Genomic DNA, 115343 nt, shown 5'->3' on the forward strand with positions numbered 1-115343 from the left:
CCCGAGTACACAAACGCATGGCCCGCGATGTTCGTCCAGAGCGCGCTCGTGTACGCGTATTACCTGCTCCCTCTCAGCATGATCGTCGTGTGCGTGATGATTGCGGGCAGGGAGACGTCGCACAACGGCATCCTGAAGATGCTCGCGCTCCCCGTCAGTCGCTACAAGCTCTCCCTGGCGAAGTTCGTGGTCGTCGCGTTCTTCCTTCTCATGGAGATCGCCGTGTTCTTCGCGGTCTTCGTGATCGCTGGGCTCATCGCCACTCAGATGATGGGGGTGCGGGAGACATTGCCCATCGGCTACCTGCTGAAGTCCTGCGTGGGCCTTTTCCTGACCATGCTGCCCGCCGTTGCCGCCATGTGGGCGATAACGGTGGTCTTCGAGAAGCCCCTCATCACCGTCGGGCTCAACCTGCTTCTCGTCATCCCGGGCGTTCTCGTCGCGAACACCCCCGCCTGGATAGCTTATCCGTACTGCTATAGCGGCTACCTTGTCTCGTGCTCGCTCCATGACTTCACGACCGGAATGGCATCGACCGCGTTCCAGCCGTTTCCGTTCGCCCTCTTCGCGGCGCTGCTCTTCGCGACGTTCCTCTCATTGTCGGTGCTTCGATTCGGAAAAAAGGAAATGAGGTAAGAAATGAACACGAAGATCGTCTCGTCCTCGTAGCGCAAGAGGTGGCAGGCAGCGCGCGCTGGGCCAGTTGCGCATAGGGGAAAACCGCTCGTCATAACTCAACTGGAACCGTTCGGCCATCCGATTTCAGAGTGGCGGAGAGCTCGCCGTTTTCATAATCGACCGACAGGGCAGGCCCTTCCAACACCACCACGGCATCGGAGCCGTCTTTGGCGCAGGTGCAGACTGCATCGCCGTCCAGGCGGTTGACGAAGCAAAGGCCGCCCTCGGTGAGACAGAAGCTGCGGGCGACGATGTTTCCCACGGGAGCGACTTCTCGGGTTTGGGTGTCGTAGGTTTGGAGCCGAGAATCCTCGTCTACAAAGTAAATGGCACGACCGTCGAAGGCTATGTTGCCGCTGGCGGGGATGGCGAGCGTCTGCACCGACCGCGTGCCCCGGTCCACCTCGACGATCTTATCGTTCACCACGAAGAAGAAGCTGCGGTCGTTCAGGAAAAAACTGCGGCAATCCGGCAGGAACGCCCAGGTATCGCCAACCGTGTAGTCGATTCCCAGCAGGGAGCGGTCGCTGTCGGCGATCTGCTCGAAAATCACGTGGCGCTCCAGCGTGTCCGCATTAAGGCGCACGATGCTGAACTGGGTGAACGTGCTGTTGTAATTGCCAACCCGGTCGACGTGCTGCCGAGTGCGCGAGGTAAGGTAGTACACGCACGAGCCGTCCACGTAGGTGCCCTTCACCAGCTCCTCATCCGAAAAGGCCCCGAAAAGCGGCGATGTTTCCACGGCCATCGCTGCGGCACCTTCGCGTTCTAAGGTGTAGGCTCTGGTCTCGTCGTCGAACGTCACGGCAATTCCGTCGCCTGCCAAGCTTTGCGCGGTGGAATTGTAGACCACGGTATCGGCGGCCTCAGAAGAGCATCCAGTTACCGGCAGCAGAAGAGCGACGGCAAGCAGAAGGGCGGCCGCGGGCTTTGCCTTGCTGCCGAAGCGGGGCCTTCTCTCCAAGAGCCAGCAGTTCGTGCTGCGCCGCACCGTTCCGTATAACGCGAGCATCGTAAGCGCCGCCGAAATTCCCGCCACCAGCGCGAATTCCCACGGGGACACTTCGGCAAACACGGCGATCGCCTCCCCTCCGTCACCCTGGGCAAAGCGACTGCCCTCCAAGAATCCCGTCGCCAGCAAGAACGGCAGGGGAAGGGGCAGGCGGAAGATGAATTGCTCCGGTAGTCCGATGAGGGGGATGAGGGTGGCAGCGGCGCCGATAAGAGCTGTCAGTGCGTACTTCCTCACTATAACCGAGGCGAAGAGGAGCAAGGCCGCGAGCATCACCGCGCCGAAGCAACGGAGGACGGCGGCCGCTACGAACGCCTCTGCAAGGGAGAGGCTTTTCTCGCTGGTGCCGAAAAGCGGAACGCTCTGGAGGGGATAGTCCCCGTGGGGCAGCCCGTATTTCACTGCGAAGAACGTGAGCTGGAGAAGGGAGAGCGCGACACAAAGGGCAACGGCGGAACCGATGACGATGAGCACCTTGCACCGGGCGCTTGCGCGGCCTCCGGGGGTCGTACGCAAAAGCGCGTCCATCTGGCAGGCGCATTCCGAGCAGAAAGCCGCGGCGGCCAGATACAAGACGGCCAGCAGCGCCGCGAAATCCAGCGTCTGGGCAGAGAGAAGCCCGGCCCAGCCGTTCGTCTCAAGGAAGTAGCGGTTGGTCGGGTTCTCCGATACATAGAGGTACTGCTGGAAGGCGGCGTCGAAGCCCCGCTCGTGGGCCAGCACCTCCCCGGCCTGGGCTGCCGCACTTTCGTAATCCTCAGCCGAGGTGAGGCCGCTGTAGTAGCGTTCCTGCGCTTCGGCACGGGCGGCTTTCGCTTCCGTGATGGCCTCGCTCTCGTCTTGAAGCCAGGCCTCCTTCTGGTCGTTCAACGCCCCGTCCAGTCTTTCCAGGCACCAGGCGTAATCGGATCGGTGCTCTTGCATGGCGATGTTCTGGGGCTGTTCGGTCGCCGCCAGCCAGACCCCGCTGACCACCAGGGCCGCCAGCAGGCAGGCCAGCCCCCGCTGCCCGATCATGAGCTTCTTCCATTCATAGGCGAGCACCATCATCGCAGCCTCCTTATGGGGCAGTAGGTGTTTCGCGGCGAAAGCAGATAGATGGCTGCGGCAACGACGAGCCCTGCAACCAGGGAGATTGCGAGCGCTGCCTGCCAGGACAGGACGGGGAAGCCGCCGATGTCCAGAAACTCCGTTTGGGTCAAGAGGGGGCGGCCCGCCAGCAGCGAATAGGGATCGAGCGCTTTCGCCCAGACAAAGTGGGAATAGGCCGCGCTCGCGCCGCCGATGACGAGCACGGCGGTGAGCGCGAAGTTGGCGACAAGGGGAATGAGGGCGTTTCTGCCCCGCAGCGACACCGCAAGCCAGACCATGCCCAAAGCCCAGAGCCCGACGCTTCGCAGCGCCGCCGCCAGCACCGCGAATTGGAGGACGCTGAGATCGATAGGTGCCTCGGCGAAGCTGGGGATGGCGTACACCGGCAAATCCAAGCCCTCTAAGGTGCCGAAGGCGGCCCCGAAGCCCGCCAGGTCAAGCAGCGAGAACCACATGGTCACCAGCAGCAAAAACCCGCTGGCTGCCATCAGCTTCGCGAGAACGGTGCGGCTGCCGCCATTGGGATTCGTGAGCAGCAATCGGTCCATCTGCGTTTCCCGCTCCTCCACGAAGGTGCCGGCCACGCCGTAGAGTCCCAGAAGCAGCACGAGAACGAGGGAGAAGTCGTAGTTCAGGTAGTAGTTGGCCATCTCCGTGTAGGCGAAGTCGGGCACGGTGCGACCGGCGTAGATCTGGTACAGGGCGGCGCTTTCCCGCTGCTGGTACAAGGCTCCGGCCTGAGCCGCGGCCTCGGCGTTCTGGCGCGCCTTTTCCGCCACCGATGCAGCACGGTCGCCGTATTCGTAGCAATACTGCAGGGGATCGACGAAGTACTTCTCCAGTAGATTCCGATCGCTGTAGAGGTTTCCCGTCAGGGAGTTGGCGTCGTCGGTGGCGGTGCTGGCGGTCATGTCCGCCGTGGCCTGGGCCAAAGGCTGCCACGTCGCCAGCAGCTGCTGCACCGTTTCGGGCGTGATGGGGCCTTGGTACTGGTCGTAGAGCTGCCAGTAGACGGTGTGCCAGCTGCGCTCGCCGCTTCCGTCGGCCAAAAACGAATAGGCATCCCACTCGCTGTAGATCTTGGCCAGGTTTATAACGCTGAACAGGATGAAGAGCACGAGAACCGATCGCCGACAGAAAAGCTTGGCGAATTCGTACCAGACTAGGCGCATGGCGCATCGCCGTCCCGGCAGAAATACAGGAACACGTCTTCCAGGTTCGGTCGCGCTGGCCGAGCCCCCGCACAGGGGCACTCGTCGCTGACGATGCGAAGCGAGAAGAGGGGGCCGTCCTGTTTCATGTTGCCGATGCAGCAGCGTTCGGCCAGCCGCCGGGATTGTTCCAGGTCCGCCGCCACTTCCCACACTTTGCCCGCGATGCTCTGCTCCAGCGCACTCGGGGCTCCCTGCATGAGCAGCTTGCCGCGGCGCAGCAGCAGGATCTCCGTGGCAATGCACTCAACGTCGGGCACGATGTGGGTGGCTAGAAGGATGGTGCGTCCGGGAGCGAAACGGGAGATGAGGTTGCGAAAGCGGATGCGCTCGCCCGGGTCCAGGCCGGCGGTGGGCTCGTCCAGCACCAGGACCTTCGGGTCGGATAGCATGGCCTGGGCAATGCCGAGCCTTTGGCGCATGCCCCCCGAAAGGGCGCCGATCTTCTTGTCCCGCGCGTCGGACAGATTCACGGTGTCCAGCAATTCCGCCGCGCGGCTTCGCGCCAAAGCCGGGGGCAGGCTCTTCAGCGCCCCCATGTAGAGGAGGAAATCCCCCACGGTGAAGTCGCGGTAGAAGACCGGGTACTGCGGCATGTAGCCCAAATCGGCCAGAAACGCACGGCCCCGCGCCCCAACGTCGCGCCCATCGGCTCTCACCGTCCCGCCGTCGGCGCGCAAGATGCCCACGAGGATGCTGATGAGCGTCGTCTTCCCGGCGCCGTTTTCGCCCAGCAGCCCGAAGACGCCTTCGCCCAGCGCGGCACTAAAGTCTCTGAGGGCGTACTTGCCCTTGTAGCATTTCGCTACGTTATCGAACTGAATCTCCATGCTAGGCTCCAAAGCTGAACGTGGCGACCGCCGTGTCGATTTCCTCGATGCCGCAGCCCAGAAGCACGATGGCGGCCTGCGCATCATCCAGAAGGATCACCTGGGGAATGCGCCCCACAGAGCGGGAGTCGTCCGCCTCGATGGTCTCGGTGGCCAGAAGCTCGCCGGAGTCAACGGCATAGACCCGCACGGTGAGGGCGTCGCCCAGTTCGGCGGCGGCGACGTATTTGCCCTGTTCGGACACGTAGACACCGTCCCCTCCCTCGTCGCTCGCGGAAAAGGCGAGCCGATGCGCGGCGCCGCTTGCCGCATCGACCCAGGGAAGGCTCCCGTCGACATGGGAAATCGCAGGGGGAAAGAACAGCCGGCCGTCGGCTCGCAGCATCTCCTCGACGCCCTCCGATTCCAGCCAGTCAAGCTCAAGCTCGCTGCCGTCGATGCCTATGGTCCCCCATACCGGCGCGCTGTCCTCGCCATTTCCGCTTTCGGCGGAAAAGCCGTCGCCGAAAAAGGCCACGCGGTCGTCGTCGGGGGTGAATGCGGCGCCGTTCAGCGAGGTCGCCACGCAGCGGGAGCCGCCGATACCTTGGGCAGTGTCGAGCAGGGTGGTCAGCTGGCCGGCCGGGCGGTCGTAAAGGTAGAGGGCGCTAAGGCCTGCGATGGCCAGCTGATTCCCGTCGCTCGACGCCGCCACGCAGCCGGGACCGACCACCGGATCGCCGGACAGAAGCTCTTCCAGCGCCAGAGTTTCTTCCAGCTTCAACTCGCTGTCGTAGATGTACGCGACCGCCCCCGCATCGCCCATAACCGTGAGGACGATGCCGTCTTTGAACGGTGCTGCGCCGAAGTCTCGCATCGGTGCCGGAGCCGGGCAGTGGGCCAGCACCGTGTTGGAGGCGGTATCGTAGAGGTACAGCTCATCAGCCCAGACGAGCAGCGTGCCCGCCTGGGCATAGGAACAGCCCGTCAGCTTTCCCTGGAAAAGGGCGCTGTCGAAAGCGAAGGAGCCTGACGTTTGGGCGAGGTCGTCGTCCTTCATGACATCGGAAGCCGGCAGCGGGGCGGCCGGTGTCTCCGGCGCCGCCTTTTCGGAGTTGTCCGTTGGTGCAGGCGCGCTGCAGGCTCCTAGGACAAGCAGCGACAGGGCCAATGCGGCGCAAAGTGCCTTTCTCATGATCTAGGCCTCCTGGAAGAGCAGTATCGAGTTGGTTTTGAAGAGGGGCGCGCCCGCGTTGTCGGCAGGCACCGCCACGCAGTAGAACGTGCTGGGCTTCCCTAGCAGGGACGGGTCGATGACGCCCTCCACCACGGCCACGCCCCCTTTGCTCAGCTCTACGGCGCTCGATGCCTCTCCGTTCATCGCCATCGGCTGGTGATCGAGGAAAAAGGAGATGTGGTAACGCGCACCGGGAGTGCCGCACAGGGTGAAGCGCACGGCTACCGGCTCGGTAAGGGGAAGGTTGTCGAACACCGTGTCGCCATCGAGGGTGAGCGTGTGATAGATCCCGTCGTCCAGCGTGTCCATGGTTATATCCGGCCATCCCGCCTGGGTCAGGTCGTTCTCCAGGTACCGGGACGTGACCTTTTCCTCGTGCATGCTGCAGGAGGAAAGAACCTCCACCGGGTTTGGCGCCGTGGTGGCAGACGAAGGGGGGTCGGCGTTGAAGCGCATCTCCACACTGGCGGAAAGCGCATTGTGATACCACCCGTAGCTGGACGTGCTTTCCATGTCCGGCTGGAAGTCGGGGTTCGTGATGCTGACGATAGTCAGGTTCAGCGTGTCGCCGCCGTGCCCGGTCACCGGCTCGAAGAGGAAGGCAACGTCTTGATCCTCTGCCGCATCGAATGTATGGCAAAAGGCATAATCGGACGATTGGCCGTCGATACGGTAGGGCTGGGGCTTCCCGTCCAAGAACAGGAGAAACCCTACGCTTTCCAGGTCTCCGCTGACAGAAAAGCGATAGTCCAGGCGAAACTCTCCGCCATCGTAGGGAAACGGCTCCCGCTCACCGCTGTCGGACAGGGGCGGATTGGCGGCCTCGTGGCTGAGCATGGCCATAAGGCTCGCGTTGTCCTGGGCTTCCTCGAAGGGGTTCGGCGCATCGCTTTGCGCAGGTGCGGGAGCTTCTTCCGGAACGTCGTAACCGCTGCAGGCGGAGATAGGCAGAAGAGCCGCCCCCAGCAGCACGGCCAAAATAGGTTTCATTCGCATGCAAGACCTCCTTTGCGTCTTCTGTTCCAGCCTAGGGCGCAAAAGTCAAAAACCGGTCAAGCGGCGAAAAATCAGAGATGCTAAAGAGGGTGCTAACGAAGATCGACGGCAGCGGTTTTGCGTCAGCTGTTCCCAGCGCTTCCTTGGGGGCGGTTGACGGCAATCAGCACCTTTGCGCAGGCGCCCGTATCGCCGTTCGACAGCTCTAGCGATCCTCCCAGCTTCCTGCAGAATATCCGGCTCATGGCAAGTCCCAGCCCCAAGTGGCCGCCGGAGGCATCCCCCGTGAAGAACAAGGCGTCCCTCTTTCGGAGCGCCGCCTCTGAGAAGCCGGGGCCGTCGTCGGTTACCGTGGCTGCCAGCAATTCTCCTTCCAGGTGGAACTCAAGGACGATCTCGCGGCGGGCGAAGCGTTGGGCGTTGCCCACGAGGTTTTCGAGAATGCGGTACAGAAGCTCGCCATCGAAGACAGCTGTGCGCTCCGGCACGGAGATGCGGCAGGTCAGCTGCGCGGAACTGCCGCGGCACAGCACGGCCAAAGAATCGCCCAGCCCCTCCAGAAACCCCGGAAGGCTTACCTCTTCGAGGCGAACCTCCACCTCCTCGATGGCTCCCACCTCGCGCATGGCTTCGGTGTAGCGCCCCATGCGATCGGCGGCGGATTCCAGGTTGGCAAGCGCCCGATCGAGTTCCTCATCGGTCAGAAGGCCCGCCTTGCGGCTTTCTTGCAAGTGCTCCACATAACCGCCCATGATGGCGATGGGGTTGCGCAGGTCATGGGCCACGGATGCCTGGAGGGCTCGACGCTCCTCCAGCATGTCCCACAGAAGGCGGTTGTTGTCGACGAGGGCCTGGCGCATGCTCTCGAAGGCAACGCAGAGCTGGCCCAGCTCATCGGCGGAAGCGCAAGGCACCCGAAAGTCGAGGTCTTGGCGACGGACGTGGGCGGTCGCGTCGGCGAGCGCGCGGATGGGAGGCTCCAGCTTCTTCCGGTAGAACCACTGCCCTCCCAGCGCAATGCCGAGGATGGTGAACAGGAGCGGCAGCCCGACCATGGCCACCTGCGAGATGCGATAGGCGGCTTTCGCCTTATCCGTGAGCATCGAGAAGCTCGAGTCTATGCGGTCGACGGTGTAACTCGCCGTTTGGCCGGGATCGCCTTCCGCGCCGTCCTGGACGAGGCGGCCGAGCGACTGCGCCCGTCCGCCGATCTCAACTCGGATGGTCGCTTCCGAGACCGTGCCATCGGCCGCGGTGATTCTCTGGGTGAGCCATACCTCGTTGGAATCTGGCAGGATGGATTTCTGCAACTGATGGCAGCCTAAGATCGCAAAGCCGCTGGCGAGGGCGACGGCGAGCATGGTCACCGCCACGGTGCGGGCGAACTCGCCTTTGAGGGACTTCTTCTTCATGCCTTCCACCGGTACCCCATTCCCCACACCGTCTCAAGGGGCTCGCTGCCGCAGGCCTCCGAGAGCTTCTGGCGAATTTTGCGCACGTGCTCCTTGACGACGCCGGCATCCCCTTGGCCGTCGATGCCCCATACCGCCGCGTAGATGCGCTCGCGGTCGAAGACCTGGTTGGGGTGCGACACCAGGAAATCCAAGATGTCGAACTCGCGCTTCGAGAGGGCAATCTCCTGGTTGCCTGCAAACACCTTCCGGTTGGATCGATTGATGAGGATACCCCGCGCAGCCACCACCTCCGCCGCTTGGTGCTCGCGGGCCTCCCGGCGCAGGTGCGCCTCGATGCGCGCCGTCAGCTCTCGCAGGCTGAAGGGCTTCGTGATGTAGTCGTCCCCGCCGACCGCAAGGCCGTCAACCTTGTCCTGCTCGGCGATGCGCGCCGTAAGGAACAAGATGGGGCATCCCACATGGCTCCTGATGGTGCGGCACAGCTGCAGGCCGTCAGTTCCCGGCATGCCGATGTCCAGCAAGATAAGGTCGGGCCGCAAGCCCAGCTTCGCCAGGGCCTCTTCTGCGTTGTTAGCCTTGCAAACCAAATATCCGCGCTGGGTCAGGTGCGCGTCCAGCAGGTCGGTGAGCATAGGCTCGTCATCAACCACGAGTATCTTTTGGGCCATGTTGTTGCCTCCAATCCTGCGAATCATAAGACGGGATAGTCAAAAAACTGTCAAGCCCGAGCAGCCTTCCGCGGCAGCAGGCAGCACGGGGGGCAGGGCAGGGCACATAGCACAGCAGCACAGGGGACAGTTCTGTGTGTTGGTTCACACAGAACTGTCCCCTGTGCTATCCCCAAATGGTCGACGGCCATCGGGTTTGCCGTCTTCATGCTCTGCTGGTGGTTCGGCATGCAGGCCCTCATTCTCTTCTCCGGCGCCGATTACGTGCAGATGGTCATGGAGATGGGAATGACCGAGGAATACGGCTGGGGGCTTGTCAACTGGACGCAGAGCCCCATATTCTACGTATGCGGCATCGTGACCTTCATCTGCGGCCTGCTTGGCAGCCTTCTTGGCTTCCGCGTGTTCAAGAAGCACTTCTCGAAGCTTCAGGGGTAAATGGACAAGTGCGGCATTCGTCACAACGGTCGAGCGCACGGCCGTTGCCGGCGAAGCTGAATGGCACTGCTGAAAACAAGGGGACACGGCGCTGCATTGCGCCGTGTCCCCTTGTTGCGATGCTCTAGGCCATCATGCATCCTGCTCCATGATGTTCGCGCCCCACGCGCACATTGCGTCAAGGACCGGATATAGCGTCTCTCCCAGCGGCGTCAGGGAGTACTCCGTTTTGGGAGGGACGACGGGGTAGACCTTCCTTCGTATGAGCCCGTCGCTTTCCAGCTCGCGCAATTGCTGGGCGAGCATCTTGTCCGTCGCCCTCGGCACGCGCCGGTGGATCTCGCTGTAGCGCAGGGTCTCGCCTTTCAGGTGCCAGAGGATCACAGCCTTGTACTTGCCTCCTATCAGAGAAATCGTCGCATCGACGGGGCAGTTGAACTCCCTTTTCGCATGAACACCCATAAGCCTCCTACTATCCATTTAGGAAGTACCTACCCGAATAGTACATTCTTCCCATGCGTCGGTCCCAAGTATATCGTTGGTACCGTCAAGAAGGACGAAAAGGAGGCTTCGGATGGATTTTCTGGATTTGGCGAAGAAGCGGTGCTCGGTGCGCGAATACGACGCAGGTCGCCCCGTCGAGGACGAGAAGGTCGAGCGGATCCTCGAAGCCGCGCGCGTGGCTCCGAGCGCTGCGAACCTCCAGCCGGTCCGGCTCGTCGTGGTCGACGACGAGGACGGGATGCGCAGGCTCGGCCAGGCAGCGAACGTGTACGGCGCCCCGCTCGCGATCATCGTGTGCGCCGACCGGGAGAAGGCATGGCGGCGCCCCTCTGACGGGAAGTCGACCGCGGACATAGACGCCTCCATCGCGACGGACCACATGATGATGGAGGCGACGGACCTCGGTTTGGGGTCGGTCTGGGTCTGCTGGTTCGACCCCGCCCTCATCGCGGAAGCGTTCGGCCTGCCAGACTCTTTCGAGCCGGTGAACGTGCTCGCCATAGGCTATGGCGTCGGACCCGGCAAGCCGGCCGACAGGCACGACGCGGAAAGGCTCTCCCTCGAAAGCCTGCTGGTGGACGGGTCGCGCGCCGGCATGGCGTAGCGCCGCCGCAAGGGGAGGGCGATCGACCAGAAGCGCGCTTCCACGACTTCGACAACGCAAACCAGACAATGCGCATGGTAAAGCTCGCGCCCGAGATTGGCACCGCCGCTACCGACGCGAGCGCCGCCAATAGAATCACTTCGCTCGTGTGCTTGGCGGTTGTGACTGCATTGGCGGCGACGTTGGCTGCCCTGCGCGAGAGGCGACGCGATAGCGCCGAAGACGAAACGGAAAGCGAAGAGACGGGAGAGGAGGATTCGGAAGAAGAGGAAGGGCTGCGAGATGAGTAACCCGCGACAACAGAAAAGATTTGAGATCCAGGATGAAGAGCGCCCCTCGATTGAGGGGCGCTCTTCGCTTTACGCGCTCGGATTATTGCTGCGACCGACACTCTGCCTCGTCGCCTCGGCCACTTCCTCGATCATTTCTTTGGTGACGAAACTCCGAGGGTCGATCCTCAAGGCGACGCACAGCTTCAGAAACTCATCGACCCGCATTTCGCGCTGCCCGTCGAGGACGTACCAGAGCCGCTTGCGGTCTATTCCGCATCGACGCGCAAGCTCCGCGACGCTCATCCCCGCTTTGCGTCTCCGGCATTCAAGGACGACGAACACGGCACGGTGGCCCTTCGAGGTGTCGGGGGTTGAGATCATGCAGGCATTGGCCCAAAGGAGCCAAAAGCGCTATTGCGCCGCTGCTTCCGAGCTTTCGGGAGCGATGGTCTTGCTTTCGCTGAGCGAGCCCTTCGATTGCGCGACAAGGACGAGCACCAAGAGGAACGAGAGCAAGTCGCCGATGGGTTGCGCCGCGATGATCCCGGGAAGCCCGAAGGCCGCCGAGCCGATGAGCAGCGCGGGGATGAAGAAGATGCCCTGCCGTCCGACTGCAATGAGCGCACCCTGCTTCGCTTTTCCGAGGGCCAGGAAGAACGCGGAGTAGACAGCCTGCACCCCGAAGGTGGAGAAACTGAGCGCGTTCCAGAACAGGGCGATTGCCCCGATGGCCACGATGGAGGCATTCCCTTGGCTGAATGCCGAGAGCAGCGGTTCCGCGAAGGCGATGAGGAGGACGGCCGCCACGCACGCGAAAGCCGTCTCCCACACGCATGCCGTCTTCGTGGCCTCCCGCACCCGGTCGAACTGCCGAGCCCCGTAGTTGAAGCCCGCGAAGGGCTGGTAGCCTTTGACGAACCCGAAGGCCACCATGCTCGCCAGGTTCATGATGCGCGCCACGATGCCGAGCGCGGCCACGGCAGCATCCCCGTAAGCTGCGGCGAAGACGTTGGTGAGCCAGAGCGCCACCGAGACGAGCAGCTGATAGGTCAGGTTGGGAACACCGATCTTGAGCACCTGCGCGTACATCTCCGCCGTGGGCTTGAGATTTCGCGGCGACGGGGCGAGGCTGCTCTTGCCGCGCAGGAAGTACGAGAGGTAGACGCAGGTGGTCAGAAGGGTTCCCACAAGCGTCGCGACGGCGGCTCCTGTCACGCCCCATCCGAGGGCGAAAATCATGATGGGGTCGAGCACGATGTTGGATATGCCACCGAGCAGCATGGCTACCATGCTCACGGTCGTCGCACCCTCGGAGACGATGAGGTTGTTGATGGTGCCGTTGAACGCATAGAACGTCATGGCGATGAAGAAGGGCACGGCGTAGGCTGCCGCATACGGCATCATGGTGTCCGTCGCGCCTAGAGCACGAAGGAACGGCTCTGCGAACACGACGAACCCGGCCAGCAGCAGGATTGCCACAGCCATAGAGGTCGCCAGCGACGTGGAGGCGCACTCGTTCGCCTCGCTACGCTTACCCGCGCCGAGTAAACGGGATATGTAAGATGCCGCGCCACCGCCGAACAGGAGGGCCAGTCCGAGCATGGCGGTGGCTATGGGAGCGAACAGCGACACAGCGGCCATCTGGGACCCGCCGAGCTGCCCGACGAAGAAGGCGTCGACGACGTTGTAAAGCGCTGACACGCTCATGCCCACCAAGGTGGGCATTCCGAGCTTCAGGAGAGCTCCCTTCACCGGAGCCGATTTCAAGAGCTCTGTTCTGTCTTGGTTTCTCTGCATGCGATTCCTTTCGTAATGCACCTTTACTGTAAAGTATCTTTACTATTAGAGCCGAAGAAAGGGCGCCTCGAGGCGCCCGGGGTGCGTTCCTATCTAGCAGTTTCTTCCAACGCGTCGTCTACTATGGCCTCGAAGGAGGCGAGGACGTGCTGCAGGGCGGCGAACTCCGATGCGTCCATGCTGTTGAGGATGTCCATGAAGCCACCAGATCTTTTCGCATGGTACTCTCTATGGGCCTCGTACGCCGCCCGGCCGCTCGGCGTGAGGATCATCCGCAGCTCGCGGTCGCTCTCGGGCGCTGCGACCTTTTCCACGTACCCCTTATCAAACAGCCGATAGATCATTTGAGACATCGCGGCCTTCGTGACTCCCTGCATCTCTGCGAGTTGGGTGATGTTCACGTCAGGATTCTCGCCGATGGCATCTATGGCATGAATCTCGCGCTGGGTGAGCCTAATGCCATCCCCATAAGTGAACGGCATCTCTTCGAGCCGCATGTACTTGTGCAGCACGCGCTCGATGGCCTTCGCCTCCTTCACCCCCTTGCCCATGGGTGGTCTCCTTTCAAATAGTAAAGATGCTTTACTATTTTAGGAAATGCGCGCTTTGTGTCAAGGCCATCCTCCGCAAGCGCCATTTCTTCATATCGCACAATTAGAACCTGGGCGAGCACCCTTCTTCCCAGCCTCCAGATGAGGCGATTCCCCGCAAGGCGGCAACGGGTATCCCGAGTTCTTCGACCCTATCCGCGCCCGTTGCATCTAGGAGGTGCTGGAATTGCACGATCTGCGGGGCGAGCGCGTCAGCCATTTCGGATGCCCACGATAGCGCTGATACGTCCACAAGCTCACCGGCTATCTGCGCGAGCACCGTCTCGCCGTCCACGGTAACGCGGTTGAGCCTCTTCCTGTCCTCGGCGTCGGCGATAAGGAAGCTCCAGCCGTCGCGCCGGTGGGCCACGGGAAGCCCCTTCGGCCCAGCTTCGTCCTTGTATGCCTGGGCCGCCTCGTAGTAGTAGGAGCAGAGCCACAGGCTCTCGCCGTTCACGTCGGAGAGGTCGAGCGTGTAGTTGGTGAGCAGGTTCCCCGGCTGCGGCACCCCGTCGGTCATGCGGTCGGTGTCGAACACGTCGATGCGTCCGCCCGAATAGTAGGCTCTTAGCACAGGGGACAGTTCTGTGTGTTAGTTCTAACACACAGAACTGTCCCCTGTGCCATCCTGTGCTGCTGTGGGATCCGGTTGCGGACTGCGGGGCCTCGGCTGAGCTTCTAGTGGCCGCGGTGCTTCTGCTTGCGCTTCTCCGTCCGCTTGGCAAACTGCTCGCGCTTGCGCTCTTCCTTCTGCTGCCGGGAAAGCGCCTCGCTGGCTTCTATCGCCATGGCGCGCTGCTCTGAGAGAGTCTGCTGCGCCTTGGTCCCGCGCCAGGCGTCCGATCGCATCTCCTTCTCGATCATGCGGCGGAGCCTCTTGGGGTTGATGCGCTTGGACTCCTTGGCCTCGACTTGGACCTCGTGCGTGAAGCGCAGGTCGTTCCAGTGGTCGCGGATGAAGTCGAACACCTCGGGCGTGGTGGGCTCTGCCCCGAAAACGTGTTTCGCCACGCTGTAGCAGCCACCGTCCTCCGTCTCGACGAGGCCGATCCAGAACGGTTCCTCGAAGCGCACGGTGAGTTTGCACAGGCTCATCGCTGTTCCTCCTTTATGTAGATGATGAACCTGAAGGAGGGACAACCAAGGAGGCAGGTTACTGACGGCACGTCGCAGGAGGGCGGCCGCACCCCGACTACCCGACGGGGTCGTGTTTTTACCTTCTGGGGAAAGTATACCGCAGGAGAAACGAGAAACCTTCCGCCTGAAGACAGAGGGTTTCGGCGAGCATGTTTCTGACTGCCCGTCATGGGCATGGGGCAAGACGGTCGCTACCTTGACAGGTTCCTTCGCGCCCACAGCTGGAGGTAGACGAAGCCGACGACAGCGGGAAGAACCGGTGCCGCCGCCTGCGCCGCGTAGATTCCGATGAAGCCGCAACCCAGGGGGGCGGACAGAATCCAGGCCAGCCCTGCCCTCATGGCGAAGGCGTCGATGAGGGAGTTCGCCAGGGCCAGCTTCGGCGCGCCCGAGGCCAGGGCGAATGAGTCGAGGGCGTACATTGCCGCGTAGAAGATCCCGTTCACGCTGCAGGTGATGCGAAGGTAGAGGATCGCCGCCTCGCTGAGCTCCCGACTCGATTCTCCGAAGAGCGAGACGAGCCATCCCGCGCCGAGCTGCACGGCGACCTGGATGCCCACGGTGACGGCGACGGCCATGAGGCAGCCCGATCTGGCGAACGCGACCGACCGCTCGGGCATCCCCGCCCCGATGCTCTGCGACACCGCCGCGGAGACGGCCTGCCCGATGCCCCAGCAGGGAAGCCCCGCGACGGTGCTTATCTTGAGGCCGACGCCGGAGGCAGCCGCGATGGTCGGGCCGTAGGAGTTGAGCCATGCGGTCACGAAGACGTAGGAGAGGTTGATGACGGCCTGCTGCACGGCCATGGGGACGCCCACGCGGAGGACATCCCGTGCGGCCGCGATCGCTTTCCCCCGCTCCCGGGCTTCGCGCATGGAGCGGAGCACGCTCCGGGCGGAGGCGTACCTGCGCCGCGCGAGCCAGAGGGAGAAGACGGCTCCCGCGCCCTGGGCGGCCACGGTGGCGATGGCGGCGCCGATCACGCCGAGGCCGGCGCCTGCGATGAGGGCGAAGTCGAGGATCACGTTGGCGACGGCGGAGAAGGCCATGATGGCGAGCGGGCCGAGGGAATCCCCCTGCGCCCGCAGGAACGCGCACGCGGCGTTGAGCAGGAAGAGGCCGACCGCGCCCAGGGAAATCACTTCGAGATAGGCGGCCGTTTGGTCGAGCGAGGCGTCCGGGACGCCCATAAGCGAGAAGATGGGATGGGCGAGCGCCGCCCCCGCCAACATTGTTGCTGCGGCTCCCAGGAGGGCGACTCCGAGGGATGCGGCGAAGGCGCGCCGTTGTCCTGCCTCGTCGCGAGCGCCCACGCGGTCGCCCACCGCGACGGTGCAGCCCGCCATGAGCCCTATGGCTATCGAGCTGATGATGAAGGCGATGGCGGAGGCGTTGCTGACCGCGACGAGCCCCGTCTCGCCAACGACGTTGCCCACGACACCCATATCGACGAACTGGTAGACGTATTGGAGAAGGTTCGCCGCGACGAGCGGGGCGGAGAACGCCGCCAGGCGCCTTGGGGCGCTTCCTTCCAGAAGGGACGGCGCGTGATTTGCAGATACTGACATGGAAAGCCTTTCGATGGGGTGAGAACAAAAAGGAACGGACGCATGCCCGTTCCCGTGCCCATCGTTCGTCTGCGCAAGCCGAAGCAACCCGTAGCGGGTTGCGGGGCCGACGATTTATCAGGCTTCGCCCCGGTCAGCGTCTCGTCTGTGTGCTACCGAAGCCATCTCAATGCAGAGTTTCATGGCTGTTCCTGTCGATGCGATTACTCAAGCACATGGATTATCCCATCGGGCGCAGGGGCTGGCAAGGAGCCGCCGCGTAGTTTCCGCTGAAGTCGCAACCTAGGGGCGATGCGGTGCGCATCTAGGCCGCTGCCCTCCCTGACCGCTTGTTAAGGGGCCTCTAGGCCCCAATGACCCCGGGGAGCACGGGGGACAGTTCTGTGTGTTAGGACTTCGGTCTGCACGGGGCACGGGGGCGGTTCTCTGCTCCGCCCGTCCGCGCGCTGCCGACACACGGAACTGTCCCCTGCGCCGCCCTGTTCCCCTGCGTTGCTGTTGTTGCCCTGCGCTATCCCCGTGTTGCCGTCTGGTGCCATTGTTTCGTCTAAGCGCGTCAGCGTGGCGCGGGAAAAGCCGGGGAAGAGATTCCCAAGCTTGACTGACGAGGGTCACGACGCTGCAGCCGATCGAGTCTTCGTGCGCGAGTAGGCGCGCTCTTGCTCGGGGGAGGGGAGCACGGGGGACAGTTCTCTGTGTTGCTCCTAGGGCTGCTTGCGCGATGCGGTGCGCCGTCCTCGAAGCGTGACATTTGGTGTGACCCCTTGTCACCCTTGTCACCCCTTGTCACCTTCACGCGTGAAACATCGTGGCGAAGGCGTCGGGTTTTCGCGTCGAAACGGCAACTGCGCTCCACGTCGCGCGTCCTTCAGCCTATAGTGGTTGCAGAAGCGAAGGCAAGAAGGAGCAAGCGACATGACGAATTCCCCGCTCATCGTAGGCGAAAACAGCTCGGAGGATACCGCGCGAAGGGCGGCCGCGCAAAGCGCCACGCGAGGGGCGGTCGCCTCGGATGCCGTGTACGGGGCGACGCCGACATTCGACACGTTTGTGTTCGACTTGGATGGGACGCTGCTCGACACGCTGCCCGATTTGGTGGTCATCACGAATCGCGCGCTCGCCAGGGAGGGCTATCCGCCGCGCACGCGTGAGGAGATCCACAGCTTCGTGGGCAACGGCCTCATGGCGCTCATGTACCAGGCGGTGCCCGAGGGAACCCCTTCCGGGGCGGCCGAGCGCGCCATGGAGCGCTGGAAGGAGCTCTTCCCCACCTATGCCAACGACCTGACCGTCCCATATCCAAAAGTGCAAGAAATGCTTGATGATCTGCGGAAACGTGGATGCAAGCTGGGGGTGCTCTCCAATAAGTTCGACGCGGGCGTGCAGCAGGTCATGAACCAGAAGCTGCCAGGCGTCTTCGAGGTCATGCACGGCGAATGCGCCGAGATTCCCCGCAAGCCCGATCCGACAGGGCTGCTGCGCACCATCCGCGAGCTAGGCTCCGTGCCCGAGCGCGCCGTCTATGTTGGCGACTCTCCCGGCGACGTGCGTACCGCGCGCAACGCAGGCGTCTATGCCGTGGCAGTCACCTGGGGCTACCACGACGAAGCTGACTTTGCCGCCGAGGACGCTTCTCCCGACTTGATGGCCTACTCGCCGCTCGACTTGCTGTCTCTGGTCGCTGCGGCGGATGACTGCGATGCGCCGGATGTTTCACGTGAAACACCCGATCGCTCGAAGGCGACGCCTCCTGCGGTAGCGGAGGAGGCGGGCGCGTGACGGAGAAGGCGCCGCGAGCGGAAATCGCCGCCCACGAGGGGGCGGGGGAGCCGAAAATGGAAAGCCCATCGTGTGTGGAGGCGGCTTGGGGGTTCTTGCGGCGGAATCGGCGCGCAGTGTCCTGGGTGCTCGTGGTGCTGTGGGCGGTGGTCATCTTCCTCATGTCCGCCAACACGGGCGCGGATCTCGCCGACGGTGACGGACTGGTGGCTCGCGTGCGGGCGCTGCTCATGTCTGCCCAGGTGGCCTGGTTCGGGGTGGGCGTTGACCTGGTGTCGCCGTTCGCGCACTTTTGCGAGTACGCGCTGTTCGGGTTCCTGCTGCAGAACGCCTTAGGCTGCTCGTTGACGCCGCGCCGGGCGTTGCTGCTGGCCGTCGCCGCTGCCAGCGCCTATGGCGTGACCGACGAGTTCCATCAGCTGTTCGTGCCCGGTCGCGCCTGCGATCCGGTCGACTGGCTCGTCGATACCGCCGGCGCCACCCTCGGCGCCTTCCTGGCCCACGCCGCTCTCCGTCGCTTCCAGCCCCCTGCCAGGCGCTAGCCACCCGCGCTGATTGCCGCGACCTGCTAGGTGCGCCGAAGGCTGTCGCGTCGCTACGCAGAGCGCTGCTATGCAGGATGCGTGCCGCCGCTAGCTCTCCCTCCCGGCGGTCAAATTGCGCACGAATGTTTCACGTGAAACATATGCGGAAAAGAAACCTGCCGACGGAGCTCTCGTGCCGGGTTTTTCCCACCCCTTCCCTTGGCGTTGGTCGTTCGCCGGACGCCCCTCCCTCCCTCCCGACTCCGCTCTCCCGTTGTGAGACGCCGCGCGCCTTCGCGCAGCGACGCAGAAAATGTTTCACGTGAAACATTCGTACGCAGAATCACGGCCCCCTAACGCGACCTGCGCCCCCGCCCCCCCCTGCGCCTCCTGCGCCTCTTGCGCTCGCGCGTTCTCGTGCGCCTGCCCACGGCGTTCCATCCGTTCGCGTTCTCACTTCGTGCATCTCCGCCTGCCCGCGCCTGTTCGTCCGCCCCCCCCCCTCTCCTTTTCCGCGCTGCTGGCGCTCTGTGCCCTTCTCTTCCTCGTGCCTATCTCCCGCCCCACCCCTCTCACCCCCCCCGCTCCCCCGCAGCCCCCGCCCCCCCCTCAGCCCCCCGCTCCCTCGCGGCCCCCTCCCTCCGCCCCCCCCACTCCGGCCCCCCCACTGCGCGCGTTTCCCCGGGTCAAGCCACAAACGTAAACGCGCGTTTACATTTGCTCCATAACGCGAAAAGGCACGGCCGGGGTTCCGGGCCGTGCCTTTTCGAGGAGGCGGAGGGCTACTGTCCGCGGGGCGGCTTCTTCAGGCGCGTCTGGCGGTAGAAGTCCTCGTCCACGTCGTCCCAGGGCGGCGTGATGAGCCTGCTTACCGGGACGCCCAGCACATCGGCCAGCCGCGTTAGCAGGTCGAGTCGCGGGTTGCTTTCGCCGCGTTCGATCTTGTCCAGCATCGGGCGGCTTATGCCCACGAGCGCGCAGAATCGCACCTTGCTGAGCTTCGCGCCCTTTCGGAGCAGCTCGACGTTCAAGCCTAGGATGCAGCCGCGCTCTGATCCCATCGGCACGTGGCCTGGCAGGTCGCCGAGCTCGTCGAAGGGCTCTGCGTACAGCACGTCGCCGTCTGTCAGTGCCTCTTCGGGAAAGGTCGCCGGAAGGCGCGTTCCGTCCTCGTTCTCCTCGTCGAAGTATGTCGGGGTCTTGTCCATCATGTTAGGTTAGCCGCGCGAGGCGGAAAGCCTGTAAACGGCCGTTTACGTTTGGGCCATATTGCTCAAAAAATACGCAAAACTGCCGCTTGAACAGGCGAAAAGGTAAACGCACGATTACATCTCCTTCAGGTTGGGCGGCGGGGCCGCCAGCGGAACAACGAACGCGCCCCGGGCTTCCGGAGGGGAAGCTCGGGGCGCAAGGGGAACCGTTGGTTCGGGTGGTGCTAGGCGCGCGTCTCGCCGCTCGCGGCCGTGGCGTAGCCGTCCGGGTTGCCGGACTGCCAGCGCCAGCTGTCGGCGCACATGCGCTCCAGGTCGTACTCGGCCGTCCAGCCCAGCTCGTCGCGTGCCTTGTCGCATGCGGCATAGTTCTCGGCGATGTCGCCGGCGCGTCGCGGCTTGATCTCGTAGGGAAGCTCGTGCCCGCAGGCCTTCTCGAAGGCGTGGATGACATCGAGCACGCTTGATCCCTTCCCCGTGCCCAGGTTGAAGATGCCCACGCCGCGGCGCGTGCCGTCTTCGGCCGGCTCGCCCGCGATCGACCCGAGCCCGCGCGCCTTGCCGTCGCCGACGCGCCCGCCCATCCAGTCGAGCGCCGCCACGTGCCCGCGCGCCAGGTCGACCACGTGGATGTAGTCGCGCACGCCGGTGCCGTCGGGGGTGGGGTAGTCGTCGCCGAACACGCCGACGCTCGGCAGCTTGCCCACCGCTACCTGTGCCACATACGGCAGCAGGTTGTTCGGGATGCCCTTCGGATCCTCGCCGATGAGGCCGCTCTCATGTGCGCCGATGGGGTTGAAGTAGCGCAGCAGCACGACGTTCCACTCATCGTCGCCCACGTAGAGGTCGGTCAGGATCTGCTCGAGCATCGACTTCGTCTGCCCGTAGGGGTTGGTGGCGTCATGCTTGGGGCAGGCCTCGGTGATGGGGATGAACTCGGGCTCGCCGTACACTGTGGCGCTCGACGAGAACACGAGGTTCTTGCACCCGTGCTCGCGCGCCACCTCGCACAGCACCAGGGTGCCGGCGATGTTGTTCCAGTAGTACTCGAGCGGCTTCTGCACGCTCTCACCGACGGCCTTGAAGCCGGCGAAGTGGATGATCACGTCCACGTCGTTCTCGTCGAAGATGCGCTCAAGGGCCTCGCGGTCGAGAATGCTGGCCTCGTAGAAGCGCAGCCGGTCGCGCGCCGCGCCCTCGTCGGTGCCGGTGATGGCACGTACGCGGTCGAGCGCCACCTCGCTCGAGTTGCTCAGGTCGTCGACCACCACCACGGAGTAGCCGCGGTTCAGGAGCTCGATGCAGGTGTGGCTGCCGATGAAGCCGGCGCCGCCGGTGACCAGCACGCAGATGTCGGAGGGTTGCTTGGCGAGAGACTTGTTAGCCATGAGGGGATCCTTTCGCGAACGGCCGCCCTGCCGCACAGTATCGAACCGCAGGGCGCGAATTTCCCCGCCTATGGTAGCAGTCGTGTGCTATGGCGGCCAATTTCCGCCGCGTGCGGCACGAGAAAGCCATCGGTTCGGGGATGAGCCGCCGCCGATTCACCCGAAACGGGGGACAACGAGCGCTCCTTGCGCGGAACAAGGGCGGCTGTGCTGCGAGAATTACTATCCTAAACCGGAAATTATTCTTGACTAAGAATAATACACGCGATACGATAAGATCCGCAGGCAGCGTGAACACCCTCCTCCCGCCGCTGTCGCAAGAAGCCCTCCTCGCTTCTTCCTCTCACAAGAAGAAGGCCGCATCCCCCTAGCGGCCTTCTTCACATTTTGGGAGCCGTCCGTCGGCCCGCCTTACTTTTATAGAGCGACGTTACGCCAGTAGCTCGCGGGCGGCGGCGTCCATGCGGACGAGGCGCTCCTCGGCTTCTGCGGGCGTGGGGCAGGCGGCGAACAGGTACGCCTTGATCTTGGGCTCGGTGCCGCTCGGGCGCACGATGAGCTTGCTGCCGCCCTCCAGCTGCATCTCGAACACGTCGGCCACGGGCAGCGTCTGGGGCGCGTCGGGAGCGCCCTCCGGCCCGGCCGACCCGCACACCGGCATGACCACGCCCTCGCGGTAGTTCACGCAGGCGGTCACGGCCAGCCCGGCCACCTCCGTCGGCGGCTCGGCCTCCAGGCGCGCCATGATGGCGGCCATCTTCTCCGCGCCCGCCGCGCCGGGGTATTCCAGGCTGATGGTGGCGTTGCGATGGTAGCCGTAGCGCTGGTAGAGCGCGTCCATCGCTTCCACCAGGTCCATTCCGCGGGCCTTGTAGTCGCGCGCCATCTGGCAGATGAGCATGCTGGCCACCACGGCGTCCTTGTCGCGCACGTGGGTGCCGGCGAGGTAGCCGTAGCTCTCCTCGAAGCCGAAGAGGAAGCGGCCGGGCGTGCCCGCGGCCTCGAGCAGGCCGATCTGCTCGCCGATGTACTTGAAGCCGGTCAGCGTGCGGCGCAGCTGGAACCCGTGGTCGGCGGCTAGCGCGTCCACCATGGCCGTGGAGACGATGGTGGTGACGGCCACCGCGTCGGCCAAGCTCTCGCCGCGGGCCTCGCGAGCGCGGCACAGGTAGTCGAGCAGCAGCACACCCATCTCGTTGCCGCTGATCAGGCGGTATTCGTCGCCGTGGCGCGCGGCGATGCCCACGCGGTCGGCGTCCGGATCGGTGGCCAGTAGCAGGTCGGGCTCCACCTGCTCGCAGAGCGCCAGGCCGCGCTCGAGGGCCTCGCGGATCTCAGGATTGGGGTAGGGGCAGGTGGGGAAGTCGCCGTCAGGCGCGGCCTGCTCCTCCACCAGGGTCACGTCGCGCACGCCGGTCTTCTCGAGGATGCGCGTGACGCATTCCAGGCCTGTGCCGTTGAGCGGCGTGTAGACCACCTTCACGTCTTCGGCGCCTTCCGCGGCACCTGCGCCCGTCGCCGCGTCGGGCGCCACCGACTGCTCGGCGACGGCCTCGATGAATCGGTCGAGCGTGTCCTCGCCGATATAGCGCGCCATCCCGCTTTCCAGCGCCTCGGCGAAGGGCATCGTGCGCACGTCGTCAAAGACGTCGGTGGCGTTGATGGCCGCCTGGATGTCACGGGCGGCCTGCGTGGTTATCTGGCAGCCGTCCGGGCCGTAGGCCTTGTAGCCGTTGTAGGGCGCGGGGTTGTGGCTGGCCGTCATGCAGATGCCGGCCGAACAGCCCAGGTCGCGCACGGCAAAGCTGAGCGCCGGCGTGGGCTCGATGCGCGGGTAGAGGAACGAGCGGATGCCGTTGGCCGCCAGCACGCCGGCCGCCACCTCGACGAACTCGCGCCCCATGTGGCGGCTGTCGCGCGCGATGGCCACGCTCGGCTCGACGAAGTTCGCGTTCAGGTAGGTGGCCAGCCCCTGCGTGGCCTTGGCCACGGTGTAGATGTTCATGCGGTTCGGCCCCGCGCCCACGATGCCGCGCAGCCCGCCGGTGCCGAAGGCCAGATCCTGGTAGAAGGCGTCGCGCACGGCGGTCTCGTCGCCGGCGCGCAGCTCCTGAAGCTGCTGCTGGACGCCCGGATCGTCCACGTTCGCGATCCAGCGGTCGAGCATCATCGTCAAGTCCTCCATGGCGGTTCCTTTCCCGGTAGTGGTGTCCGCGGCTATTGTACCCATGCCCGTGCGCGCGGCTGCCCAAATGCCCCGTGCGTCGCGAATGTTCCACGTGAAACGCCCGCTTGCTGCTTCCTGGCGGGCTCTTTGGCAATATCGAACGAAACGGCTAGTGCTGTAGCAGGGGGCCGACGTGCGCAGCATGGCGAATAGGGAATAACGTCGGATGGCGCCTTGCGCGCCGCTTCCTATTATCGAGGCGCTGCTTCAAGGCGGCCTAGATGACGGGAAGGGGTGGTTGCGAATGAATCAGCGCGAGAACATGACGGCAATCCTCGAAGGGAGGCAACCGGATTACTACGGTAACTTCTTCAATGCCGTGAAGATCGTGTCCGATCCGATCCGGATGGCGGACGTCTGCCCCGCCGACGGCCAGGAGCACCGGGACTCGTGGGGAACGACGTGCATCCGGCTGCCCGACGCGCCAGGCAAGCACCCGCACATCACCGACGAGAACAAGGTGGTCAAGGACATCGAGAAGTGGCGCGAGCAGCTGGTCATCCCGCCGGTGCAGGGTCTCGATTGGTCTAAGGCCAAGGCCGAGGTAGAGGCGCTTGACCGCAGCGAGACGTTCGTCATGTTCTGGTCGGCCCAAGGTCTGTTCGAGCGCTCCCACTTCCTCATGGGCATGGAGGACGCGTTCTGCGCCTACCTCGAGGATCCCGACGAGATGATGGCGATGCTGCGCGCCATCGCCGACTTCAAGATAGCCTCCATCCGCGAGGCCTACGAGCAGATCCGTCCCGACATCGTGTACTTCCACGACGATTGGGGCTCCAAGCAGAACCTGTTCCTCCCGCCGGAGGTGTGGCGCGAGGTCATCAAGCCGCTGCATGCCGAGATAGTACAGGCGACCCATGACCTGGGCATGATGTTCATCCACCACGCCGACTGCATCTGCGAGCCCCTGGTGGAAGACATGGTGGAGATGGGCATCGACGCATGGCAGGGCGTCATCCCGCAGAACGACATCGTGGCCATCCAGCGCCGCACCGGCGGCAAGCTGGCGATGATCGGCGGCGTCGACAGCGCCGCCATCGACACCGAGGAGGCCACGGAAGAGGAGATCCGCGCAGAAGTACGCCGCTGCATCGACGAGTACTGCCCGGCCGGCCGCTTCTTCCCCGCGCTCACCTCGCACCTCTTCCACAAGCGTAACAGCGACATCGCGCTGGAGGAGCTGGCGAGCTACGGCCGCGCGTGGGCGGCCGCCCACCCGGTGGCCTAGGGCCGCGCCGCCGGGACGCAAGACACCAGGAGAAGGGAAAGCAACATGACCATCATCGAAGACATCTACTCGGCCGTCCTGCGCGGCAAGCGCAAGGAGGTGGCACCGCTCGTGCAGCAGGCCCTCGACGAGGGCCTGGGCGCCGAGGAGGTCCTCAACGAGGGCCTGGTGGCCGCCATGTCCGAGATCGGCGAGCGCTTCAGCCGCAACGAGGCCTTCGTGCCCGAGATGCTCGTGGCCGCCCGCGCCATGAGCGCCGGCACCGAGGTGCTCAAGCCCCACCTGGCCGAGGAGGGCGCCGAGCCGGTGGGCAAGGCCGTCATCGGCACGGTCAGGGGCGACATGCACGACATCGGCAAGAACCTCGTGCGCATGATGATCGAGGGCAAGGGCTTCGAGGTCACCGACCTGGGCGTGGACGTGGCGCCGGAGCAGTTCGTCACCTTCCTGCAGGAGCACGACGACGTGGACGTCGTGTGCTGCTCGGCGCTGCTCACCACCACCATGCCCGAGATCGGCGCCACCATCCGCGCCATCGAGGAGGCCGGCCTGCGCGACAAGGTGAAGGTCATGGTGGGCGGCGCGCCCGTCACCCAGGCCTTCGCCGACGAGGTGGGCGCCGACGCCTACACGGCGGACGCCGGCGCCGCGGCGGTGCGCGCCGTCGAGCTGGTGCGGGGGTAGCGGCCCCCGCGCGGAGGGCCCCGGGAGGCGGGGCCCGCTCCGCCCGGCGCGTCGTCGGGGCCCGGGAGGCGGGGCGGCCGCGGGCGGGGCGCCGAGAGGCGGGGCCGGCCCCGTCCGGGGCTCCGGGAGGCGGCGCCGGCCCGATCCGCCGCCCCGGGAGGCGGGGTTCGCCCTGGCCCCGTCGGGGCGCCGACTGGCCCCCGTCGCGGCCCCCGGGGCCGCAGCCCGGGGCGCCCCGCCTGGCCCCCGCCCCGCCTCCCGGGGCCCCGGCCGGGGCGGGGCCCCACCGCGGCGCGGAGGGCGCGCCGCGCTGACAGACCACTCGAGAAAGGGGACTCCCTTGGACATGAAGCAATGGGCCGCGGACCAGATCGCGGCCGAGAGGAAGAAGCCGCTGCCGGTGCTGTCGTTCCCGGCGGTGCAGATGATGGGGTGCACGGTGGCCGAGCTCATCGGCGACGCCGGGCGCCAGGCCGAGGCCATGAGGCTCGTGGCGGGCCGGGTGGACGCCGCGGCGAGCGTGTCGTTCATGGACCTGTCGGTGGAGGCCGAGGCCTTCGGCAGCCAGGTGCGCGTGACCGACGACGAGGTGCCCACGGTCATCGGCTCCGTGGTCGACGAGGACTCCGACCCCGACGACCTGGCCGTGCCCGCGGTGGGCGACGGGCGCACGGGGCTCTACGTTCAGGCCATCCGCGAGGTGGCGCCCAAGATCTCCGACCGCCCCGTGCTCGCCGGGGTCATCGGGCCGTTCTCGCTGGCGGGGCGCCTCATGGACGTCAACGAGGTCATGCCCCTGTGCTACGAGGAGCCGGATCTCGTCCACGCCGTGCTCGGCAAGTGCACCGAGTTCATCTGCGCCTACGCGAGCGCGTTCAAGGAGGCCGGCGCCGACGGCGTGGTCATGGCCGAGCCCCTGGCGGGCCTGCTCTCGCCCGAGCTCATGGCCGAGTTCTCCACGCCCTACGCGCGCCGCGTCGTGGACGCCGTGCAGGACGGGGAGTTCGCCGTGGTCTACCACAACTGCGGCCCGTCGGTGTCCAAGGCCCCTGAGGCCGTGGCCGCCGTGGGCGCCATGGGCTACCACTTCGGCAACGCCTCGGACATGGCCGAGATGCTCGGGCTCATGCCCTCCGACGTGCTCGTCATGGGCAACGTGGGCCCGGCCGGCCAGATCCGCAACGGCACGCCGGAGTCGGTGCGCGAGGCCACCCTCGCGCTCATGGAGTCGTGCTCCAAGTACCCCAACTTCATCCCCTCCACCGGCTGCGACGTGCCGCCGATGAGCCCCTGGGAGAACATCGACGCCTTCTTCGCGGCCGTGGACGAGTTCTACGACGCGCGCTAGGCCCGCGCCCCCCGGCGCCCCGACCCGCCTACTCGCCTCGCCCCCCCTCGCCAGGGAGGGCGGGCGCCGCGGGGCAGGCGGAGCCTCGCGCCAGGATCCTGCCCCCCGTCATCGGGCGGGGCGGAGGAGGCGCGCCTTCGGCGCCTAAGCGGCTCGTCATCACGTCCCCTAAGGCGGTCGCCCCGCCCCCGTCGCACGCCCGGTCGCCCCCTCTTTCTCGCCGGACGACAGGGGGGGGGCTTCCCTTGCCAGGGCGGGCGTCGGGGACGCTCCCCGGCAAGGGCGGGCGTCGAGGGGTCGCCACCTTGCCAGGGCGGACGGGGCGGGACTCCTCCCTCGCTAGGGCGGGGCGGCGCGCCGGGGGGGGGTGGAACGCCTTCCAGCCAGGGGGTGTCCCCCTCCTGCGTCCGCCGTGGCGCGTTCTTTGCGCCTGTACGGGCCGCGTCTATCTGCACCTGCGCAGGTCGTGTCGCTGAGACACCGTGGCACCCCCCCTCCTGCGGTCGCCTGTGTGCTGCTTCCTCCCGCTGCCATGCGGGCCGCGCCTGCTCGTCCCCTCCGCCACCTTGGCGGGCTGCAGCCGCCTGTGTGTCGCCCTCGCGGTCACCTGCGTGTCGCCCCGTCCCCGCCGCACGCGGGCCGCGATCGCCTCCTGTGGCGCCCCTACCCCCGCCTTGGTAGGCTGCGGCCACCTGCGCGTCGCTCCCCCCCCCCCCTGCCACACGCGGGCCGCGATCGCCTCCTGCCCCCTCGTCGCCTCGGCGCGCTGCAGCAGCCTGCGTCGCTCTCTCCTGCCGCGCGCAGGCCGCGCCCGACTGAGCCCCCCGCCGCCTTGGCGGGCTGCGGCGCCCCTACCCCGTCGTCTTGGCGCGCTGCGGCACCCCTACCCCCGCCTTGGTAGGCTGCGGCCACCTGCGCGTCGCCCCCCCCCGCTCGCGGGCCGCGATCGCCTCCTGCCCCCCCCCTCCTCGTCTCCTTGGCGGGGGCATCACCCCCCCCTATGGTCGCCTTGTGCTGAAGGGCGCCCCTTTGCGGCCACCTTGTGTTACGGGGCAACTTGATGTTTCACGTGAAACATGCGCACACGGCTAACTTTTCACTCCCCGCGCTGCCGGTGACGCTGCGCCGCATCGCGCAGATCTCCTGTCGGCCGAGCGATTCGTCTGTGCGCTCTCTTGATTGCGGGACTCGTCCCTGGATGGCGCGTGGCGCCTTTTCGCGCAGCCTTCGGGCGGCTTTCGCGATAGCGCCCCTTCCACGGGACCTTGCGCACCGCAGGTCGCTATTAGTTAATTTTAGGCAACTTTTTGAGCAGCGCCCAGGCGCGCTGCTTGTCTTCGGGGGTGTTCATGAGGGCGGCGAGGTCGCGGAAAGCGACGACGCTGCGGCCCATCAGGCGGCAGGCGGCGTCGGGCTCGACGTCGTGGCGGTAGGCTTGGGCGAGGAGAGCGGAAGCCTCGGCGTCGGTGGCTACCAGGCACAGCGGGTCGAGGCCCTCCACGATGGTGAGCAGGTCGTTCGATCCCAGAACTCCTTCGGTGGCAACGAGCGCTAGGCAGTCGCGGCCGTAGCCCAGCGCTTCGGTCGAGGCGGCGAGCGCCTTGCGCGCAGACTCCCCCAGGGCATTGGCCGAAACGGCCAGGACGGTTTCGTTGCCCGTCCCCTCCAGCAGCGAGCCGTAGACTGCGAGCACTCCTTCAGCGGCCACGCCGTACATGCTCCCGTTGTTACTGTTGGCGGGTTTTTTCACACCGATCCTTGACGTCGCAGGGCTTCCCTCTATAACTATGCATACTATCAGTTTGACGAAGAGCGCGCGCCGCCGTCGCGGGGGCGGGCGGAATGTTTCACGTGAAACATTCGGAGCCGGCGCGCCGCATGCGACTAAGGAGGAAGCCATGTGCACCAACGGAGTCAATGCCGGTCAGTTCGAGCAGATGATCGACCAGGTTGACGACCATCTGAAGCTTGAGCGCCGCTGGGCCCACAACCTGGCTCATCAGGCCGCCGACGCCGGGTTTGCCGCAACGGCGGAGAAGCTCCATGCGGCCCAGGCTCTGCTCGATGACGCCCGCGCCCTGCTCGACGAGGCCAAGGACGCCCTGGAGGAGGACGCTGCCGACGCCTCGGGCGTTACCGTCAGCTTGGTCTAGCCTGCGCGGTCACAGTCATGAGCAACGATCTCATGCGGTTTTCGGTGGCCATGCCCGAGGACCTGCTCGTGCGATTCGACCGCCTGGTGGCCCGGCGCGGCCTGGCGAAGAACCGCAGCGAGGTGATACGCGACCTGGTGCGCGACGCCCTGGTGGAAGACGAGTGCGCGAGCCCGGGCGTCGAGGTGATGGGTACGCTCACCATCGTATTCGACCACCATGCCGGCGACTTGCAGGAGAAGCTCCACAGCATCCAGCACGATTGCTTCGAGAGCATCGTCTCGTCCATGCACGTGCACGTTGACGAGCACACCTGCCTGGAGGTCATCGTCATCCGCGGCGAGACGGGCCTCGTGCAGGACATCGCGAATCTCATCCTGGGTACCAAGGGCGTCCAGAACGGCCGGCTTGTCCTGACCACCACCGGCCAGCGTCTTTAGCGGAAGGCGAAAGCAAGCTCGTCGCCCGCGCCTGCGAAGCGCCCATCGCCTGCGGCGAACGAGCGTCCGGGGCCTGCGGCGCGGGACGCCCGGCCCCGCAGCAAGTGGGATGTCGGCCCGTGGCGCGGGGTATTTGGGCCTGCAGCAAGCGGGGCGCTGGGCCCGTGGCGCTGGCCGGTGGCGCAGGGCGCCCGGGGCTGTAATGAGCGGGATGACGGGGCGCTGCAGACCCCCGGCGCGGCGTCGGGCCGTGGGCATGGGAGGCTGGGGCCTGCGGCTCGGGGCGTGCGGCGTAGGGCGCCCCGCCGCTCAAGGCGCTTGCCGCGAAGGCCTTCCGAATGTTTCACGTGAAACACTTGTTCCAAGGAGGAACCATGATCCAAAGCGAAACGGTGATGCTCGGCCATGGGAGCGGCGGGTCGATGATGAAGCGCATCATCGACGAGGTGTTCTTCGCCGCCTATGGCACCGACGAACTGCTGCGCGGCGACGACGCGGCGGTGCTGCCCGCGCCTGCGGCGGGCGAGCGCATCGCCTTTTCCACCGACAGCTTCGTAGTGACGCCGCATTTCTTCCCAGGGGGAGACATCGGCAAGCTCGCCGTCTGCGGCACCGTCAACGATGTGGCCACGAGCGGCGCCCGCCCGCTCTACCTCAGCTGTGCGTTCGTCCTGGAGGAGGGGTTCCCCATGGACGACCTGCGCCGCATCTGCCAGACGATGGCCGAGACTGCGACCGAGGCCGGCGTGCGCCTGGTCACGGGCGACACAAAGGTGGTCAACCGTGGGCACGGCGATGGCATCTACATCAACACGAGTGGCGTCGGTCTGCTGTCGCTCGGCATCGAGCTAGGAGGCGCGCAGTGCCGTCCCGGCGATAAGGTGCTGGTCAGCGGCACCCTTGGCGACCACGGCATCACCATCATGAGCTGTCGTGAGGGCCTGGGCTTCTCCGCTGGCGTCGAAAGCGATGCCGCGCCGCTCAACCACCTGATTGCCGAGGTGCTGGCCGCCGCTCCTTCCACGCGTTGCTTCCGCGACCCCACGCGCGGCGGCCTGGCTTCCACGCTGAACGAGCTGGCGGCCCAGTCGGGCACCGACATCGTGGTGGAGGAGGACGCCGTGCCCGTGCGCGACGCGGTGCTCGGCGCCTGCGAGATGCTCGGCTACGACGTGTTGCAGGTGGCGAACGAGGGGAAGATGGTGTGCGTCGTCCCCGCCGACCAGGCTGATGCCGCGCTGGCTGCCATGCGCGCCAACCGCTACGGCGCTGACGCCGCCATCATCGGCGAGGTGGCCGAGGCGCAGCCTGAGCGCGGCCCCAAAGTGTTCCTGCAGACCTCGTTCGGCGGCCGCCGCATCCTCGACATGCTCGTCGGCGAGCAGCTTCCCCGCATCTGCTAGCGCATCAGGCGCCCGCAGCGCTCGCGGCGCCCCGCCGCCGCCCGCGCCCGCCACGCCAGCGCTCGCGGCACCCTCGGCCCCGGCCCCCAGTATCCCCACAGCACCCCCCCGGCATCCCGCCGTCGCGCCCCGCCGCCCTGGGCGCCCCGCCGCCGCTCCTCGACGCCCCGACCCCCAGTGCCCCGCCGCCTCGGCACCCCGCCGCCGCGTCCTGATGTCGTACCCCGCTGCCCCGCCGGCGCCTGCGGCGCTCCGGCGCCGTCTTGCGGCCTTCGTCGTTGCCGTTCGGAAATGTTTCACGTGAAACATTCGTACGCGCACTGGGCGCGTTTTCGCGCCGGTTTTACGCGGAGAAAACGCCGGCGCACCGTAATATTCACGTTTTATGCCGCAGCCTGGAAAATCGTAGATTATCCTTGCGCCACGTTCGAATAATGGTATCTTGCACCACGAAAGTTATTGGTACCCATGGGGGACTTTCGACCGAGAAGGAGTTGCTATGTCTCACCCGATTATTGAGGCCGATGAGTGCATCGGTTGCGGCATCTGCGTTGACGCGTGCCCGCAGGAGGTTCTCGAGGTCGTCAACGGCACGGCGGAAGTCGTGAACGAGGACGCGTGCATCGCGTGTGGCGATTGCGTCGAGGAGTGCCCGATGGGCGCTATTCCGGAGGTCGCCGAGGATTAGCTCCTCGCGCTTCTTTGAGTTGCCAGTAGGGGGCGTCCCGCCAAGCGGGCGCCCCCTACTTATATATAGAGGGGGTTCCCGCGCGGATGCCGTGCCTGTGAAGCGAGCGCGGGGAGAGGCGTTCGTTCCCGTTTCTCTGCCGCTGCCGTCACGGGCTTTCCGCTGCGCGTAAAACCGATGCCTTACAGATGCCGTTGGGGAAATATGGGGCTATAATGCACACGAACGCGCCCTTTTCGGAGGGGATGGGAAACGGAGATGCGGGTATGCGCAAGAGCAACTGGATAATTCTGGCCGTCCTGGCTGCTGCCTCGGCCTTCTTCCTGTGGCTGTGGTATTACCTCAACTTCAATCTAGTCGATAACCCTGTCGACCTTGCCTTTACCGTCGTGTGGTGGGCGGTCATCGTGGCTGCATGCGTGGGGATCCATCTGGCGGAGAAGAAGCGCCGCGAGCGCATTCGCACCGCTTTTCTCGCCCCCGGCATGATCTACAACGGAGAAGCCGGCGTCATTCGCCTGGAGCCTGGCGCCTCGATGACTGATGCGCTGCAGGAGATGCTCTCGCATCTCGAGTACGGCTTTGACATGGCAGCCGTCCCGGACAAATCCCGCGTGCGCTTCGTGCAGATCGTACGTACCTCCAAGTTCTCTGGCAACGGCGACACGTGGGAAGGCGAGGTGGTACGCGTCGCTCGCCCCGATGATCCGCGCCCGTTCTCGAATCGCGACCAGCTGCGCGCCCTCATCGACCGCTAGGCTCGCTCCTTCGCGTCGCGCCCCGTCCGACTGCGGGATGCGTGCCTGACACGCGCGGCTCTCATCCGCCTGCATCGCGAAATCGCTGCTCGCAGAATCATAGGGTCTCGAAACCGCAAACGAATGTTTCACGTGAAACATCATGCGCCCCCTCTCGTACGTCTGCGTGCGTTCTGCCACGCCCGCCTCGTCTTCGTCCCGCGTTCTCTCGCATACCCGGAAACGAATGTTTCACGTGAAACACCCCACGTTCGCCGCCTACCCCAGGCCTTCTCGCGCCCTACCGAGGCTCCGCGCCCTCGCCCCTTGCGTCTGCCCCCCGGCCCCGCGCGCCTCACGCACCCTCGCGTCCGCCTGCCGGGCCCGCGCGCCTCGCGTTCATGCGCCTCGCTCGCGTCCCGCCCCGGGCTCCGCATCCTCGCCCCGCGTCCGCACCCCCGCCTCTCGCTCGCACCCCCCGGCCCCGCGCGCCTCGCTCGCGTCCCCGCCTGCGCCTGCGCCCCTCGCCGGCCCCGTCGGCCCCGCGCTCCAGGCTTCTGCATCCGAGCTGTTCGCCGGTTGCCTCGCCGTTCCCTTTCGTTGCGCTTCCGATGCCAGAACTCTCTAAATCTAAGCGACATCAACTAAGATTTTATCAGCACCTCCATAGTACCTCCACATTCGCGACGCAACGGCTGAGCGGGCGGCTCAACGACAGGCTTTCGGCATTCACCCAGGTAACAGGCGGGTTTTCCCCTCGTAACAATCGCGTGGGTACCCTTACGCGCCCGCGCGAGGCGTCTATGGTGATCTTCGGTGAGCTTAATTCACTGACGGGCATTAATGAAACTTGACAACACAAGACTTAGATTTTATATTGGCAAGCAACAAATGCTAACTAACAAGCAACCTGTGAAAGTGAGGAACGAGCAATGGCTAAGATTCTCGGTATCGATCTGGGCACCACCAACTCCGCCATGGCTGTTATGGAGGGCTCGGAGCCTGAAATCCTCGTCAACGCCGAGGGCGATCGCACCACCCCGTCCGTCGAGGGCTTCCGCAAGGACGGCGAGCGCGTGGTCGGCAAGGCCGCCAAGAACCAGGCGGTGACCAACCCGGAGAACACCGTCGCCTCCGTCAAGCGCTTCATCGGCCGCTCCTTCAACGAGACGGGCGAGGAGCAGAAGACCGTCAGCTACAAGGTGCAGGCCGGCAAGGACGGCCGCGCGGTCATCGACATCGACGGCAAGGACTACACTCCCGAGGAGATCTCCGCCATGGTGCTTCAGAAGCTGAAGACCGACGCGGAGAAGCAGGTGGGCCAGCCCATCACCCAGGCGGTCATCACCGTCCCCGCGTACTTCAACGACGCCCAGCGCCAGGCCACCAAGGACGCGGGCAAGATCGCGGGCCTCGAGGTTCTGCGCATCATCAACGAGCCGACGGCTGCGGCCCTGGCCTACGGCCTGGACAAGGTCGACCATGACGAGAAGATCCTCGTCTTCGACCTGGGCGGCGGCACCTTCGACGTGTCCGTGCTCGAGCTCGGCGACGGCGTGTTCGAGGTTGCGTCCACCGCGGGCGACAACCACCTGGGCGGCGACGACTGGGATCAGCGCGTCATCGACTGGCTGGCCGACAAGTTCAAGGCCGACAACGGCATCGACCTGCGCCAGGACAAGATGGCCCTGCAGCGTCTGAAGGAGGCTGCGGAGAAGGCGAAGATGGAGCTCTCCTCCACCACGCAGACCAACATCAACCTGCCCTTCATCACCGCCGACGCCTCCGGCCCGAAGCACCTGGACTACACGCTGACGCGCGCTGAGTTCGAGCGCATCACCAAGGATCTGCTCGACCGCTGCAAGAAGCCCGTCGAGCAGGCGCTCAAGGACGCCGGCCTGAAGATGGGCGAGGTCGACGAGGTCATCCTGGTCGGCGGCTCCACCCGCATGCCTGCCGTGCAGGAGCTCGTGAAGCAGCTCACCGGCAAGTCCCCCAACATGTCGGTGAACCCCGACGAGGTGGTGGCCATGGGCGCGGCCGTCCAGGGCGGCGTGCTCGCCGGCGACGTGCAGGGTATCCTGCTGCTCGACGTGACCCCGCTGTCGCTGGGCGTCGAGACCATGGGCGGCGTGATGACCAAGATGATCGAGCGCAACACCACCATCCCCACCCGCAAGACCGAGATCTACTCCACGGCCGCCGACAACCAGACCTCCGTCGAGGTGCACGTCCTGCAGGGCGAGCGCGAGATGGCCGCGGGCAACAAGACGCTTGGCCGCTTCCAGCTCTCCGGCATCCCGGCCGCGCGCCGCGGCGTGCCGCAGATCGAGGTGACCTTCGACATCGACGCCAACGGCATCGTGAACGTGTCGGCCAAGGACCTCGGCACCGGCAAGCAGCAGCAGATCACCATCTCCGGCTCCACCGCCCTGTCTGATGACGAAGTGGATCGCATGGTGAAGGACGCCGAGCAGCATGCCGAGGAGGACAAGCAGCGCAAGGAGGAAGTCGAGATCCGCAACAACGCCGACGCGCTGGTGAACGCCACCCAGCAGACCCTCGACGAGCTGGGCGACAAGGTTCCGGCTGACGCCAAGACCCAGGCCGAGGAGGCCATCGCCGAGGTGAAGACGGCCCTCGAGGGCACCGACCTGGATGCCATCAAGGCCGCGACCGAGAAGATCCAGCAGGCGGGCTACAAGCTGGCCGAGGTCGTGTACTCCACCGAGGGCGCGGCCGCCGGCGCCCAGGCCGCCGCTGCTGAGACGGCTCCCGCCGATGACACCATCGAGGCTGAGTACGAGGTCGTCGACGACAACAAGAACGAAGGGAAGTAAACGCCATGACGACGCCCGATAAGGACCAAGTCTTGGAAACCCCCGCTGATGCACCGACCGCCGGCTCCCCGGAGCCGGCGGCTCCCGCCGAGGCGGTCGAGGCTGAGGTGATCGAGGAGGCCGAGGCCGCCCCCGACACCGAGGCCGACCCCGCCGACGAGGTGGCCCAGGCCAAGGCCGAGGCCGCCGACTGGCAGGACAAGTACCTGCGCCTGCACGCCGAGTGGGACACCTACCGCCGCCGCACCAACGAGCAGCGGGCCCAGGAGAAGGCGCGCGCCACGGAGAAGCTGGTGGAGAGCCTGCTCCCCGTGCTTGACGACTTCGAGCGCACCATCGACTACGCCACCACCAACGGCGAGTCCGGGCTGCTGGGAGGCGTGGAGGCCGTCCACTCCAAGCTCGTGAGCGTCCTCGAGAAGGACGGCGTCGAGGTCATCAGCCCCGAGGGGCAGGCCTTCGACGCGCTGGAAGCTCAAGCCGTCGCCACCGTCGACGACCCGAGCGTCCCCGACGAGACGGTGGCCCAGGTCTACCAGAAGGGCTACCGGATGGGCGCGAAGGTGCTAAGGCCCGCGATGGTCACCGTCACCACGGGCGGGCCGAAGCGCGAGGTCGAAGAGACTTCGGCAGAATAGGAAAGCAAGAGGGCGGGCAGGAATGTCCGCCCTTTTTTCAAGAATGACAGATTAGGAGGTGGAACGAATGGCGGCATCGCCAGACTACTACCAGACGCTAGGCGTTCCACGCACCGCCTCCGCGGACGAGATCAAGAAGGCGTTCCGCAAGCTGGCCCGCAAGCATCATCCCGACGCGGGCGGCGACGAGGCTAAGTTCAAGGAGGTCAACGAGGCCTACGAGGTCTTGAGCGACGACAAGAAGCGCGAGCTGTACGACCAGTACGGCACCGCCAACGAGAACGAGATACCCCGCGGGTGGGGCGGCGGCAACGTCAGCGTCGAGGACATCTTCGGCGGCTCGGGCTACGGCGGCAGCGGCTTCAGCGGCGGCTGGTCTGACATCTTTGACAGCATTCGCCATGGCGAAGGTGCGTTTGGATCCGACTGGGACTTCAGCGGCTTCGGCGGCCAGCCGCGTCCGCGGAAGGGCCAGGACATGAACGTGACCCTGGAGGTGACGTTCGACGAGGCCTTCACTGGCACCGAGAAGCGCGTGACCGTGCGCATCCCGGGCAAGTCGGAGGCCGACACGCTCACCGTGAAGGTGCCCGCCGGCGCCGTCGAGGGCGGCCGGCTGCGCTTCAAGGGCAAGGGCGGCCTCGGCGAGAACGGCGGCGAGGCGGGCGACCTGCTCGTCACCACGACCATCGCCGCGCATCCGTACTACTCGCGGGACAAGGCCAACGTCATCGTGGACGTTCCCGTCACGGTGGCCGAGGCGGCGCTTGGCGCATCCATCGTGGTGCCTGCGCCCGACGGCAGCAAGGTGCGCGTGAAGGTTCCCGCCGGAACCCAGGACGGCGCCCTGCTCAACGTGAAGGGCAAGGGCGCGCCCGACCTCAAGACGAAGGGCGCCGTCGGCGACCTGAAGATCCGCGTGGACGTGAAGGTGCCCACCGACATGAACGACGAGCAGCGCCAGGCCATGGAGGACTTCCTGGCGGCGACGAAGGATGACGTGAGGACATGGCAGTAAACGACCGCAACCGCCCCGTGTACATGATCAGCGTGGCCGCCCAGCTGGCCGGCGTGCATCCCCAGACGCTGCGCACCTACGAGCAGAAGGGGCTCGTCACGCCCCAGCGCACGAGCGGCAACACGCGCATGTACTCGCAGGCCGACATCGAACGGCTCGAGCTCATCAACGAACTGACGAGCGAGGGCATCAACCTGGCCGGCGTCATCCGCATCCTCGACCTCCAGGGACGCCTCGACGAGCGCGACCAGGAGCTCGATGACTTGCACAAGCGCGTGCGGCGCCTGGCCGACCGCGTGCACGAGCTGGAAACTCGCGAGAGCGTGAAGTCCCTCGTGCGCGCCAGCGACCTGCCGCCTGTGCTGCGCCGCCTCCCCTAGGGGCTGCGGCACGCCATGGCGCCCCGCCTGCCCCCCCGTTCCGGGCGCGACACGGCGCGGCGCGAAGGCGGGCCATCCGGAGCACCATGACGCACCCTGCTTCCTCTCGGAGGGTGCTTTGAAGGAAAGATAACCAAGCAAGGAGAACCATCCATGAGACTCGACAAGCTGGCTCTCACGGCACAGGAGGCCTTCCAAAGCGCCATGGGCGTGGCGGGCGAAGCCGACGCTGCCGTCATCGAGCCGATTCACCTGCTCAAGGCGCTGCTCGATGCCGACGAGAACAACCTCGCCGCCATCATCAAGCGCATCGGGGCCGACCCGGTCTGGCTGTCCCAGAACGTGGCCGACGAGATAGCCAAGATGCCCAAGCAGACGGGCGCCGCCCCCATGGCCATCCCCGGCCAGGACCTCATCAAGGTCATCGACAACGCCGTGAAGATAGCCGAGAAGCTGGGCGACAGCTACGCCACGAGCGAACACTTGCTCATCGCGCTCTCCGAGGACAAGGGCGCCGCCGGCCGGCTGCTCACCACGGCGGGCATTACCCGCAAGAACATCGAGGAGGCCTACGAGGCCCTGCGCGGCAACACCCGCGTTACCTCCCAGACCGAGAAGACCCAGTTCGAGGCGCTGGAGCAGTACGGCCAGAACCTCACCCAGCAGGCCCGCGAGGGCAAGCTCGACCCGGTCATCGGCCGTAACGAGGAGATCCGCCGCACCGTTCAGGTACTCTCTCGCCGCACGAAGAACAACCCCGTGCTCATCGGCGAGCCGGGCACCGGCAAGACGGCCATCGTCGAGGGCCTGGCCCAGCGCATCGTCGCCGGCGACGTGCCCTCCAGCCTGCGCGACCGCGAGATCGTCTCGCTCGACCTAGGCGCCATGATGGCCGGCGCGAAGTACCGCGGCGAGTTCGAGGATCGCCTGAAGGCCGTCCTGCGCGAGGTGAAGGACGCCGACGGCCAGATCATCCTGTTCATCGACGAGCTCCACACCATCGTGGGCGCGGGCGCGGGCGGCGACAGCTCGCTCGACGCCGGCAACATGCTCAAGCCGGCGCTTGCCCGCGGCGAGCTGCGCGCCATCGGCGCCACCACCCTCGACGAGTACCGCAAGTACATCGAGAAGGACGCCGCCCTCGAGCGCCGCTTCCAGCCGGTCATGGTGAACGAGCCCACCGTGGAGGACACCATCGCCATCCTGCGCGGTCTCAAGGAGAAGTACGAGATCCATCACGGCGTGCGCATCACCGACGGCGCCATCGTGAGCGCCGCCGAGCTCTCCGACCGCTACATCACCGACCGCTTCCTGCCCGACAAGGCCATCGACCTCATGGACGAGGCCGCCAGCCGCCTGCGCATCGAGATCGACTCCATGCCCGAGGAGGTAGACGCCGCCGAGCGCAAGCTCATCCAGATGCAGATCGAGGAGCAGGCCCTCATGAAGGAGACCGACGCCGCCTCGGCCGAGCGCCTGGAGAAGCTGCGCCAGGACATCGCCGCCGCTCAGGAGGCCCTCGACCACCAGAAGGCCGTCTGGCAGAACGAGAAGGACTCCATCGTCAGCGTCCAAAACCTCAAGGCCCAGCTGGAGAGCGCGCAGCTCGACGAGGAGAAGGCCACCCGCGAGGGCGACCTGGTGCTGGCCTCCGAGATTCGCTACGCCCGCATCCCCGAGCTGCAGCGCCAGCTCCAGCAGGCGGAGGAGGCCGTCAAGGCCAAGCAGGAGGACGGCGCCATCCTGAAGGAGGAGGTCACCGACGAGGAGATAGCCGCCGTGGTGGCCACCTGGACGGGCATCCCCGTATCCAAGATGATGCAGGGCGAGCTGGAGAAGCTGGCCGATTTGGACGAGCGCCTGGAAGAGCGCGTCATCGGCCAGGACGACGCGGTGCACGTGGTGGCCGGCGCCATCCGCCGCAACCGCGCCGGGCTCTCCGACCCCAACCGCCCCATCGGCAGCTTCCTGTTCCTCGGCCCCACCGGCGTGGGCAAGACCGAGCTGGCCAAGACGCTCGCGGAGTACCTGTTCGACTCCGAGAAGGCCATGGTGCGCATCGACATGTCCGAGTACATGGAGAAGTTCAGCGTGCAGCGCCTGATCGGAGCGCCTCCGGGATACGTGGGTTACGACGAGGGCGGCCAGCTGACCGAGGCCGTGCGGCGCCATCCGTACTGCGTCATCCTGCTTGACGAGATAGAGAAGGCGCATCCGGACGTGTTCAACATCCTGCTGCAGGTGCTCGACGACGGCCGCCTGACCGACGGCCAGGGACGGGTGGTGAACTTCAAGAACACCATCATCATCATGACCTCGAACATCGGCTCGCAGCTCATCCGCGAGCACAGCGCTCAGGAGAACGAGACCATGGGCGACATGCTCAACGGCATGGCGGAGATGACCCCGGAGGCCGCGGCCAAGCGCATGGCCGAGTTCGCCAACAAGATGCAGGACGCCCTGCGCAACACGTTCCGCCCCGAGTTCCTCAACCGCATCGACGACATCATCACGTTCAACGAGCTCAACATCAACGTGATCGAGAACATCGTGAACCTCCAGCTGGAGGAGGTGCGCGCCCGCTTGGCCGATCGCCGCATCACGCTGGACGTTACCCCGGCGGCTATGGAGCACCTCTCCATCGACGGCTTCGACCCGGTGTACGGCGCCCGCCCGCTCAAGCGCCTCATCCAGCGCCAGATTGTGGATCGCATCGCCGAGAAGGTCATCAGCGGCGAGCTGCGCGACGGCGGGCACGTGCTGATCGACCTCGACGCCGAGGGCGAGTACGCCTGCATGGTGGAGGGCCCGCTCGACTTCGACGGCTTGCTCGAGGGCTAGCCTGCGCGTCTGGATGCGGTTTCGCCGGCGTGCTCCGCGGGCGCGTTCGGCCGCTGGCGGCTCGCGGCGGCCGCTGGCGCGAGCCGCAGTTGGCGACACGGCTCCAAGGGGGCGCATCCGGTGGATGCGCCCCCTTTCTTTGTACTAGAATAGGCGGCATGCCTACGCGCGGTCACAGATTCGTCACCTCCGTCGCCCCCTTGCGGGGGGCGCGCGCCGGTGCGGCCCGAACGGTCGGGCAGGCCGCGATGGGGGCGATGGTTTCGGCGCGGGCGGCCGTCGGCGGAATCTGGAGCTGACTGATGGGCAGCACCTTTCGCCAGCTGCTGGCCGACTTCTTCGTAGCGGGGCATGGGGTGTTCCTCGTCCTCATGGCCGTGGCCAGCTTCATCGTGGGCCTCGGCATCGTGATGACTCTCGTCCGCGTGGTGATGGGGTAGCCTATGTGGCAGCGCTTCACGCTTTACGACCTGCGCGTCATCGGCCATTACCTGGGCACGCTCATTCTGTTCTCGGCGCTCATCATGGCCGTTCCGCTTCTGGTGGCCCTGATCTTCCAGGAATGGGAGCCTGCCGCGCGCTACCTGTTCTCCATCGGCATCGCGCTCACGGCCGGCGCGCTCCTGCGCTTTCTGCGCGTGGAGCCGGGGCGCCTCAACCGGCGCCAGGCGCTTGCCATCACCGGCGCGGCTTGGATCATCCTGGCACTGTTCGCGTCCGTGCCGCTTTACTTCTCGGGGCACTACGTCACCTACCTGGACGCGCTGTTCGATGGCGTGTCGGGACTCACCACCACCGGCGCCACCGTCATCCAGGACCTCAACCACCTGTCCAACGCCGACAACATGTTCCGGTTCATGATGCACCTGCTGGGCGGCTTGGGGCTCATCGTGGTGGCGCTTTCCATCGGGCTGTTCGGCAAGCGCGCCGGCGCGTCGCTCTACAGCTCGGAGGGCCGTAGCGAGCACGTGGTTCCCAATGTGGTGCAGACTACCCAGTTCATCGCGGGAATCACGGTGGAGATCGTGGCGGTTGCCACGGTCATCATCGGGTCGATATGCCTCATGGCCGGCATGGAGCCCTCGCGCGCCATCCTCCAGGCGCTCTGGCTTTCCATCTCGGCCTTCGTCACGGGCGGTTTCACGCCCATGAGCCAGTCCATCATGTACTACCACTCGGGCGTCATCGAGTTCGTCATCATGGTGCTCATGATTCTGGGCACCATCAGCTTCGTCATGTACGCCGAGGTGTGGAAGGGGCGCGTGGGAACGTTCTTCCGCGACATCGAGACGCGCACCATGCTCATCTGGGTGGGCATCATGACCGTGGTGCTGACCGCGTCGCTCGCGGCCGGCCCGCTGTTCTCCGATCTGCCGGCGCTTCTGCGACGCGGGCTGTTCATGGTGGTGTCCGCGTTTACCACCACGGGCTTCCAGGTGGTCACGAGCAATCAGCTGACTACGGCGTTCACCTCCGGCGCATTCCTCACGCTCGCGCTCATCATGGCCGTGGGCGGCTCGGCCGGCAGCACCGCGGGCGGCATCAAGTTCAGCCGCGTGGGCATCATCTTCAAGTCGATGGTGGCCACCATCAAGGAGGCCCTCGCGCCCGATTCCGCGCGCGTGGTGGTGGCGTACAACCACGTGGGGCGCCGCGTGCTCTCGCCCGAGATCGTGAAAGAGGCCATGACGGTGTTCATCCTGTTCGTGGTCACCTACGTGGTGGGCGCGCTCGTGGGCATCGCGCACGGCTACGAGGCCACCCAGGCCATCTTCGAGTCGGTGGCCATGACGTCGAACGGCGGTATCACCACCGGCCTGGCCACGCCAGGCATGCCCATGTCGCTCGAGCTGTTCTACATCTTCCAGATGTGGGCCGGCCGTCTCGAGTTCGTGACGCTGCTGGCGCTGATGGTGGAGGTGGCCGCATCGTTCTTCCCGCGGAAGAGGGTGTCGTCGTGAGGGCGGAGAGGAGCCTGTGCGCGGGGGAGCGCGGGGAACTGGCGGCCTGCGGACCGGCGGCGGAGCGCGGGGTGGAGCGCGGCCTGCGGGCGGCGGGCCGCGCCGTGGTTCGCAGGACGTTGGCGGCGGCGCGAAAAGTTAGCCGCGTGCGTGTGTTTCACGTGAAACATTCGGGGCCCCATGGGCGTTGGGATGCGCGGGAAGCAATGGGCGTGCGGGCGATGGGCGCGGCGGGCGCTGTGGTTGTGGGCGCGGGCGCCCCGGGCGCGGCAACCGTCCCGGTCGCCGTGGGTGCGCGGGATGCAATGGGCGTACGGGCGATGGGCGCCCTGGCTGCGGCGGCGCTGTCCTTGACGTGCGTGCTGCCGGGGGCGACGGCGTGGGCGGCGGAGGGCGACGGTGCTCCCGGCCCCAACGAGGTGAACCCCCAGCAGATGCCCGACAGCTCGTTCATCTACGACACCTCCATCGCCGATCTGTCCAGCGCCGACTCCTACCTGAACAACCAGACGGTTCAGGTGGTGGGCGAGGTGGTGGGTGACCGCATCAACGCAGAGTTTGATTTGGCTAACTGTTGGATCGCCCTCCAAGCCGTCGATGGGTCGAACGCAGACGTTCCCGTGTTCATGGCGAGGGAGTCTTCCAAGGCCATCGACCGCTACGGCGCCTACGGCGTGCGCGGCACTACGCTGCAGGTGCGCGGTACGTTCCACCTCACCTGTCCCGAGCACGACGGCCTGACCGACTTGCATGCCGACCACGTGAGCGTCGTGAAGAAGGGCGAGGATCTACGCGAGCCGCTCGATCCCCATCGTTTCGTGCCCGGCGCGGTGATGGTGCTGCTCGGCGTAGTGCTCATCATCGTGTTCTACCGCCTGCGAGAGAGCCAGCGCTAGGGGTCGCCATGAGTGTTTCACGTGAAACACCCGACCTCACGCATGCCGCTGCGAGCGGGGAGGTCGAGTGCGCCGTCATGGGTCGTGCGCAGGCGGCGGGCGCCGAGGCCGCGATGGCCGAGCAGACGGCGGGCCCCGTCGAGGTTGCGATGACCGCGTCGGTTGCGGGCGCTGCGCCGCGTCCCGCTGCGGATGCCGTCGAGCGCGCTGCTGGGAGCGCTGCCGTGGGTGCCGCCGAGCGCGCTGCTGCGAGCGCTGCCACGGATGCCGCTGCTGGGGCTGCCGCAGATTCCGCGCAGGCCGATGCCGCCACGAGCGCTGCCGCACGTTCCGCGCAGGCCGATGCCGCGAGCGTTGCCGCGGGTTCCGTGCAGGCGGCGGGCGCTGCTGCCGGTGCGACGGGGGAGAGCGCGGGCGCTGCCGCCGATGTCGCTGCCGGCGTTGCCGTCAACATCGCCGCCGTCACCGCCGCGGATGTCGCTATGGCGGCCGCTGTCGCCGGTGCGGCGGGGGAGAGCGCGGGCGACGCGAGTCCTGCCGCGGGATGCGCTTTCGAGGCCCGGCGCGTGGGGGAGGTGGTGAAGCTCGACCGGGGATTCCCGCTGGTGCGCTTCCCCGACGGCGAGGCGTTGCGCTGCGAGCACGCGACGGCGCTGGTCAAGGGCGAGAAGGTCCGGGCCGTTATCGGCGATCGCGTGGAGGTCTCCGCGCCCGACGACCATGACATGGGCATCATCGAGGCTATCCTTCCGCGCAGCCGCGCCTTCGTGCGCAAGGATCCCACCGAGCGCGCGGTCGCCCAGGTGCTCGCCGCCAACTTCGATCGCGTCATCGTTGCCCAGCCCCTCGCGGAGGTGAACCGCCGTCGTCTTGAGCGCGAGCTCGTGCTCGCCTATGAGACGGGCGCCGCAGTGACCGTCGTGCTCACCAAGGCCGACCTGGCGCAGGACGACGCCCAGGTTCGGGCCGTGCGCGACCAGGTGCGCGCGCTGGTCGGCCCCGACGTGCAGACCATCGTGGTGACGTCGGCCGACCCCTCTTCGGCCGAGGCGGTGCGCGAGCTCGTGCCCGCCGGCTCGATGGCTGTGCTCATCGGCCGCAGCGGGGTGGGGAAGTCGAGCCTGGTGAACCTGCTGCTGGGCGAGGACGTCCAGGAGACGGCTGCCGTGCGGGAGGGCGACGGCAAGGGCCGGCACACCACGGTCAGCCGCGAGGTGATCGAGCTGCCCGGCGGCGGGCGCATCGTCGACATGCCCGGCGTGCGCGGCCTCGGGTTGTGGGACGCCGAGTCGGGCATCGGCGCCGCCTTCGCCGATGTCGAAGCGCTGGCCGAGGGCTGCCGCTTCCGCGACTGCCGCCATGGTGACGAGCCCGGCTGCGCCGTTCGCGCGGCGGTGGAATCCGGCGAGTTGGCGCCCGAGCGATTCGCCTCTTACCAGGCGCTACGTCAGGAGACGGTCGAGATCAAGGAACGTCGCGAGCAAGCGCGTTGGGCGCAGGGAGAGAAGGCATCGCACGCTCGCTCTCCCAAGGGCCGCGGTTCTGGCAAGCGATCGCGTGGAGGCAGGCCCCGCCGATAGAGCGTCGCTGCAAGCTAAAGCGCGTTTTCTGGTCACTTTCTTCGAAATTCCGAGCCTGAGGGGCCGAGGTCGGCCTGATTTGAAGGACTCTGCATGCTCGGAGAAAAGCTGACCTGGGCAAACCTCTTCTCGCATCGTCTTTGCAGCGGTTTGGGCCTCGGAATTTCGAAGCAAATGACCAGAAACGACAGCCGGCGCTGCAGATGCGCGTCGTGCGCGCCGGCGATGTGCGGCGTTGTGGTGTTGCCTGGCCGTGGATGGTTGCTTCACAAATGACGAGTACAATACCTAGGTTATCTGTCATCAACGACCAAGCACGCGGAAGGAGCTGCATGCAGCCCGTCGTCATCATCCCGACGTTCATCGCGGGACGCCGCCATCGCGCTGGCTCCAACACCATCGCCACCTACGACCACGTGACCCCGCTCAACGATCCCGGCGAGCTGGGACGTTGCCTGGCCTCGCTCGAGAAGGTGCGTGGCTTGGGACTTATCGTGGTGCTTGTGGCTGCCGAGTCGCCCTTCGAGGCCCAGGCGGCCGAGAAGGTGCAGGCTGTTGTGGATCAGCACCCGTCGCTGAACGTGCTGGTCATCGGCGCTGCCGAGCTGGCCCTCGTGCGTCAGCGCATGGAGCAGCTGAAGATCGGCAAGCTCGGTCGCGAGGTGGCGCTCTCGGGCTACGGTGCCGTGCGCAACCTGGGGCTGGTGGTGGCCAACGTCTTCGGCTTCGACGCGGTGGTGTTCCTTGACGACGATGAGGTGGTGGACGACCCCGACTTCCTCAAGCACGCCATGTACGGCCTGGGCAAGCTCACCAAGAAGGGCATTCCCATCTTGGCCAAGACGGGCTACTACCTCAACGATGAGGGCTCGTACCTCTCGAAGTGGGAGGATGCCTGGTACAACCGCTTCTGGCAGCAGGGTCGCGCATTCAACGAGTGGATCAGCAAGGCGATGAAGGGCCCGCGGCTCTCGCGATCCAACCACGTGTGCGGTGGCTGCTTGGCTGTGCATAAGGAGGCCTTCCGCCGCCAGGCCTTTGATCCGTGGATTACGCGCGGCGAGGATCTGGATTACATGCTCGACCTTCGGATGTACGGCTCGGACATCTGGTTCGACAACGAGTGGGTGCTGCGCCACCTGCCGCCCAAGTCGTCGAGCGAGGGCGACCGCTTCCGCCAGGACATCTTCCGCTGGATCTACGAGTATCGCAAGCTGGAGTACAGCCGTGCGCTCATCGACTTGCAGCAGGTGAAGCCGAAGTCGCTCGAGCCGTATCCCGGGCCGTTCCTGGAGCCGGGGCTCACGCGGCGCATCCGCGTGACAGCGTTTCTGCGCAGTCTGGTGCTGCCGGACAAGAAGGCGTATCGCCGTGCCGCGAAGGCTGCGCGCAAGGAGGCGCAGACCTACGCCGAGCGCAACTGCGCGAAGTACTTCGAGTTCCAGTATGCGTGGCCCGAGGCCATGGCGCGCCTGGAGGGCGACGAGGCGTTGAGCGAGGCGCTGCTGCGCTCGGCGCTGCACAACGCCGCCGTGGCCGATGGAGCGGAGGGCCCGGCCGCAGCCGACGGCGCCCGTCCGGCGTCCTTCGATCCGGGCATGACGAGCGAGATTCGCCTCAACATCGCGGAGTAGCCGATCGTGGATCAGCTGGGATTGCTCATCGTGTCGTTGGCCGTGGGAGTGGGTGTCGGCGTGCTCTCGGGGCTGCTGGGCATTGGCGGGGGCACTGTCCTCGTGCCCGTGTTCAAGCTGGGCTATGCGCTCTCGCCCATCATGAGCACGGCCACCTCGCTTGCGACTATCATTCCCACGTCCATCTCGGGCGCTATCTCGCACGTTCGCCGCAAGACCTGCGTGCCGTCGCTCGGCGTTGCTGCGGGGCTGGGCGGCGCGATCACCTCGCCGGTGGGCGTGTGGCTGGCCACGATGTCGCCCGACTGGGCCATCATGGTGGCTGCCGCCGCGGTCATCGCGTATTCGGCCATCACCATGTTCTCGAAGGCGCTTAAGGCCCCTAAGGGGAAGGGGACGGCGACGGCGGCCGCAGGTGCGGAGGTCGCGAATGCGTGCTCAGGGAAGAGCAGCGCGGAAGAGGTCGAAGCGTGCGCGAAGGAGCCCGCGGTGAAGGCGGGGGCTCCTGCGGTGGCGGCCGGGGCGTCCGTGGGGGCTGCGGCGGGGCTTGGCGTCGAGGCGGCCGCGGCGGAGGCCGGGGCGTGCGCGGTGGCGAGCGTGGCGACGACTGCGGGGGCGGCGGAGGCTCCTGCGGTGCCGGTGGTGCCGCAGATGGCGCGGCGACAGCTGGTGATGGGCGTGGGCGTGGGTGCGATAGCAGGCGTGGCCTCGGGTTACGTGGGGCTGGGCGGCGGCTTTGTCATGGTGCCGCTCATGGTGTCGCTGTTCCATATTCCTATGAAGCTCACCTCGGGCACATCGCTCATAGCCGTGGCGCTGCTCGCGTTGCCTGCGGCGGTGACTCAGACGATGCTCGGCAACGTCTCGTGGCTGGTGGCCCTCGCCGTGGCCGCGGGCTCGGTGCCCGGCGCGCTGCTGGGCGCCAGGCTTATTCCGCGCGTGCCCGAGCGTACGCTGCGCTTTATCTTCAGCGGCTTTCTTCTGGTGGGAGCCGTCTTGCTCGCCCTCAACCAGACGGGTGTCATGTAGAACCTCTCGCCGCGTCCGGGCGCCTGTTGCGGCCATGCTCCGTCGCTTGCGGTACTTGTTCTTTCGGAGGGGGCGTTCGTGTCCCGTCATTCGCTTTGCGCAGAATGTTTCACGTGAAACATTCGTACGTGGCTAACTTTTGCGTGTTGCCTCGCTGTCTGACGTTGCTGATGCTGAGAACGGGCGGAAGCCGTGGAACGCGTTCCGGCGTGGGGTCTCTGGGGCGTGCTGCCCTCCGGCGGTGTGTCGTTTCCCGGCAACGCGTCGCTTCGCCGTGCGCTCCCTCCTGGTGCTTCGGCATCTCTTCCGCATCGCGCCCCTCGCGCATGTTTCACATGAAACATGCGCATGCGGCTCGCCTTCGCCGCCCGCGCCCGCTGCGTCGCCCCGACCGGAACCGCGCTTCTCCTGCGTCTCCGCCCCGCCTCTGCCCGCGCCCCGCCCGGGCCACGTCTCGCCCGCGTCCCTGTTGCGCCGCCCCCGACCGGCCCGCGTCCCGCCTGCGCCCCACTCCCCGCGCCCCGCCCGCGCACCTCGACTCGCCCGATCCCGCGCTCTGCCCTGCGCCTCGCGCCGCCTCGCAGTCCTCCTTCTCGCCTTCCTGTCCCCGGCTTTCTAGAGGACGAATGTTTCACGTGAAACATTCGTCCGCTTCCGGCCCCCGCCTTCGCTGCCCCTCCCATCCCTCGCCTGCGCGGCGTGTCATCCCGCTTCCCCACCCGCCCTCTCCTGTGGCGTCGCCTGTCCCCGATCCCGTCTTCGCTATGCGCGTCCTCGCCCTTGTCCCCGATCCGTCACACCTGCTTCTTTCGAATCCTTCTGCTCATGCCCCCCCTTATCCCCACCCCGCTCCGCCCCGTTGCCCCCGCCTACCTGCGCCGCGTGTTCCCCGTGCCTGCGTGCTTGCGCGCCGCGCGTCGATCGGAGGGCGCGGTTTTGCTATAGTGGCGAAAACACGCGTCGGCCGTCGGCGCCCGCCTGCGTCCTGCGCGTGGGCCGCGCCCTCCGCCTGCGCCCCCCGTGCCCGCGCCTGCGCCCGCGCCGCGCCGCGCCGCGCTGCCTTCCCGAGGAGATGCCATGGCTTCCCTGAAAGACGCCTCCAGCGAGGCCTCTAACAACCAGTACCGCTATCCGCGGCTCTTCAACTTGGAGATGTTCGCCTTCACCGTGGCGGCCCTCTCGGCGCTCGCCATGCTGTGGACGGTGCTTTCCCCCAACGTGTCGGTGGTGGTCATGATCGTGGCGGGGATGGTGTTCACCCTGTCGGTGGTGGTGGTCATCCGCCTGCTGATGGACCCGGATTCCGTCCGCGCGCATCAGTCCGACGATATGCTCCAGCTGGCCAGCCAGTTCCTCGATCTGACGAAGGAGGGCATGACGCCCGAGGCGGCGCAGCGCATCTGCGTGCTGCTGCTGCCCAGCACCGCCGCGGTGGCCGTTGCCCTCACGGACGCCGAGCACATCCTCGGCTACGCGGGCTACCAGGAGGCGGATAACCCCGCCGGCAGCGCCATCCGCACCCAAGCCACCCTCGACGCCATGGCCGAGGGCACCATGCACGTGCTCTACACCGCCGAAGACCTGGGCTTTCCGCGCAGCGCCACCATCAAGGCCGCCATCATCGTTCCGCTGCGCGTGGGCGACAAGGTGGAGGGCAGCCTCAAGTTCTACTATCGCAACGGCAAGAAGATCACCGAGACGCAGAAGTCCATCGCGCAGGGCTTCGCGCGGCTGCTGTCTACCCAGATGGCCGCTGCCGAGATGGAGGCACAGCGCAAGCTGGCCACCTCCATGGAGCTGAAGATGCTCCAGAGCCAGATCAACCCGCATTTCCTGTTCAACACCATCAACACCATCGCGTCGCTCATCCGTACGGATCCGCCCAAGGCGCGCACCATGCTGCGCGAGTTCGCGGTGTTCTACCGCCGCACGCTGGAGGACTCGACCGACCGCATCATGCTCTCGCGCGAGATCGAGCAGACCATGCGCTACTTCTCGTTCGAGGTGGCGCGCTTCGGCGAAGATCGCGTGGCGCTCTACGTGGGTGCTGGCCCCGAGCTGCAGGATATGCTCGTGCCGCCGTTCATCATCCAGCCCATCGTCGAGAACGCGGTGAAGCACGCCATGCCCCTGGAGGGGAAGCTGACCGTGTCCATCCTGGCGCAGGTGGACGGCGATGACGTGGTGGTGGAAGTGCGCGACGACGGCGTGGGCATGAGCGAGCAGGCGTGCCAGAACATCATGCACCCCGAGTCTCAGACGGGTTTGGGCATTGCCGTGAAGAACGTGCACGACCGCATGAAGGGCTTCTTCGGCCCCGACGCCTGCATGGAGGTGGAAAGCGAGTTGGGGAAGGGAACGCGCGTGCTGCTGCGCTTCCCGGGCTGCGCGAAGAACCATGCCGCCATGCTGGGGGGCGAGGCGCCCGCTGCGGCCGTCGCCAACGCCGCCGGTGCGGTGGCCGCCGCGGTGGCCGACGTGGCGCCTGTGGTGGTAGGCGCGCCCGGCGTGGCCGACGCGGCCGTGCCGATGGGGCGCATCCGCGTGCCGGAAGGGCGCGTCGCCCGCAGCCGACGGGGCGCCGACGAGTCCGTCGCCGGCGCCGACGGGGTGCCCGCGGCGCCTGCTGGGGCACCTGCGGAAGGGCGGGGCGAGGGCGCTGGCGCGCCGCCCGTGGGCCAACGGGGCGCCGACGAGTCCGTCGCCGGCGCTGCGGGGGCGGGTCTCGGAGGCCGACGGGGCGCCGACGGGGTGCCCGCAGCGCCTGCTGGGGCGGGTTGCGGGAGCCGAGGGGATGGCGCTCCGAGCGCCGCAGGGCAGGGCGTCGAGGGGGTAGCGGCGCTCGTTCGCGACGTGCGCGAGCTTGAGGATGTGGAGGCGCAGGTGACCGCACGCGTTGCCGAGAGCCGCTCCCGACGAGCGTTTGACCCCGAGGACGCCGAAGCTCAGGGCGCCGGCGCCTAGCAGAGCCTGACGCCTAGCAGAGCCCGCCGTGGCCGAGCAGCGAAGAACGAATGTTTCACGTGAAACATCCGGCGCCGCCGCGCCTTCCGTAAGGAGATTGCGGAGATTTCCAACCTTACCTGCGCCTTTCATGCGAGGTGCTATTCTCGCCGAGAAATGAGGACGCGCGCCTTCGCGGTCGCGCTCTGCCCTCCCCGGCTCGGAAGGAGAAACCATGATCAGGAGAGTCATCGAAATAGACGAGGAGAAGTGCACCGGCTGTCGTTTGTGCGTCGATGCGTGCCATGAGGGCGCCATCGGCATGGTGGACGGCAAGGCGCGGCTGCTGCGCGATGACTACTGCGACGGCTTGGGCGACTGCCTGCCGGCGTGCCCGACCGGCGCCATCACGTTCATCGAGCGCGAGGCCGACGCCTATGATGAGGCAGCGGTCATCGAGCACCTGGCCGCCCGCACGGCCGCCGAGCTGCGCGCCGAGGACGCGGCGGACGGCGTCGCCGCGGGCCGCGCCTCCTCCGCCCCGGCATCCTTCTCCGGTTGTCCCGGCTCCCGCTCGCGCGAGCTGGGCGGCGGCATGGCCGGCGCGTCCTTCCCGGTTGCCGCAGGCTGTGCTGCGGACGGCCCCGCCGTTGAGGTGAGCGCCCCCGTGGCTGGGGAGGCTGCTACCGGCTCCGCGGCCGTCGTTGGCGTGAGCGCTGCCGCCGGTGCGGGAGCCTCGGCGGGCGTCGGCTCCGCCCCCGTGGCTGGGGAGGCGCCGAGCCGCCTCATGCAGTGGCCGGCGCAGATCAAGCTCGTGCCCGTGCAGGCGCCGTACTACGAGGGGCGCGGGCTGCTCATCGCCGCCGACTGCACCGCCTTCGCCTGCGCGTCGTTCCACGAGCGGTTCATGCGCGGAAAGGTGACCGTCATCGGTTGCCCCAAGCTCGACGAGGGGAGCTATGTGGAAAAGCTGGCCGCCATCATCGCCGCCAATGCCGTCACGAGCGTCACCGTGGCGCGTATGGAGGTGCCGTGCTGCGGCGGCCTGGAGCGCGCGGCTGCCGAGGCACTCGCGCAAAGCGGCAAGAGCCTGCCCTTCGAGGTGGTCACCTTCTCCGTGAACGGCGAGGTACTGGCCTGATCTTAGCTCCTGCCGTCTAAGACGGTCATGGACAAGGGGCGGGCGGTTGGCTATGATTTTCTGAGGTCTTTTACCCCGTAGAGCGGAGTGCTCGTGTCCTCATTTCTGTCGTCTCTGAACCTGTCGCCGTTTGCCCTGGTGGCCGTTGGGCTCATCGTGCTTGCCGTGGCCATCGTGCTGCTGGTGGTGTGGGTCATCGCCATCGACCGCCGCACGCGCGGCGTGGTGGACGGCCTGGAGGTGGAGCGGCGGAAAGTGGCCGAGATGCAGGTGATAGTGAGCCAGCGTGTCGGCCGCGGGCCGCAGCGTCCGCAGGGCCGTTCAGGCCCGGGCGCGCGTGGCGCGGGGCCCCGCCCCGCCGCGTCGGCTGCGGCGCGTGAGCAGAACCCCGGCGCCTCGCGCGTCGGCGTGCCGCAGAGTGCGGAGATGGGGTCGCAGCGTGTTCGTGCCGCCCAGCCGGCTGCTGCCGCCCAGGCGCGCCAGGCCGCAACCGGGCGCCAGGCCGCCGCCCAGCCGAGCGCGCCGCTCTCCCAGGAAGAGCAGGCATTCGCCGCCTGGGTGCAGGAACGCGCCCAGGCCATGGAGCAGCAGGGTCGCCCGCGTGGCTCGCGCGGCCGCGCTGCCGCCCAGCCGGCTCCGGCCGCAGGGGCGCAGGGCGGTCGTTCCCGCAGTTCGCGAGCGGGACGAGAGGCGCAGGATCCCCACGCTATCAGCGTGCCGCGCGGCGTCGACAAGACGGGCGGCGTCCCCATGGATCAGTGGACGGGGCCGGTGGGCCGCTCCCGTGGCGGCCAGCACACCCAGCGCGGTCAGGTGGCGCGCCAGGCTACGGCGGCTGCCCAGGCCCAGCCGGCGTATGACCCCCGCGACCCTCGCGTGACCCAGTCCCACGAGCGTGTGGAGGAGGCCGCCCGAGCCCAGCGCGCCGCAGCCCAGGCCCAGCGTCGGCAGGGCGCCCAGCCTGCGGTCGACCCGCAGGCGCAAGCGCGTCGGGCCGATCCGCGAGCCCAGGCCCGCGCCGCCGTCCAGCGCGCCCAGGCGTCTGGCCAGGGAGCTTCTGCAGCCGGTTCCCGGGCGGCCGCGTCCCGCGCCGCGGTCGATGCCCGCACCCAGGCCCGCGCCGCGCAGTCGTCACAGGCCGCCCGAGCCCAGCGCGCCGCAGCCCAGGCCCAGCAGGCTCCTCGCCAGGAACGCGGCCAGGGTCGCGCAGCCGCCGATTCGCGGCCGTGGCAGAACCCGCGGGCCAACGCCAACGCTAGCGCCCGCCAGGTCTCGCCGAGCCGCGGTTCGCGAGGCGGCTCGACCGGTTCGGGCTACGTCCAGGTGGATGCGCCCGCCGCCCATCAGCCGCACAGCTATGCGCAGGGCACTCCCTCTTCGCCGCTGCAGCCGCGCGACAGCCGTCGCCCCATGACGCGGTCCCATGATGCGCGCCCGGTCAGCGGCGAGCCCATCCCAGTGCAGGTGGAAGCCGCTTCCTCCACGGGCCTGTTCCGTCGCAAGAAGAACGCGGAGCCGGCGCGCGGCAAACACGCCCGCTAGCCTTCCAGTCCCTCTTGCAGCCGCTCGTCCGGTGAGAAGCCCCTTCGGAGTTGACCGGGGGGGGGGGGTCTCTGTTTGCTATCATCAGAGGGCGCGTAGTCGGGGAAAGGAAGCGAGCATGGGTGGGGACGATGCGATCATCGTGAACGAGGCGGGCGCCGAGGGCGGTGCATTCAGGCGAAAGGAGACGCCCGGATGCGTGGTGAAGCGGTCTGCGGCGTCTGGCGGCGCGGCTGAGCGTGTGCGCGTCCTGCTGATCGAGGACGACGCGTCCATCAACGAGATAGTCGGCGACCATCTGGAGCGATGCGGATACGCGTGCGTGCGCGCGTTCTCGGGCACCGAGGCGCGGCTGCTGCTGGAACGCGAGCGCTTCGACTTGGTGGTGACCGATCTCATGCTGCCGGGGCTCGCGGGGGAGAGCCTGGTGGCTCTCATCCGCGCGTCCGATGCCACGATGCCCATCATCGTGGTGTCAGCGCGTACCGCGCCGGCCGACAAGATCGACCTGCTGAAGCTGGGCGCCGACGACTACCTGACCAAGCCGTTTGACTTAGAGGAGCTTACCGCGCGCATCGGCGTGCAGCTGCGGCACCGCCAGGCGCGTGCTCAGGCGCGGAAGGCGGGGGAGGCGGCTGCGGCGCCGACGGGGGAGGGCGTGTCGGGCGCTGCCGAGGGCGGCCGCCTGCTGCGCGTCGGTCGCTGGCAGGTCGACCGGGCCGCTCGTACGCTGGAAGTAGACGGCCAGGATGTGGCCCTCACGCGTACTGAGTTCAACATCCTTGAGCTGCTGGCCTCGCATCCGAAGCGCGTGTTCACCAAGCAGGAGCTGTTCGAGCTGGTGTGGGGCGAGCCCTATGCCACCGAGGACAGCACGGTCAACGTGCACGTGTCCAACCTCCGCCACAAGCTGCGCCCCTCGGGCACCGACGCCTACATCCAGACGGTCTGGGGTCTCGGCTTCAAGCTGGCGCTCTAGCCGCGTCCGCGCTCGCGTATGCGAGTGTTTCACGTGAAACACTCGGGGGAATGCGCTCCCGCCCCGCCGGCCCGCCCCGCCCCGCCGCGATGCCTCGAGCGCCCTGGCGGCCCTGTCCCGAACTCCGCTCCCGCTCCGCCGACCCCGCCCCGAGTTTCGCCCGCCCCGTTGGCGACGCGCCTCGCCTTGCGCTCTGCTCCGCGCTTCGCCTGGGCCTGTCCTTTCGCGCGACCTCCTTTGCTCTGCGGGCCTCCTTGCTGCGAATGTTTCACGTGAAACATTCGCGCCCCTGCCCCACCCGCCCGCGCCCCACCCGCCCGTGCCCCGCCGGCGCCGCCCCGCCCCGAGCCTGCCTCTTCGCGCGGTTGCCCCCCCCCCCTCGCCCGCCTCCCTCCCGCCCCGCCCTTCCGCCCCCTCGCCCCCTCCCACCCCGCCCGAGCCTGCCTTTCTCTTGCGGCCTCCTCCGCTTCCCGGGTCTCCTCGCTACGATGTTTCACGTGAAACATTCGTCTGCTTTTTGCTCTCGCCTCCATCTCCAGTTCCGTTTTCGTTTTCGCTCACCGCCCTCCCCGCCTGTCCTGCGTCTTTGTCGCAGCTCTCTCTCGCCCCTCGGGCGCTCGTCCGTCTGCTTGCCTGCCCCTTCCTTTTGCGCGCCCCTCGCTTACTTCCCATCTCCCTGCCCCACGCTTTCCCGAGCCCCGCCCCGCTCCCGTCCTCTCTCCGTCCTTCCTCACACTTTCTTAATGATTACCCGGGGACTTCTTAATCTCTTGCCGCGATACTCGGTAGGGTAGGGAGAGTCGAAGGGAGATCCATGAGCGTGATAGAGGTGCGCGGCCTGGCCAAGGAGTATCGTGGCCGTCGCGTGGTCGACCGGTTCGACATGACCGTGATGCGCGGCGACATCTACGGATTCGTCGGGAAGAACGGCGCGGGCAAGTCGACGGTTATGAAGATGATCTGCGGCCTGGTGACGCCGACCGCCGGTGAGATATGCCTGTTCGGGGACGAGGAGCGCGCGGCGGTGCCCGGAGGGCTGCGCGTGGGCTCGCTCATTGAGGAGCCGGGGCTGCTTCCCAACCTCTCCGTCTTCGACAACCTGATGGCGAAGGCGCTGGCCATCGGTATTGTGGATGCACGCGAGCGCTGCCACGAGGTGCTGCGTCTGGCAGGCCTCGACCACGCGGAGGGCAAGAAGGCGAAGAGGCTCTCCCTCGGCATGAAGCAGCGTCTCGGCCTGGCGCTCGCGCTTCTGGGCAATCCCGACGTGCTGCTGCTGGATGAGCCCTTCAACGGTCTCGACCCCGAGGGCACGCGCGCCATGCGCAACCTGCTCGTGCGTTTGAATGAGGTGTTCGGCGTGACCGTGGTGGTAAGTTCGCACGTGCTCGACCAGCTCGATCGTATGGTCACGCGCTATGGCGTCATCGCTGAGGGTGCCATGGTGCGCGAGATGACGGCCGACCAGGTGCAGGCCGAATGCGGCGAGAGCCTGCGCGTGCGCACGACTGACCCGTCGCGCACGTTGGCGCAGCTGCAGGAGACGCTGCCCGCGGCCACCTACCGCGCCGAGCCCGACCAGGCCATCATCGTCTCCGGGGCCTACGACGCCGAGTCCGTGGCCCAGGCGCTCAAGGCTGCGGGGCAGGTCGTCTTGGAGTTCTCACCGCATCGGCGCGATCTGGAGGAGTACTTCGTGGAGCTGATGGAGGGGAGGCGCCATGCTTAACCTGCTGAAATCCGACCTCTACCGCCTTATCCACGGTAAGGCGCTGTGGGTGATGACCGTGGTGCTGGTGGCGTGCATGGCCTTCGCGGCGGGCATGCTCCATTGGGTGACGCAGCCTGACTCCCTGGCGTTTTACGCTCAGGCCGAGATGATGACGGTCGATGAGGTTCAGAGCGAGCTGGTGCCGCGCGAGGAGGCGGAGGAGAACTTTGCCGTCACGGTGCAGGGCCCTGGCGTCCGCGTGCGTGCCGATGGGTTCCGTGAGGTGCCCACTGCCGACGACTTCCAGGATGTGTCCGCCGAGATGCGGCAGTTCGACAGCCTTACCGGGCTGTTCGGTTCGGGGTTCGTGAGCGGCGGGTTCCTCGCCGTGACTGCGTCTTTGCTGGTGGCGCTGTTTTTCTCAGCCGACTTTGAGACGCGCTTCGTTCGCAACCTGACGATGACCCGCCGTGGCCGTGTCACCTACTACGGGGAGAAGCTGCTGCTGGCGTCGTTGGTGTCGCTCTGGTTTCTGGTGGTGCTGGCATCGTCGTGCGCAGCGTCCTTCGCCCTGGCGGGCATCAGCTACCGCGCCGACGAGGCCGTCGGCGGCCTGCTACTATGGATGCTGCTGGTCTGGCTCTCGGCTACCGTCTACGCGTGGGCGACGGCGCTTGTCGTTTGGATTACGCGCAGTAAGGCCGCTGGCATTGCCGAGGCGATTGTGGTGTCGTCTGCCATGTTCGGCGCTCTGCTCGCCCAGGCGCTGACGTACCTTGGGCGCATCCTGCCGTGGGTGGATGTCCTTCCCGCCTGGCTGCCGTCTGGCGCTCTGAATATGCTGGCGCCGGGAGCGGCGCAGCTCGCCGTCCCCGGCGGCGCGCTCGGCTTCGCCGGGGTGCCGGTCGGCGTGTCCGTCGTGGTGGTGCTGCTGATCTGGCTCGCGGTCTGCGCCGCGCTGACGTTCGCCGCCTGCCGCCGCCGCGACCTGTAGCGGCGGGGCGCCGCCGGGGGAGGCGGATTACGTGAAGGCGGGATAGGAATGCGTGCCGCAATGGGCGGCTGGGGAAGGAGGGGCTGGATGATCGGACTCGCGCTGGCTCTGGCTGGGCTTGCGACGTGCGGTTTTGCCGTGGTTGTCGCCTATGGGCGCGAGCTGCGGAGAATGGCCGCGTTCCTGCGCACGCGCGGCGTGCGGTCGAATGCCCGCATGACCACGGAGATACCCGGACGCTCCTTCGCAGAACTGGCCCGCGCGGTGAACGCGGAGCTCGACCGCGCCGACGAGGAGCGGCGCGTCGCGGCGATGGCGCAGCGTGACTTCCAGCGCGACTTGGCGAGCCTCTCCCACGACATCCGCACGCCGCTCATGGGTGCGCGCGGCTACGTGCAACTGGCTGCCGACGAGCCTGACGCCGCCCGCCGCGCCCACTACCTGGACGCCGCCACGGCGCGGCTCGGCGCCATGGAGTCGCTGCTCGACCAGCTCTTCGCCTACGCGCGGGCTAACGATCCGGATGCCGAGTTCGATCTGCGTCCCGTCAAGCCGCACCAAGTGCTGGCCGGGGTGCTCGTGGGGCATTTTCCAACTTTCGAAGAGCGCGGATGGGAGCCTGTCGTAGACTTCGAAGACGAGGGTGTGCTCCTGGAAGCCGATGAGGAGGCCCTCGCGCGCATCTTCGACAACTTGGTGGCCAACGCCCTGCGCTACGGAAGCGGCGCGCCCACCATTCGTCAGCGCGGCCGCTCCCTCACCTTCTCCAACGCCGTGGCCGACCCGGACGCCATCGACGCCGACCGGCTCTTCGAGCGTTTCTACCAAGCCGACGCCGCCCGCGCCGGCGGCGGCTCGGGCCTGGGGCTGGCCGTGGTGGCCAGCCTCGCCCGCAGCATGGCCCTCCGCGCAACCGCCGCCATCCGCGGCACTAACCTCCTGATAACCCTCACCTGGTGATTCCCCGGGCTTGCGTTCATCGGAATCGCCGGCCTTCTGCTGGTGGGGAGGGAGTGACGCACGGTGGTGGAAAAGAGGAACCTGGGGCTGCCCGCAAAAGGAGTCCGGCTTCTTCGTTCCGCTGAAAGGTGATATCATTGATATCACCTAAGCAAAGGAGGTGCCGCCATGGCTGATCTGCTCATACGCGATCTCGACGAAGGAACGAAGCAGCTGCTGCGGGAGCGGGCGGTGCGTCACGGGCGTACGCAGCAGGGGGAGGCGAAGGCCATCCTCGAATCGTCGCTGCGTCCCGAGTCGTCAAGCTGGGTGACGCGACTGCGGAATGCCGCCCAGGCTGTCGGGGGCATCGATCTCGAGGATCTCCCGCGCCATCCGGCTCGCGAAATTGACACGAGGGGATGGGCATGAACTACGTCGTTGACACCAATGTCGTCTCGGAATTGATGCGCCCGCAACCAAGCGAGAACGTGATCGATTGGTTCTACGACCACGAGGGGCAGGTGTGGCTTACCTCCATCACGGTTAAGGAACTGTACTTTGGCATGCTTCGGTTGCCTGAGGGAAAGCGGAAGGAGCGATTGCGACAGGCCATCACGAGCATTGTCATGGACTGTTCTTCCAAAACGTACTCATTCGACGCTTTCAGCGCCTTTCTTTGCGCTGAGCTTCACGAGCAGGCATTGTCTCAGGGAAAAGCGCCCGCCATAGAGGATCTGATGATCGCGGCCATCTGCAAGCGCAATGACTGTGCTCTGGCGACGCGCAACGTGAAGGACTTCGACTATCTGGCTATCGATGTGATCAATCCCTTCGAGCGCTGAGAACGTAAGGAGATAGGGCTATGGGTCTGGGAATGCAGCAGCGCCAGGTAGAGGGCGCGCCCCTCGTTTATCACATGGACAAGACCGAGGGGGCGCCGTGGGTGCTGTTGCTCCATGCGGCCTTTGTCGATCATCGGATGTTCCGAACTCAGGTGGAGGCCTTCCGCGGGCGCTACAGCGTCGTCGCCGTGGACATTCTCGGCCATGGCGGCTCGACTGAGGCCAGGCGCGGCGACAGCCTCGAATCCATGGCCTCGTGGTTGAACGCCCTTCTGGATGCCGAGGGCGCGGACATGGCCCATGTGGTGGGCGTGTCGCTCGGCGGAGTGCTGGCCCAGGATTTCGCCTGCGCCTATCCGGAGCGGGTGGCGTCCCTGGCCTGCTTCGGCGCCTATGACATAACGCGTCCCGACCCCGAGCTGCTCAAGGCCAACGGGGCTGCCCAGATGGCCATGGTGGGCAAGGCCCTCGTGTCGGTGCAATGGTTCGCCGAGGCCAACAAGGCCATTTCAGCCTACACCGAGCGGGCTCAGCAGGAGTTCTACGAGCTCAACCTCGGGTTCCCCAAGCGCTCGCTGCGGCACTTGGCAGCCTTGGGCAAGCTGGTGGGCAAGCACGAGCCCTGCCCTCGCGCCTATCCGCTGCTCATCGGCTGCGGCGAGCACGATCTGCCCCTGGAGCTTGAGGCCGTGCAAGCGTGGGCCGCGTCCGAGCCCGGCAGCCAGGTAGTAGTCGTGGAGGACGCCGGCCACTGCGCCAACATGGACGCCCCCGACCGCTTCAACGAAGCGCTGCTCCAGTTCTGGGCGAGTGGGGAATAGTCCCTTGTCTACGTGGTGTCGGGCGTGCTGGCGGCGTTCGCTCCGATGACGGCAGGCGTCTTGCGATGATCGGCTCTAGCCTCATCAGCGAGAAATACGCGGTCTTTAGCTGTGCGCTTTTAGCGCGCGTGAGGGATCGATGTGCTTGAGGAGCTGGGGATTGTCGAAGAGTTCGGGACAGATGAGCTCTTCGCGATTAAGCGGGTGTCCGGCGTCCAGCAGCAGGTTTCCGTAGAATGCCTCCAGAGGTCCGCGTTCGGGCAGGATGCCTGCCTCGTTGTTGCGGTAGTTGGCCCTCACGAGGGCATCGCGGTAGTAGCGTGCGTGCTTCTGGAAGGGCTCATTGCCCACCGTGAATCCGAGCGAGCCGAGATATAGCTCCGAGAATACGGCTACGGTGCGGGTGTTTCCTTCTACGAAGGGGTGCACCTGCCACAGAAGCGAGACGAACTTCGCCAGGCGCGCGACGTCGGTCTCAGAGAGCGACGTGCCGTAGCTCTCGCGAGACTCTTCGCGGAACAGGTAATCCAGTGAGGCTTGGATCATGGTTGGATCTGCGTATAGTACGCTGTCGCCGTTGAGGATGTCCTCCTGCTTTGCGAGCCGCTCGGTTTTGTATTGACCGGGCCGATAAGCTTCTTCATCCATATCTTGAAACAGCGTACGATGGACGAGGAGAAGCATGTCGGGGGTGAAAGCGAAGCTGCCGGCCTCCAGCATCTCGGCGATGCGCTGGCTGACGAGGTCGGCCTCGGCCGTGGCCTGCCGGTCGCTCCCCTCTGCAGTGTGATAAGCGCGAATGAGCTCGCCCGTTTCCTGCAGAGTGCAGCGCCCTTGCTCGTAACTTTGGGCCAGCTCGCGCAGATAGGGAGAAACTTCCAGGCCGTCCACCGCTTGCAGGCCGATGGCCGTATCCCAGTAATGCCGGCGCATCGCCTTGCCGGCGAGTCGCGTGCTGGTTTCGTAGGGGAAGGCGTCGAGGCTGTCGGCGGACATGGGCTCACCCCTTTGCGTAGCGGCGTTGACCTATCTAGTTTAGCAAACAAAAACGCCCTCCGAAGAGGGCGTTCGTTTCTCTAGTGGTGCGGGTGAAAGGACTTGAACCTTCATGGGGTTGCCCCCATACGGACCTGAACCGTACGCGTCTGCCAATTCCGCCACACCCGCACTAGACGGCCTCGGCTTGCGCCGAAAGCGTAGGATATGTTACCCCAGCGCCTCGGCCTGCGCAAGGGGGAATTTCGGAGAATGTGCGCGGGCCAGACGCGGCGGAACTCCGGGCGGCCGCGATGTGGTAGGATTCAGCCCATCGAAACCACGCTCGGGAGCGGCTCGCCGCATCCGAGCGCAAACGCAGCAGAAACGCAACAGGGAAGGCAGCCGGCCGCATGGCCCGCCAACAGCTCATACTCGACAGATACCGCATCATAGGCAAGGCCGGAGCCGGGGGCTACGGCACGGTGCAGCACGCCTATGACACGCGCCTCAAGCGCGACGTGGCCATCAAGTGCATCCCGCTCTCGGAGGCGGACGTGGCGCGCGCCCGTCTGCTGGCCATGGAGGCGAAGATGGCCGATGCCCTGGCTGCCGCCGAGGACGACGGCGAGGAGGCCGGCGAAGGGGCGGTCGAGGGCGCGCGCGGCGCGGCGCTTCCTCCTGCCGATCCTGCGCGCGCCGCCGATGCGCGGGCGATCCGCGGCGCGGCGCCGGCGAATCTCGGCGCCCGGAGCGCGGTCGATCCGGATGACGTCGCCCCGTGGGAGGACCTGCCCGCCGAGGACGACGAGCTCGCCGCCGGTGACGGCTGGGATGCGGACGCGGATGGGGGAGCAGGCGCCGACGGCTGGGATGCCGAGGACGATGCGGACGACTGGGAGCCTCGCGGCGCCCATGCGAGCAGCGAGCTGCGCCCCGCGAGCGTCGAGCGCGCCGAGCAGCCCGGGCGTCGTGGCGCCCACGCGCGCCACGCGGCGCCGGAGGCAGACGACGCCTTCGCCCCCGAGGACTTCGACGACCTGGACGACGGGGACGATCCCGCCCCCCGCCTTCCCGTCATCGGCGCCGCCGCCTGCGAGCCCCCAAGCTCGCGTGTAGCCAGCCTTTCCCGCGAACGCGCCCTTGACGCGCGGGGCGGCGGAGAGGGCGCGGCCCGCGGGGTAGCGCGCGCAGCGGCGGGGGCGCTGGCATCCGGCACGCGGAATGGCGCAGGGACGCTCGCCATGCCTGACGATCCCCGATCCGAGGCGATTCCCGCCGACGACGAGCCCGACCTCGAGGACGACGACCTCTTCGACCACATTCCCGGGTTGGAGGAAGCGCGCACCGCGGCGCACCTCTCCGACGCGAACATCGTCACGGTCTACGACTGCGAGCTCCACGACGGCGTGGCCTACGTCATCATGGAGTACATCGAGGGCAAGACCCTCGCGCGCATCATGCGCGAAGAGGGCGACGACATCACCCTCGACATCGTCGCCGCCGTGTTCACCTCCATCGCCCATGCGCTCAAGGCCGCCCATGGCAGCGAGGTGCTGCACCTGGACATCAAGCCCGACAACGTGATCGTCAACCGCCAGGGCCAGGTGAAGGTGACGGATTTTGGCCTGGCCACGCTCATGGACGCGAGCGGCCAGGGCACGGCCGGCGGCGGCACCATCGGCTACATGCCGCTCGAGCAGATGCGCCAGGAGCCCCTGGACGAGCGTACCGACGAGTGGGCGCTTGCCAGCCTCACCTACGAGATGCTCTCCGGCGACAATCCCTTCTTCGCCGATGACCTGGCCGATGCCGAGGCGGCCATCGAGGACGCGGAGCTCGTGCTGCCCTCGCTGTGCTGGGACGACCTCGACCAGCAGGTCGACGACGTCATGTTCCTCGCGCTCGACCCCGACCCAGACGAGCGCTACGCCACCGTGGAGGAGTTCGCTGACGAGCTCGAACCCCTGCTGGGCAGCGCGCGCAAGGGCAAGCGGCAGCTGGCCGACATCGTATGCGAGGTGGAGCCCGAGGAGCCTGAAGAGCCGCCGGCTCCGCGTCCGCCCGCCGTCCCGCTGGTGGATCGCCTGGGGCCGCGCGGCGGTTCGATCATCGCGCGCGTGCTTTCGGCGGCATCGGCGGCCCTCGTGGTCGCGCTCGCGCTGGCCAACGTGCGGCTCGGCGCGCCCGACGCCGCCTACGGGCTGGCCACCTCATGCGCGCCGGTGTTCTGGGGGCTCGTCGCCGGGGCGGGGCTGGCCGCCGTGCTGCGCCCGCATCTGGCGGCGCTCGCCTCGTTCGTCCTGCTGGGGACGGCGTTCTTCCTGAGCGGCGCGTTCCTGCTGGGGTTGGCGGTCATCGGCGTCACCGTGGCGTGGTGGCGCGGCGTCGGATGCGAGGGCGAGGCGCAGGCCCTCTCCGCCCTCGTTCAGCCGCTTGCCGGCGCCGTGGGGTTCGCGGGCCTCGCGCCGGTGATGGCCGGCGCGCTGCTGCCCCTGGGCCAGACGCTGCTGAGCAGCCTGTTCAGCGTGTTCACGGCACTTGCGCTGGCGAGCCTCGGGTCGTGCGACCTCATGGGCTGGAACCCGTGGGTGAACCTGCGCTTCGCCGGATTCGACCCCCAGGCGTCGCTCGTCGCCACGCTCGCGCTGCCGCAGACCTGGTGCGTCGCGGCCAGCTGGGTGCTTGCGGCTGGCGCCTACAGCCTGCTGTGCGTGCGTGGCACGCGTGCCTTCGACATTCTGGGGGCGCTGGCGGCTGCGGGTCTGCTGGTGGCCGGCGCCTGCGTGGCCGCGGGCCTGGCGAGCGGCGGGGCCTCGTGGCTGCCCAGCCCGACGGCGCTCACCGGCGCGCTCCTGCCCGGTTGCATCGGCGTCGTGCTTGCGCTCATGGGCGTCCCCGACCGCGTGCGCTGGGCTCCCGAGGAGTGGGCTGCCCTCGAAGACCCCGCCGACGAGGACGCCTGGGCCGACCGCTAGCGCGGGTTTTGCGAAAATCTGGACACTTGCTTCGAAATTCCGAGACAAAGCGATGCGTGGGGGCTTAGCGCGCTCTCTCGGAAAAACACCGACCTGGGCAAACGCGAATCCGGGCGCCCGCAACGCGCCCCATCCTGCCCGCAATCCTCGGAATTTCGAAGCAAATGTCCAAAAACGGCCGTCCTTGCTGCGCGCACGCAAAAAAGGCGGGCTCCGATCCCCCGGAGCCCGCCTCTCGCGCTCTCGCGGCCAGCGGCCAGCGGCCTGCCGCCGCACCGCCGCACGCCAGCGCGCTACAGCAGCGCAGTCACCTTGCCCAGCAGCGGCTCGAAGCTCACGCCGCGCTCCTGGAAGTGCGGCTGCTCGGCCGAGACGATCATCGCGTCGTGCACGAAGTCGCCGGCGAAGGCCACGGCCTCCTCCAGCGTGCGGCCGGCCATGAGCGCCGCCAGCAGGCAGGACGCGTATACGTCGCCCGTTCCATGCAGCAGGTAGGGCAGGTACTCGTTAGACACCTCGACGATGTCCGTTGCCCCCTGGCTGCCGACGAAGTTGCGCACCACGCTCTCGCCCGCACGCTTGACGCCCTTCAGCACCACGTGCTTCGCGCCCTTGTCCAGCAGCGCGCGCACCAGGCGATGCGCCTCCTCGTCGGGGATGTCGGTGCCGCCCCACTCCTCGCCGATGGGCTCGCCCAGGATGATGGCGGCCTCGGTCAGGTTGGGGGTGAGCACGTCGGCGCCGCAGGCCAGCTCGGCCATGGCGTCGCAGAGCTCCGGCGTGTAGGTGGGGTACACCTTGCCGTGGTCGGCCATCACGGGATCCACCACGCGCAGGGCGTTGGGGTAGGTCTCGTACAGGCTGCGGATGATGTCCACCTGCTCAGGCGCGCCGAGGAATCCGGAGTAGATGGCGTCGATGTCCACGTCGATGCCGCGCCAGGCGGCCAGGTAGTCGCGCAGGATGTCGGTGGTGTCGTGCATGTACCAGCCGGGGAAGGCGGTGTGGCTGGAGAACAGCCCCGTCGGCACGGGGCACACGTCGCAGCCGGCGGCTGACAGCACGGGGATGGCCACGCCCAGCGAGCACTTGCCGTAGCCGCACAGGTCGTGCACGGCGGCTACGCGGGGGATGTAGGCGCCCTCGCGCTCGTAGAGGCGCAGCCCGGCGCCTGGGGTGTCAGGTTCGGTACGGGAAAGGTCTTCGGTCACGGTTAGTTCTCCTCTTCGTCATCGTCGTCGAATAGCGACCAGTCGTCTTCGGTCTTCTCGTGGTTCTTGAACTGCTTGCGCGTGCGCCGCTCCATGATGACGCACGCGATGACGCTCAGAACCAGGCCCGCGCCTACTAGGCATCCGATGCCCGGCATGGTCTCGAAGAGGAAGTGGTAGATCTCGTCTATATCCATGTATACAGCCTCGTTACGTTAGATGAATGACAACTTCCCGGGGCGCTCCCGACGCTAATCTGGGAACGTTTAGTGCAGGTGCCTGAAAAGTATACTATGCGACGCGGGCACGGTTGCGCCATTTTGACTCCGTGGAGAAGCGGTGAACTGGCGCGAGGGTCCGCGTGCCGGTCGGGCACGCAGCGGGGGAAGAACGACTGATGGCTTCGAACATGCTCAAGGGAAAGGGCGGCGCCTTCGCATACGGCGGCCTGGTGGTGCTGATCGTCATGGCCGTGGCGCTCTCGGCGCTCTCGGGCTATATCGACAACAAGCTGCGCCAGAACGGCGAGCAGCAGGCTACCACCTTCACCGAGCAGATGGGCTCCTTTGTGGGCGAGAAGGTGGAGGATATTCAGAACGCCATCGGCGCGTTCACCATCCAAAGCGACGACCCGGCTCTCGTCCAGCCGGCCCTGGCCGCCCTGCGTGACCGCTTCGGCTTCTACGGCGTGGCCTTCGCCCGCATGGACGGCACGGGCGTCACGGCAGGTGGCGAGTCGTTCGACGTCGCGCAGCTGGGCGACGAGGAGGTGGCGCTCTCCCAGGGCGTGCCGGGTTATTCAGAGAGCTTCCAGACCCCGGACGGCGTCTACGCGCGCCTGGCCCAGGAGCCGCTCTATCTTGACGGGCGCCAGGCGGGCGCCCTCTACGTCGTCATCCCCCTGACGGCGTTCTCCACTGATGCGGCCGAGGTGACCAAGGGGGTCATCGGCGACACGCTGCTGTTCGACGGACGCACGGGCGAGGTGCTGCTCAACTTCGGCGAGACCGCCACCGCTGACGAGGGGTCGTCGGTCTACGACTTCGTGGGCGGGGCCCTTGCGGCGGCTGCGCGGGCGCCGGGAAAGAACTCCCAGGCTCCGACAGAGGAGCTGGACGCCCTGCGCCGCGCCGTGCTGGCGGGACGGTCGGCCCTCGTGGTGGGAAGCGTGAACGGCCGCGAGTCCTACCTGTGCGTCTCTCCCACGGGCCGGGGCAGCTGGTATGTCTGCAACGTCATATCGGTGGAGGCCGTGCGCGCAGAGGCCAGCGTGGTGTCAGCCGTCTTTACCACGGTGTTCGCCCTGAGCGGCGCCTGCGTGCTCCTGGGCGTGGGCGTAGCCGTGGCGCTTACCGCAAGCAGGCGCGGGAGCGCGACGTGGAGATGAAGCAGCACCTTTACCAGGCGCTTTCCGACAGCCTCGATTTCGGCGTGGCGCTCTACTCGCCCTCCGACGGCGTGGTGACGCCCATCGTGGCCAAGAGCGCCGACATCTTCGGCATCGGCTTCGACGAGCTGGTGTCCGATCCGCGCAAGGCCGAGGATCTGGGCTTCTCCGAGCAGGGCTGCACCCTGCTGCGCCGCATCCAGGCCGATGACATTCACTTCTTCGAGCACGGCGAGTTCTGCCTCAGCCATCCGTCCAGCGGTCGCGCCCGCTACGTCGAGTACACGGTGCGCCCCCTGCGCTACGAGGGCAAGGGGCAGGTGCTCGTCATCATGCGCGACGTGACCGAGGCCAACCTCATACAGCTGTCCATGAAGGACGCCATGGAGTCGGCTGAGGCTGCCAACCGCGCCAAGTCCGAGTTCCTCTCGCGCATGAGCCATGAGATCCGCACGCCCATGAACGTCATCATCGGCAAGCTGCACCTGGCGCGCCGCCACCGGGACGATCCGGAGCGGATGGCTCGCAGCCTCGACGACATCGAGCGCGCCTCCGACCACCTGCTCGAGCTCATCAACGGCGTGCTCGACATCTCCAAGATCGAGAGCGGCAAGGTGAACTTCGTCGACCGTCCCTTCAACTTGGCGCGGCTGCTCGACTCGCTGGCGGCGGTGGTGGAGCCCCAGTGCGCCGCCAAGGGGCAGACCTACCGCCTGGTCACCGAGGGGCCGGTGGACGCGCTGTTCGTGGGCGACGAGCTGCGCATGCGCCAGCTGCTCGTGAACCTGCTGACGAACGCGGTCAAGTACACCGAGGAGGGCGGCCACGTTACGCTGGAGGTGCGCGTGGCGCCGAGTCTGGCGGCCGGCTACGAGAGCATCACGCTCGTGGTGTCCGATGACGGCATCGGCATGGCGCCGGAGTTCGTGGAGCACCTCTTCGAGCCGTTCGTCATGGAGGGCCGCTCGCGCTCGGAGGGCACCGGGCTGGGCATGCCCATCGTCAAGCACATCGTCAACTCCATGGGCGGCGACATCCACGTGGAGACAGCCGTGGGGCGCGGCACCACCTACACCATCGTGGTGAACAAGAAGATGCTGACGGAAGGCGAGCGAGATGGGTTGGCGCCTCGGGGGGCGGAAGGCGCGGCGATGGCGGCGGGCGCCGAGGTCGTGGAGGACGCCGCAGCGGCGACGGGTGTCGAGGTCGCAGAGGCCGCCACAGCCATCCCGGCCGCGCCCCGGTCGCCTCGCGCCCCGGTGCCGCAGGAGGCTGCCCTGGCCGCCGATCCGGCGGGATCGTCCGATCCCGTCGGGGCCGCGAACGACGGTTGCGCCCCGGCTGTTCCGCGCCCCGGTGCCGGCGGCCCCGTGGTCGCGCCAGCCGCTCGTTCGGCGGCGTCCGCCGGCACTGTGGCGCTCACGCCCGATCCCGCCGCCTCGCCCACACCCGGCCCCGCGGCGCCCGCGCCCGGCCCCGCCGGCCCCGTGGAGGCCTTCGACTTCGCAGGCGTGCGCGTGCTGCTGGCTGAGGACAGCGACCTCAACGCCGAGATAGCCACTGAACTTTTGTCCGAGGAGGGCATGGTCGTCGACTGGGCCGAGGACGGCCAGGCGGCCTGCGACATGTTCGCCGCCTCGGCGCTGGGCTTCTACGACGTGGTGCTCATGGACGTGCGCATGCCGCGCAAGACGGGCTTGGAGGCGACGGTCGCCATCCGCGCGATGGGGCGCCCCGACGCCGCGACGGTGCCCATCATCGCCATGTCGGCCAATGCCTTCGCCGATGACGTGCTGGCCTCGCTCAAGAGCGGGATGAACGCCCACTTGTCCAAGCCCATAAACCTGGCGGAGGTGCTGGCTACCATCGCGCGCGAGGTGAGCGCGCGTCGGTAGCGCCGCTCCCGGATGGGGCGGCCCCCTCGCCCGGGTTTCGGGGCGCGGGGCGCGGGTGCGCTATACTGGCACCCTTGACGCAATGTTGGAAAGAAGGAGCCCGTCAATGCTAGACATCAAGTTCGTTCGCGAAAACCAGGACGCCGTGAGCGAGGCCATGCGCAACCGCAACGCCTCGTGGGATTCGGCCCGCTTCTCCGAGCTTGACGAGTCCCGCCGCGACGCCATCCAGCAGGAGGAGGCGCTCCAGGCCGAGCGCAACGCCCTTTCCAAGGAGATCGGCAAGATGATGGGCGCCGGCCAGAAGGACGAGGCCGAGGCCGCCAAGGAGCGCGTGCGCGCCATCAACGACGAGCTGGCCGGCGTGAGCGCGCGCCGCGAGGCCGTGGACGCCGAGCTGCGCGACCTGCTGATGTCCGTTCCCAACATGCCTGATGCCGCCACCCCCGTCGGCGCCGACGAGAACGACAACCCCGAGGTGCGCCGCTGGGGCACCCCGCGTGACTTCGCCGCCGAGGGCTTCGAGCCCAAGGCGCACTGGGACCTGGGCCCGGAGCTGAACATCATCGACTTCGACCGCGGCGTGAAGCTGGCCGAGAGCCGCTTCTACGTGCTCGGCGGCCTGGGTGCCCGCCTGGAGCGCGCGCTCATCAGCTTCATGCTCGACCAGCACGTGGCCCGCGGCTACAAGGAGTGGTGGGTGCCCGCGCTGGCCAACGCCGCCACGCTCACCGGCACCGCTCAGCTGCCCAAGTTCGAGGACGACCTGTTCAAGACCACGGGCGGCCTGTACCTCATCCCCACCGCCGAGGTTCAGCTGACCAACCTGCACGCTGGCGAGGTGCTCGACGCCGCCCAGCTGCCGCTCAAGTACTGCGCCTTCACCCCCTGCTTCCGCGAGGAGGCAGGCAGCGCCGGCCGCGACACGCGCGGCATCATCCGCGTGCACCAGTTCTCCAAGGTGGAGATGGTGAAGTACGCCAAGCCGGAAGAGGCCTTCGACGACCTGGAGGCCATGGTCGAGGACGCCGAGAACATCCTGCAGAAGCTGGAGCTGCCCTACCGCGTCATCAGTCTGTGCACCGGCGACATCGGATTCTCGTCCGCCAAGACCTACGACCTGGAGGTGTGGCTGCCCTGCTACGACGGCTACAAGGAGATCAGCTCCTGCTCGTGCTGCACCGACTTCCAGGCGCGTCGCGCCAACATCAAGTATCGCGACCCCGAGCACTTCAAGGGCTCGCGCTACCTCTACACGCTTAACGGGTCGGGTCTGGCCGTGGGCCGCACTATGGCCGCGATCATCGAGAACTACCAGCAGCCGGATGGAACCATTCGCGTGCCGGACGCGCTCGTGCCCTACATGGGCGGCGTGACGGTCATCGAGCCGGAAGGCGTCGTCACCGCCTAGCCAGAGCGTCGCGGGCCCTTTGTGCGGGCCCGCCTCATCTGGAAGACGAGACGCAGGAACATCATGGGAACCGAGAACGAGCGCTCGCCCCTCGATCCAATGGGGGGGCCGACCCCCGCTGACATCATCGCCGATGCGAAGAACGTGCTGGGGGGCAACAATCCGCGCCGTCGCGCCGAGGAGGCTGTGGGTGGCCCCCGACGCACGGCCCCGCGTACCTTCGAGGAGCACATCAAGGAGGCTACGGGCCAGTTCCCCACCGTTGACGGCGAGGAGCTCGATCCGGCCGCAGCCCAGGCGGCCCATGCGCGCCGGGCTGCGGCGCGTCGCGAGGCGGCCGGGCGCTCGGGCGAGGTGGGCCGCGGTCGCGGCTCGCGCGACGGCTGGGGCGCGGGCGCCGGAGACGGTGCGGATGCCGGGGCCGAAGGCGGCGCGGGTGCGGGCGACCGCGCCGGGGCGTCGGGCGCTGCCGCATCGAGGCGGCCGGGCGGGCGTGCCGCGCGTCGTGCCGAAGGGGTCGACGGACGGGTGCCAGGTGCGGACGATTCCGGGCGGACGCGCCGGGCGGACGCGCCGGGCGCGGGCGTGGCATCCGGTGCGGATGCCGATGCGGGCGCGAACGCCGCGGATGCCAGCGCGAGCCGCACGGGGCTGGGCGACGCGCGCCGACGGGCCGGCGGAGGCGGCGCGCCGGGTGCGGGGAAGCGCCGCAGCCGCGCGGCCGCGGAGGCCCAGGCCGAGGCCCGGCGCCGCGTGCGGGCGCGCCGCTGGCTGGTCGTGCGCATCGTGCTGGGCGTGCTGGCCGCCGTCCTGCTGGCCGTGGCCGTGGCGTTCTCATGCTTCCGCTGGCTTGGCGGCAACGACGCCGAGGACATCCAGGGCGTCTGGTTCGTCAACGGCACCGACGCGTCCATCACCGTCACCCCCAACTCCATCGTGCTCACCGACGAGGTGTCCTATCGCTACGAGCTTGACCCGGAGGACAAGACCATCGCCTTCAGCTTCTCCAAGCTCACGGGCAACGGGCACTATCGCTTCTCGCTCGACCGTCAGTCGGTGGCCATCATCGACGGCGATTTCACCTGGGGCGACACCCTGGCAGCCGATTTCGGCTGGACGGTGGAGGCGCTGCTGGCGTCGGCTCGCGGCGAGTCGCTGCCGCCGGCCTCGGGCAAGAACGTGACGCTGCTCAGCCGCACGTCCGCCTCAGCGCGCGCCGCCCAGGACGCAGCTCGCCAGTCGGCCGCCCCAGACGCTGCTGCGCAAGCGGCCTCTGAGGACGGCGGCGTCCTGGGCGCCAAGGTGGAAGACGCGGGAAGCGCCGACGGGGCCGGGTCTGGAACGGGCGCCGGCGCCGACGGGGCGTCTGCTGCAGGAGGCGCGGGCGCCGAGGGGGCGACGCCCGATGGCGGCGCGGGCGTGACCAAGGAGGGCGGTGGCTCCGACGGGACTGCCGGCGCTTCAGGCTCGGCGGCTGACGACGATGCGCCCGTCTACGATCCCGACAAGCCCCTTGAGCCCGGCGGCAACGCCGTAGACGCCGCCACCTCCTCCTCGTGATCTCCGGTCCGCTGAAGCGCATCTGTCCGACGAGCGTCCGCTTGGGGGACGCCCGGAACGCCGCTTGCCCGGCGAGCCCCCAGGGGAAAGGCATCCGAGCGGAAGTCCGCGCGGATGTTTCACGTGAAACATCCGCGGGCGTCCCCGCGTCCCCGCGCCCGGACAGCCCTGCCGGCCCCGTCGCGCCCCCGCGCCCGGGCAGCCCCGCTGCGGCTGCCCCCGCCGTGGCTCCCGTCTCCGCGGGCGCCGCCGACTTGGCGCCTGTCCCCGCCGCGGTCGTCGCCCCTTCTGCCGAATCGGGCGCCGCCGGCCCCGCCCCGGTCGTCCTCGCGCCCGTCGCGGCCGCGGCTCCTGCCCCCGCCGCCCCCGTGTCCTCCTTCGGTCCCGCCCCCGCCTCCGCCGCGCACGCCGCCTCGCCATCGCGGGCCTTCCCGCTGGGGGGCTCCGCGGATGTTTCACGTGAAACATCCGCGGGCGTCCCCGCGTCCCCGCTCTCGGGCGCCGCCGACTCGACACCTGCCCCCGCCCCGGCCGTCGGGGCCGCCGCCCCCCTTGCGGAGGCCGCTCCTGCTGCTGGAGCCGCCCCCGCAGCCCCTGCGGCGGCCTCCCGCGCCCCTCTCGTCGTCGCCCCTTCCTCCGGATCGGACGCCGCCGTCCCCGCCCCCGCCTCCCTCGCTCCCGCCGCTCCCGCCGCCCCCGCCCCTTCGGCTTCTGCCGTCTTCCCTTCCCCGGCCCTGCTCGTCCTTGAGCGCATCGCCGTGCGGGCGGATCGGATCTCGGTGCTCGTGCGGCTGGCGCCGGGCGCGCCTCGACGGACGGATGCCGCGCTCGCAGCCCGCGCGGTCGCGGCCTTCCCCGACCTTTCCCGCCATGCCTGCGTGAACGACCGGGGCTCCACGTTCTCCTCCGTCATGAACGACACGCCCCTTCCGCATTTGCTCGAGCATCTCGTCATCAGCCTCATGCTGCGCGATGACGCCACGCCGGCGCACGCAGTCCATGTAGGTACGACCGAATGGCTCAACGAGGCCGAGGGCCTGGCCCGCGTTGAGGTAACCTATACCGACGATCTCGTGGCGCTGCGGGCCCTCCGCGACGCCACGGCGTTTCTCAACGACGAAGGGAGGGAATGAGCGCACCATGCCATCAGCACACATCACCTTCGATCAGACCGGTGACAAGATCGCCGGTCGCATCCGAAAGATGCGTCCCAGCGCCGTGCGCAACCTGTTCGCGGCCGCAGTGCGTCCGGACATCATCTCGCTTTCGGGCGGCATGCCTGACGTGTCGCTGCTGCCGGCCTCGGCCGTGCGCAAGGCGACCCGCGCCGCCGTGGAGGACGAGCGCGCCGTGGCCCTGCAGTACGGCGGCACCGACGGCCGACTGGAGACGCGGCAGGTGGTCTGCGGCCTCATGCGCGACCTGGGCGTGCGCTGCAAGCCTGACGAGGTGATGCTCACCACGGGCGCGCAGTCGGCGCTCGACCTGATCGCCAAGACCTTCATCGACCCGGGCGACATCATCCTGGCCGAGGGTCCCACCTACCTGGGCGCGCTTCAGGCGTTCAGCGCCTACGAGCCGGACGTGCGCTGCATTCCCTTCGACGACGAGGGCATGCGCATGGACCTGCTGGAGGCCGAGCTCGAGCGCATCGGCAAGGACAACCCGCGCCTCAAGTTCTGCTACGTCATCCCCAACTTCCAGAACCCCGGTGGCGTCACCATGGTGCCCGAGCGCCGCAAGCGCCTGTTGGAGCTGTCCCGCGAATACGGCTTCCTGGTGGTGGAGGACGACCCCTACGGCCGCCTGCGCTACGACGGCGGCCACATGATCCCGCTGAAGGCGCTCGATTCCCGCGTCATCTACCTGGGCACCATCTCCAAGGTGTTCGCTCCGGGCCTGCGTACCGGATGGATCGTGGCGCCGCGCGACGTGCTCGCCCGCATCAACCTGGCCAAGCAGGGAACCGACCTGTGCGGCAGCTCGTTCGACCAGATCGTGGTGGAGCACTACTTCACCGACACGCCGTGGGAAAAGACGTTGCAGAAGTTTCTCGACGTGTATCGCGAGCGCCGCGATGCCATGCTCGGTGCGCTCGACGAGTTTTTCCCGCCTGAGGCCACGTGGACGCACCCGGACGGCGGACTGTTCGTGTGGGTCACGCTGCCTGACTACGTGGACACGGGCTCCATGCTCGGTGCGGCGCTTGACGCCGGTGTGACTTACGTGCCGGGCGACAGCTTCTTCCCCGACGGCGTGACCGGCCGCAACTGCATGCGCATCAACTTCAGCTACGAGACGCCCGAGAACATCATCGAGGCCGTGCGACGCCTGGCGAAGGTGATCGAGGAGCGCCTGGAGCTCTACCGCATCTTCATCGCCGCGGGTGCCATCAAGGCCCCTGACGGAGCGGAGGCCTCGGAACATTCGCCGTCTCGTGCAAATTCGGACGGTTTTGCACCGGACGGACAGCCAGCATGACAAGATCTGACGCCCCTGCGGGAGCAAACCCGCAGGTCGGCGATGAGGACAGGGGTTTGCGGCCCCTCACGGTAAGCTGAGAGCGCGGAATACGAGTGCATAATCGTGCGAATTTGCAGCGCGAACCCGTTTTTCCGTGATTCAAGAACAGGAGGCAGGAAGTGAAAGTAGCGGTCCTTATGGGCGGAAACTCCTTCGAGCGTGAGTTCTCGCTGGCGAGCGGCAAGAATATATGCGCGGCGCTTGAGGAGGCGGGTCACAAGGTGGTGCCGCTGGACACCAACGACGCGCTGGTGCCCACCCTGCGCAGCGAACGTCCGGATGTGGTGTACAACGCGCTGCACGGCAAGCACGGCGAGGATGGCACCATCCAGAGCCTGCTCGAGTTCCTCGGTCTGCCCTTCGTAGGCTCGCCGGCAAGTGTCTGCCATCGTACGTGGAACAAGGACTCGCTGCACTCCTCGCTGGCGAAGTACCGCGACATCACGGGCGAGGAGGGCGTGGCCAGCTGGCCGCAGGGTGTCTACATCGCGCGTGACGCCTTCAAGAGCATGGGCGCGGCCACCGCGCTCGACTTGGTGGGGGAGCGCGTCATCGGCGGCTATCCCGTGTGCGTGAAGCCGGCCCATGGCGGATCGGCGCTCGGCGTGCATCGTGTGGACAATCCCGACGACCTGGGCGAGGCCGTGCTTGACGCGCTGTCCTACGACGACGCGGTGAACATCGAGCAGTGGGTGGAGGGCGTGGAGCTCTCCGTTGCCATCCTTGGCGCCGGCTGGGACGCCCACGCGCTGCCTCCGGTGGAGATCGTCGCGCGCGAGGGCTTCTTCGACGCCGAGGCGCGTATGCACGAGGATCGCGTGGAGTTCTTCTGCCCGGTGCGCATGGCCTCGCTCGCAGCCGACGAGTCCGACGCGCAGGCCATCCGCGCCGAGATCGAGCGTGCCGCGCTGGAGGTCTATCGTTCCTATGGTGTGCGCGACTTGGGCCGCGTGGACATGATCTGGGACGGAAGCCAGGCGCGCTGCTTCGAGCTGGACGTGTCGCCCGGCATGACGGATCACTCGCTGTTCCCCGTGGCCTGCCGCGCGGCCGGCCTCACCCTCACGGGCGTGGTGGACGCCCTGGTGACCGCCGCCGAGGGTCGCACCGCGTTCTAACGCCGCTCAGCCGCGCCGCCCGTGCCGCGCGTCCGGCCCAGTACCCGCAGCGCGACTCCCCAGCGCCCCCGCATGCCTTTGGCACGCGGGGGCGCTGCCGTTGGCGCGCCTACCCGCGTGACGGGAGGCGCCCGCCGCGACGCCTCCCTTCACGCGGGTGTTCCCCGCGAGGCCCATCCCCCCGCTTTGCCGCCTCGGCGCCGTTCTGCGATCGCTCGGCTGCCTCGTCGCCGTCTCATCAGCGCAAAGTGTTTCACGTGAAACAATTCATTACCCTATCACTCATCATTTAGCATGCGATGACGAATGGGCAACATAAAACATAGAAGCATCGTGTTTTCTGCAAGAGGCCGAGGTAGCTGGCCTATAATGGGGCGCACCGATCAGCACGATTTAGGAGGCAGTTATGGCCAATAAGTTCGGAGTGTTCGTCTTTGGCGGCCTGGTGGGTGCCGTCGCCGCGCTGCTGTGCGCGCCGCGTTCCGGCGAGGAGACCCGCGCCATGGTGGCCGACAAGGCCAACAGCGTCTGGGGCGAGGCCCAGGAGTGGGGCACCCAGGCAGGCGCCAACGCCCAGCAGGTCTACCAGCAGGCTGCTGCCAAGGGCCAGGAGGTCGTCGCCGACGTGACGGCCAAGGGCCAGGCCATTGCTAGCGACGTGGCCGAGAAGGGCCAGGCCATCGCCAATGAGGTCGCCACCAAGGGCCAGAGCGTCTACGAGGCTGCCAGCGCCAAGGTGCAGGAGGCCGCCGGCAACATGAAGCCCGTCTTCTCCGAGAAGAACGACGAGCTGCGCGAGAAGATCGACGCCGCGCGTCAGCGCATTGCCGCCCAGGTGGCCAAGAACGCCGAGGAGACCTCCGCTACCGTGGCCGCCGAGATCCCCGTGGCCGCCGAGAAGGCCGAGAGCGTCATCGACCAGGCTGCCGGTGCCGTGCAGGACACCGCCGCCCAGGTGGCCGATGTCGCCCAGGACGCCGCGCGCGACGCCCAGTAGCCACCATCTGCCTCGGGATGCTGCGGCATCCCCTTCCCGCATCGAGAGACGGCCGGGCATCCCCGCGAGGGAGCGCCCGGCCGTTCCTGCTTCTACGACCAAGCCAGAAGGAGCACCATGGCTGACCACCTGATCAGCACTAAAGAACTCACGGGCCTGCGCGTGCTGACTGCCAAGAAGAGCAAGAAGGATCCGGAGGCCACGCGCCGCCTGGGGAAGGTGCGCGCCTGCGTGTTCCATCCCAAGGAGAAGCGCTGCGTCGGTTTCCTGGTGAAGCGCCCGGACGCGGCGCTCATGTTCCATCGCAGGGACGTGTTCGTGGCCTATGACGGCTACGACTTCGTGGACGGGCGCATCGTGGTGCACGACGACCCGGCGGCTACCGACAAGGACGCCTGCAAGGCCCTGGGCATCAGCTGGGACGAATGCGTCCTGTGGGTGGGCCTGCCGGTGATGTGCCAGGATGGCACGGACTTCGGCCTGGTGGGCGATGTGGTGTTCGACGCCCAGACCGGTGCGGTGCGCACGCTGGAGGTCACGGCAGGCGCTGCCGCCAACACGCTGCTCGGCCGCCGTCAGGTGCCGGCCGACCTCATTCGCGGCTTCAAGCGCGGGATGGGCGCGGCGCTCAACGTGGCGGACACCGAGGAGGAGACCATCCGCGGCGCCATCTTGGTGGACGACGCCGTGAAGGGCCTGGCCGCGGAAGGCGGCCTGGCCGAGAAGGCAGGCGAGGCCACGGCCGTGGTGGCCGACAAGGCGCAGAGCGCCCTCGATGCCGCCAAGCCCGTGGTAGGGGAGGCTGCCGCTGCCGCGGGGGCCGCCGTGAACAAGGGCGCCTACGCCACCGGCCGCCAGATCAGCCGTGCGAAGGGCATGTTCGCCGGCTTCAAGGACGAGTACGACAAGGCGGCCGGAAAGGCCCCCGCCCCCGCCCTCGCAGACACCCCCGCTTCTGCCGAAAGCGCCGCCTCCGCCAATCTTGAAGATTGCCTTAATGATGATGTCGAATACGTGTATGTGGATGAAGACGGAAACGTCATCGGCGAAGATGAGCTGGAAGTCGTCTACGTCGACGAGGACGGAAACGTCATCGATCCTGCCGAGGTGGACGACCCCGACGCTCCGCCCGCATCGCGCGCGACGGCAGCGCGCCCAGCCTCGAGCGCGGCTGAGGACGCGGCCCGCGCCGTAGGCTCGCACCTCAAGAAGGCCGGCGGCATGTTCGACGCGTTCAAGGAAGAATACGATAAGGCCCGCAAATGACCAAAGACACGCAATCTGATAAGCCCCAGCAGCACAAGCAGACCACCGTCCACGGGCATCCCATGGACTCGGCCAATATCTTCAAGTTCGCGGGGCTCATCGCGTTCTTCGCCGTCATGGTGATCATCGTGGTGCTTGTGTGGCCCTACATCGGTGAGCTGTTCGAGCCTGGCGGGCTCGAGCGCATGCTCCACGACATCCGCGAGGCCGGCGCCGTGGGCTTCCTGCTCGTGCTTGCCATCCAGTTCCTCCAGATAGTAGTAGCCTTCATCCCCGGCGAGGTGGTGCAGGTGGCTGCTGGCATGATCTACGGCCCGTGGGTGGGCGCGCTCATCATCTGGCTGGGCTGCGTCGTCTCCAGCGCGTTCATCTTCCTCCTGGTGAACAAGCTGGGCGCGCCGTTCGTGCGCGCCATGGTGCCCGAGAAGTATATGGGCAAGTTCGAGGCCTTCGAGCAATCCGGCAAGCTGACCACGGTAGTGTTCATCCTGTTTCTCATCCCCGGTATGCCCAAGGACGTGTTCACCTACCTGGTGCCGTTGACCTCGATGCCCCTTAAAACCTTCCTCATTGCGTCCAACGTGGCGCGCATCCCCGGCATCATCGTGTCCACGTATGCAGCCTCTGGCCTGGTGGAGGGTCGGATCGGCGAGAGCATCCTCATCTTCTTGGTTGCTGCCGCCATCGCCGTGGTGGCCATCGTCTTCTACGACCGCATCATGAAGGCGCTGGAGAAGCACACCTCCAAGAAGTAGAGCCAGTTTTTCGCTCTGCGGTGGCACTGATTGGCAGTTTGGTACGGTCCAGAGCGCCCGTGGGGCTTGTTTTGTGCCTTATCCGCGGCGAGTCGAAAACGCGACCTGGGGTTTTGCTGGCGTGGTGGCCTCTGAGGACATCCTGAACCGTACCAAACTGCCAATCAGTGCCATTCCAATCCCAAAAAGTGGCACTGGCGCCCATCGGCGGAAGCGCGTCGGTAGATTTTCCTTGATGGGCGGCGGCGGGCGTTTCGCTTTCGATACAATAGACGGGCTGAATGGCGCTGATGCGCCCGACTGAGGGCGGCCGCAGCGCCGCATCCGAGAATCCTTGAAGGAGGATCACCATGCCCAAGATCACCCGTGATCAGGTTCGTGTCCCGGCCGACGTCATGCCGGACATGCGTGACACCTACGTTGAGAACTATATGAAGGCCACCCGCGGGACCGGCCGTCTCATGCTGTTTGCCTGCGACCAGAAGGTCGAGCACCTGAACAAGGACTTCTACGGCGAGGGCATCGACCTTGCCGACGCCGAGCCCGAGCACCTGTTCAAGATTGGCGACGAGGGCGTCTGCGGCGTGCTCGCCGGCCAGCGCGGCCTGGTCGCGCAGTACGCGAACGACTACCCGGAGATCAATTACCTCATCAAGATGAACTCCAAGACCAACCTGGTGGGCGTCAAGCAGGACGACCCCTACTCCCCGCAGCTGACCGACCTTGACGCGGTGCTGGCCATGCGCGACGCCGGCGTGAACATCGTGGGCCTGGGCTACACCATCTACCTGGGCAGCGAGTACGAGGCCACCATGATGTCCGAGGCGGGCGAGCTCATCGCGCAGGCCCACGCGAACGGCCTGCTCGTCGTGCTGTGGATCTACCCGCGCGGCAAGGCCGTCACCGCCGAGAAGGACCCCGACCTCATCGCCGGTGCTGCGGGCGTGGCCCTGTGTCTGGGCGCCGACTTCGTGAAGGTGAACCCGCCTAAGCCCGAAGACGGCCGTACTCCGGCCGAGGCCCTGAAGATCGCCGCGATGGCGGCTGGCCGCACTGGCCTGGTGTGCGCGGGTGGCTCGACGGTGGACGCCGAGACCTTCCTCACGCAGCTGCATGACCAGATCCACATCGGCGGCGCCTGCGGCAACGCCACGGGCCGTAACATTCATCAGCGCTCGCTCGATGAGGCGGTGCGCCTGACCAAGGCCATCAGCGCCATCACGCTGGCCGACTACTCCGTGGCCGACGCGCTGGCTGTGTTCAACGGCGAAAAGGACTTCTCCCTCGAGATGATCTAGCGCCCAAGGCTTGCGATGCGAAGGCGGCCGTCCCGAAACCGGGGCGGCCGTTTCTTTTTGTCAGAGGGGTGTTTCACGTGAAACGCTCGCTGGGCGAAGGCGAGCCGCGAGCGCGCCGGGGGGGCGGGGGTGGCGAAGGCTGTCGGGAGGTGTCTTGGCTCCATCGGCGCGATTCCCGCAAGGGGTCGCGACGGGGGCTCGTGCTCTCTGGGAGGCGAAGAAAAGATGGCGCCCGGAGCGGGATCCCCGCACCCGCCTTCGGTGGGCGCTAGCCCCTCCCTCGCAAGCTCGGCCGGGCGAAGCGTTGAAAACGCGCTACCGGCGCGCTTCCGCCTCGTCGACCCGATTCCCGCGAGGGGTGCTGCGATAGGGGGTGCTTTGCTGTTTGCAGGGCTATCGAAAAGATGGTGCCCGGAGCGGGAGTCGAACCCGCACACCTTTCGGTAGCGGTTTTTGAGACCGCCGCGTCTGCCATTCCGCCATCCGGGCGCAGGACGGCAGTATACCGGAAACCGGATGCACCGTCGAGCGTCCTCCGATCCGATGGCTGAGCCTCGTCCGATGTCTCGCCGTCCTTGCTCTGCCGTCCTGCTTCTCGGCCGTGCCCCGCAGCCTGCTCGTATTCCGCTTGCACGGCGCCCTTGCGCGCGGATAGCGCGACGACTGGGCAACAATCGCGCGCTCATCCTTCTTGTTTTGGCCGGGCGCTCGATAATGGTGACCAGCTATAAGCTTGCGACGGTCGTGCTGCGATCGCGCCTTTGGGCGCTGGCGCGCGGTCGGATCTGCAGGAAATCGAGCGGAAGGATGTCCCATGGACGCACAGGTTTTCAACAAGGCCATCGATCAGTACATCGACGAGCATTGGGAGGAGATCGTCGACGACATAGCCCGCATGGTGGAGGTTCCCAGCTTCGAGGAGCTGGACGAGGCTGCCCCGGGCGCTCCCTTCGGCCCCGGCCCGCGCGCGGCGCTGTCGCAGATTCTCGCCATCGCCGACCGCATGGGCTTCGAGACCACCGACGTCGACGGCTATATGGGATTCGCCGACTTCAAGGGCGCGACCGATACGCAGGTGGGCATCATCGGCCACGTCGATGTGGTACCGGCGGGCCCTGGCTGGCACTTCGACCCCTTCACCGTCACGCTCAAGGACGGCTACCTCATGGGCCGCGGAACGCTGGACGACAAGGGCCCGGTGGTGGTCACGCTGTGGGCGCTCAAGTTCTGGAAGGACCTGGGTGTCACGTTCCCCTACACCACGCGCTTCCTGTTCGGCGTGAACGAGGAGACGGGAATGGGTGACGTGCCCTATTACCGCGAGCGCTACGCTGATCCGGCGTTTCTGTTCACGCCCGATGCCGAGTTCCCCGTGTGTTACGGCGAGAAGGGCGGCTTCGACGCCACTATCACCAGCAAGCCCCTTGACGGCAGGGTGATCGTCGAACTGACGGGCGGCGCGGCCACTAACGCCGTGCCCGGAACCGCAAGCGCTCTCGTACGCGCGGACGCGGCGGAGCTGCCCGCTGCCGAGCGCATCACCGTCACGCCGGAGGGCGACGGGCTTGCGCGCATCGAGGCTGTGGGGAAGAGCGCCCACGCTGCCACGCCGGAGACCGGCGTCAACGCCATCGGGGTGCTTGTGGACTACCTGCTGGCGAATGGCCTGTGCAGCGCCGACGAGCGCGCCTTCCTGGAGTTCGATCAGAAGCTGCTCGGTCACACGGATGGCTCCGGCGTGGGGCTGGCCTGCTCGGACGAGTACTTCGGCCCGCTGACCGTCATCGGCGGCACCATCGCGCTTGAGGACGGACGCATCGTGCAGACCATGGACAGCCGCTGGCCCACGTCCACCACGCCCGAGGGCATCACGAAGGCCGTCACCTCGCTCACCGACCCCATCGGCGCCACCTTCGAGAACACGCTGCTGATGGATCCGTTCCTGGTGAAGCCGGAATCCCCGCAGATCCAGGCGCTGCTGGGTGCGTATCGCGAGGTCACGGGCGACGAGGAGCGTCAGCCCTTCACCATAGGCGGCGGCACCTACGCGCGCGAGTTCACGAGCGGCGCCAGCTTCGGTCCCGAGCGCACCTGGCAGAAGCAGCCCGACTGGGTAGGCGGCATGCACGGCCCCGACGAGGGCATCAGCGAAGAGGATCTGAAGACGGCCCTGAAGGTATACGCCCTGGCCCTCGACAAGCTGAACGCCATCAAACTGTAGCGGAGCCGAGCGCGGAAGCAGGAGGCGCAGCCCCGCGCCCGCAGATGCGGACAGCAGGCGGGGCGTGCGGCTCCCGGTGGGGCTGTGGGTAGACGTGTGTGAGGCTGCGGACGGCTGGCCTTCACCTGGGCGCAGGCATGCGGACGGCGGGCGGGGCGTGCGAGCCGTTGGCCTTCGCCCAGGCGAGGGAGGCGTGCGCGGATGGGTGAGCCGCTTCCGCACGGCGCTAGCCGGCGCGCGGCTCCCCTGGGCGGGCCGCGCAGGCTCCCGGCGAGACTGCGGGCAGGCGTGCGATCTCGTGGACGGCCCACCTTCGCTCAGGCGGGGGCGTGCGGACAGCGGACGGCGGCGCGGCTCCCGGTAGGATCGCGGGCAGATGCGGGTGCGGGCAGGCAAGTCGTCCGCAAGGGGCTCTGGCTCGCGGGCAGACGCGGATGAGCGTCCGGACTGCGTGCTGCGACGTGCTGGCGCGGTAGCCTCAGGTTGCGTGCGGCGTGCTGGCGCTGGAGCGTGCGGGTTGCGGACGGACGCGCGGGGGGGGGCGGATGCGGGCGCATGCCCCATTCGCTCGTCTCGCACGAGACGCATGGCGGGTCGCGCGAGCGGCTGTGCGTCTTGCGGCGCTCGCCCTGCGCGGCGGATGTCTGCTCGGGCGGGCGCTTGCCCAGGCGCCCTCTTCCCGTGGGCGAGTGTTTCACGTGAAACATTCGCCCACGCTTGCGTCGCAGGCGCTACGCCCGGATGCGTTGATTGTCGCTATCGGGGAAAACGCGGGGCCCGCGAAACTCGGCGGAGAATTCGCCGCTTCCGGCGGCAACCATGCGCGGGTGCTATATAATAGGGCGGAATAACTGGTTCGTTTCTCGAGTTTGGAGGCAATCGTGCTTAAAGCCATCATCGTTGATGACGAGGCGCCCGCGCGCTCCGAGCTGCGATTCCTCCTGAACGAAGTCGGCGGCGTGGATGTGGTGGCCGAGGCGGCGAGCGTGCGTGAGGCCATCGAGAAGCTCAAGGAGTATCCCTGCGACGTCATGTTCCTCGACGTGAACATGCCGGAGGCCACTGGCCTGCAGCTGGCCGAGGCCCTGCGTCACCTCAAGTTCCCGCCTGCGGTGGTGTTCGTCACTGCCTATAGCGAGCACGCGCTTGACGCGTTCAAGGTCAACGCCATCGACTACCTGGTGAAGCCGGTCGAGACCGAGCGCCTGGCCCAGGCCATCGCCCGCGTGCGCGAGCAGGTGGCCCTGCACCTGCAGGCGCAGAAGTCCGAGCGCATCCCGGTGGAGAAGGGCGGCAAGAAGATCCTCATCGGCATCGACAAGATCCGCTTCGTCATGGCGCGTGACGACTACGCCTACCTGCAGACCGATGCTGATCGCTACTTCAGCACGGTTAGCCTGGCTCAACTGGAGAAGCGCCTGGATGGTCATGGGTTCTTCCGCGTGCACCGCGGCTACCTTGTCAACCTGTCCATGGTGGAGGAGATCGAGTCCGTCTCCGGCGGCACGCTGCTGCTCACCCTCAACGGCGTGGAGGAGAAGATCCCCGTTTCTCGTCGACGCGTCTCTGCGCTCAAGAAGGCCCTCGGCCTCTAGCGCCTGCGCCGCTTGCCCTGCGCCGCCTGCGCCTGGCGGCCGCGTTGCACTGTTGGGCGGCCCGCGAGCCCCTGATCTTGCACGCCCGCGACTCTGCGCCCTGCGAACCGCGAGCTCTTAGCGCGCGGCTTCGCGATCCCGCGAGCTTGCGGCCTCGCGGGATCGTCGCTAGCATGCTCGCAACCCTGCTCGCCGCCCCGCACGTCCGCCAGCCTGCTAGCCCGCAGGCTCGCAAGGCCGCAGGCTCGCAAGGCCCCATGGCCTGCAGGCCACACGTTCGCAGGTCACACTTCCGCAGGCTACGCGCCCGTACGTCCGCAGGCCACACGTCCGCAGGCTGCGCGCCCGTACGCCTGCAGGCTGCATGTCTCGTATGTTCGCAGGTCGCGAGGCTCGTAGGCTCGCGTGGCCTGCAGGCCAGCAGGCGGCTTTTCAGCTAGCACAACCGCAGACATCCCAAAAGCGCCCGGTTCCGCCGGGCGTTTTTTCGCGCACAAATGTTTCACGTGAAACATGCGCACGGGGCTAACTTCTTTTCACGCCCTCGCTGGCGCTGTTTGTTCTATCTGTTATAGTATATCTATAACAATAACAAGCCGAAGGAGGGCCTATGAAAGCCAGGAGCGTTTCCGCTGAGCGTCCGGTGCCGATGCTGGAGGTGTGCGACTTCTCGAAGTCCTACGGCGAAAAGCTGGCCGTACGTGATGTATCGCTGTCTGTCATGCCGCGTCGCATCTACGGCTTCGTGGGGCCGAACGGCGCTGGCAAGACGACGCTCATCCGCTCGATAGTCGGCGCGCAGAGCTTCGATGCGGGCGATATCCACATCGCTGGCCTGTCGGTTCGCAGCCATCCCGTCGAGTGCAAGTCCCTCACCGCCTACGTTCCCGATAACCCCGACGTTTACGGGTTCCTCACCGGCGCGCAGTACCTAGCCTATATGGCCGACATGTTCAACGTGGCGTCTGACGTGCGCGATCAGCGCATACGGTGTTACGGTGACCTGCTCGGGATGACCGATCGTCTGGGCGAGCTTGCCAGCGCGTACTCCCATGGCATGCGACAGAAGCTCGTGCTCATGGGCGCGCTCGTCCACGAGCCCAAGCTGCTGGTGCTCGACGAGCCGTTCGTCGGGCTTGACCCGCAGGCGTCCTACAACCTCAAGCAGATCATGGCAGAGCTCGTCGGCCGTGGCTCGGCCATCTTCTTCAGTAGCCACGTGCTGGAAGTGGTAGAGAAGCTGTGCGACGAGGTGGCCATTATTCGCGACGGCACCATCGTTCGCAGCGGCCCCACCGCCGAGGTGTGTGGCGAGGGGGGACTGGAAGAGGTGTTCCTCGATCTAGCGGGGAGCGCTGCCTCGGCTGTTGACCCGGCCCCTGCCGAGCATGCCCCTGCCGCCTCGCGTCCGCGCCGTACGGGTCGAGGGGGTGGCCGCCGTGCCTAAGCTGGGGGCGATGCTGCGGGTGCAGTTCCTGGGGATGTTCGGAATCAACCGCGTCATTCATGCGGGGAGCGGGGCCGACCGGATCCGGCTGGTGGCCCTCGCGGCGCTATTCGTGCTGATCGGCGCCTTCGTGGTAGCCTACGCGTACGGAATGGGGACCAGCCTGGTGGCGCTGGGCATAGGGGAGGCGGTTCCCGCTTTGGCGGTGGTGGCGGGCTCCCTCTCAGGCGCGCTCGTGACGTTCCTCAAGGCGAACGGCATTCTCTTCGGAGCGCGGGACTTCGACCTGACGGCCTCGCTGCCCGTTCCCCTGTGGCAGGTGGCCCTGTCGCGCCCGGCGGCGATCTACGGGATGAATCTGCTGTGGGCGTTTCTGCTGATGGCGCCGATGTACGCGGCTGCGCTCCCCGCGCTCGGCATCGGCGCGGGGAGCTGGGTTGCGGCTGTGGCGTCGGTTGCGCTCGCACCGCTCGCGCCTATGGCCGTGGCCGTCGCGGCGGCCTTTGGCTTGGCGGCCGCGTCCTCTCGGCTGCGCCATGGTCGTGTGATGGCGGGCGTCTTGGGCGTGGTCGCGGCCGCAGCGCTGGTGGTGGCCATGATGGTGCTATCCGGAGGCATGGGAGCAGATTCCGCAGGGTCGGACGGTGCCGGCGCCAGCGCCAGGGCGCTCTCTTTCGGTGTGGGAGACTCCGCGTCGAGCGAAGAGCGGGTCGCCCTCGGTCAGGCGGCGGCCGCGCTTTCCGGTGGGGCCTGTGCGCTCTGGCCGCCGGCCGCCTGGGCTGCCGCCGGCATCGCGCGCGCTGATGCAGGCGCATTCTCCCTGTTCGCCGCCGTGTCGCTGCTCATGGCCAGCGGAATCGTCGCGCTGCTCGGGCGCTTTCTGCTGCCCGTCAACTCGCTGCTGGCTGCTGGCGGCTCGGCCCGTCGCGCCGCAGCACCCGCCCTTCGCCGTCAGCCGGTTCTCCGCGCGCTCGTTCTCAAGGAACTGCGGGCGGTGGCTGGCACGCCCGTCTGGCTGATGAACGCGGCCATCGGCCCTGTGCTCGCGCTTATCGTGGGCGGAGCGTGCCTAGTGGCGGGGTCGGATGTCGCGGGGCTTATCGCATCGGGCGTTCACCTGCCCGGCGCCTCGCCGGCCGACCTGCAGCCGGTCATCGCCCCGCTCATCGGCGCCCTGGTCCCCTGGGTACTCGCGTTCTGCCTGGCCATGGCGGCAAGCAGCGCCTCGGCGCTTTCGCTGGAGGGCGAGGCTCGCTGGATCATGCAGACCATCCCGCAGTCGCCGGCGGTCATCATGGCGTCCAAGATGCTGGCGAATGTGGTGCTTGCCGTGCCGGCGGGTCTGACGGCAGGCGCGCTGGCCGTCGCCGGCCTGCGCCTCGGCGCCCTTGAGGCCGTCACGTGCCTGGTCGTCCCTGCGGCGGTGGGGCTTTTCGTTGCCGCGTTGGGCGCGTTCCTCAACGGGCGCATGCCGCGCTATGACTGGACGAGCGAGTACGAGATAGTGAAGCGCTCGGCTCCCGTGATGATCGTGCTTTTCTGCAGCATGGCCATGGTGGTTGTCGGAGCCGCGGCCAGCGTGGTCGTTCCTTCGCTGCTCATGCCCGCGCCGGGAGGCCTGCTGCCTGCGCTGGGCGCGCCTACCGCTGTCGTGCAACTCCTCTGTTCCGCGCTGATGTGCCTTGCCGCCCTCCTCTTGGCTCGTCAGGCGATGAAGACCGATCTTCGCGACTAGATCACAGCTTTCTCCCACAGAGCACTTTGAAAACCTCAGTAATTGGTGAACGCAGAGAAAACGGTAATGAACGAAACGCTCTGTAATCTGGTCGTTATTCTCCTTTTACCAAGACGTGTATTTGCGTCATGAGCGCGTGCCGGTCATCTATTCCCTCTCAGGTGCATTCGTGGAGAAGTTATAGTCATATCCAAGTGCGCGGACGCAACAGGCAAGGTGCGTCTGGGCGCCGCTGTCACCGAGGTGGCACGAGGTGTCGAACGGCAAGCGCGCGAAGACCCAAGGTACGAGCAAGAGCGTGTTGGAGAGCGGCGTGGCCGCTCCAGGAGAAGAAGTGGTGGTGCAGCATGAGCGTGCTAAGTCGGTTGGCTGACGCCAGAAACACGGCGGAGGGCAAGGCCCTCTCCGTGATCATGGCGTCGCTGCTGGTTGTGTCGACGTTCAACGTTACGGCGTGGGCGTCAGACGCGGCACAGGAGACCTCTCAGGACGTGGTGACGGAGGTGAGCGACAAGAAGGCCCCCGAGCAGGAGCCTGCGCAGACCCCGGAGCCCGAAAAGAAGCCCGAGGCGAAGGCTCCCGAGGCTCAGCCCGCGCCCGAGGCGGAAAAGCCCGCGGTTGAGGCGCAGCCCGAGGCGGAAGCGCCCGTGGCCGAGACGTCTGGCGATAAGACCACGGCATCGTTGGAGAATCCTGCTCCGCGTCCCGAGGCAGAGCAGCCCGCGAAGGCGCCTGCCGCTCCTGCGGAGGATGAGGCGCCCAGCACCGCGACCCTCAAGCTGCAGGTGACCGGCGCCGAGATTGCCTACGACGGCAAGCCCGTTGCGGCGAATGCGCAGGAGCTGACCGTTCCGTCCGGCGAGGACGCGAAGTTCACGGTTGCGGCCGAGGAGGGTTTCCAGCTGTCTGGCCAGTCCGTGCAGCTGCTGAGCCCCGCTGGCGTCAAGTGCACGCTGGCCCCCAACGCCGCGGGCGAGTACGTCGTCGCCGCCGAGAAGGCGGAGACGGGCGCCACCATCGTCGTGACCGCCGATCCCGTGGCCCAGGAGCCCGAGGCCCCGATCGAGGCCCCGGCCGAGGAACCTGCAGCTCCCGAGGTTGCCGAGCCCATCGCGCCCGTCGCCCCGACGACCCTCGAGACCCCGTCCATCCCCGCTGCTCCCACCACCGAGCAGTCCGAGGCCCTGGACGACTTCCTCGGCATCTTCAACGGCTCTTCGACGCTGAAGGTCGATGGCAAGGAGGTCATTGAGCTGACGGTGGGCGAGACGGTTACGCTGGATGGTAAGAAGTCGTCGGGGTCTCATACTTGGACTGCCGACAAGGGCGGCATTGTTGAACTTGGGAACGCGGATAAGCAGTCGGTTTCCATCAAGGGCGTCTCTGCTGGTGAGGTTGCACTCACCCATACTTATGGTTGGGGTTGGGACAAGAAAACCGAGACCATTACCATTGTGGTGAAGGAGGCGGCTCCAGTCGCTTCGAAGATTACCTTCAATGCCAATGGGGCTACCGGCTCAGTGCCCGCTGACATCGAAGGCCATGCGGGCTCTTACGTTACGCTTCCTGCGAAGCCCGCTGATCTCGTGCGTGATGACTACGAGTTCCTTGGCTGGTGCACCGGCGCTGATGCGAGTGGTGTATGGGACGGCAAAAACGGAAACATAAGTGGTCGTTACCCTCTCTATGGCGAAGGGGAGGCCGTTCAGCTTGAAGAGGGGGCTTCCACCCTTTATGCTGCATGGGCTCAGACGAAAGGCGATACGAAGGGAAAGATCGTCGCTGCGATTATCTTCTCTGAGGATTTCATTCCTGCCGAACCGGGCATTTTTGCGGGAAACGGCTTTGATTACGCGATGGTAAGTGGCTTTGAAAAAACAAATGCCAATCTGCTTGAGTATTTTTCCCCGGCTGTGACCACTGTTGGCGTTGACAATGTGAACAACGCTCTGACTCAGAAGGCAAAGGATGAGCTCGAGGCTGCCGTTAAAGCGCAATTCCCCGACTACAATCCTGAGACCGATTATCTTGCCTGGCATGTCATCAAGGATCAGCGTAATGATAATCAGTGGCACATCGACGGCACCATTCAGAAAAAAGGAACGGTAAAGCTGGAATATGACGGTAACGGCGCAACGTCGGGTGCGGCCCCCAATGGCCAAACGGCAATCGTGGGTACGTCGGTGACGGTGTCAGGCAATGTCAACAAGCTCGTGAAACCCGGCTTCGATTTTGTTGGTTGGAACACTGCGAGCAACGGATCCGGCATCTCCTATGAGGCGGGTGCTCAGCTCGTCCTTGGTGAGAATGTTACGCTGTATGCGCAGTGGTCTCCCAAGACTGCAGTGCGCATTTCCTATGTGACCACTGTGGGTGGGTCGGTGACTAGGGTTTCTGAGTTCCTCAATCCCGAGACAGGCGTGGCGAGCGGCTCGAAGGCAATTCCCGAAACCGGTTATGAGTTCCTCGGTTGGTTTGAGGGTGATACGAAGGTGGCAGATTCCCTTGAGTTTGTGCCCGAGAAGCCCGAGTCCGGTTGGGTCACAGCTACCTACACTGCGAAGTTCGCCCCCAAGCATGATGTCAAATATGAAGTTAAGCATTACACGCAGAACCTCAGCCGTGATGGCTATGAGCTGATGGATACCGAGACGCACAATACGGGCGTCACCAATGAGACGGTCACGGCTGTGCCCAAGAAGTATGAAGGCTTCACGCTGAATCCCTCTGTTGCGGGCGCCATGCCTTCCGGCGTTGTCGTCGGGGATGGTTCCCTGGTGCTGAAGCTTTACTATGATCGCAACACTCATACGGTAACCTATCAGGTGACTGGTGGTTACTTCGCCAACGACGCCCTTGTGGTGCAGGAGAATGTACCCTTCGGCACTAAGCTCTCTCATATCGAGAACGATATGCAGAAGCAGGGTTACATGTGGAGCGGCTGGACGGGCCTTCCCCAGACTATGCCCGATGTGGATGTGGTAGTTACGGGCTCTTACACACCCGCTGACAACACCGCCTATACCGTGAGGCATTGGTTCCAGAACGTGGACAACGATGAGTATGCGCAGGATCCCTCGCTCGCTCCCGACGAGGATATGACAGGCACTACGGGCGGGATGACGGCCGCTGCCGCCAAGACCCTCCCCGGCTTTAAGGCCCAGGCTATCGAGCAGGAGACGATTGCCGCTGATGGCTCCACGGTTGTGGATGTTCACTACGATCGTAATGTCTACACGGTAACCTATAGCTACGGAGAAGCTCCTGCTGGCGTGAGCGCGCTTCCCGAAGCGGCAGCACACCGCTACGGTGCAGAGGTGACGGTTGCTCCTGCTGCCACGGCTCCGGGCTACACCTTCACCGGCTGGGATCGCGGGGACTTCAAGATGCCGGCCGGGCCCGTGACCATCCGAGGCACGTGGGAGGCCAATCCCGCCAGCATCCAGTTCGTGGCCAACGGCGGCTCCGCTGTTGAGACCATGGACGGCGCCACCGACGAGCCGATCGCGGACACCGCAATGCCCGAGACGACTCGCGAGGGATACGTCTTCGCTGGTTGGTACGCCAACGCGGATCTGAGCGGCGAGGCTGTTGAGCAGCTGCCGAGTTCCTATCCGGTCGGCACCACCACCTACTACGCTAAGTGGGACATTCGCACCGATCTGGGCTATACGGTGAACTACTACCGTGATGCCATTGAAGAGGACAACCTGATCACATCCGAGACGGGTGCTGGCGCCTTCCAGGCCGCCATTCCCTACGACGTGGAGACGAACGTCCCCTACGGCTTCACGACCGAGGGCGCTACGGTGACGGGTCAGGAGACCATCACGGCCGATTCCGATGCCAACGTGCTCAACGTCGTGTACCCGCGCAACGCCTTCTCCATCGCGGCAACCATTGACTCTAACGGCGCTATTGCCGGCAACCCCAACCAGACGGTGCAGTACCAGGGTTCCTCTGAGGCCATCAGCTTCTCGGCCAACCCGGGCTATCGCATCGACCACGTGGTTGTCACCAAGGAAACCGCCGACGGCGAGACTACGGACAACCTGACGCCGACCGGCACGGCTCTGGATTACACCTTCGACGCTATCGACAGCGTTGAGGGCAACTACACCGTGCGCGTTGTCACCGCGCCGCTGGATGCCGTCACGCTGACGGTTCCCAGCGCGACTAAGACCTACGACGGCCAAGAGCTGGCCGCCCAGGCCTTCACCGTGAACGGCCTCCCCGAAGGCTACGCGGTGACCGGCAACGTGGTTGGCTCTCGCACTAACGTGGGCACCACGATTGCCTCCGTCGATATGGACAGCGTTGTCATTCGCGACGCCTCTGGCGCCGACGTGACCGACCGCTTCCGCAGCTCGCTGCTTCAGACGGTTGGCACTCTCACCGTCAACCCGGCTCCCGTCATGGTGACCGCGGGTGACGCCGCTAAGGTTGCCGGCGAGGCTGATCCGACGTTTGCCGCTGAGGTGAGCGGGCTCGTCAACGGCGAGTCGGCTGACCTTATTAACTACACGATGACTCGCGAGGCCGGCGAGGACGTCGGCACGTACGCCGTCGTACCTACGGGCGCTGCCATCCAGGGCAACTACGAGGTGACCTACGTGCCGGGCACGCTCACCATCTCGGCCGCCCCGGTGGTGCCGCCGGTGCCGACCGATCCCACGACGCCGACCGACCCGACGACGCCGACTGATCCGACGGTGCCCGTCACGCCGCCGACCGGCCCGACGGTGCCCACCACGCCGGCCCCCGCGCCGACGCCGGCCCCGACCCCGGCGCCGGCCGCTCCGGCCCCCGCAGCCCCCGCTGCCGCCGGTCCGGCTCCGGCCGCTGCCGCCGTGGTGCCCGCCGCCGCTGCCGTCGTGCCGGCCGCAGCCGAGGTCATCGCCGACAACCCGACCCCGCTGGCTGACGCTGGCGACCTCGACACGGCGCCTGTCGCCGAGGTCATCGCCGACGACGAGACCCCCATGGCTGCGTTCGACCACCCGCAGTGCTGGGTGCACTACTGGATCTTCCTGGGCATTCTTCTCACGCTGGCCTATGCCATCGGCGTGATCGCCCGTCGCATGAACTACGTGCGCAAGATCAACAAGTTCGAGGACGACCTGCCTGGCGGCCAGTCCACGGGTGACGCCCGCGTGACTGCTCCCCTCGCCGGCGGAATGGAGGCCTAGCATGCGCAAGAGCAACTGGATCATTCTGGCGGTGCTGGCCTCGGCCTCGGCCTTCTTTCTGTGGCTGTGGTACTACCTGAACTTCAGCCTGGTGGACAACCCGGTTGACCTGGCGTTCACCATCGTGTGGTGGGCTGCCATCATCGCCGGCTGCGTGGGCATCCACCTGGCCGAGCGTCGTCGCCAGGAGCGCGTGCGCACGGCCTTCCTGGCCCCCGGCCTCATCTACAACTGCGAGGCCGGCATGGTGCCGGTGGAGGCGGGCTCCTCGGCGGTTGACAAGCTGCAGCAGACGCTTGCCGAGCTCAGCTACAGCTTCGACCTGCAGGACGACCCGGCGAGCAAGCGCGTGCGCTTCAGCCACATCGTCCGCACGGCGAAGTTCGCCGACGAGGGCAAGACCTGGGAGGGCGAGGTAGTCTCCGTGGTCTACCCCAACGCCGCCCCGCGCTCCTTCTCCAGCCGCGATGAGCTGCTGGCCATCGTGGAGGGCGCCCCGGCGTAGCCTCCGCACCAGAGCAGAGCGAATGAGCCAGGGGAGGCGGCCCGCAGGTCGCCTCCCCTGGCTGTTTTGATAAGTAGAATTGCGAGATTACTGTCCTGTCTGCGATAAGAATCACCAGTTCAGTTGCGTATGGCTCCCGCAAGCCGCCTCAATATGATTACCAATGATAAAAAGACTTAGGCCCAAAAGGGTATGTACCTTTTGAACTTTGCGCCGGCGTCTTCGTCCTCTTCTTTTATCAGTTCGTTTTCGCAGCACTCTCTCAGAAGTCTAGACATGGCGAGAGTGTTCTTCCTCTCTGCCTCCAGACCAAACCGTTCGCGTAAGGACTGGTTGCTCATGGATTCGCCTTGAGCGTACATCAGGCAGCAGTGCCAATAAAGCGCATTGATGCGTTCGTTCTTGGTCATCTTTCTATAGGCTCCCCCTTTGAAAAGGGTTACCTTCGTTCCGGTGTCCTCAGAGCTTTCGATGCGAGGCGCAAGCATATGGATTTCCTCGCAAGCGGCAACGGCTCTATCCCAGCCTGTGCCGCCCTCCTCGCATAGATCCATCTGCCTCAAGGCCTTAACCAGGCGATCGTTCCTTGTTTTTGGCTGCGCATTTAGCACTCGATTAGGCGGAATAAGCGATGCGCCGGGATTATTGAATTCGATTCGGTTATCGTAAAGACTTACAAACGGGCCTGAAGTGGTGACGGTCATATCTTGATGGATAACTGTGTTAACAAGCAGTTCGCGAATTGCTGCCTGTGGGTACGCGTGCTGTATTTTCCTAAACGCACCGTCGGTGAGTTCCTTAGCTGGAATAGACGTCATTATGTAGTCTTCTGCTTTCTGCAGAGCGGTTGCATAGCCTTCATCAAAGAAGCGGTCGTCTAGGATCGACAAGTTGGCCTTTCCTTCAAATTTGACGATGCGAAGGGCTCTTTTGCGAAGGCCAGGGAAGGCGCTGACTTTTCTTGCCAAGAGAAGGGCGCCAAGATTGGTTATAGCAAGCCTGCCGTTGTCCAGTCGCTTGAGGATGTCTTGCTCAATAAGCGGTCGGAATGTTGCCTCTGAATCTGTAGGCCTCTTTAGTCCGAGAAGGGAGAAGTAGACGTCAGTGTTTAAGAGTTCGAACACATCAGCGCTGGCGAGATCCTCCAGAGCCGCCTGCGTTTCAAAGCCGTAGCGCTGGAGCCTTCTCCAGAGCTCTGCCTCTTTCGATCCTGGCTTTAGATGCGTTGTGCTAGATCCTTCACGTATATAGGCAATATTCTTAAAGTAGACTGGCTGCTCTGCTGCGGCAGAGATCTTTAGGACGACGAAATGGAGTCCGTTATTCTCTACAGGAATAAACTCATAGCTTGCGTTGCTCGACATCATGGTGGCGAGCCAAATGCTGAGATACTGATTTCCCTCAGCTCGCGCGTTCAGATAGCTAAAAGAGGAGCCTATTAGGGCATGAGTTTTGTCTTCTACGCCCCAAATCTTGTAGGCAAAATCCTTTCCGTGGTAGGCGGCTGAGTTTGCAAGCGCCGAAATGTCCTTTCCAATTCGATCGGCGTCGTTATTGTTGCTTTTGAATTCTATCCACTCTGTTTCATCTGGATACCCGATGAGGGAGTAGATAAGCTCCATGGGGTCTGAGGCGCTCACGATTCTCCTTAATCTTAGTTGATAACTAAATGATAACTAAATGATAAGTAGAAGACAAGAATTGAGGAAAGCGCCTTTATATAAAGAGCTGAGTGAGCGCAGTTGATAAGTAGAGACCGTTTGGCGGGGATACGTCGAGAGCCGAAAAGACCAGATCAGACAAGCGTCGCATACTTGCTTGCGTCATTTTTGATTATGCACGATAAATAGAAATCCGGCGAGCAAGCGCGTGCGCTTCGGCCACATCGTCCGCACGGCGAAGTTCGCCGACGAGGGCAAGACCTGGGAGGGCGAGGTGGTCTCCGTGGTCTACCCCAACGCCGCCCCGCGCCCCTTCTCCAGCTGCGATGAGCTGCTGGCCATCGTGGAGGGCGCTCCGGCGTAGCTTCCGCACCAGAGCAGAGCGAATGAGCCAGGGGAGGCGGCCCGCAGGTCGCCTCCCCTGGTTTTTGTCTCGCCCTGAAAAAATGCCCATCTTTGCGGTCATGAATGTAATGGTTATGTGATTTTAGGTTGCACAAACAATCAAATTTTCGTACCGAACGCCGAAAAAAGAGGCCTGGGAAGTTTTCGGACTTTTCGTAGGGAAACCGTTACCGATAAGATGGTAATTGGACTATTCCCTTTGGCAGAGGGACGAGTCGCTCTACGCCCGTCTGCAGGCAAACAGCCGGACGTCGAGCACGGCTATTTAATGCGATAGGGGGCGGCGGCTCCGCCCTGAAGCAGGAAAGACCGGTGGTGAAAAAATGAGCGTGTTAAGGCGACTGGCCGATGCCCGAAGCACTGTCGAGGGAAAGACCCTCGCCGTGCTGATGGCGGCGGTGCTGGCGACGTCGATGTGCGGCATGCCAGCATGGGCTGACACCAAGGCGGATGCCTCCGCATCCCCGAAGGCGACGCAGGCTGATGGCGGCCAGGCGGGGAAGGGCTCCGACGCGCCTGCTAACCCCGTCATCTCGCTGAGCCTGGGCAACGGCTACCTCGTCTACGGGGCCGGTCAGATAGTGAAGGCCCCGGCCACCAAGGTGACGGCCGTGGCGGGCAAGGACTTCAAGTTCGTGCCCGAGGCCGACAAGGGCTACAAGGTGGCCTCCGTTTCCTACGCGGGCCTCGACCTGTATCCCACCTCCACCGGCGAGTACGTTATTCCCGCGTCGAAGCTGGTCGACGGCGCTCGGCTGACGCTGGTCACCGAGAAGGTGAGCACCGCCACGAGTGCGCCGAGCACCACCCTGAGCGGCCAGACCAGCGTCCCGGGGCAGAACCCGGGCGCCGCGGTGTCCGAGGCGGTCACGCAGTCGGGCGAGATCACCCAGCAGTTTGCCATGAGCACCTTGGGGGAAGACCCCGAGCCCGAGACTCCCGCCGGCCCCGCTGCTCCGGCTAAGCCGCAGATCATCGACAATGGCGTCGTGAAGATGGAGAAGAACGCCGCCCTCACCCTCAAGTCCGACCGGGGTGACTTCGCCCATGCCTGGACGGTCTCCGACCGGGAGGTCGCCCTCGTGTCCGGCGAGCGTAACGTCGCTATCGTCAACGGCATGGAGCTGGGCGACGCCACCATCACCCACACCTACGCCGAGTACGCTGAAGATGGCGTCAAGTGGCAGACCCGCAGCGAGCAGTGGACGGTGAGCGTCGTCGAGCCGCAGACGCTGGCTGACACCGAGGGCGAGTCTGCCGGCGAGCCGGCGGCTGCCCCCGCGGATTCCGCGGAGGACGCGAAGACGCCAGCCGATGCCTCTTCGGGGGATCCTGCCGAGAAGCCTGCCGCGTCTTCCGCGCCGGAGCAGCCGGCCTCCGAGCCGGCCGAGCAGGACGACCTCGTCGACCCCGGCGAGCCCGATGACGACTTCCCCATGCCGAAAACCTACCGCGTTTTCACGAAGTACTCCTACCACGTGGCCGACGGCGCGGATGCCACCCAGCTGCCTGAGGACATCGAGTCGCAGACCCTGCGCGCCGGCGATACGTACAGCCCCGTTGCCGCTCCCGCCCTGTCGGGCTACGTCACCGACTACCAGCCTGAGCCCATCACGATCGTCGATCGCGACGTGACCGTCAACGTCGTCTATCATCGGGACGCCAACGGCAACGGCACTCCAGACTGCCGCGAGTTCTCCGCTGTCGTCGACATCGCCGGATGGACGTACGGCGAGCATCCGCGCTCTCCGCAGCCGAAGGTCGCCATCTCCTCGCTGAGCGAGGCGGACCAGGACGACTTCGGCAGCGCCAACGTCTCCTACAAGCCCAAGGGTGCCGCCGACGACGCCTGGGTTGAGGATCGTCCGGTCAACGCCGGCGAGTACACGGCCCGCGCCGTCTGGAACACCGAGCGCTTCGGCCAGATCGTGGCTGTGGAAGACTTCACCATCGCTCAGCGCCCGGTCACGCTGACCAGCGCCAGCGAGGAGCGTGCCTACGATGGCACCGAGCTGCGCAACGCCGAGGTGGTCGTCGGCGGCATGGGCTGGGCCAACGGCGAGGGCGCCTCCTTCGAGGTGCAGGGCGCCGTCACCAACGTCGGCAGCGCCGAGAACGTCTTCACCTACGCGCTGAACGAGAACACGCTTGCGGAGAACTACGCCATCTCCACCGTCTTCGGCACGCTGACGGTCACGCAGGTTGCCGCTGAGGATCCCACCCTGATGGTGCACGCTGAGTCCGCCGTCAAGTTCTACGACGGCACGCCGCTCACGGCTGGGTTCTCCCTGGAAAACGGCGTGCTCGCCGAAGGCGACTGGCTGGACGTGACGACGGCCGGCGAGCAGACGGACGCCGGCGCGTCCCCCAACACGATCACGGCCTGGTGCGTGCGCAACGCCGCGGGCGATGATGTGACGGCCAACTACAACATCGCCGTCAGCGAGGCACCTGGCACGCTCACGGTAGAGCCGCGCCCCGTGACCCTGACGAGCGCGAGCGCCTACAAGCTCTACGATGGCCAGCCGCTTACGAACGACGCCGTGACCGTTGGCGGCCGCGGCTGGGTTGAGGGCCAGGGCGCCTCCTTCGAGGTGACCGGCGGCCAGACTGAGATCGGATCGTCCGCGAACACCTTCGACTACACGCTGAACGAGGGCACGAGCGCGAACAACTACGCCATCACGAAGGTGGAGGGAACCCTGACGGTCGGCAATGCCGATGCCGTGCATGAGGTGACCGTTCAGGCCAAGAGCGGCTCGTTCACCTACGATGGAACGACGCAGGCGGTCGAGGGCTTCGAGACCCTGCAGTTCGTCATCGACGGCGCCACCTACGACGTGGAGGGCCTGACGGCCCGCGCGAGCGCCGTGGATGCGGGCGAGTACCCGGTGACCGTTACCGGCACGCCGGTGGTTAAGGACTCCGAGGGCGACGATGTGACCCACCTCTTCAACGTGAAGACGGCCCCCGGCACGCTCTCTATCGCCAAGCGCGGCGTCACGCTGGTCAGCCCCGATGCGGAGAAGGCCTATGACGGCACGCCGCTCGTCAGCCAGACCGTGCAGGTCAAGGGCGATGGCTGGGGCTTCGGCGACGGAGCCACCTACCGCGTGACCGGCAGCCAAACCGCCGTCGGCTCGTCCGCCAACGCCTTCTCCTACACGTTGGACGCCGGCACCAAGGCCGACAACTACCTCATCTCCCAGATCGAGGGCACGCTCACCGTCACTCCCGCTGATGCCGAGCACTCCATCGTGCTCGTGCCCAACACGGGCTCTGCCCTGTACGATGGGGCGGAGCACACGGTGGAGGGCTTCCGCGTCAAGGGCTTCGAGGGCACCAGCTTCGTCGTTGACGGCAAGACCTACACGGTATCGGGCATCACCGTCGGCGCCTCGGGCGTGGACGCCGGAACCTACGAGGCGAAGGCCTCTGGTACGCCGGTCGTGACCAACGCCACGAGCAATGACGTGAGCGCGAGCTTCGCGGTGACCGTCGAGCAGGGTACTGCGCTCGAGATCACCAAGCGCACCATCACGCTGACGAGCCACGATTTCAGCAAGCAGTACGACGGCACGCCGCTCGTAAACACGAATAGCATGGTCAGCGTGGGCGGCGATGGCTGGGCTAACATAACCGAGGGCGCCACGTACTCCTTCACAGGAGCCCAGACGCTCGTGGGCACTTCGGAGAACTTCTTCACCTATGAGCTGAACGCCAGCACCAAGGCGGACAACTACCGCATCATCACGGCGTACGGCAAGCTAACGGTGCTCAACCGCGATGCGAAGTACCAGGCGACCGTGGCCGGCGCCTCCGCCGAGGTGGTCTACGATGGCACTGAGCAGGTGCTGACGGGCTTGGCGGGCGAGCAGGTCTACACGCTGGGCGAGGGCGAGGCCGCCAAGGAGGTCAAGGCGGTTCAGGTGAGCGCTGGTGGCCTCACCTACTATGTTGCCGGCCTTGAGGCGCGCGGCGCGGGCAAGGACGTCATTGCGGGAGGCTATCCTGTCAACGTCACGGGCTCTGCCATCGTCTACGACGCCCAGGGCAACAACGTGACCGACCAGTTCGCCGTAACCACGACGCCCGGCACGCTGACCATCGACAAGCGGCCGCTCACGCTGAGGTCGGCCGATCTCAAGAAGAACTACGACGGCACGGCGCTGACCAACGGCGACGCGAAGCTGGCGGTCGAGGACGGCTGGGCCGCGGGCGAGGGCGCCAGCTACCAGTTCTCGGCGAGCATCACCCGCCCCGGCACCGTGACGAACGACTTCGCCGTCACGCCGAACGGCAACACCAACCTGGACAACTACGACCTGACCATCCAGGCGGGCACGCTTGAGGTGGCGAACCCAGGCGCCCAGACGCTCGAGGTGTTCGGCAAGAGTGCCTCGTTCACCTACGACGGTCAGGCGCATGCGGTGTCTGGCTTCGTCGGCCAGGACGAGAACGGCACCATCACCGTCCGTTGGGGCGGCGAGGACGGGCCGGTCTATCGCATCACGGGCCTGCCGGCAACCGCCTGGTATGCGGAGGCCACGAACGTGGCGCTTGACCAGGACGGCCCCGCGAGCGCCGCAGGCACCATCGCCTACGAGCCTGATCAGGTGGTCGTCTACGATGAGAACGGTGAATGCGTGAACGACCTCATCGTCGTTCGCCCCGTCGCTGGCAAGCTGACCATCGAGCCGCGCCCGATCACCTTCACGTCGGCCAGCGCCGAGAAGCCCTATGACGGCACTCCGCTGACGAGCGACGCCGTGGAGGTCGGCGGCGAGGGCTTTGCCGGCGACGAGGCCGTGGACTTCGAGGTCACCGGCTCCCAGATGCTGGTGGGCACGTCTCCCAACACGTTTGCCTACAAGGCGAAGGACGGCAGCGGGTTCATCGAGAGCAACTACGCCGTCACCAAGGCGGAGGGCTCGCTTACGGTGACGCCTGCCGACGCTGAGTTCGCCGTCGAGCTGACCCGCGGCTCCTCCACCGTCACCTATGACGGCCAGGAGCACGAGGCTCCCGACTTCGAGGGCGAGCGCGGCACCGTGACTGTTCCGGCGAAGGACGGCCAGGACGCCCACGAGGTAGCGGGCATCTGGGCCCAGGCTCAGAACGGCACGCGCTTCCTCGTGAACACCGACGGCTACCAGGCCGGCACCGCCAAGAACGCGGGCACCCACTTCTTTGGCGCCACGGGCGTGGCGGCCGTGTTCGACGAGGCCGGCAACGACGTGAGCGACCAGGTGGCCGTGGTCGTGGGCGGCGGCGCGCTCACCATCGAGAAGCGTCCCGTTACCCTGGCGAGCAACATCGACGCCAAGGTCTATGATGATGAGCCCCTCGTAGGCACGAGCGTGGTGGCCGTGAATGACGCCGAGGGCGAGGGCTGGGCCGAGGGCGAGGAGGGCTCGTACCTCTTCACCAGCTCCCAGACGAATGTCGGCAGCGTCCCCAACCGCTTCGAATGCGTGTCGAACGCCGCTACCGACCTGGCCAACTACGACGTCACCATGGAGAACGGCACCCTGACCGTGGTGCCGCAGAGCATCAACCCCGACGATCCCACCGAGATCAACCCCGACGATCTGACCCAGGCCGTGTACACGGGCGCGACGGTGGAGGCGCCGGCGTCGCCCACCTACAACGGCCAGGCCCAGGAGCTCGTGCCCGTCGTGCGTGCCGCCAACGGCCGCGTGCTGCGCAACGGCTCCGACTTCACCGTGTCCTACGCGAGCGAGCCCGTCAACGTGGGTACCGCCTCCGCCATCGTGAGCGCCTCCGCGCCCAGCAACTACCGTGGCGCGGTAGCCTGCGAGTACGAGATCTTGCCGGCGCCGGTGCGCATCATCGTCAACCCGTCGGCCAAGTTCTTCGGCGATGACGATCCGCAGGGCTATGGCAGCTTTGCCGTCGAGGGCCTCTTCGGCAGCGACACGCTGGGCAACGTGACCCTCAGCCGCATCGGCGATGACGAGGCGGCGGGCACCTACGAGGGCGTCATCGACGCGACGGTCGCCCAGCAGAACGGCAACTACGTCGTGACGGGCGTCGAGCGGGGCTCGTTCACCATCGCGCCCATCGAGGGCAACGCGCTGCTGCTTCAGAACGTGGCCGGCGCCGACGGCTTCACCAAGACCTACGACGGGCGCCCGGCCGTCATCCAGGCCCGCGCGCTGCAGCCGGATTCCGAGATCTGGTTCTCGGCCGACGGCACGCTCGACAACTGGACCACCGACCTGCCTGACTTCGTGAACGCCGGCACGTACCAGGTGTACGTCCAGGCGACCCACAACAACTTCGCGCCCACCCAGCCGGTGCTGGCTACGGTAACCATCAGCCCGGCCATCGCCACCATTGCAGTGGACAACGCCGCTAAGGTGGCCGGCGAGGCCGACCCCGAGTTCACGGGCACCGTCACCGGCCTGGTGGCGGGCGACGCGCTCGAGAAGCTGGCCTATAGCCGCACGGGCGACGATGAGGCCGTGGGCACCTACCCCGACACCCTGACCGCCACCTACTACCCCAACCCGAACTACAGCGTGCGCGTGGTGCCGGGCACCTTCGCCATCACGGCGCCGGCTGCGCCGCTCACGGCGTCTCCCCTGGGCGGCAGCACCCCCACCCCGGGCGTTGCGCCGGACGACGGCCCGCTCGCGACGGTCGCCGGTCTGCTGGCTAGCCCGTTCGAGACGTTCATCGGCAACGACGAGACGCCGCTGGCCGAGACCATCAGCGATGACGACGTGCCGGAGGCCGCTTTCGACCACCCGGTGTGCTGGGTGCACTTCTACACGTTCCTGGGCATCGTGGTGACGCTGATCTACGGGGCTGCCTGCATCGTGCGGCGCCTGCGCGGCGCTCGCGGCGTCGCCGACCTGGAGAACGACCTGACCTCCAGCGGCCGTCGCCCGCAGCGGGCAACCCGTCCCACGACGGCTGCGGATAGGGCGGAGGCCTAGCCGCCGAGTCGGATCGGGCCGCGTTCGGCGGCTATCGACAGAGAGCTGAGAGAGGGGGCGCCTTCCGCACGGGGGCGCCCCCCTCCTTTCGTCGTTGCGGGAGGGTGCGGGGGCGTGCTAAATCCGATAGCGGGGACCAGGGTTTCACGATGGCAACTTGCGCGCACCAAGAAAGGAATAGCGGTCACGAGCGTTCCCGTTGGGAGATGGGCGGTCTGGACGCCGGTTAAAACGTCTACCATGAAGAGGAGAAGCACTCGAAGGAAACGGTTGAGACGTACGTTTCCAAGCGCCGCGGGCGGCACGATCGCAGAAGCTGCGAGCCAGGGAGCCGATGCGCCCCGAGGAAGAGGCATCATGAGAGCCGCAAACTGGACAATTCCCGTTATCGTCACAGCGTCGACGCTGTTCTACGTAGGCGCGTGCTTCTTCATGGGAGCGGGCCTGCTGGTGTCTCCGGCAGGAGTCGTTCTCTCCGTCGTGTGGTGGCTTGCCGTGGTGGCCTGCTGCGTGGCCGTCTTCATCCTCAATCGGCGCCAGTAGCGGATCGGTGCCGGCGGGCTCTTCGGGAGGTCGTGTACGTTACCGGCAGCCGTGCACTTATTACAGGCGATAGCGCCCCGCGACGCCTTCCCTCGCGTGTGCTTCGGCCGTGTGCGGGTATAATAACCTCCAGGATACACGGGGGCTCTGCCTGGTTTTTGAGGGAGTTTCTTGAGCACGCTTCAATATACGGTTCAACGCGTTCTCGGCGCCGTCCTGGTGGCGGCGCTTCTCGTGTCATGCCTGGCTCTGTGCGCCTGCGGCGGGGGCGGCGGCTCTGCCTCCGCGTCTACCGGTCCCGGTGGATCGTCCGCGCCTTCGGATGAGGGATCCGGCGGAGGCGACGACGGGGGAGAGACCTCCGGTCCCGCCTACGTCCCGCCCGATCCCGTGCCGATGTCCAGCTTTGACGCATCTGCCGCCATTACGAGCGCGGGCGGCTCCATCGACGTGTCGTCGGCGAGCAAGGGCTACGTGGGCGCGTCGGCCGTCAACGACAGTCGCCTCAAGTTCCAGGTGGTGCGTGGCGAGCGGAGTTACAACTACGACCTGCCCGGTGATGGCACGCCCATCATCTGCCCCATCAACATGGGGGATGGGGCCTATACCTTCCGCATCATGCAGAACACGAGCGGCTCAAGCTACGTCGAGGTGGCCTCGGCCACGGCGGATGTGAAGCTGGAGAGCGAGTTCGCTCCCTACCTGGTGCCCAACGTATTCTGCAACTACACGCCCTCAAGCGCGGCGGTGACTCAGGCGCGCAGCCTGGTCGCCGGCGCCCAGAACGAGGGCGAGGTCGTGCGGGCGATCTACGACTGGGTGGTGGACACCATCGCCTACGACAAGGCCAAGGCCGCCGAGCTGGCCGACGCCACGGGCTACGTGCCCAACCCGGACTCCACGCTCTCGTCGCGCGAGGGCATCTGCTTCGACTACGCCTCGCTGGCCGCGGCCATGTTCCGCAGCCTGGGGATTCCCTGCCAGATAGTGACGGGCTACGTCTCGCCCGACAACATCTACCACGCGTGGAACATGGTCTACATCGACGGACGCTGGGTATCGGCCCAGATAACCGTGAACCCCGACACGTGGACGCGCGTCGACCTGACCTTCGCGGCAGCGGGGGCGGGCGGCACCATCGGGGACGGAACGACCTATACCGACCGCTACGTCTACTGACGCGCGGCCAGGCGATAACGGAGGGCCCCGCTCGGCGGGGAGGAGAACGAAGGAGCGAAGGAATGAGCAAGTCTTTGCTGGAAAGCAGCGCGCTGAGCGCTTTCTGCGAGAGCACCGCGCTCATGCTGTCGGCGGGCATCCAGACCGACGAGGCCGTGTCGATGCTTTCCGAGAACATGGAGGACAGCGCCTTTAAGCGTGCCTGCGACCGCGTCTACGTCGGGCTCATCAGCGGCGCCACGCTCTCCCAGGCCATGGAGGCCTCGGGGGCGTTCCCGCGTTACGCCGTGGATATGGTGGGCGTCGGCGAGGCGTCGGGCCGTCTGGAGGAGGTGCTGCGCTCGCTTGGCGTCTACTACGACGAGGAGGACCGGCTGTTCGCGAAGATCCGCTCGTCCATTGGGTACCCGGCGGCGCTGCTGTGCCTGATGAGCGTGATCCTGGCGTTCACCGTGGCGGTCATCCTGCCCGTGTTCGTGGGCGTCTACGACAACCTGGCCGGCGGCCTGACCACGGGCTCGTTCAATGCGGTGGCCGTCTCCATCGGCATCGGCTGGGTGGCGCTGGCGGTGACGCTCCTGTGCACCGTGCTGGCACTGGCGGGGGTTATCGCCAGCCGCAGCGAGGGCGGTCGCCAGTCCATCATGCGCCTGTTCGAGAAGATTCCCTTCACGCGCCAGGCCATGTACCAGCTGGCGCTCTCGCGCTTCACGTCGGCGGTGGCCATCTACACGGCCTCGGGCGTGAACACCGACGACGCCATGAAGGAGGCGCTCGCCACCGTCGAGCACGACGCGCTGTACGAGAAGGCTGCCGCGGCCTACGAGGCCATGATCAGCCCCGTCACCGCGAAGAGCCTGGCGCAGGCCATCGGCGACCACGGCGTGTTCGAGCCGGTGTATGCGCGCATGCTCACCATCGGCTCGCGCTCGGGCAGCCTGGATGCGGTGCTCGACCGGCTGTCAGGTACCTTCTTCGACGACGCGGTGGTGCAGATCGACCGTGTGATCGATGCCACGGAGCCGGCCCTGGCCGCCTTCCTCACCGTGGCCGTGGGAGCCACCCTCATCTCGGTCATGCTGCCGCTCATCGGCATCATGGGATCCATCGGGTAGGCTGCCATGTACCACGAGCAGACAACCCGAGACATCAGGCGCAGGCGCCGCCGCCGGATGGTGACCGCGCTGGTCGCATGCCTTTTGGTGGCGGCCGTGGTCGTCGGATTCGGCGCGGTGGGCGCGTCTCTGCGCGAGCAGGGCGCTGCGGCTGTGCGCGACACCGTGCTCGACGCGGCCATGCAGTGCTGCGCCATCGAGGGGGCGTACCCCTCGTCGCTCGATTACCTCGAGCGCGAGTACGGCCTGCGTGTCAACCACGATGACTACGTGATCACCTACGAGGCGTTCGCAGGCAACGTGATGCCCAGCGTGGTGGTGGTGCCGCGATGAGCTACCAAGACCGGCAGGGCGAGCGCGACGTCCAGTTCATGGATGCGGTGCAAGGGGGCCTGACCTCCGCCATCGACCGGGGCGCGGGACGCACGGGCGAGTACGGCCGCGTGTTCACCGCGCTGCTGTTCGCGCTGTTCGTCATCACGTTGCTGCTGGCCATCATGGCCGGCACGCGGGTGTACAGCGCGCTTTCGGACATGCGGAGCCAGACCGATCAGGATCGCCTGGCCATGGGGCTCCTGGTGAACAGCGTGCGCTCGTCTGACGCCATCGACGCGGTGTCGGTGGGCGCAGGCCCCGAGGGGCGCTCGCTTGTGCTGACCGAGCGCCTGGCCAACGGCACCTATGAGACGCGTATCTACCTGTATCGCGGCCAGGTGGTGGAGGAGTACTCCGTCGCCGGCACGCCCTATACGCCCGATAAGGCCACGCCCGTCGTGGCTACGGGCACGTTCGACTTCACCTACTCCCAGGGACTGCTCACCATCGTCACCGACGAGGGGCGGGCAGAAGTGGCCCTGCGCAGCGTGAGGGGAGGTGCGTGAGATGCCTCGGGGATTTGCTGATCGCTCGATGAGGCGCCGCACCGCCGCCGACCGTGCGGTGTGGCCCGGCGCCGCCTTCGTGGTGGAGGCGCTCATCCTGCTCGTGTTCCTCGCCGGCTGCCTGGCGGTGTTCATGCAGCTGTTCGGCGACGCTAACGAGACCGGGCGCCAGAACGTCCAGCTGGAAGAGGCTGTGGAGCTCGCGTCCAACCGCGCCGAGCGCTTCGCCGCCGACCCGCTGGCCGGCATGGGCGAGCCGGGCGAGGGCGGCGCCTACGCGAGCGCCGACGAGACGGATGACGGTCTGACCGTCATCTGCGAGGTCGTGCCCGAGCCGCTGTCCGCCGGCGTGCTGTACCGCGCGAGCATCGCGGTGACCGCCGACGGCGAGGAGGTGTTCAGCCTCGCGACCGCGCGTTACGTGGCGGGCGCCGCGGGCGTGGCAGACGTGCAGGGAGGTGGCGCCAATGGCTAAGAGCCGCGGTTCGGTGCGCATGGGCCCCATCAGCCTGTTCGCGCTCATCATCATCTTGTGCCTGGCTGTCATGGCGGTGCTTGCCGTCACCACGGCCCAGGCGTCTTACACCCTTACCCAGCGCCAGGCCGCTGCGGCTGAAGAGGCCTATGCCGTGGAGACGGCGGGTCAGAGCTTCCTGGGCGGCCTCGATGCCGAGCTGGCTGCCGCGCATGGCGCTGGCGCGACGGGCCCCGGCGCCATGGCGGCCGTCGAGCAGGCGCTCCCGCGCCTGGCCGAGGAGGCGAAGGAGGCGGCGCCGCTGCCGCTGACGGCCAACGCGTCCGCCGTTTCCACCGACCGCGCGGCCAGCCTCGCTGGCATCGTGGGCGTGGGACGCACCGGCGAGGAGCCGGCCGACGCCATCCCCGTGGAGGGCGTGACGCCGCTGCTCGATGACGCGCGCGGCGCCGTGAGCGCATCGTTTGCGACCGACGGCGGGCGTACGCTCGACGTGGTCATCGCCATCCGCGATGACGGCAGCTACGAGATTCTTTCCTGGAAGGCAACGACGGAGTGGAATGAGGAGGGCGCGGGCGAGACCCTATGGTCGGGATCGCCTTCGCTCGGATAGGAGAACCGATGAACCTGCAACAGCTTCTGAAGGACATGGTGGACGCCAAGGCCTCCGACGTCTACGTGATCGCCGGACTGCCCCTGACCTACCAGGTCGGCGGCCGTCAGGTTCGCCTGGGCGATCAGGCGCTCATGCCCGCCGACACCGACGCCCTGGTGCGCGCCATCTATGCCGAGGCCCATCGCTCCATGGAGCCTTTCGACGCGTCGCGCAACCATGACGACGACTTCTCGTTCGCCATTGGCGGCATCGGGCGCTTCCGCGTGAACGTGTTCCGTCAGCGCGGGTCGCTGGCCGCCGTCATCCGTGTCATCCCCTTTACGCTGCCCAATCCGGTTGATTTCAACATCCCCGACGCCGTCATGGACTGCGCCGAGTTCCAGAAGGGCCTCGTGCTGGTGACCGGCCCCGCTGGCGCCGGCAAGTCCACTACGCTGGCATGCATCATCGATCGGCTTAATCATGAACGAAACGGTCATATTATTACGATGGAAGATCCCATCGAGTACGTGCATCGCCATGGCAGCTGCATCGTCACCCAGCGCGAGGTGCCCACTGACGTGGCCACCTACGCCGAGGCGCTGCGCTCGGCCATGCGCGAGTCGCCCGATGTGATCCTGCTCGGCGAGATGCGCGACCAGGAGACCATCGGCACGGCCGTGACCGCCGCCGAGATGGCCCAGCTGCTGTTCTCCACGCTGCACACCACCGGTGCCGCCAACACCGTTGACCGCATTATCGACGCGTTCCCGGCCAATCAGCAGCGCCAGATCCGCATCCAGCTGTCCATGGTGCTCCAGGCCGTGGTCAGCCAGCAGCTCGTGCCCACCGTGGATGGCGGCATGGTGCCGGCCTTCGAGGTGATGATTGCCAACACGGCCATCCGCAACCTCATCCGCGAGGCCAAGACGCATCAGATGGACTCCGTCATCGCCGCTGGCGCCGCCGAGGGCATGCGCACCATGGACCAGAGCCTGTTCGAGCTGGTGGCTTCCGGCCAGGTGGCCCGCGAGACGGCGCTGCAGTGCAGCATCCACCAAGAGGCGCTCGCCAAGCGCCTGGAGGCCGAGGGCTTGTAGGCCCCATCTGCGGAATAAGCAACACTAATAGGGAAGGCGTGGGGTTACCGCGCCTTCCTGCGTTATTGACCCCCCGCAACGGGCGCCTGCGGCAGACACTCCGCCGCGACAGGCCGATCTGGCGCCGCCCCTCCCGCCGGCTGCAGAGCGCCCCGTCCCCGCGGCCGCCCTGCCACGGTTGCCCTGCTGCGGAGCGCCCCGCTCCCGCGGCCGCCCTGCTGTGGGCGATTGCGCCTTTGCGTTCTGCGGGGTATGCCTGTGTCCGAATTGCCGTCAGGCCTTTGTGCTCTCTTTGCCTCTTCTTTTGGCTGTCGCGCCTGGGCCTCTGTGCTCTGTTGCTTCTTGGCCGGTGCGTTGCGCTCGTGTTTGCGAGATTCTTTCGCCGTCCTCGTGCTCGAAATGTTTCACGTGAAACATTTGTTTGCGGCGTTGTTGCCGCACTCTTCTGTGCGGCCAGCGTTTTCGCTAGGCATGTCTTCTGGTCATGGCGTGCTTTGCTTTCCGGCTTTATCTGCGAGCATCTCCGGTGCCGCGCATCCGCGTGCCGCATCTGCCGCGGACTCTCAGGCCATCAAGTTTGCGCCTCTGCTTCCGAGGCGCTTTCTCTCGCCTCATGCACAAGAGGTGTTTCACGTGAAACATTTGTTTGAATTCGCTCATGTGCGTGTCGTTTCTTCGCTTTTTGCTCCCGCTTTGCGGGGCTCCTTCCTTTGGGGGCGCGGGATCCGCACCCCCTGCTCTCTCCCTGCTGCATCTGTGCTTCTTTTTTCGATTTGGGTGCTTCGTGTTGGGCGGTGGGGGAGGGGTGCTGTCTGTGCGGGAATGGGTGTTTCATGTGAAACATCCGTTCCCTCCTTGCGGAATCTATTACTCATAAGGTCATCTTTAGTGACCCAATTCTGGTACAGTTCATCCTCAGGTGGGGTATAACCTAGAGTTAACTCAAACTAAAAGTAAACAATGCGGCAACATATGCACATCGAGACGCTCATCGTTCGGTACGTCGCTTGTATTTAGGAGACGGCGTCGGTACGCTGCTGGTACTGGAGAAATCCAGAAACGTGGCTCTATGGCGGAACGGAGCGCTCACGTCCCCCCGATTCCGCTGACCATGCCATTCTACGATCCTGCGCTACCCGCGCCAGACGCTCGAGATTCTGCGCCTTCCCCGGCGAGTTCACATCGTAGACGTTAGGTTAGGAGGCTGCAGTGCAACTCAAGGCATCAACCGACTACGGACTGCGCGCCGTCTTGTACCTGGCCGAGCAGAGCGGCACGTGCTCGTCTAAGGATATTGCTCACGACATGTCGATCCCCCGCGACTATCTGATCCAGCTGGCCCAGCTGCTCAGGAACGCCGGCATCATCGAGGCGCGCCCGGGCAAGCATGGAGGCTATCGCCTGGCGCGAGACCCAGCCAACATCACGTTGTTGCAGGTCATCGCTGCTATCGACGAGGACACGAAGGACACCACGCGCGCTCGCCGGGAGGATCGCAAGAACGCGGCCATGGTGGGGAATGTGAAGAAGGCGTACGAGCTGGTGCTCGACAGCTACGACGCGTACCTCGACGCCATTACGCTGGAGATGCTGCTCGACTGCGCGAAGGACGCAGATCGCAGCCGCGAGTACCTGGCCGAGCGCCTGAGCGACGAGTCCAAGCGCCTGCTCATCCCCGAAGCCAAGATAGCTTAGCTCGAATCGCGCCGGAGCAAGCGTGTGCCGGAGGGGCGGCGTCTGAAGAGGCGTCGCCCCTGCGTGCGTTGGGGAGCGCGGTGAAGGGCGGGCGGTCGGCTCGGCCGAGCGAATGCGCCCCCGCGCCCCGTCCGAGCGCGCGTCCGTCCCCTCGCCTCGCTTCGCCCGTCGTCCGTCCGCCGCGCCCGCTCCGTTCGGCGCCCGCCGCGCCCTGCGTGCCCCCGCGTCCGCCGCCCGCCGCCTGCGTCGCGTGCGCACCCGGCGCAGGCGGCACTCCCGCGCGCCTGCCGCTTCCGGCACCTGCTCCCAGCGCGCCTCAGGCCAGGCCGAGCAGCTGCATCACGAGCAGCGCCACCGTGAGCGCGGCCACCACGCCGACGGTTGCCCAGACGAGCACCTTCGACACGAGGCGCGAGCGATGCGCGCCCATGATGCGCTTGTCGGCGGCGATGATGGCCATGAACGCCAGTAGCACCGGCAGGATCACGCCGTTGACGAACTGCGCCGTGAGCATCACCGACAGCAGGTTGATGCCGGGGATGAGCACCACGGCGGCGGAGAACCCGATGACGAACGTGAAGATGCTCTTGAAGGTGGGCGCCTCCTTCCATTTGAAGGACACGCCGGCCTCCCATCCGAACGCCTCGCAGATGACGAACGCGGTGGTCAGCGGCAGCACGCACGCCGCCAGAAACGACGCCGCCACCAGGCCGATGGCGAACAGCGCCTCGGCGTACTGCCCGGCGAAGGGCGCGAGCGCGTGGGCCGCGTCGGCTGCGCTGTCGATGGCGATGCCCTGCGGGTGCAGCACCGCGCCAGTGGTGACGATGATGAACCATGCCACCAGGCATGCGGCGATGGTGCCGGACACGGCGTCCACCCGCTGCAGCGGCAGGTCGCGGGGCGTGAGTCCCTTTTCCACCACGTTGGACTGGGTGAAGAACATCATCCACGGCGCGATGGTGGTGCCGATCATGGCGATGACGAGCGCGATGAACGCCGGCTCGCCGTTAACCTGGGGCACCACGGTGTCGTGGAGCGCCTGCCCCCAGTCGGGCTCGGCCAAAAACGCCGCCACGATGTAGGTGACGAACACGAAGGACAGCGCCAGGAACACGTTCTGCACGCGCTTGTACGAGCCTCCCACCACGAGCAGCCACACCGCCAGCGCCGCCACCGGCACCGAAACGTACTTCGACACGCCGAACATCTCCATGCCGCTGGCGATACCCGCGAACTCGGAAAACGTGGTGGCCACGTTGCCGATGAGCAGCGCGAGCATGGCGAGCGCCGTCAGCCGGATGCCGAATCGCTCGCGGATGAGCGCCGCGAATCCCTTGCCCGTGACCGCGCCCATGCGCCCGGCCGTGGTCTCCACCACGGCCAGCAGCACGCACATGATGGGGATGACCCACAGCGTGCCGAACCCGAACTGCGCGCCCGCCGTGGAGTAGGTGGATATGCCGCCCGCGTCGTTGCCGGCCATGGCCGTGACGATGCCCGGTCCCATGGCCGCCAGCACCAGCAGCATCTTGTTGGGTTTCTTCGTCGGCACGTCCCCATCCACCGGGGCGGGGGCCGGGGCCTGAGCCTGAGCCTTCTGTTGCGCCAGGTCGCGCGTGTCCTTCCCGAACTTCATGGGAGCCACCTGCTATCTGGAAAGCCCGTGGAAGCCGGTGGCGTCCAAGATCTGCAGCAGCACGAGGGTGTACAGGCCCAGCACGAGGATGCCGGCCAACGTGCCGCCGAGCACCTTGCCCAAGGTGGCGCGTGTCTTTTCTCCGGACACGTCGTCCTCGATGGCATCCCAGGCGTCATCCACGGTGACGATGCCCAGAAGCGCCCCGCGCTCGTCCACCACGGGCATGGCGGGCAGGTCGTATTTGAAGATGTCGGCCGCCACGTCCTCCTCGGTCTCGGAGGGGGTGGCGGTGATGACGTCGTCGAACATGACATCGCCGATGACGCGGCTGTCCTCGGTGAGCACGAGCGTGCGCAGCGAGAGCACGCCCACCAGCTTGCCGTAGTCGTCGGTGACGTAGACGTAGTGGACGGTGGGGTGGTCCTCATCCAGCTCGCGCAGCACCTCGATGGTCTGGCCGACCGTCTTGTCGCGCTCGACGGAGACGAACTGGGTGGTCATCATGCCGCCGGCCGTGCCGTCCTTGTAGCCGAGCAGGCGGCGAATCTCGGCAGCGTCTTCCACGCCCATGAGGCGCAGCAGCGTCTCGGCCTTCTCGTAGGGCAGGTCGCGCACGATGTCGGCCGCGTCGTCGGGATCCATGTCGCCGATGAGGCGGGCGGCACGTGCGTCGTCCAGGTCGTCGATGAACTCGGCCTGGTACTCGTCCTCCATCTCGGAGATGGCTTCGGTGGCCTGGGCGTCGTCCAGGTGCTCGAACACCGCGGCGCGCTGCTGCGGGTCGAGCTGCTCGAGGATGTCGGCGACGTCGGCGGGGTGCAGCTCGTCTAGGCGCCGGTGCGTCACGGAGAGCTGCACCTCGGAGAGGTCGCGGTCGAGCAGGTCCATGTAGTTCCAGGCGATGATCTGCTCGTCGATCTTGTGGCCGAAGGCGCGACCTGCGGCGACGGCCGCCTTCTCGATCCAAGGATGCAGCCCGCGCAGGATGCCGCGCACGCCCACCTCGGCGCCGAGCAGCCGCAGCTGCGTGCCCGACTGCGAGAGCTTGAGGTCGTTCACGCGCACGACCTTCATTCCCTGCGTGTCCACGATCTGCCGATTGAGCAAGTCGCGGGTCAGCAGCACCTCGTCAGGCTGCAGGTAGCTGAAGCGGATGTCGTGGGCGGGCACTGCCAGCGTGATGCCGTCCTCGTCGAAGAGGTCGACGTACTTGCGCCAGGAGATCATGAACGGCACCTTCCCCGGCCCCTGGAAGGCCAGGCTGGTGATACGCGGAAAGACCTCGCCCGTGGATATGGCCAGGTCGGATATGGTGCCGATCTTCTCGCCCGTGGAATCGATCACGGGCTTGCCCAGCATTTGCGATAGGTAGAGCATAGGCATATCCCTTACGTCGTCGCGCATCGACGCGTCCGCGAAGACAAGGCGGCGGCCGCATGCCAGAGACGCGGCGGGCCGGGTATCAGATTGCGAGCGGGCGCGGGTTCGATGCGTCACAGCCGTCTTCCGGCTGCCGACGCAGGGAGGGGAGCCGGAAGGTTACATACTGTGAGGTTTCGATTTTCGAACCTTCAAGTACGTTCCTTTCCCTAGACAACAAAAAACCGCACGTGCTGTTGCCAGTCGTTGCGGATCTGAGATGCTGAAATGGTGCGCCGTGAGGGATTCGAACCCCCGACGTACTGATTCGTAGTCAGTCCCTCTATCCAGCTGAGGTAACGGCGCACATCGAAACAGCGAAGCCTATTTAACCATGGCCTCCTGGGGCTGTCAATCAGAATTTTCCGAAACACGGAAAGTTTTGCATCCTGTAAGAAAGCGCCTTCGCGGGCGGGTCGGGCGCCCTGGGTTTCTCCGGCCTTGTCTCGCCCCTGGCCGGCCTCACGGCCGCGCTCGTTTGCCGAAGACGGCGCGATGCGGAGGGATCGCACCTGGCGGCACACGCTATCATAGGCGCAAAACGAGAAGGGAACCTGCATGAACGCGGACAAGCCGACCCACCTAGCCAGCCCTCAGTCGCCCGAGGTCGGCCGCCCTGCGGCCTATGACCCCTCGCTTGACGTGGACACGCGCGCCTTCGACGCGAGCGTCACCGCGGACGAGGTGATCCCCCTCGACGAGGAGGAGACCCGTAAGGTCGCGTTGTTCGACAAGTTCCACAGCGTGAACGACATTCCCCCGGAGCAGTACGCGCGCTACGACGTGAAGCGCGGCCTGCGCAACGCCGATGGCACGGGCGTCATCGTGGGCATGACCAACATCTCCAACGTCCACGGCTACACGGTGGCCGACGACGGCCGCAAGATAGCTGACGACGGCTCGTTGCGCCTGCGCGGCTACGAGCTCTACGACCTGCTGGGCGACCTCTCGCCCGAGCGCCGCTTCGCCTACGAGGAGGTGGCCTACCTGCTGCTGATGGGCGAGCTGCCCACGCAGGATCAGCTCGACCGGTTCGTGGAGGTCATCGACTCCCAGCGCGAGCTGCCCGACGGCTTCACCGCGTCCATGCTCATGCGTCATACGCCGCCCGACATTATGAACGTGCTGGCCCGCTCGGTGCTCCAGCTCTACGCCTACGACGATTTCGCCGAGGATCGCTCGCCCGAGCACGAGATCCACACGGCGCTCTCGCTGCTCTCGCGCCTGCCGCGCATCATGGTGCTCACCTACTACTCCAAGCGCGCTCGCTACGACCACGAGTCCATGATCATGCACCGCTTCATCCCCGGGCAGTCCACGGCCGAGACCATCCTCTCCATGCTGCGCCCCGACCGCCAGTTCACGGCGGAGGAGGCGCGCATGCTCGACATCATGCTGTGCCTGCATGCTGAGCACGGCGGCGGCAACAACTCGACGTTCACCGCGCGCGTGCTGACCTCGTCGGACACCGACCCGTACTCCACCTACGCCGGCGCCATCGGGTCGCTCAAGGGCCACCGCCACGGCGGGGCCAACCACCAGGTGCTGGGGATGCAGGGCGAGATCAAGGCCGCCGTATCCGACTGGGAGAACGACGACGAGGTGGCGGACTACCTGGCGCGCATCGTCAACAAGCAGGCCTACGACAAGACAGGCCTGGTCTACGGCATGGGGCATGCGGTGTACACGCTGTCCGACCCGCGCGCGGTCATCTGCAAGCGCTTCGCCGAGGAGCTTGCCCGCGGCACCGAGTTCGAGGCGGAGTTCAACCTGCTGCAGTCCATCGAGCGCCTGGCCCCCGAGGTCATCCTGCGCGAGAAGGGCACCAAGAAGGACATGTGCGCCAATGTGGACATGTACTCGGGCTTCGTGTACTCGATGATGGGCATTCCGCAAGACCTGTTCACACCGCTGTTCGCCTGCGCGCGTCTGGCCGGCTGGGCCGCGCACCGCTTCGAGGAGATCGGCTCGGGCAAGCGCATCATTCGTCCGGCCTACAAGATCGCCCGCCCGGGCCGCCGCGCGTACCTCCCTATCGCCGAGCGCTAGGCGCGGTGCGCGCGGGGCGCGGGCGACGCCGCGCGGGGTGAGGCGGGCTGGGATGCGGCTGCGGGGTCGGCAGCGGGCGCAGGTGCGCAGGAGCCACGAGTGCGTGGTGGCGGCGCGTTCGAGTCTCGCGGTGCGTGAGGCGGGGACCTGTGGCGCGTGGAGCGAGGCGCCGATGCCACTTTTTCGCCCCGCAATGGCACTAATCGGCAGTTTGGTACGCTTTGCGCGACCCCAGACGCCGCCCTGCGCTTGGCCTTACAGCAAAACCCCAGGTCGCGATTGGGCGACGCTGCCGGAGACGCTGGTTTTGGCCCTAAGCACCGTACCAAACCGCCGATTAGTGCCATCGAAGAGCTGTTTGCTGGATGTGAGGCTCCTCGACGGGTCTCATCCCGGCATCTAAGCCGGTTGAAAGCGCGGAAAGTGCGCCATCGGCGCGCTTTCCCCACGCGCTTCCGCCTCATCGGTTCGAACCCTGCCGCCTGCAGGCTGCAACTCTCTCAAACATGAAAAGAGCCCCATTGCAGGGGCTCGTCGCGTTCTGGCGGAGGCGGTAGGATTTGAACCCACGGTACCTTGCGGCACAACAGTTTTCAAGACTGCCGCCTTCAACCACTCGGCCACGCCTCCAGTAAGCGATGATCGGCGCGCAGCCGGCTCATCTGCGGGTAAGGATACCATAGTTTCGCGTCGCAGCCGGTCGCCGGAGCGGGCGCTTCTCCTATAATGGCCGTCATGACTGACGAAGACTACATGCAGCTGGCGCTTGCGGAGGCGCGCGCCGCCGCGGCCATGGGCGAGGTGCCCATCGGCGCGGTGGTGGTATACCAGCCCATCGACCGCGGCACGCGTCGCCCTCTGGCCGAGCCGCAGGTCATCGCCTGCGCGCACAACCGGCGCGAGACCGACCGCGACCCGGCGGGCCATGCGGAGTTCCTGGCCCTGAAGGAGGCCGCCCGCGTCCTGGATGCGTGGCGCCTGACCGACTGCACGGTCTACGTCACGCTGGAGCCCTGCATCATGTGCGCGGGGCTCATGCACCAGGCGCGCGTAAGCCGCTGCGTCTACGGCGCGTCCGACCAGAAAGCCGGCGCCCTGGGCACGCTGTACGCAGTGCACGAGGACGAGCGCCTCAACCACCAGTTTTCGGTGACCCCGGGCGTTTGCCGGGAAGAGTGCGCCGGGCTGCTGAAGGAGTTCTTCGCGAGCAGGAGAAAAAGATGAGCGACAAGCCCCTGACCGTCGACATGCTGGGCGCGGCCCGTGACGCGCAGTGGAGCGCGCTCGCGTTCATGGGGCCGGGGAGCGTGCGGGCGATGGCGCCGGCCAAGGTGAACCTCTTCCTGGGAGTGGGTGAGCGCCGCGCCGATGGTCGCCATGAGGTGCTCACCGTCATGCACGCCCTCGCGCTCCACGACACGCTGCACGTGCAGGTTCGTCCGGCCGATCAGGCGCCGGACGGGGATGACCTGCCGTCCCATGCGGCTGTCGGCGGGCCGGCGTGCAACCTGCGCGTCACCGTGGACGTGACCGACAAGGGCGCTGGCGGCGTGCCGGACATTCCCGCGTGCGAGAACATCGTGTTTCGTGCGGCCGACCTGCTGGCCCGCGCCCTGGGCCAGGACGCGCCGTGCGCCATCGACGTCCGGCTGGAGAAGGCCATTCCGCATCAGGCGGGGCTTGGCGGCGGGTCGTCCGATGCGGCGGCCATGCTCCTGGCCCTCGCCCGCGCCTGGGGCCTTGCCGCCGACGATGGGCGGTTGGAGGAGGCGGCCGCCGCGCTCGGCGCCGACGTGGCCTTCTTCCTGCACGGCGGCTGCGCGCTGCTCGACGGCGCCGGCGAGCGGTTCGTGCGTCAGCTCGCGCCGTTGCGCCAGGCCGTGCTGCTCGTGAAGCCGCTGGCGGGCGTGTCTACCGCCGCGGCCTATGAGGCCTTCGACGCCGACCCCGCGTCGGTTCCCCCCGAGCTGCTGCAGGTTGCGCGCGACGCGCAGGACGCGGCGGAGATCCCCCTGGTCAATAACTTGGAGGGGGCTGCCGACGTGCTCGAGCCGGCTCTGGCCGAGGTGCGCGCCTGGGCGCTCGCCCAGCCGGGCGCGCGCGACGCGCTGCTCTGCGGCAGCGGTGCGGCTACCTTCGTGGTGATGGAGGACTTCGACGCCGCCTGTCGCGCCGCGGCCGAGGCGAAGCGCCGCGGCTGGTGGGCGCGCGCCACCAGCTTCGCTGGCACGCGTGCCGCGGCGCTGCCCGCATAGCGCGTTCGGCTGGGCGGGCGCCCCCCCCCGGCGCGGCGCCCGGCGCCCCGCCCCGCCGCCCGGCCGCCCGACCCGTGCCGCACGGTTCCGCCGTTCGTCCCCTCGCGCGGGCGGCTCGATCGCTCGTTCCGCCCGAAGTCCGGTGCGCATCGTGCGATCGTCAACATTTTGAGAACTACGGCCGTCCGATCCGCCCATCAGCGGTAGACTGGCGGAAGTCGAGATGGAGGAGAAGCCATGGTAGTGGGAATCATCGTCGCCGTCGTCATCATCGTCATTCTGGTGGTGGTGATCGGGCTCTACAACAACCTGGTCAAGCTGCGCAACCGCGTGGACAACGCCTGGGCGCAGATTGACGTGCAGCTGCAGCGCCGTCAGGATCTCATCCCCAACCTGGTGGAGACGGTGAAGGGCTATGCCGGCCACGAGAGCGGCACCCTCCAAGCGGTCACCGAGGCCCGCGCCGCGGTGGCGCGCGCCACTACCCCGCAGGACAAGATGCAGGCGGAAGGCGCGCTGACGAGCGCGCTGCGCGGCCTGTTCGCCGTGGCCGAGGCCTACCCCGAGCTCAAGGCGAACGCCAACTTCCAGCAGCTTCAGGCGCAGCTTGCCGAGACCGAGGACAAGATCAGCTACATGCGCCAGAGCTACAACGACACGGTGATGAACTACAACACCGCCATCCAGACCTTCCCCGCCGTGCTGCTGGCCGGTGCGCTGGGCTTCAC

The 115343-nt window shown here is 66.6% G+C and carries 92 protein-coding genes and 4 tRNA genes (2 of these 96 cut by a window edge); 68 read left to right on the forward strand and 28 right to left on the reverse strand.

The features are described 5' to 3' along the window. Window positions 1–636, forward strand: the 3' portion of a protein-coding gene (locus AC6I0Y_RS00240) for an ABC transporter permease (protein ID WP_497732074.1). It extends 129 nt beyond the left edge of the window; the window shows 636 of its 765 coding nt (coding positions 130–765); the start codon falls outside the window, past its left edge; the stop codon is at window positions 634–636. Between the two features lie 91 nt (window positions 637–727). Here AC6I0Y_RS00240 and AC6I0Y_RS00245 read toward each other — a convergent pair whose 3' ends face one another. The 7 genes from AC6I0Y_RS00245 to AC6I0Y_RS00275 form a co-directional block, all read right to left on the reverse strand. Then, window positions 728–2740 (reverse strand): hypothetical protein, encoded by a 2013-nt coding sequence (locus AC6I0Y_RS00245; protein ID WP_497732077.1) that lies wholly within the window; start codon window positions 2738–2740, stop codon window positions 728–730. Next, on the reverse strand, window positions 2737–3900 hold the full coding sequence (locus AC6I0Y_RS00250; RefSeq protein ID WP_497732080.1) for an ABC-2 transporter permease family protein: 1164 nt from the start codon (window positions 3898–3900) through the stop codon (window positions 2737–2739). The genes AC6I0Y_RS00245 and AC6I0Y_RS00250 overlap by 4 nt, the downstream gene beginning before the upstream one ends. 44 nt (window positions 3901–3944) lie before the next feature. After that, window positions 3945–4823, reverse strand: coding sequence for an ATP-binding cassette domain-containing protein (locus AC6I0Y_RS00255; protein WP_497732083.1), 879 nt, complete (start codon window positions 4821–4823; stop codon window positions 3945–3947). Between the two features lies 1 nt (window position 4824). Continuing rightward, a complete protein-coding gene (locus tag AC6I0Y_RS00260) occupies window positions 4825–5997 on the reverse strand; it encodes a WD40 repeat domain-containing protein (protein WP_497732085.1) in 1173 nt (390 codons plus the stop codon). A 3-nt stretch (window positions 5998–6000) separates the two neighbouring features. Beyond that, entirely contained in the window at window positions 6001–7035 is a 1035-nt protein-coding gene (locus AC6I0Y_RS00265) for a hypothetical protein (protein ID WP_497732088.1), read from the reverse strand. 122 nt (window positions 7036–7157) lie between these two features. Then, a complete protein-coding gene (locus AC6I0Y_RS00270) occupies window positions 7158–8447 on the reverse strand; it encodes a sensor histidine kinase (RefSeq protein WP_497733679.1) in 1290 nt (429 codons plus the stop codon). Continuing rightward, window positions 8444–9118 (reverse strand): response regulator transcription factor, encoded by a 675-nt coding sequence (locus AC6I0Y_RS00275; protein WP_497732091.1) that lies wholly within the window; start codon window positions 9116–9118, stop codon window positions 8444–8446. Before AC6I0Y_RS00275 ends, AC6I0Y_RS00270 begins: the two co-directional genes overlap by 4 nt. A gap of 168 nt (window positions 9119–9286) precedes the next feature. Between AC6I0Y_RS00275 and AC6I0Y_RS00280 the strand changes: the two genes are divergently transcribed. After that, window positions 9287–9556, forward strand: a complete 270-nt coding sequence (locus AC6I0Y_RS00280) for an MptD family putative ECF transporter S component (RefSeq protein ID WP_497733681.1) — start codon at window positions 9287–9289, stop codon at window positions 9554–9556. A 132-nt stretch (window positions 9557–9688) separates the two neighbouring features. Here AC6I0Y_RS00280 and AC6I0Y_RS00285 read toward each other — a convergent pair whose 3' ends face one another. Next, window positions 9689–10036, reverse strand: coding sequence for a winged helix-turn-helix transcriptional regulator (locus tag AC6I0Y_RS00285; protein ID WP_497732094.1), 348 nt, complete (start codon window positions 10034–10036; stop codon window positions 9689–9691). Between the two features lie 94 nt (window positions 10037–10130). Here AC6I0Y_RS00285 and AC6I0Y_RS00290 point away from each other — a divergent pair, with 94 nt between their 5' ends. Continuing rightward, complete coding sequence (locus AC6I0Y_RS00290; protein WP_497732097.1) at window positions 10131–10664, forward strand: nitroreductase family protein; 534 nt, start codon at window positions 10131–10133, stop codon at window positions 10662–10664. 74 nt (window positions 10665–10738) lie between these two features. Continuing rightward, a complete protein-coding gene (locus AC6I0Y_RS00295) occupies window positions 10739–10954 on the forward strand; it encodes a hypothetical protein (protein WP_497732100.1) in 216 nt (71 codons plus the stop codon). Between the two features lie 69 nt (window positions 10955–11023). On the opposite strand, the gene AC6I0Y_RS00300 is transcribed toward AC6I0Y_RS00295, so the two are convergent. The 6 genes from AC6I0Y_RS00300 to AC6I0Y_RS00325 form a co-directional block, all read right to left on the reverse strand. Continuing rightward, entirely contained in the window at window positions 11024–11278 is a 255-nt protein-coding gene (locus AC6I0Y_RS00300; RefSeq protein WP_497732106.1) for a helix-turn-helix domain-containing protein, read from the reverse strand. Between the two features lie 69 nt (window positions 11279–11347). After that, window positions 11348–12733 (reverse strand): MATE family efflux transporter, encoded by a 1386-nt coding sequence (locus AC6I0Y_RS00305; protein ID WP_497732109.1) that lies wholly within the window; start codon window positions 12731–12733, stop codon window positions 11348–11350. An 89-nt stretch (window positions 12734–12822) separates the two neighbouring features. Further along, window positions 12823–13284, reverse strand: a complete 462-nt coding sequence (locus tag AC6I0Y_RS00310) for a MarR family winged helix-turn-helix transcriptional regulator (RefSeq protein WP_497732112.1) — start codon at window positions 13282–13284, stop codon at window positions 12823–12825. 103 nt (window positions 13285–13387) lie between these two features. Next, window positions 13388–13897 (reverse strand): hypothetical protein, encoded by a 510-nt coding sequence (locus AC6I0Y_RS00315; RefSeq protein WP_497732114.1) that lies wholly within the window; start codon window positions 13895–13897, stop codon window positions 13388–13390. A 104-nt stretch (window positions 13898–14001) separates the two neighbouring features. Continuing rightward, the gene (locus AC6I0Y_RS00320) at window positions 14002–14418 is read right to left on the reverse strand and encodes a YjdF family protein (protein ID WP_497732116.1); all 417 of its coding nucleotides are present in this window, start codon (window positions 14416–14418) and stop codon (window positions 14002–14004) included. A gap of 233 nt (window positions 14419–14651) precedes the next feature. After that, on the reverse strand, window positions 14652–16028 hold the full coding sequence (locus AC6I0Y_RS00325) for an MATE family efflux transporter (RefSeq protein WP_497732119.1): 1377 nt from the start codon (window positions 16026–16028) through the stop codon (window positions 14652–14654). A 915-nt stretch (window positions 16029–16943) separates the two neighbouring features. Here AC6I0Y_RS00325 and AC6I0Y_RS00330 point away from each other — a divergent pair. Then, a complete protein-coding gene (locus tag AC6I0Y_RS00330; protein ID WP_497732122.1) occupies window positions 16944–17807 on the forward strand; it encodes an HAD family hydrolase in 864 nt (287 codons plus the stop codon). A 116-nt stretch (window positions 17808–17923) separates the two neighbouring features. Next, a complete protein-coding gene (locus AC6I0Y_RS00335; RefSeq protein WP_497732124.1) occupies window positions 17924–18349 on the forward strand; it encodes a VanZ family protein in 426 nt (141 codons plus the stop codon). Between the two features lie 764 nt (window positions 18350–19113). On the opposite strand, the gene AC6I0Y_RS00340 is transcribed toward AC6I0Y_RS00335, so the two are convergent. From AC6I0Y_RS00340 to AC6I0Y_RS00350, 3 genes are all read right to left on the reverse strand, one after another. Beyond that, complete coding sequence (locus tag AC6I0Y_RS00340; protein WP_201751069.1) at window positions 19114–19542, reverse strand: helix-turn-helix domain-containing protein; 429 nt, start codon at window positions 19540–19542, stop codon at window positions 19114–19116. Between the two features lie 224 nt (window positions 19543–19766). Then, window positions 19767–20930, reverse strand: coding sequence for a UDP-glucose 4-epimerase GalE (gene galE, locus AC6I0Y_RS00345; protein WP_497732127.1), 1164 nt, complete (start codon window positions 20928–20930; stop codon window positions 19767–19769). A 430-nt stretch (window positions 20931–21360) separates the two neighbouring features. Then, a complete protein-coding gene (locus AC6I0Y_RS00350) occupies window positions 21361–23115 on the reverse strand; it encodes a phospho-sugar mutase (RefSeq protein WP_497732131.1) in 1755 nt (584 codons plus the stop codon). A 286-nt stretch (window positions 23116–23401) separates the two neighbouring features. Between AC6I0Y_RS00350 and AC6I0Y_RS00355 the strand changes: the two genes are divergently transcribed. The 3 genes from AC6I0Y_RS00355 to AC6I0Y_RS00365 all read left to right on the forward strand — a co-directional run bounded on the left by AC6I0Y_RS00355 (window position 23402) and on the right by AC6I0Y_RS00365 (window position 26417). Then, complete coding sequence (locus tag AC6I0Y_RS00355) at window positions 23402–24385, forward strand: uroporphyrinogen decarboxylase family protein (protein WP_497732134.1); 984 nt, start codon at window positions 23402–23404, stop codon at window positions 24383–24385. A gap of 45 nt (window positions 24386–24430) precedes the next feature. Continuing rightward, window positions 24431–25069, forward strand: coding sequence for a corrinoid protein (locus AC6I0Y_RS00360; protein ID WP_497732137.1), 639 nt, complete (start codon window positions 24431–24433; stop codon window positions 25067–25069). 346 nt (window positions 25070–25415) lie between these two features. Next, window positions 25416–26417 (forward strand): uroporphyrinogen decarboxylase family protein, encoded by a 1002-nt coding sequence (locus AC6I0Y_RS00365; protein WP_497733683.1) that lies wholly within the window; start codon window positions 25416–25418, stop codon window positions 26415–26417. Between the two features lie 1285 nt (window positions 26418–27702). On the opposite strand, the gene AC6I0Y_RS00370 is transcribed toward AC6I0Y_RS00365, so the two are convergent. After that, window positions 27703–28167 (reverse strand): hypothetical protein, encoded by a 465-nt coding sequence (locus AC6I0Y_RS00370; protein WP_160709560.1) that lies wholly within the window; start codon window positions 28165–28167, stop codon window positions 27703–27705. Between the two features lie 148 nt (window positions 28168–28315). On the opposite strand from AC6I0Y_RS00370, the gene AC6I0Y_RS00375 reads away from it, so the two are divergent. The 26 genes from AC6I0Y_RS00375 (at window position 28316) to AC6I0Y_RS00500 (ending at window position 58570) form a co-directional block, all read left to right on the forward strand. Next, the gene (locus tag AC6I0Y_RS00375) at window positions 28316–28570 is read left to right on the forward strand and encodes a dynein gamma chain protein (protein ID WP_160709558.1); all 255 of its coding nucleotides are present in this window, start codon (window positions 28316–28318) and stop codon (window positions 28568–28570) included. A gap of 17 nt (window positions 28571–28587) precedes the next feature. Further along, window positions 28588–29010, forward strand: coding sequence for a nickel-responsive transcriptional regulator NikR (gene nikR / locus AC6I0Y_RS00380; RefSeq protein WP_497732143.1), 423 nt, complete (start codon window positions 28588–28590; stop codon window positions 29008–29010). Between the two features lie 374 nt (window positions 29011–29384). Further along, entirely contained in the window at window positions 29385–30413 is a 1029-nt protein-coding gene (gene hypE, locus AC6I0Y_RS00385) for a hydrogenase expression/formation protein HypE (protein WP_497732146.1), read from the forward strand. Between the two features lie 499 nt (window positions 30414–30912). Beyond that, window positions 30913–31101 (forward strand): 4Fe-4S binding protein, encoded by a 189-nt coding sequence (locus AC6I0Y_RS00390; RefSeq protein WP_160709552.1) that lies wholly within the window; start codon window positions 30913–30915, stop codon window positions 31099–31101. A gap of 266 nt (window positions 31102–31367) precedes the next feature. Continuing rightward, window positions 31368–31859, forward strand: coding sequence for a hypothetical protein (locus AC6I0Y_RS00395; RefSeq protein ID WP_497732149.1), 492 nt, complete (start codon window positions 31368–31370; stop codon window positions 31857–31859). A gap of 911 nt (window positions 31860–32770) precedes the next feature. Further along, a complete protein-coding gene (gene dnaK, locus AC6I0Y_RS00400) occupies window positions 32771–34678 on the forward strand; it encodes a molecular chaperone DnaK (protein ID WP_160709548.1) in 1908 nt (635 codons plus the stop codon). Window positions 34679–34710: 32 nt separating this feature from the next. After that, window positions 34711–35316: a nucleotide exchange factor GrpE gene (locus AC6I0Y_RS00405; protein WP_497732152.1), complete on the forward strand. Its 606-nt coding sequence runs from the start codon at window positions 34711–34713 to the stop codon at window positions 35314–35316. Between the two features lie 67 nt (window positions 35317–35383). Beyond that, window positions 35384–36334, forward strand: coding sequence for a DnaJ C-terminal domain-containing protein (locus AC6I0Y_RS00410; protein WP_497732155.1), 951 nt, complete (start codon window positions 35384–35386; stop codon window positions 36332–36334). Continuing rightward, window positions 36325–36714, forward strand: a complete 390-nt coding sequence (locus AC6I0Y_RS00415) for a heat shock protein transcriptional repressor HspR (protein ID WP_160709542.1) — start codon at window positions 36325–36327, stop codon at window positions 36712–36714. The genes AC6I0Y_RS00410 and AC6I0Y_RS00415 overlap by 10 nt, the downstream gene beginning before the upstream one ends. A gap of 153 nt (window positions 36715–36867) precedes the next feature. Further along, complete coding sequence (clpB, locus tag AC6I0Y_RS00420) at window positions 36868–39555, forward strand: ATP-dependent chaperone ClpB (RefSeq protein ID WP_497732159.1); 2688 nt, start codon at window positions 36868–36870, stop codon at window positions 39553–39555. A 302-nt stretch (window positions 39556–39857) separates the two neighbouring features. Continuing rightward, window positions 39858–39995, forward strand: coding sequence for a hypothetical protein (locus AC6I0Y_RS00425; protein WP_160709538.1), 138 nt, complete (start codon window positions 39858–39860; stop codon window positions 39993–39995). Between the two features lie 3 nt (window positions 39996–39998). After that, a complete protein-coding gene (locus tag AC6I0Y_RS00430; protein ID WP_160709536.1) occupies window positions 39999–41516 on the forward strand; it encodes a TrkH family potassium uptake protein in 1518 nt (505 codons plus the stop codon). Window positions 41517–41821: 305 nt separating this feature from the next. Continuing rightward, window positions 41822–42412 (forward strand): hydrolase, encoded by a 591-nt coding sequence (locus tag AC6I0Y_RS00435; protein ID WP_497732164.1) that lies wholly within the window; start codon window positions 41822–41824, stop codon window positions 42410–42412. A gap of 8 nt (window positions 42413–42420) precedes the next feature. Next, window positions 42421–43992, forward strand: coding sequence for a ribosome small subunit-dependent GTPase A (gene rsgA / locus AC6I0Y_RS00440; RefSeq protein WP_497732166.1), 1572 nt, complete (start codon window positions 42421–42423; stop codon window positions 43990–43992). Between the two features lie 332 nt (window positions 43993–44324). Then, the gene (locus tag AC6I0Y_RS00445) at window positions 44325–45626 is read left to right on the forward strand and encodes a glycosyltransferase (protein WP_160709532.1); all 1302 of its coding nucleotides are present in this window, start codon (window positions 44325–44327) and stop codon (window positions 45624–45626) included. Between the two features lie 6 nt (window positions 45627–45632). Further along, complete coding sequence (locus AC6I0Y_RS00450) at window positions 45633–46655, forward strand: sulfite exporter TauE/SafE family protein (protein ID WP_497732170.1); 1023 nt, start codon at window positions 45633–45635, stop codon at window positions 46653–46655. Between the two features lie 1077 nt (window positions 46656–47732). Next, window positions 47733–49619: a histidine kinase gene (locus AC6I0Y_RS00455; RefSeq protein WP_497732173.1), complete on the forward strand. Its 1887-nt coding sequence runs from the start codon at window positions 47733–47735 to the stop codon at window positions 49617–49619. 214 nt (window positions 49620–49833) lie between these two features. Beyond that, window positions 49834–50739, forward strand: a complete 906-nt coding sequence (locus AC6I0Y_RS00460) for an ATP-binding protein (protein WP_497732176.1) — start codon at window positions 49834–49836, stop codon at window positions 50737–50739. A 93-nt stretch (window positions 50740–50832) separates the two neighbouring features. Continuing rightward, window positions 50833–52281: a hypothetical protein gene (locus AC6I0Y_RS00465; protein WP_497732179.1), complete on the forward strand. Its 1449-nt coding sequence runs from the start codon at window positions 50833–50835 to the stop codon at window positions 52279–52281. 118 nt (window positions 52282–52399) lie between these two features. Continuing rightward, window positions 52400–53260 (forward strand): response regulator transcription factor, encoded by an 861-nt coding sequence (locus AC6I0Y_RS00470; RefSeq protein ID WP_497732181.1) that lies wholly within the window; start codon window positions 52400–52402, stop codon window positions 53258–53260. An 814-nt stretch (window positions 53261–54074) separates the two neighbouring features. Beyond that, window positions 54075–54989, forward strand: coding sequence for an ATP-binding cassette domain-containing protein (locus AC6I0Y_RS00475; RefSeq protein ID WP_497732184.1), 915 nt, complete (start codon window positions 54075–54077; stop codon window positions 54987–54989). Beyond that, complete coding sequence (locus AC6I0Y_RS00480) at window positions 54982–55965, forward strand: hypothetical protein (protein WP_497732187.1); 984 nt, start codon at window positions 54982–54984, stop codon at window positions 55963–55965. Before AC6I0Y_RS00475 ends, AC6I0Y_RS00480 begins: the two co-directional genes overlap by 8 nt. Before the next feature lie 87 nt (window positions 55966–56052). After that, window positions 56053–56925, forward strand: a complete 873-nt coding sequence (locus AC6I0Y_RS00485; protein ID WP_160709997.1) for a sensor histidine kinase — start codon at window positions 56053–56055, stop codon at window positions 56923–56925. Window positions 56926–57093: 168 nt separating this feature from the next. Continuing rightward, window positions 57094–57336: a FitA-like ribbon-helix-helix domain-containing protein gene (locus AC6I0Y_RS00490; RefSeq protein WP_160709998.1), complete on the forward strand. Its 243-nt coding sequence runs from the start codon at window positions 57094–57096 to the stop codon at window positions 57334–57336. Continuing rightward, window positions 57333–57749: a type II toxin-antitoxin system VapC family toxin gene (locus tag AC6I0Y_RS00495; RefSeq protein ID WP_497732191.1), complete on the forward strand. Its 417-nt coding sequence runs from the start codon at window positions 57333–57335 to the stop codon at window positions 57747–57749. The genes AC6I0Y_RS00490 and AC6I0Y_RS00495 overlap by 4 nt, the downstream gene beginning before the upstream one ends. Before the next feature lie 20 nt (window positions 57750–57769). After that, the gene (locus tag AC6I0Y_RS00500; protein ID WP_497732194.1) at window positions 57770–58570 is read left to right on the forward strand and encodes an alpha/beta fold hydrolase; all 801 of its coding nucleotides are present in this window, start codon (window positions 57770–57772) and stop codon (window positions 58568–58570) included. A 105-nt stretch (window positions 58571–58675) separates the two neighbouring features. On the opposite strand, the gene AC6I0Y_RS00505 is transcribed toward AC6I0Y_RS00500, so the two are convergent. Together AC6I0Y_RS00505 and AC6I0Y_RS00510 are read right to left on the reverse strand one after the other, a co-directional pair. Then, a complete protein-coding gene (locus AC6I0Y_RS00505) occupies window positions 58676–59566 on the reverse strand; it encodes a Fic family protein (RefSeq protein WP_497732200.1) in 891 nt (296 codons plus the stop codon). Window positions 59567–59650: 84 nt separating this feature from the next. Continuing rightward, a tRNA-Leu gene (locus tag AC6I0Y_RS00510) sits at window positions 59651–59737 on the reverse strand. A gap of 221 nt (window positions 59738–59958) precedes the next feature. Here AC6I0Y_RS00510 and AC6I0Y_RS00515 point away from each other — a divergent pair. Beyond that, window positions 59959–62523, forward strand: coding sequence for a serine/threonine-protein kinase (locus tag AC6I0Y_RS00515; RefSeq protein WP_497732202.1), 2565 nt, complete (start codon window positions 59959–59961; stop codon window positions 62521–62523). Window positions 62524–62816: 293 nt separating this feature from the next. On the opposite strand, the gene AC6I0Y_RS00520 is transcribed toward AC6I0Y_RS00515, so the two are convergent. Both AC6I0Y_RS00520 and AC6I0Y_RS00525 read right to left on the reverse strand, forming a co-directional pair. Next, entirely contained in the window at window positions 62817–63734 is a 918-nt protein-coding gene (locus tag AC6I0Y_RS00520; RefSeq protein WP_497732203.1) for a PfkB family carbohydrate kinase, read from the reverse strand. Window positions 63735–63736: 2 nt separating this feature from the next. Then, window positions 63737–63931, reverse strand: coding sequence for a DUF6724 family protein (locus AC6I0Y_RS00525; RefSeq protein ID WP_160710003.1), 195 nt, complete (start codon window positions 63929–63931; stop codon window positions 63737–63739). 200 nt (window positions 63932–64131) lie between these two features. On the opposite strand from AC6I0Y_RS00525, the gene AC6I0Y_RS00530 reads away from it, so the two are divergent. From AC6I0Y_RS00530 to AC6I0Y_RS00580, 11 genes are all read left to right on the forward strand, one after another. Continuing rightward, complete coding sequence (locus tag AC6I0Y_RS00530; protein WP_497732207.1) at window positions 64132–65121, forward strand: hypothetical protein; 990 nt, start codon at window positions 64132–64134, stop codon at window positions 65119–65121. Further along, complete coding sequence (locus AC6I0Y_RS00535; protein WP_497733685.1) at window positions 65118–67016, forward strand: hybrid sensor histidine kinase/response regulator; 1899 nt, start codon at window positions 65118–65120, stop codon at window positions 67014–67016. Before AC6I0Y_RS00530 ends, AC6I0Y_RS00535 begins: the two co-directional genes overlap by 4 nt. A gap of 106 nt (window positions 67017–67122) precedes the next feature. Next, window positions 67123–68427 (forward strand): serine--tRNA ligase, encoded by a 1305-nt coding sequence (gene serS / locus AC6I0Y_RS00540; protein WP_497732209.1) that lies wholly within the window; start codon window positions 67123–67125, stop codon window positions 68425–68427. A gap of 63 nt (window positions 68428–68490) precedes the next feature. Then, window positions 68491–69987 carry a hypothetical protein gene (locus tag AC6I0Y_RS00545; protein ID WP_497732211.1) on the forward strand — a complete coding sequence of 499 codons (1497 nt, stop codon included), beginning with the start codon at window positions 68491–68493 and terminating at the stop codon, window positions 69985–69987. Window positions 69988–70745: 758 nt separating this feature from the next. Next, window positions 70746–71120: a cyanophycin synthetase family protein gene (locus AC6I0Y_RS00550; RefSeq protein ID WP_497732213.1), complete on the forward strand. Its 375-nt coding sequence runs from the start codon at window positions 70746–70748 to the stop codon at window positions 71118–71120. Window positions 71121–71127: 7 nt separating this feature from the next. Beyond that, the gene (locus tag AC6I0Y_RS00555) at window positions 71128–72468 is read left to right on the forward strand and encodes an aminotransferase-like domain-containing protein (RefSeq protein ID WP_497732215.1); all 1341 of its coding nucleotides are present in this window, start codon (window positions 71128–71130) and stop codon (window positions 72466–72468) included. A gap of 161 nt (window positions 72469–72629) precedes the next feature. Then, window positions 72630–73628, forward strand: a complete 999-nt coding sequence (locus tag AC6I0Y_RS00560) for a D-alanine--D-alanine ligase family protein (protein WP_497732217.1) — start codon at window positions 72630–72632, stop codon at window positions 73626–73628. Between the two features lie 406 nt (window positions 73629–74034). Beyond that, window positions 74035–74625, forward strand: coding sequence for a YtxH domain-containing protein (locus AC6I0Y_RS00565; RefSeq protein ID WP_497732219.1), 591 nt, complete (start codon window positions 74035–74037; stop codon window positions 74623–74625). Between the two features lie 117 nt (window positions 74626–74742). Then, window positions 74743–75891 (forward strand): PRC-barrel domain-containing protein, encoded by a 1149-nt coding sequence (locus AC6I0Y_RS00570; protein WP_497732221.1) that lies wholly within the window; start codon window positions 74743–74745, stop codon window positions 75889–75891. After that, on the forward strand, window positions 75888–76646 hold the full coding sequence (locus AC6I0Y_RS00575; RefSeq protein WP_160709632.1) for a TVP38/TMEM64 family protein: 759 nt from the start codon (window positions 75888–75890) through the stop codon (window positions 76644–76646). Before AC6I0Y_RS00570 ends, AC6I0Y_RS00575 begins: the two co-directional genes overlap by 4 nt. A 350-nt stretch (window positions 76647–76996) precedes the next feature. After that, window positions 76997–77944, forward strand: coding sequence for a beta/alpha barrel domain-containing protein (locus tag AC6I0Y_RS00580; protein WP_160709634.1), 948 nt, complete (start codon window positions 76997–76999; stop codon window positions 77942–77944). A 405-nt stretch (window positions 77945–78349) separates the two neighbouring features. Here the strand turns inward: AC6I0Y_RS00580 and AC6I0Y_RS00585 are convergent. After that, a tRNA-Leu gene (locus tag AC6I0Y_RS00585) sits at window positions 78350–78433 on the reverse strand. A gap of 325 nt (window positions 78434–78758) precedes the next feature. On the opposite strand from AC6I0Y_RS00585, the gene AC6I0Y_RS00590 reads away from it, so the two are divergent. The 6 genes from AC6I0Y_RS00590 (at window position 78759) to AC6I0Y_RS00615 (ending at window position 90636) form a co-directional block, all read left to right on the forward strand. Further along, on the forward strand, window positions 78759–80165 hold the full coding sequence (locus AC6I0Y_RS00590; RefSeq protein ID WP_160709636.1) for a Sapep family Mn(2+)-dependent dipeptidase: 1407 nt from the start codon (window positions 78759–78761) through the stop codon (window positions 80163–80165). Window positions 80166–81046: 881 nt separating this feature from the next. After that, window positions 81047–81760, forward strand: coding sequence for a LytTR family transcriptional regulator DNA-binding domain-containing protein (locus tag AC6I0Y_RS00595; RefSeq protein WP_160709638.1), 714 nt, complete (start codon window positions 81047–81049; stop codon window positions 81758–81760). 610 nt (window positions 81761–82370) lie between these two features. Further along, complete coding sequence (locus AC6I0Y_RS00600; RefSeq protein WP_497732225.1) at window positions 82371–83207, forward strand: ABC transporter ATP-binding protein; 837 nt, start codon at window positions 82371–82373, stop codon at window positions 83205–83207. Continuing rightward, window positions 83200–84942 carry a hypothetical protein gene (locus AC6I0Y_RS00605; RefSeq protein WP_497732227.1) on the forward strand — a complete coding sequence of 581 codons (1743 nt, stop codon included), beginning with the start codon at window positions 83200–83202 and terminating at the stop codon, window positions 84940–84942. Before AC6I0Y_RS00600 ends, AC6I0Y_RS00605 begins: the two co-directional genes overlap by 8 nt. Before the next feature lie 347 nt (window positions 84943–85289). Further along, window positions 85290–90131 (forward strand): InlB B-repeat-containing protein, encoded by a 4842-nt coding sequence (locus tag AC6I0Y_RS00610; protein WP_497732229.1) that lies wholly within the window; start codon window positions 85290–85292, stop codon window positions 90129–90131. A gap of 1 nt (window position 90132) precedes the next feature. Continuing rightward, window positions 90133–90636, forward strand: coding sequence for a hypothetical protein (locus AC6I0Y_RS00615; protein ID WP_497732231.1), 504 nt, complete (start codon window positions 90133–90135; stop codon window positions 90634–90636). 176 nt (window positions 90637–90812) lie between these two features. On the opposite strand, the gene AC6I0Y_RS00620 is transcribed toward AC6I0Y_RS00615, so the two are convergent. Continuing rightward, a complete protein-coding gene (locus AC6I0Y_RS00620; RefSeq protein ID WP_497732232.1) occupies window positions 90813–92276 on the reverse strand; it encodes an ATP-binding protein in 1464 nt (487 codons plus the stop codon). Between the two features lie 229 nt (window positions 92277–92505). Between AC6I0Y_RS00620 and AC6I0Y_RS00625 the strand changes: the two genes are divergently transcribed. The 11 genes from AC6I0Y_RS00625 (at window position 92506) to AC6I0Y_RS00675 (ending at window position 107250) form a co-directional block, all read left to right on the forward strand. Further along, complete coding sequence (locus AC6I0Y_RS00625; RefSeq protein ID WP_497732234.1) at window positions 92506–92661, forward strand: hypothetical protein; 156 nt, start codon at window positions 92506–92508, stop codon at window positions 92659–92661. Between the two features lie 370 nt (window positions 92662–93031). Further along, window positions 93032–99667: an MBG domain-containing protein gene (locus tag AC6I0Y_RS00630; RefSeq protein ID WP_497732235.1), complete on the forward strand. Its 6636-nt coding sequence runs from the start codon at window positions 93032–93034 to the stop codon at window positions 99665–99667. A 357-nt stretch (window positions 99668–100024) separates the two neighbouring features. Further along, the gene (locus tag AC6I0Y_RS00635; RefSeq protein ID WP_497732237.1) at window positions 100025–100210 is read left to right on the forward strand and encodes a hypothetical protein; all 186 of its coding nucleotides are present in this window, start codon (window positions 100025–100027) and stop codon (window positions 100208–100210) included. 171 nt (window positions 100211–100381) lie between these two features. After that, window positions 100382–101389, forward strand: coding sequence for a transglutaminase-like domain-containing protein (locus AC6I0Y_RS00640; protein ID WP_497732240.1), 1008 nt, complete (start codon window positions 100382–100384; stop codon window positions 101387–101389). Between the two features lie 62 nt (window positions 101390–101451). Further along, window positions 101452–102504 (forward strand): type II secretion system F family protein, encoded by a 1053-nt coding sequence (locus tag AC6I0Y_RS00645; RefSeq protein ID WP_497732242.1) that lies wholly within the window; start codon window positions 101452–101454, stop codon window positions 102502–102504. 57 nt (window positions 102505–102561) lie between these two features. After that, window positions 102562–102837, forward strand: coding sequence for a hypothetical protein (locus tag AC6I0Y_RS00650; RefSeq protein ID WP_497732244.1), 276 nt, complete (start codon window positions 102562–102564; stop codon window positions 102835–102837). Continuing rightward, window positions 102834–103385 carry a DUF4860 domain-containing protein gene (locus AC6I0Y_RS00655; RefSeq protein ID WP_236643380.1) on the forward strand — a complete coding sequence of 184 codons (552 nt, stop codon included), beginning with the start codon at window positions 102834–102836 and terminating at the stop codon, window positions 103383–103385. Before AC6I0Y_RS00650 ends, AC6I0Y_RS00655 begins: the two co-directional genes overlap by 4 nt. 1 nt (window position 103386) lies before the next feature. After that, entirely contained in the window at window positions 103387–103860 is a 474-nt protein-coding gene (locus AC6I0Y_RS00660) for a hypothetical protein (protein ID WP_160709199.1), read from the forward strand. Beyond that, entirely contained in the window at window positions 103853–104473 is a 621-nt protein-coding gene (locus tag AC6I0Y_RS00665; protein WP_160709201.1) for a hypothetical protein, read from the forward strand. The genes AC6I0Y_RS00660 and AC6I0Y_RS00665 overlap by 8 nt, the downstream gene beginning before the upstream one ends. Window positions 104474–104481: 8 nt before the next feature. After that, the gene (locus AC6I0Y_RS00670) at window positions 104482–105555 is read left to right on the forward strand and encodes a type IV pilus twitching motility protein PilT (RefSeq protein ID WP_160709203.1); all 1074 of its coding nucleotides are present in this window, start codon (window positions 104482–104484) and stop codon (window positions 105553–105555) included. A gap of 1209 nt (window positions 105556–106764) precedes the next feature. Next, a complete protein-coding gene (locus tag AC6I0Y_RS00675) occupies window positions 106765–107250 on the forward strand; it encodes an RrF2 family transcriptional regulator (RefSeq protein ID WP_497732248.1) in 486 nt (161 codons plus the stop codon). Between the two features lie 316 nt (window positions 107251–107566). Here the strand turns inward: AC6I0Y_RS00675 and AC6I0Y_RS00680 are convergent, their stop codons facing one another. The 3 genes from AC6I0Y_RS00680 to AC6I0Y_RS00690 all read right to left on the reverse strand — a co-directional run bounded on the left by AC6I0Y_RS00680 (window position 107567) and on the right by AC6I0Y_RS00690 (window position 110617). Then, complete coding sequence (locus AC6I0Y_RS00680) at window positions 107567–108889, reverse strand: Nramp family divalent metal transporter (protein WP_497732249.1); 1323 nt, start codon at window positions 108887–108889, stop codon at window positions 107567–107569. A gap of 12 nt (window positions 108890–108901) precedes the next feature. After that, entirely contained in the window at window positions 108902–110269 is a 1368-nt protein-coding gene (locus AC6I0Y_RS00685; protein WP_160709209.1) for a magnesium transporter, read from the reverse strand. 271 nt (window positions 110270–110540) lie between these two features. Continuing rightward, window positions 110541–110617: transfer RNA gene (locus tag AC6I0Y_RS00690), tRNA-Arg, on the reverse strand. Between the two features lie 252 nt (window positions 110618–110869). Between AC6I0Y_RS00690 and AC6I0Y_RS00695 the strand changes: the two genes are divergently transcribed. Next, the gene (locus AC6I0Y_RS00695; RefSeq protein ID WP_160709211.1) at window positions 110870–112360 is read left to right on the forward strand and encodes a citrate/2-methylcitrate synthase; all 1491 of its coding nucleotides are present in this window, start codon (window positions 110870–110872) and stop codon (window positions 112358–112360) included. Between the two features lie 542 nt (window positions 112361–112902). Here the strand turns inward: AC6I0Y_RS00695 and AC6I0Y_RS00700 are convergent. After that, window positions 112903–112990: transfer RNA gene (locus AC6I0Y_RS00700), tRNA-Ser, on the reverse strand. 105 nt (window positions 112991–113095) lie between these two features. Here AC6I0Y_RS00700 and AC6I0Y_RS00705 point away from each other — a divergent pair. From AC6I0Y_RS00705 to AC6I0Y_RS00715, 3 genes are all read left to right on the forward strand, one after another. After that, a complete protein-coding gene (locus AC6I0Y_RS00705) occupies window positions 113096–113584 on the forward strand; it encodes a nucleoside deaminase (protein WP_497732251.1) in 489 nt (162 codons plus the stop codon). Further along, window positions 113581–114615, forward strand: a complete 1035-nt coding sequence (locus AC6I0Y_RS00710) for a 4-(cytidine 5'-diphospho)-2-C-methyl-D-erythritol kinase (RefSeq protein WP_497732252.1) — start codon at window positions 113581–113583, stop codon at window positions 114613–114615. Before AC6I0Y_RS00705 ends, AC6I0Y_RS00710 begins: the two co-directional genes overlap by 4 nt. Window positions 114616–114852: 237 nt before the next feature. Next, a protein-coding gene (locus AC6I0Y_RS00715; RefSeq protein WP_497732253.1) for a LemA family protein crosses the window boundary here: on the forward strand, window positions 114853–115343 show its 5' portion. 61 nt of this gene lie beyond the right edge of the window; only the first 491 of its 552 coding nucleotides appear in the window; the start codon lies at window positions 114853–114855; its stop codon lies beyond the right edge, outside the window.

Source organism: Adlercreutzia sp. St.1H8 (genome assembly GCF_059728655.1).

Bases quoted from the DNA above. Each gene is read 5' to 3' on its own strand.
- AC6I0Y_RS00330 (WP_497732122.1), top strand. From the start codon at position 16,944: ATGACGAATTCCCCGCTCATCGTAGGCGAAAACAGCTCGGAGGATACC.
- AC6I0Y_RS00295 (WP_497732100.1), top strand. From the start codon at position 10,739: ATGGTAAAGCTCGCGCCCGAGATTGGCACCGCCGCTACCGACGCGAGC.
- AC6I0Y_RS00320 (WP_497732116.1), bottom strand. From the start codon at position 14,418: ATGAGCCTGTGCAAACTCACCGTGCGCTTCGAGGAACCGTTCTGGATC.
- AC6I0Y_RS00460 (WP_497732176.1), top strand. From the start codon at position 49,834: ATGATCAGGAGAGTCATCGAAATAGACGAGGAGAAGTGCACCGGCTGT.
- AC6I0Y_RS00415 (WP_160709542.1), top strand. From the start codon at position 36,325: ATGGCAGTAAACGACCGCAACCGCCCCGTGTACATGATCAGCGTGGCC.
- AC6I0Y_RS00670 (WP_160709203.1), top strand. From the start codon at position 104,482: ATGAACCTGCAACAGCTTCTGAAGGACATGGTGGACGCCAAGGCCTCC.
- AC6I0Y_RS00470 (WP_497732181.1), top strand. From the start codon at position 52,400: ATGGGTGGGGACGATGCGATCATCGTGAACGAGGCGGGCGCCGAGGGC.
- AC6I0Y_RS00410 (WP_497732155.1), top strand. From the start codon at position 35,384: ATGGCGGCATCGCCAGACTACTACCAGACGCTAGGCGTTCCACGCACC.
- AC6I0Y_RS00350 (WP_497732131.1), bottom strand. From the start codon at position 23,115: ATGGAGGACTTGACGATGATGCTCGACCGCTGGATCGCGAACGTGGAC.
- AC6I0Y_RS00655 (WP_236643380.1), top strand. From the start codon at position 102,834: ATGAGCTACCAAGACCGGCAGGGCGAGCGCGACGTCCAGTTCATGGAT.
- AC6I0Y_RS00580 (WP_160709634.1), top strand. From the start codon at position 76,997: ATGCCCAAGATCACCCGTGATCAGGTTCGTGTCCCGGCCGACGTCATG.
- AC6I0Y_RS00590 (WP_160709636.1), top strand. From the start codon at position 78,759: ATGGACGCACAGGTTTTCAACAAGGCCATCGATCAGTACATCGACGAG.
- AC6I0Y_RS00660 (WP_160709199.1), top strand. From the start codon at position 103,387: ATGCCTCGGGGATTTGCTGATCGCTCGATGAGGCGCCGCACCGCCGCC.
- AC6I0Y_RS00270 (WP_497733679.1), bottom strand. From the start codon at position 8,447: ATGAAGAAGAAGTCCCTCAAAGGCGAGTTCGCCCGCACCGTGGCGGTG.
- AC6I0Y_RS00645 (WP_497732242.1), top strand. From the start codon at position 101,452: ATGAGCAAGTCTTTGCTGGAAAGCAGCGCGCTGAGCGCTTTCTGCGAG.
- AC6I0Y_RS00360 (WP_497732137.1), top strand. From the start codon at position 24,431: ATGACCATCATCGAAGACATCTACTCGGCCGTCCTGCGCGGCAAGCGC.
- AC6I0Y_RS00565 (WP_497732219.1), top strand. From the start codon at position 74,035: ATGGCCAATAAGTTCGGAGTGTTCGTCTTTGGCGGCCTGGTGGGTGCC.
- AC6I0Y_RS00490 (WP_160709998.1), top strand. From the start codon at position 57,094: ATGGCTGATCTGCTCATACGCGATCTCGACGAAGGAACGAAGCAGCTG.
- AC6I0Y_RS00680 (WP_497732249.1), bottom strand. From the start codon at position 108,889: ATGAAGTTCGGGAAGGACACGCGCGACCTGGCGCAACAGAAGGCTCAG.
- AC6I0Y_RS00525 (WP_160710003.1), bottom strand. From the start codon at position 63,931: ATGGATATAGACGAGATCTACCACTTCCTCTTCGAGACCATGCCGGGC.
- AC6I0Y_RS00245 (WP_497732077.1), bottom strand. From the start codon at position 2,740: ATGATGGTGCTCGCCTATGAATGGAAGAAGCTCATGATCGGGCAGCGG.
- AC6I0Y_RS00695 (WP_160709211.1), top strand. From the start codon at position 110,870: ATGAACGCGGACAAGCCGACCCACCTAGCCAGCCCTCAGTCGCCCGAG.
- AC6I0Y_RS00650 (WP_497732244.1), top strand. From the start codon at position 102,562: ATGGTGACCGCGCTGGTCGCATGCCTTTTGGTGGCGGCCGTGGTCGTC.
- AC6I0Y_RS00285 (WP_497732094.1), bottom strand. From the start codon at position 10,036: ATGGATAGTAGGAGGCTTATGGGTGTTCATGCGAAAAGGGAGTTCAAC.
- AC6I0Y_RS00290 (WP_497732097.1), top strand. From the start codon at position 10,131: ATGGATTTTCTGGATTTGGCGAAGAAGCGGTGCTCGGTGCGCGAATAC.
- galE (WP_497732127.1), bottom strand. From the start codon at position 20,930: ATGGCTAACAAGTCTCTCGCCAAGCAACCCTCCGACATCTGCGTGCTG.
- AC6I0Y_RS00325 (WP_497732119.1), bottom strand. From the start codon at position 16,028: ATGTCAGTATCTGCAAATCACGCGCCGTCCCTTCTGGAAGGAAGCGCC.
- AC6I0Y_RS00255 (WP_497732083.1), bottom strand. From the start codon at position 4,823: ATGGAGATTCAGTTCGATAACGTAGCGAAATGCTACAAGGGCAAGTAC.
- AC6I0Y_RS00530 (WP_497732207.1), top strand. From the start codon at position 64,132: ATGGCTTCGAACATGCTCAAGGGAAAGGGCGGCGCCTTCGCATACGGC.
- AC6I0Y_RS00480 (WP_497732187.1), top strand. From the start codon at position 54,982: ATGCTTAACCTGCTGAAATCCGACCTCTACCGCCTTATCCACGGTAAG.
- AC6I0Y_RS00265 (WP_497732088.1), bottom strand. From the start codon at position 7,035: ATGCGAATGAAACCTATTTTGGCCGTGCTGCTGGGGGCGGCTCTTCTG.
- AC6I0Y_RS00365 (WP_497733683.1), top strand. From the start codon at position 25,416: ATGAAGCAATGGGCCGCGGACCAGATCGCGGCCGAGAGGAAGAAGCCG.
- AC6I0Y_RS00445 (WP_160709532.1), top strand. From the start codon at position 44,325: ATGCAGCCCGTCGTCATCATCCCGACGTTCATCGCGGGACGCCGCCAT.
- AC6I0Y_RS00515 (WP_497732202.1), top strand. From the start codon at position 59,959: ATGGCCCGCCAACAGCTCATACTCGACAGATACCGCATCATAGGCAAG.
- AC6I0Y_RS00535 (WP_497733685.1), top strand. From the start codon at position 65,118: ATGAAGCAGCACCTTTACCAGGCGCTTTCCGACAGCCTCGATTTCGGC.
- AC6I0Y_RS00305 (WP_497732109.1), bottom strand. From the start codon at position 12,733: ATGCAGAGAAACCAAGACAGAACAGAGCTCTTGAAATCGGCTCCGGTG.
- dnaK (WP_160709548.1), top strand. From the start codon at position 32,771: ATGGCTAAGATTCTCGGTATCGATCTGGGCACCACCAACTCCGCCATG.
- clpB (WP_497732159.1), top strand. From the start codon at position 36,868: ATGAGACTCGACAAGCTGGCTCTCACGGCACAGGAGGCCTTCCAAAGC.
- AC6I0Y_RS00600 (WP_497732225.1), top strand. From the start codon at position 82,371: ATGAAAGCCAGGAGCGTTTCCGCTGAGCGTCCGGTGCCGATGCTGGAG.
- AC6I0Y_RS00500 (WP_497732194.1), top strand. From the start codon at position 57,770: ATGGGTCTGGGAATGCAGCAGCGCCAGGTAGAGGGCGCGCCCCTCGTT.
- AC6I0Y_RS00455 (WP_497732173.1), top strand. From the start codon at position 47,733: ATGGCTTCCCTGAAAGACGCCTCCAGCGAGGCCTCTAACAACCAGTAC.
- AC6I0Y_RS00395 (WP_497732149.1), top strand. From the start codon at position 31,368: ATGCGCAAGAGCAACTGGATAATTCTGGCCGTCCTGGCTGCTGCCTCG.
- AC6I0Y_RS00615 (WP_497732231.1), top strand. From the start codon at position 90,133: ATGCGCAAGAGCAACTGGATCATTCTGGCGGTGCTGGCCTCGGCCTCG.
- AC6I0Y_RS00495 (WP_497732191.1), top strand. From the start codon at position 57,333: ATGAACTACGTCGTTGACACCAATGTCGTCTCGGAATTGATGCGCCCG.
- AC6I0Y_RS00610 (WP_497732229.1), top strand. From the start codon at position 85,290: ATGAGCGTGCTAAGTCGGTTGGCTGACGCCAGAAACACGGCGGAGGGC.
- AC6I0Y_RS00710 (WP_497732252.1), top strand. From the start codon at position 113,581: ATGAGCGACAAGCCCCTGACCGTCGACATGCTGGGCGCGGCCCGTGAC.
- AC6I0Y_RS00485 (WP_160709997.1), top strand. From the start codon at position 56,053: ATGATCGGACTCGCGCTGGCTCTGGCTGGGCTTGCGACGTGCGGTTTT.
- hypE (WP_497732146.1), top strand. From the start codon at position 29,385: ATGATCCAAAGCGAAACGGTGATGCTCGGCCATGGGAGCGGCGGGTCG.
- AC6I0Y_RS00545 (WP_497732211.1), top strand. From the start codon at position 68,491: ATGGGAACCGAGAACGAGCGCTCGCCCCTCGATCCAATGGGGGGGCCG.
- serS (WP_497732209.1), top strand. From the start codon at position 67,123: ATGCTAGACATCAAGTTCGTTCGCGAAAACCAGGACGCCGTGAGCGAG.
- AC6I0Y_RS00705 (WP_497732251.1), top strand. From the start codon at position 113,096: ATGACTGACGAAGACTACATGCAGCTGGCGCTTGCGGAGGCGCGCGCC.
- rsgA (WP_497732166.1), top strand. From the start codon at position 42,421: ATGAGTGTTTCACGTGAAACACCCGACCTCACGCATGCCGCTGCGAGC.
- AC6I0Y_RS00685 (WP_160709209.1), bottom strand. From the start codon at position 110,269: ATGCTCTACCTATCGCAAATGCTGGGCAAGCCCGTGATCGATTCCACG.
- AC6I0Y_RS00505 (WP_497732200.1), bottom strand. From the start codon at position 59,566: ATGTCCGCCGACAGCCTCGACGCCTTCCCCTACGAAACCAGCACGCGA.
- AC6I0Y_RS00435 (WP_497732164.1), top strand. From the start codon at position 41,822: ATGGGCGTACGGGCGATGGGCGCCCTGGCTGCGGCGGCGCTGTCCTTG.
- AC6I0Y_RS00310 (WP_497732112.1), bottom strand. From the start codon at position 13,284: ATGGGCAAGGGGGTGAAGGAGGCGAAGGCCATCGAGCGCGTGCTGCAC.
- AC6I0Y_RS00390 (WP_160709552.1), top strand. From the start codon at position 30,913: ATGTCTCACCCGATTATTGAGGCCGATGAGTGCATCGGTTGCGGCATC.
- AC6I0Y_RS00635 (WP_497732237.1), top strand. From the start codon at position 100,025: ATGAGAGCCGCAAACTGGACAATTCCCGTTATCGTCACAGCGTCGACG.
- AC6I0Y_RS00275 (WP_497732091.1), bottom strand. From the start codon at position 9,118: ATGGCCCAAAAGATACTCGTGGTTGATGACGAGCCTATGCTCACCGAC.
- nikR (WP_497732143.1), top strand. From the start codon at position 28,588: ATGAGCAACGATCTCATGCGGTTTTCGGTGGCCATGCCCGAGGACCTG.
- AC6I0Y_RS00375 (WP_160709558.1), top strand. From the start codon at position 28,316: ATGTGCACCAACGGAGTCAATGCCGGTCAGTTCGAGCAGATGATCGAC.
- AC6I0Y_RS00665 (WP_160709201.1), top strand. From the start codon at position 103,853: ATGGCTAAGAGCCGCGGTTCGGTGCGCATGGGCCCCATCAGCCTGTTC.
- AC6I0Y_RS00425 (WP_160709538.1), top strand. From the start codon at position 39,858: ATGGGCAGCACCTTTCGCCAGCTGCTGGCCGACTTCTTCGTAGCGGGG.
- AC6I0Y_RS00475 (WP_497732184.1), top strand. From the start codon at position 54,075: ATGAGCGTGATAGAGGTGCGCGGCCTGGCCAAGGAGTATCGTGGCCGT.
- AC6I0Y_RS00555 (WP_497732215.1), top strand. From the start codon at position 71,128: ATGCCATCAGCACACATCACCTTCGATCAGACCGGTGACAAGATCGCC.
- AC6I0Y_RS00355 (WP_497732134.1), top strand. From the start codon at position 23,402: ATGAATCAGCGCGAGAACATGACGGCAATCCTCGAAGGGAGGCAACCG.
- AC6I0Y_RS00570 (WP_497732221.1), top strand. From the start codon at position 74,743: ATGGCTGACCACCTGATCAGCACTAAAGAACTCACGGGCCTGCGCGTG.
- AC6I0Y_RS00260 (WP_497732085.1), bottom strand. From the start codon at position 5,997: ATGAGAAAGGCACTTTGCGCCGCATTGGCCCTGTCGCTGCTTGTCCTA.
- AC6I0Y_RS00430 (WP_160709536.1), top strand. From the start codon at position 39,999: ATGTGGCAGCGCTTCACGCTTTACGACCTGCGCGTCATCGGCCATTAC.
- AC6I0Y_RS00575 (WP_160709632.1), top strand. From the start codon at position 75,888: ATGACCAAAGACACGCAATCTGATAAGCCCCAGCAGCACAAGCAGACC.
- AC6I0Y_RS00340 (WP_201751069.1), bottom strand. From the start codon at position 19,542: ATGATGGACAAGACCCCGACATACTTCGACGAGGAGAACGAGGACGGA.